95 protein-coding genes, 1 riboswitch and 2 other annotated features (1 of these 98 running past the window's edge) are annotated in these 112,714 nt (G+C 37.4%); of the genes, 31 read left to right on the forward strand and 64 right to left on the reverse strand.

From position 1 onward, the window contains the following. From AO843_RS09240 to AO843_RS09260, 5 genes are all read right to left on the reverse strand, one after another. On the reverse strand, nt 1-930 hold the 5' portion of the coding sequence (locus AO843_RS09240; protein WP_054610832.1) for an acetyl-CoA carboxylase carboxyltransferase subunit alpha. Its footprint begins 27 nt before the window's first position; 930 of the gene's 957 nt are visible here — the first part of the coding sequence; it begins with the start codon at nt 928-930; its stop codon lies beyond the left edge, outside the window. Then, a complete protein-coding gene (accD, locus tag AO843_RS09245; RefSeq protein ID WP_054610833.1) occupies nt 923-1,780 on the reverse strand; it encodes an acetyl-CoA carboxylase, carboxyltransferase subunit beta in 858 nt (285 codons plus the stop codon). Before accD ends, AO843_RS09240 begins: the two co-directional genes overlap by 8 nt. Nucleotides 1,781-1,804: 24 nt before the next feature. Next, entirely contained in the window at nt 1,805-2,446 is a 642-nt protein-coding gene (locus tag AO843_RS09250; RefSeq protein WP_054610834.1) for a FadR/GntR family transcriptional regulator, read from the reverse strand. A gap of 133 nt (nt 2,447-2,579) precedes the next feature. Continuing rightward, the gene (gene dnaE / locus AO843_RS09255; RefSeq protein ID WP_054610835.1) at nt 2,580-5,663 is read right to left on the reverse strand and encodes a DNA polymerase III subunit alpha; all 3,084 of its coding nucleotides are present in this window, start codon (nt 5,661-5,663) and stop codon (nt 2,580-2,582) included. A gap of 22 nt (nt 5,664-5,685) precedes the next feature. Continuing rightward, nucleotides 5,686-6,630, reverse strand: a complete 945-nt coding sequence (locus tag AO843_RS09260) for a DHH family phosphoesterase (protein WP_082389432.1) — start codon at nt 6,628-6,630, stop codon at nt 5,686-5,688. A gap of 90 nt (nt 6,631-6,720) precedes the next feature. Between AO843_RS09260 and AO843_RS09265 the strand changes: the two genes are divergently transcribed. Further along, a complete protein-coding gene (locus AO843_RS09265) occupies nt 6,721-7,026 on the forward strand; it encodes a YtpI family protein (protein ID WP_054610837.1) in 306 nt (101 codons plus the stop codon). 53 nt (nt 7,027-7,079) lie between these two features. Here AO843_RS09265 and AO843_RS09270 read toward each other — a convergent pair whose 3' ends face one another. Together AO843_RS09270 and AO843_RS09275 are read right to left on the reverse strand one after the other, a co-directional pair. Further along, nucleotides 7,080-8,387, reverse strand: coding sequence for a DRTGG domain-containing protein (locus AO843_RS09270; protein WP_054610838.1), 1,308 nt, complete (start codon nt 8,385-8,387; stop codon nt 7,080-7,082). Between the two features lie 152 nt (nt 8,388-8,539). Next, the gene (locus tag AO843_RS09275) at nt 8,540-9,223 is read right to left on the reverse strand and encodes a metal-dependent hydrolase (RefSeq protein WP_054610839.1); all 684 of its coding nucleotides are present in this window, start codon (nt 9,221-9,223) and stop codon (nt 8,540-8,542) included. Between the two features lie 229 nt (nt 9,224-9,452). Here AO843_RS09275 and AO843_RS09280 point away from each other — a divergent pair, with 229 nt between their 5' ends. After that, entirely contained in the window at nt 9,453-10,541 is a 1,089-nt protein-coding gene (locus tag AO843_RS09280) for a M24 family metallopeptidase (protein ID WP_054610840.1), read from the forward strand. A 42-nt stretch (nt 10,542-10,583) separates the two neighbouring features. Here AO843_RS09280 and ald read toward each other — a convergent pair whose 3' ends face one another. Further along, complete coding sequence (ald, locus tag AO843_RS09285) at nt 10,584-11,699, reverse strand: alanine dehydrogenase (protein ID WP_054610841.1); 1,116 nt, start codon at nt 11,697-11,699, stop codon at nt 10,584-10,586. A gap of 401 nt (nt 11,700-12,100) precedes the next feature. Here ald and AO843_RS09290 point away from each other — a divergent pair, with 401 nt between their 5' ends. Beyond that, nucleotides 12,101-12,550, forward strand: a complete 450-nt coding sequence (locus AO843_RS09290; RefSeq protein ID WP_054610842.1) for a universal stress protein — start codon at nt 12,101-12,103, stop codon at nt 12,548-12,550. A 67-nt stretch (nt 12,551-12,617) separates the two neighbouring features. Here the strand turns inward: AO843_RS09290 and AO843_RS09295 are convergent, their stop codons facing one another. The 5 genes from AO843_RS09295 to mbcS all read right to left on the reverse strand — a co-directional run bounded on the left by AO843_RS09295 (nt 12,618) and on the right by mbcS (nt 17,703). Beyond that, nucleotides 12,618-13,547 carry a class I SAM-dependent methyltransferase gene (locus AO843_RS09295; RefSeq protein ID WP_054610843.1) on the reverse strand — a complete coding sequence of 310 codons (930 nt, stop codon included), beginning with the start codon at nt 13,545-13,547 and terminating at the stop codon, nt 12,618-12,620. Between the two features lie 92 nt (nt 13,548-13,639). Then, nucleotides 13,640-14,143, reverse strand: coding sequence for a thiol peroxidase (gene tpx, locus AO843_RS09300; RefSeq protein WP_054610844.1), 504 nt, complete (start codon nt 14,141-14,143; stop codon nt 13,640-13,642). 139 nt (nt 14,144-14,282) lie between these two features. Continuing rightward, entirely contained in the window at nt 14,283-14,909 is a 627-nt protein-coding gene (locus tag AO843_RS09305; protein WP_054610845.1) for an RDD family protein, read from the reverse strand. 12 nt (nt 14,910-14,921) lie between these two features. After that, nucleotides 14,922-15,935, reverse strand: a complete 1,014-nt coding sequence (gene sppA / locus AO843_RS09310) for a signal peptide peptidase SppA (RefSeq protein WP_054610846.1) — start codon at nt 15,933-15,935, stop codon at nt 14,922-14,924. A gap of 184 nt (nt 15,936-16,119) precedes the next feature. Then, nucleotides 16,120-17,703 carry an acyl-CoA synthetase MbcS gene (gene mbcS / locus AO843_RS09315; protein ID WP_054610847.1) on the reverse strand — a complete coding sequence of 528 codons (1,584 nt, stop codon included), beginning with the start codon at nt 17,701-17,703 and terminating at the stop codon, nt 16,120-16,122. A gap of 190 nt (nt 17,704-17,893) precedes the next feature. Beyond that, a riboswitch (TPP riboswitch) is annotated at nt 17,894-17,992 on the forward strand. A gap of 87 nt (nt 17,993-18,079) precedes the next feature. Between mbcS and thiM the strand changes: the two genes are divergently transcribed. From thiM to thiE, 3 genes are read left to right on the forward strand one after another with little or no spacing between them, the layout of a single operon-like run. Further along, nucleotides 18,080-18,847 carry a hydroxyethylthiazole kinase gene (thiM, locus tag AO843_RS09320; RefSeq protein ID WP_054610848.1) on the forward strand — a complete coding sequence of 256 codons (768 nt, stop codon included), beginning with the start codon at nt 18,080-18,082 and terminating at the stop codon, nt 18,845-18,847. After that, nucleotides 18,835-19,659 carry a bifunctional hydroxymethylpyrimidine kinase/phosphomethylpyrimidine kinase gene (thiD, locus tag AO843_RS09325; protein WP_054610849.1) on the forward strand — a complete coding sequence of 275 codons (825 nt, stop codon included), beginning with the start codon at nt 18,835-18,837 and terminating at the stop codon, nt 19,657-19,659. Before thiM ends, thiD begins: the two co-directional genes overlap by 13 nt. Then, on the forward strand, nt 19,649-20,290 hold the full coding sequence (thiE, locus tag AO843_RS09330; RefSeq protein ID WP_054610850.1) for a thiamine phosphate synthase: 642 nt from the start codon (nt 19,649-19,651) through the stop codon (nt 20,288-20,290). Before thiD ends, thiE begins: the two co-directional genes overlap by 11 nt. Before the next feature lie 70 nt (nt 20,291-20,360). Here the strand turns inward: thiE and AO843_RS09335 are convergent, their stop codons facing one another. The 5 genes from AO843_RS09335 to ezrA form a co-directional block, all read right to left on the reverse strand. Next, the gene (locus tag AO843_RS09335) at nt 20,361-20,579 is read right to left on the reverse strand and encodes an alpha/beta-type small acid-soluble spore protein (protein WP_004226165.1); all 219 of its coding nucleotides are present in this window, start codon (nt 20,577-20,579) and stop codon (nt 20,361-20,363) included. Between the two features lie 151 nt (nt 20,580-20,730). Continuing rightward, on the reverse strand, nt 20,731-21,945 hold the full coding sequence (gene thiI, locus AO843_RS09340) for a tRNA uracil 4-sulfurtransferase ThiI (RefSeq protein WP_054610851.1): 1,215 nt from the start codon (nt 21,943-21,945) through the stop codon (nt 20,731-20,733). After that, the gene (locus tag AO843_RS09345; protein ID WP_054610852.1) at nt 21,945-23,099 is read right to left on the reverse strand and encodes a cysteine desulfurase family protein; all 1,155 of its coding nucleotides are present in this window, start codon (nt 23,097-23,099) and stop codon (nt 21,945-21,947) included. The genes thiI and AO843_RS09345 overlap by 1 nt, the downstream gene beginning before the upstream one ends. A gap of 133 nt (nt 23,100-23,232) precedes the next feature. Then, the gene (locus AO843_RS09350) at nt 23,233-23,700 is read right to left on the reverse strand and encodes a GNAT family N-acetyltransferase (RefSeq protein ID WP_054610853.1); all 468 of its coding nucleotides are present in this window, start codon (nt 23,698-23,700) and stop codon (nt 23,233-23,235) included. A gap of 83 nt (nt 23,701-23,783) precedes the next feature. Then, on the reverse strand, nt 23,784-25,487 hold the full coding sequence (ezrA, locus tag AO843_RS09355) for a septation ring formation regulator EzrA (protein WP_054610854.1): 1,704 nt from the start codon (nt 25,485-25,487) through the stop codon (nt 23,784-23,786). A gap of 162 nt (nt 25,488-25,649) precedes the next feature. On the opposite strand from ezrA, the gene hisJ reads away from it, so the two are divergent. Further along, complete coding sequence (gene hisJ / locus AO843_RS09360) at nt 25,650-26,444, forward strand: histidinol-phosphatase HisJ (protein WP_054610855.1); 795 nt, start codon at nt 25,650-25,652, stop codon at nt 26,442-26,444. Nucleotides 26,445-26,468: 24 nt separating this feature from the next. After that, nucleotides 26,469-26,948 carry a GAF domain-containing protein gene (locus tag AO843_RS09365; protein WP_054610856.1) on the forward strand — a complete coding sequence of 160 codons (480 nt, stop codon included), beginning with the start codon at nt 26,469-26,471 and terminating at the stop codon, nt 26,946-26,948. 81 nt (nt 26,949-27,029) lie between these two features. On the opposite strand, the gene AO843_RS09370 is transcribed toward AO843_RS09365, so the two are convergent. Beyond that, a complete protein-coding gene (locus tag AO843_RS09370; protein WP_054610857.1) occupies nt 27,030-28,913 on the reverse strand; it encodes a sensor domain-containing diguanylate cyclase in 1,884 nt (627 codons plus the stop codon). Nucleotides 28,914-29,383: 470 nt separating this feature from the next. Between AO843_RS09370 and rpsD the strand changes: the two genes are divergently transcribed. Beyond that, entirely contained in the window at nt 29,384-29,986 is a 603-nt protein-coding gene (gene rpsD / locus AO843_RS09375) for a 30S ribosomal protein S4 (RefSeq protein WP_054610858.1), read from the forward strand. 139 nt (nt 29,987-30,125) lie between these two features. On the opposite strand, the gene AO843_RS09380 is transcribed toward rpsD, so the two are convergent. Together AO843_RS09380 and AO843_RS09385 are read right to left on the reverse strand one after the other, a co-directional pair. Continuing rightward, complete coding sequence (locus tag AO843_RS09380) at nt 30,126-31,322, reverse strand: MFS transporter (protein WP_054610859.1); 1,197 nt, start codon at nt 31,320-31,322, stop codon at nt 30,126-30,128. A gap of 92 nt (nt 31,323-31,414) precedes the next feature. After that, complete coding sequence (locus AO843_RS09385; protein ID WP_054610860.1) at nt 31,415-31,963, reverse strand: MarR family winged helix-turn-helix transcriptional regulator; 549 nt, start codon at nt 31,961-31,963, stop codon at nt 31,415-31,417. 548 nt (nt 31,964-32,511) lie between these two features. On the opposite strand from AO843_RS09385, the gene AO843_RS09390 reads away from it, so the two are divergent. Both AO843_RS09390 and AO843_RS09395 read left to right on the forward strand, forming a co-directional pair. Next, nucleotides 32,512-33,717 carry an iron-containing alcohol dehydrogenase gene (locus AO843_RS09390; RefSeq protein ID WP_054610861.1) on the forward strand — a complete coding sequence of 402 codons (1,206 nt, stop codon included), beginning with the start codon at nt 32,512-32,514 and terminating at the stop codon, nt 33,715-33,717. 144 nt (nt 33,718-33,861) lie between these two features. Continuing rightward, nucleotides 33,862-34,665 carry a cobalamin-binding protein gene (locus AO843_RS09395; protein WP_054610862.1) on the forward strand — a complete coding sequence of 268 codons (804 nt, stop codon included), beginning with the start codon at nt 33,862-33,864 and terminating at the stop codon, nt 34,663-34,665. Between the two features lie 54 nt (nt 34,666-34,719). On the opposite strand, the gene tyrS is transcribed toward AO843_RS09395, so the two are convergent. Then, nucleotides 34,720-35,988 (reverse strand): tyrosine--tRNA ligase, encoded by a 1,269-nt coding sequence (tyrS, locus tag AO843_RS09400; protein WP_054610863.1) that lies wholly within the window; start codon nt 35,986-35,988, stop codon nt 34,720-34,722. Between the two features lie 87 nt (nt 35,989-36,075). Continuing rightward, nucleotides 36,076-36,284 (reverse strand) — a binding site (T-box leader). 102 nt (nt 36,285-36,386) lie between these two features. Here tyrS and AO843_RS09405 point away from each other — a divergent pair. After that, on the forward strand, nt 36,387-39,440 hold the full coding sequence (locus AO843_RS09405; protein ID WP_054610864.1) for a transglycosylase domain-containing protein: 3,054 nt from the start codon (nt 36,387-36,389) through the stop codon (nt 39,438-39,440). A gap of 111 nt (nt 39,441-39,551) precedes the next feature. Beyond that, nucleotides 39,552-40,433 (forward strand): NAD-dependent epimerase/dehydratase family protein, encoded by an 882-nt coding sequence (locus AO843_RS09410; protein ID WP_054610865.1) that lies wholly within the window; start codon nt 39,552-39,554, stop codon nt 40,431-40,433. Nucleotides 40,434-40,485: 52 nt separating this feature from the next. Here AO843_RS09410 and AO843_RS09415 read toward each other — a convergent pair whose 3' ends face one another. From AO843_RS09415 to acsA, 5 genes are all read right to left on the reverse strand, one after another. After that, nucleotides 40,486-41,616 carry an acetylornithine transaminase gene (locus tag AO843_RS09415; RefSeq protein ID WP_054610866.1) on the reverse strand — a complete coding sequence of 377 codons (1,131 nt, stop codon included), beginning with the start codon at nt 41,614-41,616 and terminating at the stop codon, nt 40,486-40,488. 73 nt (nt 41,617-41,689) lie between these two features. Beyond that, nucleotides 41,690-42,475, reverse strand: coding sequence for an acetylglutamate kinase (argB, locus tag AO843_RS09420; protein WP_054610867.1), 786 nt, complete (start codon nt 42,473-42,475; stop codon nt 41,690-41,692). Then, the gene (argJ, locus tag AO843_RS09425) at nt 42,438-43,670 is read right to left on the reverse strand and encodes a bifunctional glutamate N-acetyltransferase/amino-acid acetyltransferase ArgJ (RefSeq protein ID WP_054610868.1); all 1,233 of its coding nucleotides are present in this window, start codon (nt 43,668-43,670) and stop codon (nt 42,438-42,440) included. Before argJ ends, argB begins: the two co-directional genes overlap by 38 nt. A gap of 45 nt (nt 43,671-43,715) precedes the next feature. After that, entirely contained in the window at nt 43,716-44,750 is a 1,035-nt protein-coding gene (gene argC, locus AO843_RS09430) for an N-acetyl-gamma-glutamyl-phosphate reductase (protein ID WP_054610869.1), read from the reverse strand. A 237-nt stretch (nt 44,751-44,987) separates the two neighbouring features. Beyond that, nucleotides 44,988-46,715 carry an acetate--CoA ligase gene (gene acsA, locus AO843_RS09435; RefSeq protein ID WP_369814417.1) on the reverse strand — a complete coding sequence of 576 codons (1,728 nt, stop codon included), beginning with the start codon at nt 46,713-46,715 and terminating at the stop codon, nt 44,988-44,990. A gap of 331 nt (nt 46,716-47,046) precedes the next feature. On the opposite strand from acsA, the gene AO843_RS09440 reads away from it, so the two are divergent. From AO843_RS09440 to AO843_RS09450, 3 genes are read left to right on the forward strand one after another with little or no spacing between them, the layout of a single operon-like run. Beyond that, nucleotides 47,047-47,679 carry a GNAT family N-acetyltransferase gene (locus AO843_RS09440; protein WP_054610870.1) on the forward strand — a complete coding sequence of 211 codons (633 nt, stop codon included), beginning with the start codon at nt 47,047-47,049 and terminating at the stop codon, nt 47,677-47,679. A gap of 24 nt (nt 47,680-47,703) precedes the next feature. Then, entirely contained in the window at nt 47,704-48,351 is a 648-nt protein-coding gene (locus tag AO843_RS09445) for an acetoin utilization AcuB family protein (RefSeq protein WP_054610871.1), read from the forward strand. Continuing rightward, a complete protein-coding gene (locus tag AO843_RS09450) occupies nt 48,351-49,511 on the forward strand; it encodes an acetoin utilization protein AcuC (RefSeq protein ID WP_054610872.1) in 1,161 nt (386 codons plus the stop codon). Before AO843_RS09445 ends, AO843_RS09450 begins: the two co-directional genes overlap by 1 nt. A gap of 189 nt (nt 49,512-49,700) precedes the next feature. Here AO843_RS09450 and ccpA read toward each other — a convergent pair whose 3' ends face one another. Both ccpA and AO843_RS09460 read right to left on the reverse strand, forming a co-directional pair. Then, entirely contained in the window at nt 49,701-50,705 is a 1,005-nt protein-coding gene (gene ccpA, locus AO843_RS09455) for a catabolite control protein A (protein ID WP_054610873.1), read from the reverse strand. A gap of 174 nt (nt 50,706-50,879) precedes the next feature. Next, the gene (locus tag AO843_RS09460; protein ID WP_054610874.1) at nt 50,880-51,965 is read right to left on the reverse strand and encodes a bifunctional 3-deoxy-7-phosphoheptulonate synthase/chorismate mutase; all 1,086 of its coding nucleotides are present in this window, start codon (nt 51,963-51,965) and stop codon (nt 50,880-50,882) included. A gap of 173 nt (nt 51,966-52,138) precedes the next feature. Here AO843_RS09460 and AO843_RS09465 point away from each other — a divergent pair, with 173 nt between their 5' ends. After that, entirely contained in the window at nt 52,139-54,292 is a 2,154-nt protein-coding gene (locus tag AO843_RS09465) for a cell division protein FtsA (protein ID WP_054610875.1), read from the forward strand. A 53-nt stretch (nt 54,293-54,345) separates the two neighbouring features. Here the strand turns inward: AO843_RS09465 and AO843_RS09470 are convergent, their stop codons facing one another. The 9 genes from AO843_RS09470 to AO843_RS09510 form a co-directional block, all read right to left on the reverse strand. Continuing rightward, the gene (locus AO843_RS09470) at nt 54,346-54,837 is read right to left on the reverse strand and encodes a YtxH domain-containing protein (RefSeq protein WP_054610876.1); all 492 of its coding nucleotides are present in this window, start codon (nt 54,835-54,837) and stop codon (nt 54,346-54,348) included. Nucleotides 54,838-54,972: 135 nt separating this feature from the next. Continuing rightward, nucleotides 54,973-55,473, reverse strand: coding sequence for a DUF948 domain-containing protein (locus AO843_RS09475; protein ID WP_054610877.1), 501 nt, complete (start codon nt 55,471-55,473; stop codon nt 54,973-54,975). 108 nt (nt 55,474-55,581) lie between these two features. Further along, complete coding sequence (gene murC, locus AO843_RS09480; RefSeq protein ID WP_054610878.1) at nt 55,582-56,895, reverse strand: UDP-N-acetylmuramate--L-alanine ligase; 1,314 nt, start codon at nt 56,893-56,895, stop codon at nt 55,582-55,584. A 229-nt stretch (nt 56,896-57,124) separates the two neighbouring features. Further along, nucleotides 57,125-60,256 carry a DNA translocase FtsK gene (locus AO843_RS09485; RefSeq protein WP_054610879.1) on the reverse strand — a complete coding sequence of 1,044 codons (3,132 nt, stop codon included), beginning with the start codon at nt 60,254-60,256 and terminating at the stop codon, nt 57,125-57,127. A gap of 262 nt (nt 60,257-60,518) precedes the next feature. Then, the gene (gene ytpR / locus AO843_RS09490) at nt 60,519-61,133 is read right to left on the reverse strand and encodes a YtpR family tRNA-binding protein (protein WP_054610880.1); all 615 of its coding nucleotides are present in this window, start codon (nt 61,131-61,133) and stop codon (nt 60,519-60,521) included. Then, complete coding sequence (locus AO843_RS09495) at nt 61,130-61,954, reverse strand: DUF1444 domain-containing protein (protein WP_054610881.1); 825 nt, start codon at nt 61,952-61,954, stop codon at nt 61,130-61,132. The genes ytpR and AO843_RS09495 overlap by 4 nt, the downstream gene beginning before the upstream one ends. Before the next feature lie 71 nt (nt 61,955-62,025). Further along, nucleotides 62,026-62,544, reverse strand: a complete 519-nt coding sequence (locus AO843_RS09500) for a hypothetical protein (RefSeq protein WP_054610882.1) — start codon at nt 62,542-62,544, stop codon at nt 62,026-62,028. A 100-nt stretch (nt 62,545-62,644) separates the two neighbouring features. Continuing rightward, nucleotides 62,645-63,166, reverse strand: a complete 522-nt coding sequence (locus AO843_RS09505; protein WP_054610883.1) for a DUF84 family protein — start codon at nt 63,164-63,166, stop codon at nt 62,645-62,647. Between the two features lie 60 nt (nt 63,167-63,226). Further along, entirely contained in the window at nt 63,227-64,303 is a 1,077-nt protein-coding gene (locus AO843_RS09510; protein ID WP_054610884.1) for a M42 family metallopeptidase, read from the reverse strand. 164 nt (nt 64,304-64,467) lie between these two features. Between AO843_RS09510 and AO843_RS09515 the strand changes: the two genes are divergently transcribed. Next, nucleotides 64,468-64,782, forward strand: coding sequence for a hypothetical protein (locus AO843_RS09515; protein ID WP_008176726.1), 315 nt, complete (start codon nt 64,468-64,470; stop codon nt 64,780-64,782). Between the two features lie 56 nt (nt 64,783-64,838). On the opposite strand, the gene AO843_RS09520 is transcribed toward AO843_RS09515, so the two are convergent. From AO843_RS09520 to pepV, 10 genes are all read right to left on the reverse strand, one after another. Next, on the reverse strand, nt 64,839-66,065 hold the full coding sequence (locus AO843_RS09520) for a carboxylate--amine ligase (protein WP_054610885.1): 1,227 nt from the start codon (nt 66,063-66,065) through the stop codon (nt 64,839-64,841). 118 nt (nt 66,066-66,183) lie between these two features. Next, nucleotides 66,184-67,047, reverse strand: coding sequence for a YtnP family quorum-quenching lactonase (locus AO843_RS09525; protein WP_054610886.1), 864 nt, complete (start codon nt 67,045-67,047; stop codon nt 66,184-66,186). Between the two features lie 11 nt (nt 67,048-67,058). Continuing rightward, nucleotides 67,059-67,709, reverse strand: coding sequence for a tRNA (guanosine(46)-N7)-methyltransferase TrmB (gene trmB, locus AO843_RS09530; protein WP_054610887.1), 651 nt, complete (start codon nt 67,707-67,709; stop codon nt 67,059-67,061). Between the two features lie 93 nt (nt 67,710-67,802). Beyond that, a complete protein-coding gene (locus tag AO843_RS09535) occupies nt 67,803-68,741 on the reverse strand; it encodes a diacylglycerol/lipid kinase family protein (RefSeq protein ID WP_054610888.1) in 939 nt (312 codons plus the stop codon). A gap of 2 nt (nt 68,742-68,743) precedes the next feature. Further along, nucleotides 68,744-69,748, reverse strand: a complete 1,005-nt coding sequence (locus AO843_RS09540; protein WP_054610889.1) for an NERD domain-containing protein — start codon at nt 69,746-69,748, stop codon at nt 68,744-68,746. A 317-nt stretch (nt 69,749-70,065) separates the two neighbouring features. After that, the gene (locus tag AO843_RS09545) at nt 70,066-71,388 is read right to left on the reverse strand and encodes a GntP family permease (protein ID WP_054610890.1); all 1,323 of its coding nucleotides are present in this window, start codon (nt 71,386-71,388) and stop codon (nt 70,066-70,068) included. A 67-nt stretch (nt 71,389-71,455) separates the two neighbouring features. Then, nucleotides 71,456-72,739: a histidinol dehydrogenase gene (hisD, locus tag AO843_RS09550; RefSeq protein ID WP_054610891.1), complete on the reverse strand. Its 1,284-nt coding sequence runs from the start codon at nt 72,737-72,739 to the stop codon at nt 71,456-71,458. Between the two features lie 265 nt (nt 72,740-73,004). Continuing rightward, nucleotides 73,005-73,991 carry a LacI family DNA-binding transcriptional regulator gene (locus AO843_RS09555; RefSeq protein ID WP_231630110.1) on the reverse strand — a complete coding sequence of 329 codons (987 nt, stop codon included), beginning with the start codon at nt 73,989-73,991 and terminating at the stop codon, nt 73,005-73,007. Nucleotides 73,992-74,144: 153 nt separating this feature from the next. Then, nucleotides 74,145-74,996 (reverse strand): D-amino-acid transaminase, encoded by an 852-nt coding sequence (gene dat, locus AO843_RS09560; RefSeq protein ID WP_054610892.1) that lies wholly within the window; start codon nt 74,994-74,996, stop codon nt 74,145-74,147. A gap of 27 nt (nt 74,997-75,023) precedes the next feature. Next, entirely contained in the window at nt 75,024-76,430 is a 1,407-nt protein-coding gene (pepV, locus tag AO843_RS09565) for a dipeptidase PepV (protein WP_054610893.1), read from the reverse strand. Nucleotides 76,431-76,788: 358 nt separating this feature from the next. On the opposite strand from pepV, the gene AO843_RS09570 reads away from it, so the two are divergent. Together AO843_RS09570 and AO843_RS09575 are read left to right on the forward strand one after the other, a co-directional pair. Next, nucleotides 76,789-77,010, forward strand: coding sequence for a DeoR family transcriptional regulator (locus tag AO843_RS09570; RefSeq protein WP_053996610.1), 222 nt, complete (start codon nt 76,789-76,791; stop codon nt 77,008-77,010). Nucleotides 77,011-77,351: 341 nt separating this feature from the next. Further along, the gene (locus AO843_RS09575) at nt 77,352-78,521 is read left to right on the forward strand and encodes an MDR family MFS transporter (RefSeq protein ID WP_054610894.1); all 1,170 of its coding nucleotides are present in this window, start codon (nt 77,352-77,354) and stop codon (nt 78,519-78,521) included. Between the two features lie 58 nt (nt 78,522-78,579). Here the strand turns inward: AO843_RS09575 and AO843_RS09580 are convergent, their stop codons facing one another. From AO843_RS09580 to asnB, 4 genes are all read right to left on the reverse strand, one after another. After that, nucleotides 78,580-80,097 carry a GGDEF domain-containing protein gene (locus tag AO843_RS09580; protein ID WP_054610895.1) on the reverse strand — a complete coding sequence of 506 codons (1,518 nt, stop codon included), beginning with the start codon at nt 80,095-80,097 and terminating at the stop codon, nt 78,580-78,582. 160 nt (nt 80,098-80,257) lie between these two features. Next, a complete protein-coding gene (locus AO843_RS09585) occupies nt 80,258-80,971 on the reverse strand; it encodes a pseudouridine synthase (RefSeq protein WP_054610896.1) in 714 nt (237 codons plus the stop codon). A 10-nt stretch (nt 80,972-80,981) separates the two neighbouring features. Beyond that, nucleotides 80,982-82,595 (reverse strand): putative polysaccharide biosynthesis protein, encoded by a 1,614-nt coding sequence (locus AO843_RS09590; RefSeq protein WP_082389434.1) that lies wholly within the window; start codon nt 82,593-82,595, stop codon nt 80,982-80,984. Between the two features lie 273 nt (nt 82,596-82,868). Next, nucleotides 82,869-84,716: an asparagine synthase (glutamine-hydrolyzing) gene (asnB, locus tag AO843_RS09595; RefSeq protein WP_054610898.1), complete on the reverse strand. Its 1,848-nt coding sequence runs from the start codon at nt 84,714-84,716 to the stop codon at nt 82,869-82,871. Between the two features lie 286 nt (nt 84,717-85,002). Here asnB and AO843_RS09600 point away from each other — a divergent pair, with 286 nt between their 5' ends. Further along, the gene (locus AO843_RS09600) at nt 85,003-86,253 is read left to right on the forward strand and encodes a BaiN/RdsA family NAD(P)/FAD-dependent oxidoreductase (protein WP_054610899.1); all 1,251 of its coding nucleotides are present in this window, start codon (nt 85,003-85,005) and stop codon (nt 86,251-86,253) included. Nucleotides 86,254-86,296: 43 nt separating this feature from the next. Here AO843_RS09600 and AO843_RS09605 read toward each other — a convergent pair whose 3' ends face one another. From AO843_RS09605 to AO843_RS09630, 6 genes are all read right to left on the reverse strand, one after another. Continuing rightward, the gene (locus AO843_RS09605) at nt 86,297-86,989 is read right to left on the reverse strand and encodes an AIM24 family protein (protein WP_054610900.1); all 693 of its coding nucleotides are present in this window, start codon (nt 86,987-86,989) and stop codon (nt 86,297-86,299) included. A 263-nt stretch (nt 86,990-87,252) separates the two neighbouring features. Beyond that, on the reverse strand, nt 87,253-88,521 hold the full coding sequence (locus tag AO843_RS09610; RefSeq protein ID WP_054610901.1) for an L-lactate MFS transporter: 1,269 nt from the start codon (nt 88,519-88,521) through the stop codon (nt 87,253-87,255). A gap of 754 nt (nt 88,522-89,275) precedes the next feature. Further along, entirely contained in the window at nt 89,276-90,181 is a 906-nt protein-coding gene (locus tag AO843_RS09615; protein ID WP_054610902.1) for a DMT family transporter, read from the reverse strand. A 172-nt stretch (nt 90,182-90,353) separates the two neighbouring features. After that, nucleotides 90,354-91,565, reverse strand: coding sequence for an amidohydrolase (locus tag AO843_RS09620; RefSeq protein WP_054610903.1), 1,212 nt, complete (start codon nt 91,563-91,565; stop codon nt 90,354-90,356). After that, nucleotides 91,562-92,812: an amidohydrolase family protein gene (locus tag AO843_RS09625; protein ID WP_054610904.1), complete on the reverse strand. Its 1,251-nt coding sequence runs from the start codon at nt 92,810-92,812 to the stop codon at nt 91,562-91,564. Before AO843_RS09625 ends, AO843_RS09620 begins: the two co-directional genes overlap by 4 nt. 42 nt (nt 92,813-92,854) lie before the next feature. Then, nucleotides 92,855-94,414 (reverse strand): glutathione ABC transporter substrate-binding protein, encoded by a 1,560-nt coding sequence (locus AO843_RS09630; protein WP_054610905.1) that lies wholly within the window; start codon nt 94,412-94,414, stop codon nt 92,855-92,857. Between the two features lie 182 nt (nt 94,415-94,596). Here AO843_RS09630 and AO843_RS09635 point away from each other — a divergent pair, with 182 nt between their 5' ends. Genes AO843_RS09635 through AO843_RS09665 form a run of 7 tightly spaced genes read left to right on the forward strand, consistent with a single transcriptional unit; the run spans nt 94,597 to nt 101,240 of the window. Then, on the forward strand, nt 94,597-95,499 hold the full coding sequence (locus AO843_RS09635) for an ABC transporter permease (protein WP_054610906.1): 903 nt from the start codon (nt 94,597-94,599) through the stop codon (nt 95,497-95,499). A 14-nt stretch (nt 95,500-95,513) separates the two neighbouring features. After that, a complete protein-coding gene (locus AO843_RS09640; RefSeq protein WP_054610907.1) occupies nt 95,514-96,434 on the forward strand; it encodes an ABC transporter permease in 921 nt (306 codons plus the stop codon). 15 nt (nt 96,435-96,449) lie between these two features. After that, nucleotides 96,450-97,463, forward strand: a complete 1,014-nt coding sequence (locus AO843_RS09645) for an ABC transporter ATP-binding protein (protein WP_054610908.1) — start codon at nt 96,450-96,452, stop codon at nt 97,461-97,463. Continuing rightward, nucleotides 97,460-98,452, forward strand: coding sequence for an ABC transporter ATP-binding protein (locus AO843_RS09650; RefSeq protein WP_054610909.1), 993 nt, complete (start codon nt 97,460-97,462; stop codon nt 98,450-98,452). Before AO843_RS09645 ends, AO843_RS09650 begins: the two co-directional genes overlap by 4 nt. Before the next feature lie 37 nt (nt 98,453-98,489). Further along, nucleotides 98,490-99,242 carry a sensor histidine kinase gene (locus AO843_RS09655; RefSeq protein WP_054610910.1) on the forward strand — a complete coding sequence of 251 codons (753 nt, stop codon included), beginning with the start codon at nt 98,490-98,492 and terminating at the stop codon, nt 99,240-99,242. Nucleotides 99,243-99,280: 38 nt separating this feature from the next. Then, the gene (locus tag AO843_RS09660) at nt 99,281-99,979 is read left to right on the forward strand and encodes a response regulator transcription factor (protein WP_054610911.1); all 699 of its coding nucleotides are present in this window, start codon (nt 99,281-99,283) and stop codon (nt 99,977-99,979) included. Between the two features lie 4 nt (nt 99,980-99,983). Further along, a complete protein-coding gene (locus AO843_RS09665; protein ID WP_054610912.1) occupies nt 99,984-101,240 on the forward strand; it encodes a hypothetical protein in 1,257 nt (418 codons plus the stop codon). 35 nt (nt 101,241-101,275) lie between these two features. Here the strand turns inward: AO843_RS09665 and AO843_RS09670 are convergent, their stop codons facing one another. After that, the gene (locus tag AO843_RS09670; protein ID WP_054610913.1) at nt 101,276-102,217 is read right to left on the reverse strand and encodes a DUF4181 domain-containing protein; all 942 of its coding nucleotides are present in this window, start codon (nt 102,215-102,217) and stop codon (nt 101,276-101,278) included. Beyond that, entirely contained in the window at nt 102,204-102,725 is a 522-nt protein-coding gene (locus AO843_RS09675; RefSeq protein WP_054610914.1) for a sigma-70 family RNA polymerase sigma factor, read from the reverse strand. Before AO843_RS09675 ends, AO843_RS09670 begins: the two co-directional genes overlap by 14 nt. Before the next feature lie 522 nt (nt 102,726-103,247). Between AO843_RS09675 and AO843_RS09680 the strand changes: the two genes are divergently transcribed. After that, nucleotides 103,248-104,429 (forward strand): NupC/NupG family nucleoside CNT transporter, encoded by a 1,182-nt coding sequence (locus AO843_RS09680; RefSeq protein ID WP_054610915.1) that lies wholly within the window; start codon nt 103,248-103,250, stop codon nt 104,427-104,429. Nucleotides 104,430-104,575: 146 nt separating this feature from the next. Here AO843_RS09680 and leuS read toward each other — a convergent pair whose 3' ends face one another. The 4 genes from leuS to AO843_RS09700 all read right to left on the reverse strand — a co-directional run bounded on the left by leuS (nt 104,576) and on the right by AO843_RS09700 (nt 110,829). Continuing rightward, nucleotides 104,576-106,993: a leucine--tRNA ligase gene (gene leuS / locus AO843_RS09685; protein ID WP_054610916.1), complete on the reverse strand. Its 2,418-nt coding sequence runs from the start codon at nt 106,991-106,993 to the stop codon at nt 104,576-104,578. 86 nt (nt 106,994-107,079) lie between these two features. Next, nucleotides 107,080-107,291, reverse strand: a binding site (T-box leader). Nucleotides 107,292-107,356: 65 nt separating this feature from the next. Further along, nucleotides 107,357-109,099, reverse strand: coding sequence for a SulP family inorganic anion transporter (locus AO843_RS09690; protein ID WP_054610917.1), 1,743 nt, complete (start codon nt 109,097-109,099; stop codon nt 107,357-107,359). Nucleotides 109,100-109,156: 57 nt separating this feature from the next. After that, nucleotides 109,157-109,504 (reverse strand): ArsR/SmtB family transcription factor, encoded by a 348-nt coding sequence (locus AO843_RS09695; protein WP_054610918.1) that lies wholly within the window; start codon nt 109,502-109,504, stop codon nt 109,157-109,159. A gap of 146 nt (nt 109,505-109,650) precedes the next feature. After that, a complete protein-coding gene (locus AO843_RS09700; protein WP_054610919.1) occupies nt 109,651-110,829 on the reverse strand; it encodes an MDR family MFS transporter in 1,179 nt (392 codons plus the stop codon). 238 nt (nt 110,830-111,067) lie between these two features. Here AO843_RS09700 and AO843_RS09705 point away from each other — a divergent pair, with 238 nt between their 5' ends. Continuing rightward, the gene (locus tag AO843_RS09705) at nt 111,068-112,024 is read left to right on the forward strand and encodes a tRNA modification radical SAM protein MnmL/YtqA (protein WP_054610920.1); all 957 of its coding nucleotides are present in this window, start codon (nt 111,068-111,070) and stop codon (nt 112,022-112,024) included. Beyond that, nucleotides 112,021-112,596 (forward strand): tRNA 5-(aminomethyl)-2-thiouridylate-methyltransferase MnmM, encoded by a 576-nt coding sequence (locus tag AO843_RS09710; RefSeq protein WP_054610921.1) that lies wholly within the window; start codon nt 112,021-112,023, stop codon nt 112,594-112,596. Before AO843_RS09705 ends, AO843_RS09710 begins: the two co-directional genes overlap by 4 nt. Nucleotides 112,597-112,714 lie beyond the last annotated feature (118 nt).

Here is a 112,714-nt window from a genome sequence, read left to right on the forward strand (position 1 = left end):
TTTGAACTTCTCATAGCGATCTTCAATTAATTGTTCTCCATTTAGAGAATTTAATGCATGAAGTGTATCGCTGATGCATTCTTTAATATAAAGTGCTTGTTTTGCTACATTGCGATGCGCACCACCAATAATCTCAGAAATGATACCATCAATAACACCAAGCTCTTTTAGATCCGGAGCTGTTATACGCATTGCTTCAGCCGCCTGTTTAGCCAGGCTACCATCTCGCCATAAAATCGACGCTGCTCCTTCTGGAGAAATAACAGAGTATGTTGAGTTCTCTAGCATAAAGACACGGTTTGCAACACCTAACGCTAGTGCACCACCACTTCCCCCTTCTCCAATCACAATACTAATGACCGGTACTGTTAAACCTGCCATTTCAACAAGATTTCTAGCAATTGCTTCACTTTGACCTCGTTCTTCAGCCGCTTTACCCGGGTAGGCACCTTTTGTATCAATAAAACAGATTATTGGTCGTTTGAATTTTTCTGCCTGTTTCATCAAACGTAAGGCTTTACGATAACCTTCAGGGTGAGGCATACCAAAATTACGACGTATATTCTCTTTTGTTGATTTACCACGTTGGTGTCCAATAATTGTTACTGGTTGCCCTTCAAAGATGCCAATTCCGCCAAGAATCGCAGCATCATCACCAAAAGTACGATCCCCGTGCAATTCAATAAAGTTTTCACATATCGCTTCAATATATTGTAAAGTGGTAGGTCTTTCAGGATGTCTTGCTACTTGCACACGATCCCAAGGCTTCATGTTCGCATAAATCGATTGTTCTAATTGTGATAAACGTGTTTCTAACTTCTCGATTTCACCTGACATATCTACTTCTGCTTCAGTCGCAATGGTTTTTAATTCATCAATTTTTTCTCGTAATTGGATAACTGGTTCTTCAAACGCTAAATTTTTAGACATGTTGTACGCCGCCTTTCGTATGCATTTTTACAAGTAATGAAACTTGTTTACGTAAATCGTTGCGAGGGAAGATGGCATCAAGCTGGCCATGCTCTAATAAAAATTCTGCTGTTTGGAAATCACTTGGTAGTTTCTCTCTTACTGTTTCTTCAATGACACGACGACCAGCAAAGCCAATTAATGCTTGTGGCTCTGCAATATTTATATCACCAACAGAGGCAAAGCTTGCTGAAACTCCGCCAGTTGTAGGATGTGTTAAAATGGAAATAAACAATAAACCTTGATCGCTATGACGCTTTAACGCTACACTAGTTTTTGCCATTTGCATTAAAGACAGTACACCTTCTTGCATACGTGCACCACCACTAGCTGTAAAGATGATAAACGGCACACCTAATTCAGTTGCTTTCTCTACTGCACGGGTAATTTTTTCGCCCACAACTGAGCCCATTGAACCCATACGGAAGTGTGAATCCATGATCGCGACTACAATTTCTTCTCCATCTAATGTACCGACACCCGTTAGCACCGCCTCATTCAAGCCTGTTTTTTCTTGGTCAGCGGAAATTTTCTCCACATATGCTGGGAAGTTAAGTGGATTGCTTGTTTGTAAATGATCATCCATTGAAACGAACGAACCTTCATCCAAGAAATAATCCACACGCTCTTGTGCAGTCATTTTGAAATGGTGACTACATTTTGTACAGACTTTATGATTTTTTTCTAATTCCTTCGTTAATTGAATATGGCGGCATTCAGGACATTTTGTCATTAATCCCTCTGGAAATGCTTTTTCTTGTCCATCCTCTTTCTTTTTTCGATTACCACTAAATAAGCTGCGTATTGCCATGTTCGATTCCCCCTTTGTTGTTGTCTAAGTGCTTTGTACAGTATTCATCCACTGCTCATAAGCTATTAGTGCTTCTTTTTCGTAGCCTAGCTGCATCGATTTCAACATTGTTTGAATGATTAATTTTTCATCTTCTGTTGAGTTTCGATTTAAACGGTCGCCATCATAAGCTGCCAATTGAAACCAGATTTTTAGTGATAAACGATTCCCTGTTGTGATTAAAAGTTCTCGCAAAATATCACGACAATTAATCATACCTTCTAATTCTAGTTTCACAAAAAAACTATCCCACACAGGTAGTGTGCGAAGAATCTCTGTACAACTTATTACGCGAATAGCTTCCTTTTCATGAATTTGTCGCGTGAATTCGACATCCTTTTTCGATTTTTCATCTTCTAATATAAACATCGACAGTATTTCTACAAGCTGATGCTTATGTGTGGAAGCAAGGAAAGTACCACCACCATGTCTCGTTTCAATAAGCCCTAGCAATTCTAAACTTCGCAATGCCTCTCTGACAGAGGATCGCCCGACACCTAGACGCTCAGATAAGACTCGTTCGGAGGGTAGCTTTTCTCCTGCTTGAATTTTTTCCATTTTAATGAGTTGACGTAGTTGTTGGACGATTTCTAAAAACACTTTTTTTTGTTCGGTTTTTTTATCCATACGACTAACTCCCCTTATCAAAAAAAGTGGTCAGACCACTTTTTAACGTTGACTCTAGCTTACAAAATAACTGCCCAAAAGTAAAGAAAAAACTGCATGAAATTTAATGCAGTTTCTAAATTCTTGTTTCATTTTATATCTTTTTCGTCGCTTGCGCATGTTTTACTTTTATCTGCGACTTCCCAAAACGTCTTTCTAAAACCCCTTCAACAAACAGGATTTCATCTTCTAGTAACAGATCTTGAACAAGTTGAAATACTTGCGGAAATAAAGTAATAGAAACAGATCCATGTTCATCCTGTAGCTGAACGAAAGCCATCTGCTCACCTTTTTTGGTACGAATTTTTTTCACTTCTTCAATGACACCAATCATTTTCACAAACGCACCTTCTCGCATCTGCTTTAACTCACGACACGTACTATTAACATCAGCCCAGTAAGTTCTTTCTTGTGTTACTGGATGGGCAGAAATGTAAAATCCTAAACTCTCTTTCTCATGTATCAATTTTTCTTTTTGCGGCATTTCATCTACCTGCATATATTTTGGCTTACCAAAGCTAAATGTCATAGCCGCTGACAAATCTATATCCTCAGTTGGCCGTAGCAACTCAGCGTGTTTCAAAGCAGCATCTATTGTCATGATCAGGACAGCACGATCTTTTTCTAGATAATCAAGCGCTCCAGCAAAAATTAATGATTCCATTACTTTCGGTTTAAAATGCTGTGCACTTAAGGCTACAGCTAAATCAAAAAGGTTATGCAATGCCTCAAGGTTCGTTTGGCGCAAATCATTGATTTTCTCTATAAATGTATGAGGAACGCCTTTAATCCCTGATAAGCTATAACGGATTCCTTCCTGCTCTACAGTAAAATATTTTGTACTGTCCCTTAAAGAAGGTGGATAAAACGGAATGCCCTTGTTTTTGGCTTCTTGAACAAGCTGTTGAATTTTATCTATATTTCCCGTTGCATTCGATAACAATGCCGCGTAAAAGCTTTGAGGGAAATGAGCCTTTAAATACGCCATTCGATAAGAGATAATACTATAGGCTACTGCATGACTTTTTGGGAATCCATAATCAGCAAAGCGGACAATTAATTCGTACACTTCTTTCGCCACATGTTGATCGTAGCCTTGCTTTAACGCCCCTTGTACAAAGGTAGCCTGTTGCTCCTCTAAGACTTGGCGATTTTTTTTACTAACTGCTCGGCGTAGTAAATCTGCCTGTCCCATTGAAAACCCTGCAAGAACAGAGGCAATTTTGATAATTTGCTCTTGATAGACAATAACACCAAATGTCTCCTGTAAAATAGGTTCCAACACGGGATGAGGCATGACAACCAGTTCTTTTCCAGCTTTTCGTCTAGCATAGACAGGTATAAATTCCATTGGACCTGGACGATAGAGTGCGTTCACAGCCACAATATCTAAAAAGTGTGTGGGATGAATGTCTCGTAACGCTTGTTTCATTCCTTCTGATTCTAATTGGAAAATACCTAATGTATCACCACTTTGCAATAATTGAAAAGTCTTTTCATCATGCATAGGAATTCGTTCAAAATCAATCCATGGTCCCCCCGCTTTATAAATGGACCAACGCATTTGCTCTAAAATAGTAAGATTACGCAAACCTAAAAAATCCATTTTAACGAGACCACTTGCCTCTATATCACCCATCGGCCATTGTGTGCAATATATACCCTCATGTCCCTCTTCAATAGGCACTGTATTTACTAATGGAGTAGGTGCAATAACAACGCCTGCTGCATGGGTGGAGGAATTTCTCGGTAGACCCTCTAATTTTAGCGCTACTTCGAACCACCGCTGATGTTGGTCATCCTCTGAGAGCCAGCCCTGTAAGTCATATGATTCTTTCAATGCTTTTTGCAATGTAATCCCTGGTTTATTCGGAATCATTTTTGAAATTTTTTCTAACGTCTCAGCACCAAATCCAAAAACTCTCGCGACATCTCTAGCAACTGCTTTGGCAGACAATGTACCAAATGTAATGATTTGGGCAACATTTGCCTTACCATATTTCTGTGCAACGTACTGAATCACTTGATGTCGTTTACTATCGACAAAATCAATATCTATATCAGGTAAAGTTATCCGTTCAGGATTTAAAAATCGTTCAAATAATAAACCATATGCGAGAGGATCTACTTGCGTAATAGCTAGGCTATAGGCAACCAGCGACCCGGCAGATGACCCACGACCTGGTCCAGTCAAAATACGATTTTCTTTCGCAAAGCGCATAAAATCCGCCACAACTAAAAAATAATCGGCAAAGCCCATTGAACATATAATTTCAAGCTCATATTGTAATCTTTCTCGATAACCATTCGGAATGTCCCTCTCGTTGAAGCGTTCCTCTAATCCAGAAAATGCTTCTTTAACAAGCAATCTCTCAGCCGTTTCACCAACTGGTACAGGAAACTTAGGCATTTGTACAGACATTTCTGGTATTACAGCGTGACAGCTAGCAAGCATTTCACTACAAGACTCAAGCCACTCTTGGCGATCAGCAAACCAACTTTGCCACTCCTGTGTTGTTGGTGCAAAATAATTTTGCAGATTAGCTGTTAGCATCGTGTCTCCAAGCTTTTCTCCAGTATCTATAGCCCTTGCTACTTCATAAGCAAAATGATCTTCTGGACGTAAAAAATAACAGCTTTGAATGGCTACAAGCGAAATCGTATGCTCTTCACACCACTCTACAAGTTCTTTCTCATTAGCTACCTTGACCCCTCCAGGTCTGGCGATTCCCATATAAAGATGACGCTGAAAAAGATGAGCTAAAGCATCGACAAATGCGTGCCAATCTTCTAAATCCGTTAAATCATCTGAGGACAGCAGTGCCAAGCATCCTGCTGCATAACCCTCTAGCCATTTCCAAGGTAGCACTTCGTCTTCTCTAATAGAAACCGCACTACTAATTTTCAATAAATGTTGATAACCCTCCTGAGACTGCGCATAGAGCACAAGAGGAACCGTTTTATCATGCCATTGCACATTTACAGAAAGCCCAATGACAGCATGAATATTGGCTTGCTGCATTGCTTTACAAAAAGGCAAAAGCCCGTACAATTTCGTATTTACGATTGCACAGGCCTGTGTCTTTTGTTCTTGTAAAAAAGGAATCAATTGCTCAAGCCGAATTGTGCTTTTCAATAAATCCGCGCTCGTATGCATCTTCGTGTATACATGTGTCAAATGAATCCCTTCCTTTTCTTTGTTAATGATACGCTTTACAAATCTCTTGTAATCTTGCGATAACGCGCTCTGCTTCTTCCCAAGAATAAGCTGTAGCTCCAGAAGCAAGCGGGTGTCCGCCTCCGTTAAATTCCTTTGCTAATGTATTGATAACCGGGCCCTTCGAACGTAGACGCACACGGATTTGATCTTCTTCTTCAATGAACACAACCCAAGAACAGATCCCTTTGACACTGCCTAAACAACCTACTAGCAGTGATGCCTCTGATGGTACAATCTCATATTCTGCTAACAAATCTTTTGTCAGCTTCACATGAGCTGCTCCATACTCATCCATTTTAAAATTCTGATAAATATAGCCTTGTAAATTTAGTAATTTTTGCTCCATTTCATACATGCCATCAAAAATTTGATTTCGATCAAAATCATATGTAATCAGATCTGCAGCAACTCTAAATGTTTTAGTCGTTGTACTTGGGAATTGGAATCTACCTGTATCCCCTACAATTCCTGCAAATAATAATCGTGCAGCAGTATCTGACAGTTGCCAGTTAGCCACTTCCTTACCCTCTTCATACAGTTCATAAATCATTTCACTGCAAGAGCTAGCAGTCGTGTCTACCCATAGAAGATCGCCATATGCATCATCATTTGGATGATGATCAATTTTAATGATCATTTTCCCATTTGTATAGCGTTGATCGTCAACACGTTCTGTATTCGCAGTGTCTGTCACAATCACTAAAGCATTGTCATAAACATCATCCGCTACTTGATCAGGCTGTGCCATAAATGTTAAGGAAGCATCATGCTCCCCTACAGCAAAAACCTTTTTCTCCGGATAATTTGCTAAAATCAACTCTTTTAAACCTTGTTGTGAGCCATAGGCATCTGGATCTGGTCGTACATGACGATGAATAATGATTGTTTCATAGGCAGCAATTGTGTCGATGATTTGTCTTTTCACAATAAATTCCTCCAAAATGATAGTAAGAACCGTTAGCATTTTTCCAGAATAATCGTTACAATAATGTCTAGTTATGCTAGGAGGTTTACTATGCTCAATTTAATATTTGTGTTTGCGATAATTATATCTTTTGTCTTTTATTTTTATTTTAAAACAAAACAGTTTCGTTCTTCATTACCTATCGCCAAAAATTGGTATAAAAGTAAGGCGAATATCGGCTTCGGTTCTTTCCTACTGTTTTTCGGATTCAACCAAGCTTATTTATTCCCGAGCTTATATACATTTATTATTGTAGCAATTCTTGTCGTGCTAGGCATCCTTGTCTTGATAGATAATACGAAAAAAGCGCGTCATTATGGTCAGTTTGTTGAGGAAGAATTCCGCATTAATCGATAATATGTAACAAAGGGATGACCAAGCAATTGCTCTGGGCCATCCCTTTTCAATCCTTAACGTTCTAAAAGCTGGAACATCATCATTGCTTTCCCGACAAGTATTTGTTGATTATACACTTCAAAGTCCATTTTCACAAACTTACGACTCATGTCTAAAATCCGTGGCTTGACTGTAAGTGTACTTTCCATTTGCACTGGCTTAATAAAATAAATGGTCATGTTCTCTGCCACTGCATCCCCACGTTTTCGGCGTTTTAACGCAAATGATCCCACTTCAGCTAGTAGAGTCGTAAAAGCACCATAAGAGATTGCCCCATATTGATTAGTCATTTGTGGTGTAACTTTAAATTCCACGATGAGCTCTTCATCACCTAGTACCTTCATCTCATTTTTCACTAAATCATCAATAGTTTCACCATGTTGTGGCTGTCTTTGGGCTAACTGTAGCGCTTTAAGGACGTCCTGACGACTAATAACACCCTGTAAAATGTTATCATCATTTACAATCGGCAACAGATCAATCCCTTCCCAAATCATACGGTGCCCGGCAGAAGCGACACTCATTTTCATGGAACCAGCAATCGGATTCTTCGTCATAACCTTTTCAATTAGCTCATTTTCTTCTCGACCAATAACGTCTTTGACAGTAATCATTCCAACAAGTTTATTTTGATGTGTGACAACTGGAAATGCACCATGTGTTGTGCGTTCATTCAACTTCTGGAAATGATGGATTGTTTCATCATTTTTTAACGCTGCTGTGTCAGTCATTGGAACATAAATATCTTCAATAAATAAAATATCTTTTTTGATGAGTTGGTCATAGATTGCTCGGTTAATCATCGTTGCTACTGTAAACGTATCATAGCTTGTTGAAATAATCGGTAAATCTAATGAATCAGCAAGTTGCTTATTATCATCCGTTGTATCAAAACCACCTGTTATTAAAACAGCAGCACCTGCCCGAAGTGCATTTTCATGGGCTTTAAAACGATTCCCTACAATCAATAAGCTACCTGCATCTGTATAACGCATCATGTCTTCTAATTGCATTGCCCCAATGACAAATTTCGTTAACGTTTTATGTAGACCTGATTTTCCACCTAAAACTTGACCATCTACGATATTTACGATTTCTGCAAAAGTTAAGCGTTCAATATTTTCTTTCTTTTTCTTTTCAATACGAATTGTTCCAACACGTTCAATTGAACTTACTAAGCGACGGTTTTCTGCTTCCTTTATAGCACGATATGCAGTTCCTTCACTCACTTGCATTTCCTTGGCAATTTGACGTACTGAAATTTTATCGCCCACAGGTAGTGATTCGATGTATTGTAAAATTTTCTCATGTTTTGTAGACAAAATATCACCTATTTCCTAAGCTTCAATTCTGCTCTTAGTGTACCATATTTTTTATGAAATTATTTAATATAAAGTGATGAAATTGTTTAAAAACCCCCATCATTTCAACTACCAGCGTGGTGTCAATTCATATAGTACAGCATTACCAACGATTAGAAACAGTTTACTTTCTCACCAGCTTTCAAAATTTGAACCTCTGAGTTTTGCACTAAATCAGCAAAAACTTGTGGATCTTGCTCAATAGGTGGGAATGTATTGTAATGAATAGGTACGACAATTTTCGGCTTTAAGAACGAAACTGCACAGGCAGCGTCTTCTGGACCCATTGTAAAATTATCACCAATTGGTAAAAATGCAATATCTATTGGATGTCGTTCACCGATTAATTTCATATCACTAAATAGTGCCGTATCGCCTGCATGATAAATCGTTAATCCCTCTACAAATAGTAATATCCCAGCTGGCATACCCATATAAATAATTTCATTAGTATTTGTAACATAGGAAGAACCATGGAAAGCTTGTGTAAACTTTACCTTCCCAAAATCAAATTCCTTAGCACCTCCAATATGCATTGGATGTGTTTTTACTCCTTGCCAAGAAATCCAATTGGCCAATTCGTTTGGAGCAATGACTAGCGCATCTTTTTTCTTCGCTAGTTCCACTGTGTCCCCAACATGATCATTATGTCCATGTGTTAATAAAATAATATCCGGTGCTTCTTCAGCAACATTTAAATCTGTTTGACCATTCCCATTAATAAAAGGATCAATTAAAATTGTTTTCCCATTTGTTTGAACTTTGACAACGGAATGTCCATGATAGCTTATTTCCATCTTAATTTCCTCCTCGATTTATAAATTACAATCCATCATTTTAATTCGCTACCCATGCGCTTTTTCCCTTTTTTTGATATGCTTGTACAGAGAATAATCGTATCATCTTTAACAGTTTTATACCCTGTTAGATCACAATTATTCAGTGATAGTAAGGAACAGCCATTTTCTTTAGGAAGTCGAAGGTTCCTCATTAAAATTTCCCATGTAATAAAAGGAGGACATATTTATGTCAAAGGTTGAAGAAATCCAAAATTATTTGCAGCAAAATCACATTGATGCAGCATTTGTCACTACACCTGACAATGTTTTTTACGTTTCAGGCTTTAAAAGTAATCCACATGAAAGATTACTAGGTGTTATGATTTTTAAAGATGCTGAACCTTTTCTAATTTGTCCACAAATGGAGATTCCAGATGCAAAAGCTGCAGGATGGTCTTATGAGGTTATCGGCCACCAAGATACCGACAATTCGATGGACGTTCTTGGACAAGCTATTACATCACGAGAGGTGCAACCGACTACGTTTGCCATTGAAAAGGCACAGCTAATTGTGGAACGCCTAGAAGCCCTACAACAATCCTTCCCACAAGCAAACTTTGTGCGTCTTGACGAAAAAATTAACGCGATGCGCGTAATCAAAGATGAAAATGAATTAGCTAAATTACGCAAGGCTGCGGAGTTAGCTGATTATGCCATTGAAATCGGTTGCAAGGAAATTGCTGAAGGTAAAACAGAGATGGAAATTTTAACAGCCATTGAAAGTGCTATTCAAGATAAAGGCTGTAAAATGTCCTTTGAAACAATGGTATTGAGCGGACCAAAAACGGCCTCTCCTCATGGTAAACCAGGTGCACGCAAAATAGAAAAAGGTGATATGGTGCTATTTGACCTTGGTGTCATTTACGATGGCTATTGCTCTGATATTACGCGTACAGTTGCCTTTGGTGAGCCAAGTGAGGCACAAAAAGAAATTTATCATGCGGTTTTAGCAGCCAACCAAAATGCAGTTGCAGCTGTGAAGCCTGGTGTTCGTGCTATGGACTTAGATAAAATTGCACGCGATACAATTACAGAAGCAGGTTTTGGAGAATATTTCACACATCGTCTTGGTCATGGACTTGGCATCTCTGTGCATGAATTTCCATCTGTTACAGGAACAAACGATATGACGATGGAAGAGGGCATGGTCTTTACTATCGAGCCTGGTATTTATAAATCAGATGTAACAGGTGTACGCATCGAGGATGATGTTGTTGTAACAAAAGATGGTGTGGAAGTACTAACAAAGTTCCCGAAAGATTTGATAATCCTATAATACAAAAAAGGAAGCATTTAAATGCTTCCTTTTTACATTTAATTATTGAATAAGCTCATCCACATTAACATATGGAAGTCCTTGTGAATCTGCAACAGCTTTATAAACTAGTTGTCCATCTAATGTATTTACACCTTTTTTCAGTGCAGCATTGTCTAGACAAGCTTGTTTGTAGCCTTTGTTCGCAATTTGTAGTGCGTAAGGGATTGTATTATTTGTTAAAGCAATTGTTGATGTACGTGGTACTGCTCCTGGCATATTCGCTACTGCATAGTGTACTACACCATGTTTTACGTATGTTGGATCATCATGTGTTGTTACACGATCTGAAGAAGCAAAAATACCACCTTGGTCAATAGCGATATCCACTACTACAGAGCCAGCTTGCATCGACTGAATCATTTCTTCAGACACAAGTTTCGGTGCTTTTGCGCCTGGAATTAAAACAGCACCAATAACTAAATCAGAAGTTTTCACAGATTCAGCAATATTATAAGGATTAGAGATTAATGTTTGAACATCACGACCAAACATATCTTCTAATTGGCGTAAACGTTCAGGACTTAAATCGATAACTGTCACGTCTGCTCCCATACCAACAGCGATTTTAGCAGCGTTAGTTCCCGCGATACCACCACCGATGACTGTCACTTTACCACGTTGTACACCTGATACACCGCCAAGTAAAATACCTTTACCAGCATGATTTCGCTCTAAGAACTGTGCACCAATTTGTGTAGCCATTTTACCTGCTACTTCACTCATTGGTGTTAATAAAGGTAGTGAACCATTTGCTAATTGAACTGTTTCGTAGGCAATCCCTACAACTTTTTTATTTAAAAGTGCCTGAGTCAACTCAACTTCTGGCGCTAAGTGCAAGTAAGTGAATAAGATCTGACCTTCATAGAAGTAATCATACTCGGAAGCTACAGGCTCTTTTACCTTCATAATCATCTCTTGTGACCAAGCTTCTTTTGCAGTTTGTACAATATGAGCACCAGCTGCAATATAATCAGCATCCGCAAAGCTTGATCCTAAGCCTGCTCCAGTTTCAATGTACACCTCGTGACCTGCGTGTGTTAAAGTGACAACGCCTGCTGGTGTCATTGCTACACGATTTTCATTGTTTTTAATTTCCTTTGGAATACCAATCTTCATAGTTTCCTATCCCCTTCCATAACATAAGAAATCAGCATCATTTATGTAATTAAAAATTGATGCACCCCTTGCAACTCCATATTACCAAACAAACTCCAAAAAAGCTTTAATTAAAGTAAATACAAATAAAATTTCTAACATTTACAAAATACAAAATATTTAAACAGTGAAATCAGATAATAATTTACTATATTTAAAAAGTAAAAATGAAACCTACAACATTGTGAACGAGACAATTACAAAAGCAAAAATACGTTTACACGCTGTAAATAGTGGGAATTAAGTAATTATATTTTCTTAATGATGCGTCTTCACTTTTTCATAATTTTTCTTCCGGAAAGTATTTCCTTTAGAAAATCATTTGGTATAATCAACATATACAAATCAGGGAGGTTTTTCAAATGGCTAATCATTATAAAAGCATTGTGGTTGCAGTAGACGGTTCAAAGGAAGCTGAATATGCTTTTCGTAAATCAATCGACGTGGCAAAACGTAATGAGGGTTCTGTATTAAATTTAGTGAATGTTATTGATACACGTTCATTCGCTGCAATTGAAGCATATGACCGTTCCATTGCAGAACGTGCTCAAGCATTTTCTGAAGAACTATTAAATGGTTACAAAAAACAAGCTGAAGAAGAAGGCTTAACAAACGTTAACCTAATTATCGAATATGGTTCTCCAAAAAATATCATTACTAAAGAACTTTCTAAAATCGTAGACGCAGATCTAATTATTTGTGGTGCAACAGGTCTAAATGCAGTTGAACGCTTCCTAATCGGTTCGGTGTCTGAAGCAATTGTACGTTCAGCTAATTGTGACGTTCTTGTAATCCGCACACCTGAAAATTAATCAGCAATACATAAAAAGGTATCCTACTGTAGGATACCTTTTTGAATTCTATTAGCATTATGAGCAATCATTTGCCCTCTTTCCACATTTTCACTTTTTCAAAGAATAAGGCAAGTGCTTGTTTATTTTGCATATTCGGTACTTTTGCTAAAAGCACTTCTTTAGGTGATTTATATTCCAGCGATTGCTTTTGCAAAATGACAATGCTCTTTTCTAATGATTTATTGGCAAACATGGAATCCGGTAGTTGAATAATGGCTTGAATCCAGGCATGCTTTTGAATGTACTTGTGAAGTTGCTTAGACTGCTCTGAATCAAATAGATGAGATGGCGCAAGGAAAAATAAATAGCCACCTTCCTTTGTATAATTCATAGACTGCTCAATAAATAAATGGTGAGCATAACTCATCCCCTCTTGCGCGCACAACTCATAATCAAGTGCAATTTCTTCATTTGGATAATAGCCAACAGGTAAATCACATATAACTGCATCAACTGGATTTGCCAATAAATCTTGTAAAGCATCTTGACGATATAAAGAGATTGGTTGCTCTGTTAAATCAGCTGTAGCTGCGGCTAGACGTATGAGTAGTTCATCTACTTCTACACCTGTTGCCTCCACTTTGCCATCTAATAAATTCATAACTGTTAGTAGCAAATTTCCTGTACCTACTGCTGGATCCATAATCGAAATCTTGTCATGTTCAAGACGTTCAGCAAATATTTGCTCTACGAAATAGCCCACTAATAACCCTAACGTATCAGGTGTCATTTGATGGTTTGGTTGAGAACTTTTACGCATCCCTTTTAGAATGGCAATTTGAATAGCCTTGCGAATATCCTCTTTCGTTGCATCTTTTTGTGAGAAATCAACTTCGCCATCAAGCCATGCCTCTAGCCCATCTAGTAACCCCTCTAACAATGTTGTATCGTGTTCTTTTTCAATTTTTTCAGCATGCTCATTTAACATACCAAATAATTTCTCGATGTTTTCCATAGATAACTTCCTTTCACGCAGAAAAGAGCCGTGACAAACACTCGTCGTCACAGCCCCTTTGTCTAGTATTATCTTAGCCTAAAAGCAGGCCATTATGCTAGTGCTTTGACAGCTGCAATAGCCGCTTCATAGTTTGGATGATCTGTTGCCTCAGGTACATATTCAACATATGTAACTTTATTGTTTGCATCCACAACAAATACTGCACGTGTCAGAAGACGTAATTCTTGAATGTACACGCCATAAGCTTCACCAAATGAAAGGTCGCGATGATCCGAAACAGTTTGAACGGCATCAATACCTGCTGCCCCACACCAACGCTTTTGAGCGAATGGAAGATCCACAGATACTGTGTAAATAACTACATTATCACCTAAGTTAGCTGCTTCTTCATTGAAACGACGTGTTTGCGCATCACATACACCAGTATCTAATGATGGTACAACACTAAATAAACGAATTTTACCCTCTGAATCTTTTAATGTTACAGGTGAAAGGTCATTCGCTAATACTGTAAAATCTGGTGCTGAATCGCCCACCTTTACTTCATTACCTACTAGTGTCACTGGACCATTTTTAAATGTTACTTGTGCCATATAACCGCCTCCTAATCATCATATGTACATAATATTACTAAATGAAGGGAATTAATTGCAACTAAGAGAACTTACTTTATTAGAAAGTGTTTAGCAAGCTATAGAAAAGACTGTCTCTTAGTTTGAGACAGCCTCTTGTTTAGTGTTCATTTTTTTCCTCTATTTTTGCTAGTTCAGGTTTTTCCTCTTGTTCAATAGATGCTATAGTCTCTTCCTTTTTATCTAAAGAAGGTGGCGCCAAATCCTTTTCAATATAGACTTTTTCATGCACTACAGTTGTATCAGCGAAATAATCATGTAACCCTTGATTTTCAGGTAAAATAACTACCAAAATATAGAGCGGCATCACAATATTATTAATGATACGACCAATCCATTCGCGGAATAGCACATCTGACCAAGTTAGATTATCATGCTTTAATGAAATTACACGTAATCCAAATACCATTTTCCCTAGCGTTTGACCAAAGTATCTTGTCATAAGGACAAAATAGCTATAATAGAGAATCGCTGAGATGATGGAAATTGGTGCATACCAAACTGATTCTGATAAGGACCAATCCATTAAATAAAAGATAGGGTTAATGAGTATTCCGACTACTGCTGACACTATGAATCCATCTAATAAAAATGCCCACAATCGAATCCAAAAGCCTGCTGTTTTTAATGTATAGTTTTTTGGTTTTACTGAATCTTCAGAGCCATTGTTGAAAAAGTCATTTTCCATTGAGGGTGAACCTTGCATAACAACTTCATTGTTTGTCATTGAACTCCCCCCTTAGTATTCCCCGTATAAATACATCATTTTAGGTGCATTGTAATCCGTCATAATTTTCATTAGCATTTTTTCCTCCGCAGAAGGACCAAACATGGAGCCAATTTTCATACCAACATAAGATTGCCAACCACCCATATCATATGCATATTCAAATAATGCAGCTTCTTCTAGTCCATAATCTGCGCGTAATGCTGCAATGGCCGCTTCTTCATCGCCAATTTCATCAACTAAACCTGCTTCAAGTGCTTTTGTACCGCCTAATATTCGGCCATCAGCCACTTTCTTCACATCGGCTTCAGACATATTACGTCCTTGTTCAACGATATCCACAAATTCTTCGTATGTTTCATTGATCATATCTTGCATCATTGTACGTTCCTCTGGTGTCACTTCACGCATTGGACTTAGCATATCCTTATGCTCTCCAGATTTAAACGTTTCGAATTTGACACCTACTTTTTCAGCCAACGCTTGATAGTTAATCGATTGCATGATAACGCCAATCGAGCCCGTTATCGTATCACGATGGGCAAATATTTTATCCGCTGGGGCTGAAATATAATAACCGCCAGAGGCCGCCATCGAATCCATTGATACATAAATTGGAATTTGTCGTTCCTCTTTAATTTTTAAAAGCTTTTTATAAATTTCGGCAGATTCTTTCACACCACCACCTGGTGAGTTGACGCTTAAAACAATTCCTTGTATCGTATCATCGTACAAAATATTATCCAATTGTTCTAAGAAAAATTTATGATCATAAGCAACTGGTTGCCAAAGTGTACTTGTGCCAATATCTTGAATCGTTCCATCTACCTTTAAATAGGCAATCCTTTTATCAAAATTATCGCCTTCAATTACATTTTCATATACATCTAGGTTATTTCCTGCCATTAAACTATCAAAATTACCTAGAAAATCTGCTTTAAATAGGGCAAAAATGGTATTAATCCCTAATGAGAATAACAAAAGAACACCTGCCACTATTAAAGCAACCCACCTTTTAACATTCATGTCTTTCCGCCTCCTTAACACGTAATACGAATGACTTGCTCCTTTGTTTCATTTTTTTGCAATAATATGCAAAAAATTTTATTCTATTTATTTCCTCATAATACCTTACCTAAAAACATAAAAAAAATCAAAGTCCATTTCTTTGCATGAACTTTGATTTTCGACATTATTTCCTAGGAAATGATTATTGTACAAGGAGTTTGAATTCTTGTTGTCTTAATTCGACACGACGAATTTTACCTGAGCTTGTTTTTGGTAGACCATTAACAAATTCAATGGAACGTGGATATTTATAAGGCGCTGTTAATGATTTTACATGATTTTGAAGGGTTTGAATAAGGTCTTGATCACCACTTACATCACTATGAAGGACAACAAATGCTTTAACGATATTCCCGCGTACTTTATCAGGGCTTGCAATGACAGCAGCCTCTTTCACAGTCGGATGCTTCATCAATGCATCTTCTACTTCAAATGGTCCGATTGTATAGCCTGAGGAAATAATGACATCATCGCCTCGGCCTTCAAACCAAAAATAGCCATCCGCATCCTTATAGGCACGATCACCTGTAATATACCAATCACCACGGAATTGTAATTTTGTTCTTTCAGGATCTTTTAAATATTTTTTAAAGAGTGCAGGAGTCTCTCGATGGACGGCAATATCACCTACTTCTCCTGTAGCAACTGGCTCTCCAAAATCGTTAATGATTTCAACTGTATTACCTGGAGTAGGTTTTCCCATTGAACCAACTCTAGCTTCCATCCCTACCATAGTTCCTACAAGTAATGTGTTTTCAGTTTGACCGTAGCCATCTCGGACTTGTAGATGGAAAGTATCTGAAAATATTTTAATTACCTCACTGTTCAAAGGTTCGCCTGCCGAAACAGCTTGGCGAATTGTACTGATATCAAACTTTTGTAAATTTTCAAGTGCTGCCATAAAACGATATTCAGTTGGTGTGCAACATAATACGTTCATCTTAAATTTTTCTAGCAATGTTAAATAGGTTGCAGCATCAAATTTACCTTTGTAGACAAATGCAGTTGCACCGCTACCTAAAGTGGCGAGAAACGGGCTCCAAATCCATTTTTGCCATCCTGGTGCTGCTGTTGCCCATACAATATCATTTTCTTGCACCCCTAACCAATGTGGCGCTGTAGTTCGTAAATGTGCATAGCCCCAGCTATGCGTATGCACTGCTGCTTTCGGATTCCCTGTTGTGCCACTTGTATAGGCTAAAAATGCATTGTCTGTACTTTTTGTAGGTGTAGAATTTATGTAGGTTGTAGGTTGATTTCGCATTTTCTCTAATAGTGGTTGCCAAGGTTCATGTGCATTTCCTATAACAAACTGCTGTATTCCTTGTAAATTTCCCACTTGATCAAATTGTTCAATATAAGGCTCATAGGAAACGACCGCTTTAGCATCAGCATGATGAATACGGTACTCAATATCTTTTGCTCTTAGCATTTCTGAGCTTGGAATAATGGTTAAACCTGCTTTCAATGCAGCAATATATACAATGTATGCTTCTACTGAACGTGGTACCATCACTAAAATCACATCACCTTTAGTTAAGCCATTCTTCGTAAAAACATGAGCCGCCTGATTCGCTTTTTCAAGCAAATGAGCGTAGGTAATAAATTGTACATCGCTATTTTCTTCATAAATAATTAATGCATTTTTGGTTGCATCCTGAGCGTATTTTTCAAATTCTTCTGTTATATTATACCATTCCGGTGCAACTAATTCTTGTCTTTTCATGGCAAATGCCCCCTTTTGCTATGACACATTATAAAACTCCTTTTTCAGTATTTTCAATGGTTTGAACTCAATTTAAGTAAAGTCATGACAACTATCATGCTTAGCTATATGGCATCAGTCACGTTTTGTTGATAGGAAAACTTGCTATTGAATACATATGAAAAGTATGGTACATTTTGGTCAACTAAAAGCAAGATTGCAGGGGGACTCGTAAAGAGTTGAGAAGGTAAAACCTGACCCTTTGAACCTGTTAGTTAATACTGACGTAGGGAGCAATGAACATCGATTTTTTCAGATGAAAGGCTCTTTTTCGTGCATTTTTACGCAAAAAGTGCCTTTTTTGCATGCTTACGTCCACCCACAAAGGAGGACTAAAATGATTTTTCAAACAATTCGTCAACAACAACCACTTATTCACTGTATTACTAATTATGTCGTAGCCAATTTTCAAGCCAATGGCTTATTGGCAATAGGTGCCTCTCCAGTCATGGCAGATGATAGCCATGAAGTAGAGGAAATGGTAGCCATTGCAGATGCTCTTTTAATTAATATTGGTACGCTTAATGATCGCACAAAAAAATCAATGTTGTTAGCAGGAAAAAAAGCCAACACCCTTGGCATTCCAGTTATTTTAGATCCTGTCGGGGCAGGCGCCACAGTGTATCGTAAGGAAACCGTACATCTATTGCTTGCAGACATACAATTTGCAGTCATACGTTGTAATATCGGTGAGCTTGCAGCGCTAGCCAATGTTGACTGGCAACAAAAAGGTGTAGATAGTGGGAATGGATCTATTGCCATAGAGACCGAAGCAACATTATTGGCTCAACGCTATAAATGCCTTGTCATTGTTACTGGTGAAAAAGATTTTTTGACAAACGTTGTGCAAAGCCAATGGATAACTGGTGGAAGGCCACAAATGACCGAAGTAACTGGTACAGGCTGTTTACTTAGTGCTATATGTGGAGCTGCTTATTCTTCAGGGGATGATCCATACAACCAATTGGCAGAAACCCTAACTTACTATAAAAAAGCAGCTGAGCTAGCGTCCGCATTTACAGCGGATATCGGGGATATTCAAATTGCTTTGCTGAATGCCTTACATCGTCTCTCAAAGGATGGTGAAGCTTCATGCATATTGTAACGACGATTGCAGGTTCTGATAGTGGTGGTGGCGCAGGTATTCAGGCTGATTTAAAAACATTCCAAGAATTAGGGGTTTTTGGCACCTCAGTTATTACAGCTTTAACTGCACAAAACACATTGGGTGTTACGGGCGTTTTCCCAATCGAAGTTGACTTTGTTGAAAAACAATTATATGCCTTACTAGAAGATTTTTCGATTGATGCGGTTAAAACTGGGATGCTTTATTCCTCGGATATTATCAAAGCAATCGCACACATTATTGACGATTTAAAAATTCCACTCATTGTTGATCCAGTTATGATTGCCAAAGGTGGAGAAAGCTTATTACAGCAAGAAGCTATAGAAGCCATGTGTACTTCTTTACTACCGCTTACTACAATTGTGACGCCAAATATACCAGAAGCAGAGGCTCTTACAGGAAAAAAAATAAATCATTTCTCGGATATGAAGGAAGTTGCTCAATACTTTTTACGACTTGGTGTTCAATGTGTCATCATTAAAGGGGGACATCTAACAAATCCTCGATATGCGATTGATTATGTATTTTTCAAAAATGGCAGATCTTTTTCCATGCAGTCTCCTCGTATTCAAACGAAAAACACACACGGTACGGGGTGTACATTTTCAGCAGCACTCACTGCTTTTCTAGGTCAAGGATTTGCTTTTGAAAAAGCCATTATTGAAGCTAAGAAATTTATACAATTAGCCATTACACATGATTTAGCCATTGGTAATGGTCATGGACCCACAAATCATTTTGCTTATCAACTGCATAAAGATTCCTGCGAGGTGAAGATACATGAATCGTGAGGATTTACAACTTTATTTTATTATGGGTACCAGCAATGTTTGCCATCAAGAACCGTTAACTGTACTTGAAAAAGCGTTACAGGCTGGCATAACCATGTTTCAATTTCGTGAAAAAGGACCTCATGCATTAACAGGATTAGCCTATGAGCAATTTGCCCGCCAATGCCAAAAACTATGTCAACATTATCATGTGCCTTTCATCATTAACGATGATATTGATCTTGCTGTGCGCCTTGGTGCTGACGGCGTCCATATTGGACAAGAGGATGTACATGTTGCCATAGCACGAAAAAAAATTGCAAATATGATCCTTGGAGTTTCAGTACATTCACTGGAAGAATTACAAACGGCTATGGACCATCATGCTGATTATGTAGGGATAGGACCTATTTTTGCGACGACATCTAAAAGTGATGCCCATGCACCCTGTGGCACTAATTTTTTACAGCAGGCTCATAAGCTCCAACCCCACTTACCCATCGTAGCCATCGGCGGGATAAACTGCACAAATGCCGATATCGTTTTTCAAGCTGGTGCTGATGGAGTTGCTGTTATTTCTGCCATCTGTGAAAGTGAGGATATTAAACAAACTGTGTCAATGTTTAAGTCTTCATCTCGCATAAAAAGATGATCTATAAACAAACTAAAACCAGTGCCTTTTACGGTCACTGGTTTTAAGTTTATAAATGCTTAGTCAGCATTTATTGGTTGTTGTTTGGCATACCTTTTAATTGGGATTCTGCCATTTGTACAAGACGTTTAGTGATTTCACCACCAACGGAACCGTTGGCACGAGCTGAAGCTTCAGCTCCTAATTGAACACCAAATTCTTGTGCAATTTCGTATTTCATTTGATCAAGTGCTTGTTGTACTCCAGGTACTGCAAGCTGGTTTGAACTGCGGTTGTTGTTTGAAGCCATGTCTCTCACCTCCTTGTGAATATAGAATGTGCGTTATTAGAATTTTAATACGAAAATTTTAAAGGTAAATTGTACCTCTATTGGGATACAGCGAACTATACAAAAAAGCCGTCTCAAATAGGCTATTTGAGACGGCTTTTGAAATTTTGATTTATAAAAGGTCAGCAAACTTATCTTGCTTTTGCTCTTCTTCTTTCTTAGGGAAAATATAGACCTCACGATTTTTGACTGCGCGTTCTATAAGTTCATCAAAATCAGAGAAGCTTTCATAATGCTCGACTTTTTCAAGCTTTGGCTTTGTTTTTGGACTAGCAGGCGTAAAGATTGTACAGCAATCCTCAAAAGGCTGAATAGATGTTTCGTATGTGCCGATTTTTTCAGCTAAATTAATAATTTCTAATTTATCTGTTGAAATCAATGGTCGTAAAATAGGTGTGTTCGTTACAGCATTTATAGCCGTTAAACTTTCGAGTGTTTGACTTGCTACTTGTCCAAGACTTTCCCCTGTGACAATCGCAAGAGCTCCAATTTCCTCTCGTACTTGATCGGCTACCTTCAACATCATACGACGTGTTGTTGTCATAGATACATTAGATGGTACTTTTTCTTTAATCAATACTTGTATTTCAGTAAAAGGAATGACATGTAAACGTATATTAGCCCCAAATTTCGTTAACTCATTCGCAAGCACTTTTACTTTTTCCAATGAATTTTGGCTCGTATAGGGTGGACTAAAGAAGTGAATAGCTTCTAAACGTACACCACGTTTCATCATTAAATAACCTGCGACAGGGCTATCAATACCACCAGATAGCATTAACAATGACTTACCATTCGATCCTACAGGCATTCCACCTGCACCTGAAATGACTTGCGCCATCATGTAAGTTGCATCATGGCGGACTTCTACACGCAACTCGATATCAGGTTTCTTCACTTTAACAGACAAATTTTTAAAATGAGGTAACACATAACCACCAATCTCGCGCTGAATTGCATGCGATTCTAATGGAAAGGTTTTATCAGTTCGTTTAACTTCCACTTTAAATGTATGTTGTTCTTCTTTAAATGTCTCCATTATCGTGATCGCAAGTTTCTTCATACTTTCAATATCCTTTTCACATGCAGCAACAGGACTAAATGATTGAATACCGAAAATTTTAGGCAGACCTGCTACGAGTGTTTGCATTTGGGCCTCATTTTCTATCGCAATAAACATACGGTCACGTTCTGTACGAATATGAAGATGTCCTAAATCTGCAAAAGCATGACGAATATTCTCACGCAAACGGCGGATAAAATCCATCTTGTTGCGACCTTTTGTAGAAAGTTCGCCATATCGAATTAATATTTCTTTCCAAATCATTACTTTATTTCTCCTTTTAGCTCCAACATTACTTCTGCTAATACTTGTTTAAACTTTTCAATATCTTCAGCTGTGTTATGTGCACCAAAACTAACACGGATAACACCTTTTTTATAATGCTCATCTAGGTGAAGTGCTTCGACAACATGACTTGTTTTTGTTTGCTTCGATGAGCATGCACTAGATGTTGAGACAATGACGCCACGTTTTTGCATGGCATTAATAATGACTTCTCCTTTTAAATCACGAACACTGAATGATAATATATGTGATGCACCTCGTGGTGTCGATAAAATCTGCACTGCCTCTCCATATTCGTGAAGCTGAGCAAGTATTTCATCATGCCATTGACGGTATTTTTTTGCATGTTCATTCAATGATTCAACTGCAATACGAGCTGCCTTAGATAAAGCAACAGCTTGCGGTACAGCTACAGTTCCACTACGCAATCCAAATTCCTGGCCTCCACCAAGTGCATATGGCTGCCATCTGATCGCTTTACGAAATGCTAATACTCCAGAGCCTTTAAAGCCATGAATTTTATGGCCAGATATTGAAATACAATCTGGTCCATCTTCTCCTCTAAAGGATACAGCTAATTTCCCAAAGCTTTGTACAGCATCCACATGTAAGGCTGCTCGACTCATTTCATGGATCAATTTTGCTGCTTCATATATAGGTTGGATAGCCCCCATCTCATTGTTTACATGCATCATACTTACTAATATTGTATCTTTGCGTATTTTTGCACGAAGTTCATCCAATGAAATAACACCATGCTGATCAACATTAAGGTATTCCACTTCAAAGCCCTCTTTTGCGAGCTGTTTAACGGTCTCTAAAACAGAAGGATGTTCAATTTCAGTCGTTAAAATATGCTTTCCTATATGTGTATTGCTACGTGCTATTCCAAAGATAGCAGCATTATTCGATTCCGTACCACCTGAAGTAAATAGCACATTTTTTGCTTCTGTCTGCAAAATATCTGCTACTTGCTCACGCGCACGTATTAATAAATCATTTGCTTCAACACCCATTGCATGGATGGATGCAGGGTTGGCATAATACTGCTCATTCACAATCATAAACGCCTGTAGAACTTCTTTTAGCGGTTTTGTTGTGGCACTATTATCCAAATAAATTGTATTATTCATTATTTTTCACACACTTTCAAAACGTTGATGTAACGGTATTTATCATAACGCAATCTTTAGAGATTGACCACTAACTTTAACGATAATTCAAATTTTAATCTTCTTAATCTTTCTTCTTAAGGAGTGATCGCACTTACACTTTTTTCAGCATCGTGATAAATTCTGTTGGGGTACTAAATTCAAGATCTTTGACAAATCCTAATTTTTCATAAAGGTATATAGCTCGTTTATTGAATTGGGCAACTGTTAAACGGAGTGGCATAGAGTATTCTTGTTGAATGTTCTTTATGATAAACGAGAAAAACATTGTGCCAAAACCTTGTCCTGTAAGAGTTGGGTTCATACCAATACCAATATCTATATAACCATCTGAATAAGCATTATCATCACGTCCTTTGGGCACTTTAGCAGCTGATCCCGTGCAATAAAAACCGATTAATTCCTTATGCGTATTTATAATGGCGAAGTAAGGGTTTTCCATAAATTCTCTCATATTTTCATCGGATAATTCATTATTATAAAAATCATATGGCTCTTCGTAACGCCAACATATAATTTCTCGAGCATACATTTCATTCATATCCCGAATTAATAGTTCCAACCGAATCACACCCTTTTATAATTTTAAAAAGAAAGCTGTCTAAAAAGTAATTGCTATACTTTTTAGACAGCACAAATGTAGTTTTAATTTTTCGTCATAGACTGTTCTGCTACCATCTCTTGAATGCGTTTTAAAGCTCCTGGCTCCATTTCTTCCACTGCTGTCCCGGCTTCCTCTAATGCTTTGGCATAACGGAATTGATGGAACGCTTCCTCTGCTTCTTTTAAACGTGCATTCAATTTCGGATTGGATACGCGATGGCGATTACCATACTGAATAATGCGTTCAATGAGCATGACATTCTCGATTAACTCATATGCTTTCGTTTTAACATCCTCAACACAAAGTGTCGCAGCATTTAAATTATTATGAACCGTCCCCATATTAAGCGGTACTTCTTGCAGACTTTGCATTACTACGTAAATATGCTCTGCAGCTTCATCAAGGCGTACGTCCATCTCTTCAGGTACTCCTGGAATATTTGCCTTATTTAAGAGGCGATCCGTATCTTGTAAGATTTTCTTTAAGTTTTCGACTTGAGCACGGGCCTTATTCTCATCAATGCGAAGCTTCTTCATTGTATTAGACAGATGTCCTTGTTCTTCATGAATTCGTTCAAGCTCTTCACTGATTTCTATTAATTCTTCCTGCAAGCTTGAATAGGCAGATTTTTCTTCTTTGACACGCATTGCTAATAAATCATAACGACGTTGCAGTGCTTCCAATTGCTTTAATGCCACTTTTGGAATTTCAGCATCCTTTTCGTTTAAGTGATAGCTTTGTTGTACAAATGTTGCCTCATCACTCACTGATTTTGTGGAAGTGATGACATTTGTGATAGAACTTAATAAACGATCACAATTTTGATCAACATAATTTTTGGCAATAACCTCTTTTTCAAGTAAATCATAAAAATGATCGATTTCTTCATTTATTTCGGTTACACGGGGTTTAACGACCATTAAATTTAGCTCTGCTAGGTCATTTTTCAACGAGGCAAATTCTTTTTCATAATTGTTTAATGCCTCTGCTAATTCTAAATGCTGCAGATAGTAGGATTGGTCTTCCATTTCACGTTGACCATTGCGCAATTCTTGGACTGCTCCTGGGAGCTTAACCTGTAATTCCGTCAAAATTGTTGGAACGTCATTAATATATTCAAAAGTCTGCTGCGATTCTTGATTTAAACTAATAACAATTTCTCTCGCTTGCAAGTAATTACCTTCATTTGTCAGTACATCAAACTCTTCAAACTTTTGCACAAACTCCTCTAGCTTTTTCTCAAGAGCAGGTAATGCTACACCAAAGGAATGTTGGTGAGCCAGCAATGTCTTTCTCGCCGAGCGGTAATATTCCTTTAGTTGTTCAATTTCAATTCGATTTTTTTCTTCGCTGCCAATTAATTCATTTAATTCTTCTAATATTTTATCTTTATCTTGGTCACATTTTTGGATATAGTCTTCGATTTCACGTTCTATTAACGTCGCTTTTTTAAAACGAAGTCGATTAATTTGATCTTCCGCATCAAATAAAAGTGAATCAATTTTAGTCATATGTACATCGATGACTTCATCCCAAACATTGCGCCATCGTTCAAACATTTCTTCCGTTTCACCGTTCATGTTTAAAGATTTTACTTTTGAAATTTCTTCATTTATAGGTTTATGCTGAATTTGTAATTTTTCATTTTCAAGTTTTGCAATAATTGCAACATGTTTTCTTCGCATCATAAATCCCACTATGGCTAAAATTAATAGTAGGATAATCGGAATGATGATATACTCCATCGTAAGCCTCCTATTCTAAAATAAACGAATTGGCTAGTTGTATTTATTATATACTATGTTTTCGCCTTTTGTACTAAAATTTAAGTGATTTTCAGAAAACTGTATTTTCGCTATTGTGAAATATTTAAATAACGGTCTATAGAGCTAAAGGAGTGGTACATTTTGAAACGTGATGGGCATATACATAGTCCTTATTGTCCACATGGCAGTTCGGACACTTTCATTCAATATATTGAAAAAGCAATTTCTTATAATTTCACAGATATAACGTTTACAGAACACGCTCCATTACCTAATAATTTTATTGATCCTACCCCACAGCAAGATAGTGGAATGAAACCAGAGTATCTCATGCCTTACTTGGAAGAACTAAAACGTCTGCAAAAACAATATGCAGAAGACATTCGCATTCGGATTGGGTTAGAAGTTGATTATATCAAAGGTTATGAACAAGAAACTCGTCAATTCCTTGATACTTATGGACATTTTTTAGATGATGCCATTTTGTCAGTCCATTTTCTACAGTGGCAAGATACCTTTGTATGTATCGACTTTTCTCCTGAATGCTTTATTGATTTCTCAAAACAAGTTGGCTCTGTTGAACAGGTTTATCATTTATATTATGATACAGTCCTACAATCAATAAAGGCAGACCTTGGTCCATATAAACCTAAACGGATTGGGCACCCATCACTTGTTCATAAATTTCAGCTGGCACATACTGAAAAAATCAATGACGACATTCGACTTCAAGAAGTTTTAAACGTCATGAAGCAAGATGGCTATGAACTAGATGTAAATAGTGCTGGTTTAAGTAAACAATATTGTCAGGAGCCTTATCCACCATTTGCCTTTATTAAATATTGTCATGCAATTGAACTACCCTATGTATTTGGTTCAGATGCACATAGTGTGGGTGATTTACATCAACATTATAATGTTATATTACCTATCTAAATAATTTCTAAACGAGGTGCTTGTATGTTTACACAAATTAATTACGAAGGGTCCATTGCTGACCAATATCTTACACTATCTAAACAATTAGACGCACTACTAACTGGTGAAACAGATCAGATTGCTAATTTAAGTAATGCTTCTGCACTCTTAAATCAATTTTTAACCAATATTAACTGGGTTGGCTTCTACCTCTTACAAGAAAACGAGCTTGTACTTGGACCATTTCAAGGTCTCCCCGCCTGTGTTAGAATCCCAAATGGTCGTGGAGTTTGTGGAACAGCAGTAGCAACAAAAGAAACGATTGTTGTCAAAGATGTTCACGATTTCCCAGGTCATATTGCCTGCGATGCTGCTTCACAATCTGAAATTGTCATACCCTTGTTTAAACAAGGTGAGATTATTGGTGTACTCGATATCGATAGTCCTATTGTGAACCGCTTCTCCAAAGAAGATCAAGATGGTTTAGAGCAATTTGTTCAAACGTTACTTCTTCATTTATAAAATGTTAAAAAATTGCCCTGAAATGCTTTTTCATATCATTTCAGGGCGAACTATTTACCATTTACATTGACTTCATCAATCTTATTGATTTGTTTGATAAGAACCATCATGAATGCAAAAACGATTTTTACCACTATTTTTTGCTTCATATAGGGCTGTATCAGCATGTAAGAAAACAGATTGGAATGCAGGTCGGTCTTGTTCATCCCACGTAATGAGACCTGCTGAAATTGTCACTTGAGGATCCGTGGCACTTGGGATAATTTCTACGATAGCTGATGCTAATTCTAAAGCTTCTTTTTCACTGATATTAGGTACATATACAGACATCTCTTCCCCGCCCCATCTTGCACATATTCCACGACTACCTATCGTTTCTCTCAACTGAACGGCAATCTGCACAAGAATTTTATCACCTACTTGGTGACCATACGTGTCATTGATGCGTTTAAAATTATCAATATCCATTAACAAGAACATACCAGATTGATCATATTCAAGCGACTTTTCTACAAATTGATCTAGATAACTACGTGCATATAGTTTCGTTAAATGATCCAAATCGACCATTTCCTGTAGCTGTGTTCGTAAAATAGAGTTTGCAATTGCTAAAGATGAGTGGTGAATTAACGACTGCATTAATTTAAAGCTATCGAATGAGAAGAAATACGGCTCTTTATGTAAAACTATACTAAAGCCATTAATCTTTTCTTCCATTAGAATAGGAATGGCCATTATCGAACGATAATCAATTTGTTTAGGGGTTAATCGGCTAAAATCAGCAATAAACAGTGGATCGTTAGTTTGAGTAAAATGTTGTTCAACATGCTTTATATAGGTTTGACCCTCTTCGGAACTAAACAACGAAGTACTTGCCCCCGTCACTTCATAGGTGTCATTTTTTTTAAAGGCAAAACAAACTTCCATTGGTTGAAAAGATTTCAGTAACTGCTTTTGCAGGAAAAGTAACATCTCATGAATGTCAATCCGCATATTTAAACGATGTGATGTTTCATTGATAAGTTGTAAGTCACTGACGAGGCGATGCGACTGATGATATAACTTTGCATTTTCTAGTGCATTTCCTGACGCCTGCGCGAGCATTCGTACAAAATCTTTTTCAGTCGTTGAAAAAAGATAAGTAGTTGGAGCACTTACTTGCAATATGCCATAAATAGCTTGCCTTCCTTTAATAGGCGCATTCAATAAACGGCAATTTAAATCACTCGCAAGTTCTGTAGTCAACTCTCCTGATACAAAAGCCTCAATGGTAGTAGGTCTTTCGGATAAATAATCAAAAAGCTTAATATCGATGGTCGTGTGTCGGTCTTGATCATTCGATAATATAAGCTCTACATTAAATTCCGGGAAATTATCCCTTATATTTCTCAATACATTTTCTAAAATTAAATCAATATCCATTGTTGAATGAAATAAATCAGTCATGTTATATAGTTTTCTATATTGATCTTCATTTATTTTTACATCTAAATTATCTTTCATCATTTGAAGAACTTTAGAAAGTATTTCTATACATTCTTCGCCGTAATCTGAGGTCATAAAGTCTGTCCAAGACTCTGTTGCCTCCACAAGTAATACACCAATGGGATTTTTGCCCTCTGCTTGGAAAAGCACCATATCTGTCATCATTGAATAGGCCTGTCTTGCCTTTAATATATAAGGAATTTTCACTACTTTTTGTTGATAAAAACTAGCTTCGATCATCAGCCATGACACAGCATTTAGCTTTGTTTCAATTGTTAATGAAGCCATCTCCTCAATAGGTATTAAAGAATTACCTTCAAAACTAAGAAAAGCTGCATTATCAATTTTCAAGTGCTTCTTAAGACACTGTTTTAATGAATAAAAATACCCATTAAAACTAGCTTGTTCTTCATTAGAACTCACCCAAAAGCTCAAAACATCTGATTTTATATATTTTAGCGTTTGTAAATGGTCTGTCATGAAATCACCTTTTCTATATAACGTCCAAATCAATTACTATTAACTTATAATATATTATACATAATTTGTGTCATTTTGACTATGTAAATTCTCCCTTACTTTTACATTTTAGATTTTACAGCGTATCTTTAACTATTTCTGACACATCAAAAATGGGCAGTGGGGAATTTTCTACTATACATCTTTTACAGAATTATAAATACTAATAATTGACGTCCATGTTCTAAGCAGTTACAATGGAGGTTGTGTAAAATAAACGCAGCAGTGGTATAAGCTTATATTGTATTTTATTCCTCTATTTTCTTCTGTACAACTACTTAGATAGTCAACTATTTAAAAATAGATGGTGTATTGTGTAACCTAACGGCTGCATAGGCGAAAATACATGAAAATAAAATGCGTGTAAGAATGGGTACTACTGGTTTTTGTTTTACAACAAAAAAACCAAATTTAAAGGAGGAGACAACAATATGTCTCGTTATACAGGTCCATCTTGGAAATTATCACGTCGTCTTGGTATCTCACTAAGCGGTACAGGTAAAGAAATCGAAAAACGTCCTTACGCACCAGGACAACACGGTCCAAACCAACGTAAAAAATTATCAGAATACGGTTTACAGCTTCAAGAGAAGCAAAAACTTCGTCACATGTACGGCATGACTGAACGTCAATTCCGTACGCTATTTAACCGCGCTGGTAAAATGAAAGGTGTACACGGTGAAAACTTCATGATCCTTCTTGAAACTCGCCTTGACAACTTAGTTTACCGTTTAGGTTTATCTCGTACTCGTCGTGGAGCTCGTCAATTAGTTAACCACGGTCACATCTTAGTAGATGGCAAACGCGTTGATATCCCATCATACAGCGTAAAACCAGGTCAAACGATTTCTCTTCGTGAAAAATCTCAAAACCTTGCTGTTGTAGGAGAAGCAATCGAAGTAAACAACTTCGTACCTGATTACTTAGCATTTGACGCTGACAAAAAAGAAGGTACATTCACTCGCCTTCCAGAGCGTTCTGAATTATCAGCTGAAATCAACGAAGCATTCATCGTAGAGTACTACTCTCGTTAATCAATTTGCTCTGCAAATGATGACAACAAAAGCCCTGAAATCCCTTGTTTATCAAGGTTTCAGGGCTTTTTTATTTTCGTCACTATTTAATCATAAAATCACCTTTTATTTGGTGCTGAATCCTAATCCACGTAAATAATCAATTCGAACTTTCGTTTTTTCCAGCTTTAATCATTAGTGCTGAAATTAATCCAATACTAAGTGTTGTAGCAAGAAGAATGAAGGCTACGGTAAAACTACCAGATTGTATCAATAAAGCAGATAGGAACGGTGCAACACTTGTTCCAGCAAATAAAATTACTGTATACATAGAGACTGCAATCCCTCCCATATTCCAACCTAACTGACTAACAAGTGTCACTAATGAAGGAACCGCAAGAGCAATCCCACCAACAAATAAAATACTTATAATCGTTAAACCAGCTATGGTTGAAATAAAGCTCATCATGATTAGTGCGATAATGGAAAGAGACAAAGCTATTTTCAGTACAAACAGCACATTAAATCGTTTTGCTAATTTCCCTGCAAATGGTGACATAACCATTCCTAGTATCCCAAAGGAACGAATGTAAATGAGGTTCTGACTTCTCATACCAATGGAATCACTCGTTAAATATGCACCCAAAATAATATACATACTGACAAATGACATTAATAAAACAAATGCAATGATATAACTAAATATTAAATTTCTATTAGTGAAAATAATACCTATTTTCTTCATAGGTGCCCATATATTACCGGTTTTGTTCTGTACCGCTCCCTTTGGTAAAATCCATAATACTAGCAAAGCAGTAGTGACATACACGACAGAAAGCACATAAAAGATGACATGCCAATGACTGTGTTCACTAACATACCCACTGAATACCTGACCAACTATACCTGCAACAAGAAATCCTGTACTGATAAAACCAACTGCTCCAATTTTTCGATCATTTGGAAAAACCTCAAGAGTATAAGCTAGGGCTACTGGTGAAAATGTAGCTGCTGCAAGCCCTTGTAATCCTCTCAATAGAAGAATAAAAGAAAAATCATTAACTAAGCCTAGAAGTAACGTTATCATGCTTAATGAAAAAAGCCCAAATACAATGACATTTTTGCGCCCATATTTTTCTGATATCGCACCATAGAAAAAGCACCCTAGCGCAAATCCAAGTGAAAAAACACTAGATGTAAAGCCAGCTTTAGACAATGAAATATTAAAATAATCACTGAATAGACTAATAAGAGGTATTGTTAAATAAAGACTCGACATCACCACCATACCTGTCCAGGATAAAATAGTTGTCATTAAAGAATAATTTGTACGATTTCCTGAAATTACAATGTTCATTAAATAAATCACCCTTTTTTAGTTTGGTTATCTTATAGTTAGATAATCTAATTAAATGGCTGAAAATTAAACTGTATCAATATAGCTACAGTTTAACGTTCCACTTTTAGTTTTCTTTGTATAGATATTAAAAGTTTACTCAATAACTTCTCAAATATTTTTCGTTCATCAGGTTCCAAATCAATTAAATTAGAAGCACATGACGACCAATAAGTCGGTAAAACTTCAGCTATTAAAGTACGCCCCTCATCTGTTAAACTAACATAGATCTTCCTCCGATCTTCTTTACTATGATTCCGTACAACAAGATTTCTCTTTTCTAGCCAATCAAGCATTGACGTCGCTGATGCTCTCGTAATTCCTAGCCGTTGAGCTAAAGCCGACGGAGTCGCACGTCTCTCTCCATGTAGTGTCAGCAATAGTAATAAGTCTAATTTACTTTCTGTAATTCCAAAAGGTGCTAACTCATTGTCTGTTACATCTAAAACATAATCACTTAACCATAACAACATCAATCCCAATTTCGCATCTTCTTGATTTGTATCGCTCGAAGAGGACGTCTGAATCAGTTCAATATACGGCTCTATCCCTAACATGGGTAAATCATCTTCATTCGTGTACGTTTTCTTAAGTTTTGTCATTGAATCACCTTTTAATTAGATTATCTAACTATAAATTATTCTAACTATAATCTCACCCTAATGCAAGAACTTTTATTTCCATAAATTTCTTCAAAATAAAACCACTACTCTTTTAGCACAGACGCTTTGCCTCAATAACTATAACCAACAATAATTATTCCTCTTTCATATTGTGACAATTTTATGTACTTTGAAATAGTAATTGTACCGTTTCAAAATAACATAATCACTGCCATTATATTAAAAATAAAATATCAGTTATTTACTATTCAGCCACTCCTTAAAATAGAACCATTTTCCAAAAAATATATTTTACTTTCATAGTAAAATATTTTATAAACCATATTAAATTCAATATTCCTATACAAAACTACTTTCTATACTCCCCTTTATCAACTTAACTTTTTTGTAAAATAATAACACGAACAAAATTAACAATTTTAATAAAAATACGAGTTGAACTTTTACAAAAAATAGAATACGATGAATTCCGAAAGGTGGTTCACCATCATTCAAGCAATAATAATTTTTTAAAAGGGGTTGGAAATATGTCAGACGTTCTAAAGCAATTTGTTATGCCGAAAACAAACTTATTTGGACCTGGAGCAATTCAAGAAGTTGGTAAACGCTTAAATGATTTAGAAGTGAAAAAGACATTAATCGTAACAGATGAGGGCTTACACAAATTAGGTCTCTCAGAACAAATTGCAAACATCATTACAGCTGCTGGAATTGATGTAGCAATTTTCCCGAAAGCAGAACCAAATCCAACAGATCAAAATATTGAAGATGGTGTTGCAGTATATCATGCTGAAAGCTGCGATTCCATTGTTTCTCTTGGAGGAGGCAGTGCACACGATGCAGCAAAAGGTATCGGACTTATTGCTTCGAATGGTGGACGCATTCATGATTATGAAGGCGTTGACAAATCACAAAATCCACTGGTGCCATTAATTGCGATTAATACAACTGCTGGTACTGCAAGTGAAATGACTCGTTTCACAATTATTACAGATACAGCACGTAAAGTGAAAATGGCCATTGTTGATAAACATGTGACTCCGTTACTATCCATTAATGACCCTGAGCTCATGATTGGTTTACCTCCTGCTCTAACTGCAGCTACTGGTGTTGATGCATTGACACATGCGATCGAATCATTTGTTTCGACAAATGCAACACCAATTACTGATGCATGTGCTGAAAAGGTTCTTCAACTGATTCCTGAATTCCTACCACGTGCCTATGCAAATGGAGCTGATTTAGAGGCTCGTGAGCAAATGGTATATGCACAATTTTTAGCAGGTATGGCCTTTAATAATGCTTCGCTAGGCTATGTCCATGCAATTGCTCATCAGTTAGGTGGCTACTATAACCTACCTCATGGAGTATGTAATGCTATTTTATTACCACACGTTTGCCGCTTCAATGTAACAGCACGTACTGAGCGCTTTGCCCGCATTGCTGAATTATTAGGTGAAAATGTGGAAGGATTAAGTAAGCGTGATGCCGCTGAAAAAGCAATTACAGCGATTGAAAAGCTATCAAAAGATTTAAATATTCCTAGTGGCTTCCGTGAACTAGGTGCAAAAGACGAGGATATTGAAATCTTAGCAAAAAATGCGATGTTAGATGTTTGCGCTGAGACAAACCCTCGTAAAGCAACGCTAGAAGAGATTAAACAAATTATTACAAATGCAATGGGACCTATTACGAAAAAAGAAGAATCACTTGAAGCTGTTGCCCTTTCATAATTAATATTTGAAAACAAAAGGTGGAGATAACTAAGCGTTTTCTCCACTTTTTCATGTGCTCAAAGATGACGAAAAGACGTACACACATTGTTTATAATGGAAACTCTCGCTATACTTTTCTTAAAAAGAATAGGAGATAACAATATGCGCTTAATCTCAATTTGTCCAAGCAATACGGAGCTTGTCGCCTATTTAGGACTGACAGACCAGCTTGTTGGAGTGGATGATTTCTCCGATTGGCCCTCAAACGTTAAAGATTTGCCACAGCTTGGCCCGGATTTATCTATTAATATCGACGCTTTAGAAGCATTACAGCCCGACCTTGTCCTTGCTTCTTTAAGTGTGCCTGGAATGGAAAAAAACATCGAGGAATTACAAAGAAGAAATATACCTCATATTGTTTTTAATGCCAACTCGTTAGAGGAAATTGCTCAAGATCTCCTCATACTTGGTAGAGCGTGTCATGTAGAAGCACGAGCCAAGGAAATCGCAAAAGAATATTTGCAAGCAATTGAAAAAATGCGATCTGTTGCACACTCTATCGCGACGAAACCTACCCTATATTGGGAATGGTGGCCCAACCCAATTTTTACACCCGGAAAAATAAATTGGCTAACAGAAATTAGTGCTATTGCAGGTGGAATTAATTTATTTCAGGATGTAGAATTAGCCAGTGTTCAAACAGATTGGGCAGATGTTGTAAAACGAAAACCAGATTATATCATGATGGCTTGGGTTGGCGTAGCTTTTGAGCGTATACAGCCTGCCAACTTATTAAAGCGTCCCCATGCTAGTGAACTACATGCCGTGAAAATGGAACAGTTGCATGTAATGGAGGAATGGCTTTATTGTCGCCCTTCTCCTCGTCTTATTGAAGGGGCTATAAAGCTTGCAAAAATATTGCACCCACAACAATATGAACATTTAAAATACCCGAGTTTTCTATAATAAAAAAACAACATCCCCTCTATTTGTGGGGATGTTGTTTTTTTATTATAGAAATTACACGAACTTCACCATATGATATTTTTTCTTACCACGACGAACAATGCTAAATGCATCCTCTAGACGATCCTTTGAGTTAAATACATATTCTAAATCCGTCACCTTTTCACCATTAACACTAATAGCACCATTTGATACGTCCTCACGTGCCTGACGTTTCGATGATGAAATGCCTGCTTCCACTAGAAGATCGACAATATTTTTATCTTCTTTAGCCATTTCAATAGAAGGAACATCTTTAAAAGCATCCTTCATTTCTTCTGCAGAAAGTGCTTTTAAATCACCTGAGAATAAAGCTCCCGTGATACGGATAGCTTGCTCTAATGCCTCTTGGCCATGAATTAATCGTGTCATTTCCTCAGCAAGTGCTTTTTGAGCCTTACGTAAATGTGGCTCTTCCTCTACAGAGACAGCTAATGCTTCAATTTCTTCACGAGAAAGGAATGTAAAGATTTTTAAGTATTTGATGACATCTGCATCAGCAGCATTGATCCAGAATTGGTAGAACTCATATGGAGATGTTTTCTGACCATCTAACCAGACAGCACCACCAGCTGTTTTACCAAATTTTGTACCATCTGCTTTCGTTACTAATGGAATTGTAATTCCAAAGGCTTTTGTCTCTTCTTCATGCGTCTTACGAATAACCTCTAAACCCGTTGTAATATTCCCCCACTGGTCAGAGCCACCTACTTGAATACGGCAATTGTAGTGATTGTATAAATGATTGTAATCAATCCCTTGAATTAATGTATAAGCAAACTCTGTAAAAGATATCCCTGTGTCAAGACGAGAAGCAATTGTATCTTTCGCTAACATGTAGTTAACATTAATTAGTTTCCCATAATCACGTAAAAATTCAATTGTATTTATGTTGCCAATCCAATCACGATTGTTCACAAGCTGAGCACCATTGCCATCTTCTGCAAAGTCAAAAATGCGTTCTAGTTGACCACGAATGCCTTGGACGTTTTTATCGATTTGCTCCACTGTTTGTAATTGACGCTCTTCTGAACGACCTGACGGATCTCCAATCATGCCTGTCGCCCCACCCACAAGCAAAATTGGACGATGACCAGCTTTTTGGAAGCGACGTAGTGTTAAAAGTGGAACAATATGCCCAATATGCATAGAATCTGCTGTTGGATCGACACCACAGTATAATGATACAGATTGTTCTTCTAATTGTTTCGCCATGCCATCAGCATCAGTTTGTTGGTATAGCAACCCACGCCACTCTAAATCTTGTAATAATTCGTTTGTCATGTTGATTCCTCCTAAAATGGTTGAAGTTCGTTACGTGTATGGACAAATTAATTGGATAAAAAAAGCCCCTACACGCAAACAATTGCATGCAGGGACGTTAAATTGTAAATTAACGCGGTACCACCCGGCTTGAAGATGTCATCCACCTTCCACTTCATTCAATCGCCTTTATCGCAGGCGCGCACGTCTAAGCTCCAAGCACGTAATTCGTCTCTACATTATGACCAGTTTTCACCAACCACTGGCTCTCTAAACAGGGAATATAGAAACTACTTCAAACTCTTCATCACTAGAAAACTATAAACATTATTCTATACGAATCTATTTCAAAGTCAATAACTATGTTCGAGCTAAAACAATATGTGCTATAATAAACAAGATTTTAGGAGGTCGATACATTGAAAGATTGGATTGAAAAAATCAATGCAAAGATCGATGAATTACTTGAACAAAAATGGATGAAGAAATTACGTATTTCAGGTAGCGTTACCTGGAACTTATTTTTACTATTTTTAGTCTTTGCATTGGTTGGCACTGTATTTGTCGGTTCAGTAGGAGCTGGTTATTTCGCTTCTCTTGTAAAAGAAGAGCCTTTACGCTCAAAAGAAGAGTTGCGAGATCAAATTTTTAGCTATGAAGAAACAAGTGAAATTTATTTCGCCAACGATATTTACATTGGGAAATTACGGACAGATTTAGATCGCCGTGAAACTTCACTTAAAAATGTTGCACCAGATGTTCTGAATGCTGTGCTTGCAACAGAAGATGAATATTTCCGTGAGCATAACGGAATTGTACCAAAAGCGGTTGTACGAGGGTTATTACAAGATGTCACGAACTCTGCTACACAGACTGGTGGTTCTACTCTTACGCAACAACTTATTAAAAACCAAGTATTAACCAACGAAGTATCCTACGAACGTAAAGCAAAGGAAATTTTACTTGCGATGCGCTTAGAGCATTTTATGACAAAGGAAGAAATATTAGAGGCTTATTTAAATATTATTCCATACGGTCGAAACTCTTCAGGGCGAAATATCGCAGGTGTAGAAACAGCTGCTGAAGGGATTTTTGGTGTGAAAGCTAAAGATTTATCACTTCCGCAAGCAGCGTATTTAGCTGGTATTCCTCAGGCGCCATTTGCTTATACACCTTTTACAAATACAGGTGAACTAAAAAGTGAGGAAGCTTTAAAACCAGGTATTGATCGTATGAAAACGGTTCTTTATCGTATGAAAGAAGCTGGTTACATTGACGGTGCGCAATACAAAGAAGCACTTGGCTATGATATTGCTGCTGACTTCCGTGGACCAGAAATGCGCGCAGAGGATCGTTATCCATGGCTTACATATGAGCTTGAGAGTCGCGCAAAAGATATTATTGCAGAAAAACTAGCAGAAGATGATGGTATTGATCCAGAGCGATTAAAAACAGAAAAAAAATTAAAAGATAAATATAAAATCTTAGCCGATCGTGATGTTCGCTCAAAAGGTTATCGTATTTATTCAACAATCAACAAAGATATGTATGATGCCATGCAAAAAGCAGCTCAGAACTTCCAATATTACGGCCATACGTATACTGGAAAAGGAAAAGACCCTGTAACTGGTGAAGAAATTGATGTCGAAATGCCGGTACAAGTGGGTAGTATTTTAATGGAAAATACTACTGGTCGAATTTTAAGCTTTGTAGGTGGTCGTGACTTTAATACAACACAAGTTAACCATGCAACACAAGCTTTTCGTTCAAATGGTTCTACAATGAAACCATTACTTGTTTATGCACCTGCTATTGAATATGGTGTAATCGGTGCAGGTAGCCCACTCGTTGACGTAAAATTCTCGATTGGTTCATGGAGTCCAAGTAACTATATTACTAGTGATGAGCGAGGACTTATTCCTGCACGTGAGGCTTTAGCAGACTCTCAAAATATATCAGCACTACGTTTATATAATGATATTATTAATAAACGCCCTGCTGATCTATTAGTAAAAATGGGATTCACAAAATTACATCCAGATGATTTCACTAACCTTGCAACTGGTATCGGTGCTTTAAGTGAAGGAACTACAGTGGAAGAAAATACAAATGCCTTTGCTACTTTTGCAAATGGTGGTCAATTCGTTGATGCTTATATGATTGATCGAATTGAAGATCAAGAAGGAAATATTATTTACAAACACGAAGTAGAACCTGTCCAAGTATTCAGTCCAGAAACATCCTATATTGTGACGGATATGCTACGTGACGTATTAACAAAAGGAACAGGAACTCTTGCTCGTAATACATTAAAATTCTCTTCTGATTTCGCTGCAAAAACAGGGACTTCCCAAGAGTATAAGGATGTTTGGTTAGTTGGTTATAATCCAAATGTATCTCTAGGTGTTTGGATGGGTTACGATCAACCTCGTACATTGTACGCATTTAACAATACGTACCAACAGCCAAGCGTTCGTGTCAATAAACTATGGGGTACTTTAATGAATTCCGTTTACGATGTGGCCCCTGAGTTTATCGATCCACCAACAAGCTTCAAGGCACCTAAAAATGTTGTGACTGCTTCGTTCTGTGGTATTTCTGGTATGGCTCCTTCTGCGGCATGTGCAGACGCAGGCCTAGTCCGTTCAGACTTATTTAATGCGAAAGTATTTTTACCATCACAACCAGATGATAGTTTAGCTGCTTCAAGTGTTGTAACGATTAAAGGAAAAACATATAACGCTTTACCAAGTACACCTGCAGAATTTGTCAAATCAGGTGGTGCAGGTATTAATCAAGCGTTTATTAAACGCATGTTAGGCCGTCTTGGCGGTAACCCGGCAAGTTTATTACCACAGAATTCTACTTTATCGAATTCATCTGTTTCAGCGGTTGATTTCCCTGCAGATGGAAGTGCACCTGCAGCAGTAACAGCATCCGTAAATGGCTCAACATTATCTTGGACTGGGTCATCAAACGATGTAGTTGGTTATCGAATTTATAATGTTACAGATGGTGGCAACACACTTGTGACTTCCGTACTTGAGTCTACACAAAGTGTGACTGTCGCTAGTGGACAAGCCTATGTTGTAGTGGCTGTAGATATAACAGGCTTAACATCACCACATTCTAATGTAGCTTCTACTGGTGGTAGCGATAATGAACCTGACCCTGAGGATAATGGTCAAGAGACAATTCCACCTACAACACCGCCTACAAATGGTAATGGGTCCGGTAATAATGGCAACGGTTCGAACAATGGTAATGGGTCCGGTAATGGCAATGGGTCTGGTAACGGTAATGGCTCTGGCAACAATGGCAATGGCTCCAATAACGGCGAAGGCTCTGATGGCAATGGCGACGGCTCCAGCAATGGTAATGGATCTGATGGCAATGGCTCTGGCCAGCCTGGAGATGGCTCAAACGGAGGAGACAATGGCAACACCACTCCTCCTGATACGTCAAGGCGATAATCTATTTCGTTTCCGGGTCAAACAGACTTACTACATTTCACTTTTGATTTGTAGTAAGTCTGTTTTTTTGTCATTATTAAGAAGACTACTATTTTGAAGGAGTGGAAAAATATGAACATATTAGTTTTAGGGGGCACACGTTTTTTCGGAAAAAAGCTAGTGGAACTTTGCATTGAGAATGGACATGATGTAACGATTTTAACACGCGGTCAAAGTGGCAATCCTTTTGGTACAAGTGTCAAACAATTAGTTGTTGACCGGGATGATCGTGATGCATTAGCAACTGCTCTAGCAAATACAACATGGGATATTGTCTATGATAATATTTGCTATTCTCCTAACGAGGCACAGGTCATTTGTGAGCTTTTACAAGGAAAAACTAAAAAGCTTGTCTTTACTTCTACTCTTTCAACCTATGAAGTAGATGGCAAAATGAAAAATGAAGAAGATTTTAACCCTTACCTTTATCAAATTCGCATGGGAGAGAAGGTTGAATTTTCCTACGGGGAAGGAAAACGACAAGCAGAGGCTGTATTATTTAAAGAAGCTTCATTCCCAGTTGTTGCCGTGCGTTTTCCAATTGTCATGGGTGAACATGACTATACACGTCGTTTACATTTTCATGTCGAACGTATTTTACATGATCAGCCAATCACATTACCAAACATTGATGCACAGATGAGCTATATTACAGATGAGGAAGCAGCTGCATTTTTATATTTTGCAGGGGTTACTCCTATAGAAGGTCCCTACAATGCTACAGCATCTGGTGCCATTTCATTGAAAGAACTCTTTGCATTGATTGAAGAAGCAAGTGGAAAGCGTGCAAAAATTTCACTTGTTGGTGGCGATGATGAATCACAATCACCATATGGGGTACCTGCCGACTGGTATATGACGAATGCCAAAGCAGAAAAAGCAGGATTTACATTTAGTCAGCTTCATGACTGGCTTCCAAAGTTAGTAGAGACGTTAGTAAAACAACTTCAATAAAAGTGAAAGACAAAGAATTTGCTAGATGACCAGCAGATTCTTTGTCTTTGGTTTAATGTAATATTGTCTTTAAAATGGCCACTGCATCGTCAATCTCTTCCTTCGTTACAGTTAATGGTGGCAATAGTCGAATTACATTCGGTCCTGCGCTCACTAACAAGAGACCCTTCTCCTCAGCTGCTGTGATATACGTTGCTACTTCGGTTTCACCACAGCTAATCCCAAGCAATAAGCCCTGTCCTTGAATGGTATAGGTAGAAGGTAAATGCACTTTTAGTTGTGTGACAAAATAGGCTGACAATTCTTGTACCTGCTGTAAGAATGCCGGCTCAAAAACATGACTTAAAACGGCTCGAGCTACATTCATTGCAAGAGGATTGCCACCAAATGTTGTACCATGTGTACCTGGACTAAATGTTGCATAAAGCTCGGCAGTCCCTAGCATCGCCCCCACAGGGAAGCCACCGCCTAATCCTTTTGCCAATGTCATAATATGTGGCTTTAACACAGTTTGTTCAAAGGCATAGCGTGTTCCTGTTCTTCCTATTCCTGTTTGCACCTCATCAATAATTAGTAATATCCCTTTGTCATCACATGCTTTCGCTATGGCCGCAGCGAATTCTGAGGATACACGATTAACACCACCTTCGCCTTGAATCATCTCCAGCATAATAGCTGCCACTGAGTCATCAATAATAGCTTCTAGTGCAGCAACATTATTGAAAGGCAAAATAGTAAATTTTTCAACGAGTGGTCCAAAGCCGTTATGGATTTTGCCTTGACCTGTTGCAGACATTGCTCCGAATGTGCGACCATGGAATGATTTTTCGAAAGTAATAATGTGATTTTTCCCCGTATGTTTCCGTGCTAATTTAATGGCTGCTTCATTTGCCTCGGCTCCACTATTACAGAAAAAGGCATGTGCAAAATGCGTATTAGCAATTAATTTTTGTGCAACCTTCTCCTGACCAGAAATATCGAAAAGGTTCGATATATGCCATAGCTTTTCACTCTGCTCTTGCAGTGCCTGCACGATGGCTGGATGGGCATGCCCAAGACTCACTACTGCAATACCACTAGTAAAATCTAAATATTGTTTCCCTGTAGAATCTTCAACAACGGTCCCCTGTCCTTTGACAATTTGCGCACGTCGTTTACCGTAGTTCCCGAATAAAGCACTCATGTAATCATCTCCGCTATCATTTGAAATGGTCTTCTTTCAACATCTATACTTTTAACGTTATCTTATTAGAACACTAGGAAGAATGAAGTTTACTGGAAGCTACAATCGTTGTACCAATCAATGTCTCTCCTACTATTTGCACAGAAGGTATACCTGCATATAAACAATTGATAGCCCCTTGTACTTTCGGAATCATTCCCCCGTATATATGCCCTTGTTCTGTCCATTGATTAATAAGAGATGGTGTTGCCATTGTTTGATATTCATCTTGAATTCGAATACCACTCACATCTGTTACGAGTAATAAGCTATCTGCCCCTAAAGCTAATGCCATTTCACTTGCTACTGTATCACCGTTAATATTTAAAGCCTGACCTGCTTCACTTGCTCCGACACAAGCAATAACAGGTACAACACCTATTTTCAATAAAGCCTCGAGTAATGGTGTATTGATGGCCTTTACTGCTCCAACAAAACCATAAATCTCTTTATCTAAATAATCTCCGACCATCAACTGACCATCAAAGCCATTTAGCCCAATGGCGGGGATACCAGCACTTGCTAATTCGTGAACTAAAGCAGGATTCACTTGCCCAATTAATGTTGATTGTACAACCTCCATAGCTGCTTCATTTGTAATGCGTATACCATTTAATGTATGTGTTTCTATTCCTTGAGCAGCTAATGCACGATTAATAGCTGGACCACCGCCATGAGTAATAATAAGCTCTGCACCACTTTCTTGAAACTTTTTAAAATTATCAAAAAAAGCTTCATTTAAACCTTCCAGTGTACTGCCCCCAAGCTTTATCACTATCCGTTTATGAGCGGTATGATGCATTGATTTGTACGTAGTCATACGTTAAGTCACATCCCCAGGCATGCCCCTTACCCTCACCCATACCAAGAGACACATAGATTTTTACTTCATGCATTTTTAAAATTTGAATTAATTCATCCTCTGAAAAAGGAATTGGTTCTCCATTTTCCACCATCGTAGCGCCACCAATTTGAATAGTAATTTTATCTGGATCTACAGTGGCACCACTATACCCTACAGCCGCAATAATTCGTCCCCAGTTCGCATCACAGCCAAATACTGCAGTCTTCACAAGTGGTGAACCCACTACTGTTTTAGCAATTTTACGTGCCTCCTCGTCCGAAATGGCACCTTCAACTTCAACCTCAATAAGCTTCGTTGCGCCCTCTCCATCTTTCGCAATCATTTTCGCTAAGTCTTCTGCTACTGTTTTCAATGTGTGATAAAAATTAGACCAATCTGGATGCTCAGGCGTTAAAGAATTATTTCCTGCGAAACCATTCGCCAATACAACAACTGTGTCGTTTGTTGAAGTATCCCCATCTACTGTAATGGCATTAAACGTGAGATTGGTAATTTCGGATAATGCACTTTGTAATACATCAGATTCTATATGGGCATCTGTCGTAATAAAGCCCAACATTGTTGCCATATTTGGTTCAATCATGCCTGAACCCTTCGCAACACCAGCGATAATGATTTCCTTACCATCTACCGTTGTACTATAGCTTGTGTTTTTCATAACTGTATCTGTTGTTAAAATCGCCTGTGCAAAGTCGATGGCACTTTCTAAATTGTCCTTTGGCTCTAGCTGTTGAATACCATTGACTATTGGCTCTAATTTCATCATTTCACCGATGACACCCGTTGAACAAACTCCCACCAAATTAGGCGCAATCCCCAATTTTTCAGCCGCCAATGCCTGCATTGTTTGTGCATCCTTGACACCTTGCTTTCCTGTGCACGCATTTGCATTGCCCGAATTCACGATCATCGCCTGCATTTTTTTTGTTGTGTAAACAACTTCCTTTGTTACTTTTAATGGCGCCGCTTGAACAGAATTTGTTGTAAAAACACCAGCAACACTTGCCGGTACCTCACTTACTAAAAGTGCTAAATCTTTCTTCTTATGTTTTAAACCGCAGTGTAACCCCGCAGCCTTAAAGCCTTTTGGTGAAACGATATTTTTACTTGATAATTTTTTCATTACATTTGTTGAAGTAGTAACTGTCATCTATAATTCCTCCTTATTTATTTATCAAACAGCACAGGTGAGCTATTAAATAAAGAACGGTACGACATCAAGTCCTGTCGTTTGTGGTAAGTCAAATTGCACATTCATATTTTGGATAGCTTGCCCTGCAGCTCCTTTGACTAGATTGTCAATCACACTAACAATCGTGGCACGATTTGTACGAGAATCTACTTTTACCAAAATATCGCAATAATTGGATCCCTTGACACGATTTGTCCCTAAGCTAGTAGCATCGGTAACTATTCGAACAAATGGATGTTTTTCATAGGCCTCCTGTAAGCAAGCAACTAACTGTGCCTCTGTTACACCTGACATTACAGGGGCATAGGATGTCGCTAAAATCCCTCGTGTCATTGGTACTAAATGGGTGTTGAAAGTGATGTTTGTATCTACATGAGCAAACATGGATAAAGCCTGTTCTATTTCGGGTATATGTTGATGTGTATTTACTTTATAGATAGAGAAGTTCTCATTCGTCTCACTGAAATGAGTCGTTTGTGATGGCTTATTGCCAGCTCCTGAAATGCCACTTTTAGCATCAATCACTAAAAAGCTCGGATCAATTAATCTCTCTTTAATTAGTGGCAGTAACGATAATAAAACTGCCGTTGGGTAACAACCTGGATTAGCAATAAGTGTGCCTTGCCGTATATGCTCTGAGTTCCATTCAGTTAAACCATAAACACTTTGCTGAACAATATTGAATGGTGCTGCTTTTTTGCCATACCATTCTTCATAGCTTGCTAGGTTTTTTAACCGGAAATCACCAGATAGATCTATTAATTTTGGCCCCTTACCAACCAATGATGGTAATAGCTTACTTGTTACGCCAGAAGGTGTACTAGTAAAAACTACATCGAATTTTTCTAAAGTATCTTCCTCTATTTTTTGTAACGGCCTATCAACAATCGTAATAAGATGACCAAACTTTGAAGAAAAAAGAACCCCTTCCTCTGAGGAAGTAAATAATACTAGCTGATCTACAGCCGGATGATTATGTAAAAACCGAATAAGCTCTAACCCACCATAACCTGTTGCTCCAACAATTCCTACTTTCAATGCACTCACCTCTAAAATAAGTTAAAAATAGTATACGTCTGCATAAATATTAAGTCAACTGAATTTTTATTTAATGCTATATTTTTTTCATACATAGTATATGTCCTTTAAAACACCTCTTCAGCATTGTAAAATCAGAAAAAAGAAGGCAAGAATCCTTTCGTTGACCGAATGAATCCTTGCCTTCCTTTTATGCATATGTTGTATAAATATCAATTGATGTCATTCACTATTCGATCAGTCTTCCATCGTTGATAAGTCACCCGCTGGTAAATTTAGCTCCCAGGCCTTCAACACACGACGCATGATCTTACCACTGCGTGTTTTAGGCAGTTTTTCCTTAAATTCAATTTCACGTGGTGCTGCATGAGCCGATAAACCTTTCTTGACAAAATCTCTTATCTCTTCAATCAATGTATCAGAAGGTTCAACGCCTTCTCGTAAAGATACAAAGGCTTTTATGATTTCTCCTCGTACCGGGTCTGGCTTCCCAATGACTCCTGCTTCAATAATATCAGGGTGCTCCAATAACTTGCTTTCCACTTCGAATGGCCCTACACGCTCACCAGCTGTCATAATGACATCATCCACTCGGCCTTGGAACCAGAAGTAACCGTCATCGTCCATATAAGCAGAATCTCCAGATACATACCATTCCCCTTTTAAGAAATAAGATTCATAGCGCTCAGGATTTCCCCAAATTTGACGCATCATGGCTGGCCAACCCCGTTGTATAGCTAGATTTCCCATCGTAAATGGAGGTACTTCGTTGCCAGAATCATCCACAATCGTCGCGTGAATACCAGGAAGAGGTTTTCCCATAGATCCTGGCTTAATATCCATCGAAGGATAGTTACAAATCATGTGAGCTCCTGTTTCTGTCATCCACCATGTATCATGAATACGATGACCTAATTCTTCCACTCCCCAGCGAATAACTTCAGGGTTTAATGGTTCTCCGACAGATAGCACATGTCGTAAAGAAGATAAATCATAGCTTTCAAGCAAGCCACTACCTGCCCCCATTAGCATACGGAACGCTGTTGGTGCACTATACCAAACAGTTACACTATAATCCTCAATGGCTTGATACCATGCTTGCGGAGAGAATCTACCACCAACAATCACCATTGTCACGCCATTTAACCACGGTCCAAAAATACCATAAGCTGTTCCTGTCACCCATCCCGGATCAGCAGTACACCAATAAATATCATCCTCGCGTAAATCCAGAACCCATTGAGTAGATTGGTATTGTTGAAGCATTGCATTATGAACATGTAGTACTCCTTTTGGAGCACCTGTTGATCCAGAGGTATAATGAAGTATCATTCCATCTTCTCGATCTACCCATTCTATATCAAACTGAGCTGAAGCCTCTTTTAATCGTTGATTAAAGTCTAAAATTTGAGACGTTTCCTCAATTTCTTCACCTACTAAAAAAACATGCTCTAAATTAGGTAATTTGGCTAAAGGCACTCGTTCAAGTAACGCTGGTGTAGTAACTAATACTTTCGCCTCACTATCTGCCAATCGATCATACACAGCCCCTTCCATAAACGCTTCAAACAATGGTCCAACAATAACACCCATTTTCAACGCACCTAATAATGAAAAATAAAGCTCAGGAGAACGTGGCATAAAAATAAATAATCGATCACCTTTTTGTAGATTAGTAGCCGTTTTAAAAACGTTGGCTGCCTTATTTGTTAACCTTTTCATTTCATTAAATGAATACGCCTCTTTACGTTTACCATCATTAAAATAAAGAGCAACTTTATTTTTACGATGCGTTTCTGTATGGCGATCAATTACCTCATACGCCATATTCACTAAACCTGTTTCATACCAGCTAAATGCTTTTTCCGTATCAGCCCAATTATGAGACTTTGACACTTCCTCATAATTCGTTAAATGGTGCTGACCAGGTAAAGCCGTTAACTTCTCCTTCATTTTCATCCCCATGAAACTACCCCTTTCTTTGCTTTTGCTTCAGACTACTAATTTGTTACTTTCAACAATCCCCTCTGCTGAAATATTAGATTTCCCCTCTAAGCAATTTCATTATGCAGCCTTTGTTATATAACAGTTTACTACGTTTATAACGTTATAATTCTTATTTACACTACTTTTATCTGTTAAATAACAGAAGCAATATAATTATATTTTACACGATTTCGAATAGATTGTCTTAATATTTTTATTTTTCTAAAAATACAGGTATATTTTGCAAAAATAAGCGTTTTTACGCAAGAAATCAGCTATAATGGAATTATTAAACTCAGGTGGTGTCATTATGGAACATAAAAAAACTTTTTTTTCTGCCAAAAAGGAAACTAAGCATGGGACTGTGTATGTGGAAGGACCTGTTCCTCCAGAAAAATTAGCTACATATTCTTTCCATGAAGGCTTGGTTGCCTTTAGACCTCCAAAACAGCAACAACAAGCCATTATAGAAATTGCAGGGCTTCCAGAAGGGCGTATTGTTATTATTCGAAATGAGGATATTGTCGTAGGTTATGTTACCTATCTTTATCCTGATCCACTTGAACGATGGGCAGAGGACCGAATTGATGACATGATTGAATTAGGCGCTATTGAAGTCATTCCCGACTACCGTGGGACCGGTGCAGGAAAGGCATTGCTTGCCGTTTCATTTATGGGAGATGAAATGGAAGATTATCTGGTGATTACTACCGAATATTATTGGCATTGGGATTTAAAGGGGACTGGCTTAAATGTATGGGACTATCGCAAAATGATGGAGAAAATGATGAGCTCTGTCGGGTTCGAATATTTCGCTACGGATGATCCTGAAATTACATCACACCCAGCAAATTGTCTAATGGCGCGCGAGGGCAAACGTGTTCCTCCTGAGACAATTGAAAGATTTGATAGGCTTCGTTTTAGAAATCGTTTCATGTATTAAAACCAAAACAAAGGGGATGCATATATGATCGTAGAAGAAATTATGAATGATAAGCCTTACACATTAGCTCCTACCAATACAGTGTTGGAAGCGCTAAAGCTAATGCGTGAAAAAAAGGTTCGCCATTTACCAGTTGTAGATGAGGAACGTCACGTTCTAGGAGTGATAACAGAACGGGATATTAAAGAAGTCTTGCCTTCCTCTTTACAAGATGAACCTAATTCTCCTGTTTTTCATGCAAAAGTGGAAGAAATAATGGTGAAGGACCCGCTTGTTGGTCATCCACTCGATTTCGTCGAAGAGGTTGCTCTTACCTTTTATGAATCTAAAGTAGGTTGTTTACCTATTGTATCTGGAGGGAAATTAGTAGGGATTGTTACCACAACGGATTTACTCTATACATATATAGAGCTGACCGGTGCTACGGAGCCTGGCTCAAAAATCGAAATTCGAGTAGCTGACACACCAGGTGTTTTATTTGAAATAACAAAGATATTTCATCATCATCATGCCAATGTCCAAAGCGTCTTAGTTTATCCCGACTCTGAAAATACACACAATAAAATTTTAAGTGTCCGAGTAAAAACACTGAATCCTTTAGCCATGATTGAAGATCTTCGCAAAGAGGGTTTTGATGTACTATGGCCGAATTTACCAGGTGTTTCATTATAATGAAAAAGGCCGTATTCGTTTACTCGCCAGAACAACTCGGATATAAATTTTCAAACACACATCCTTTCAATCATAAACGCTTGACGCTAACTATGGATTTACTAAAAAATATTGATGCTCTCGATGATGTAGATATTATTCCAGCACGTGTTGCAACAGAAGAAGAGTTACTGCTTGCCCATGATCCTAAGTATATTGATATCGTGAAAAGGGCAGGTCATGGTGAATTATCGGTAGCCCAATGTGAAAGCTATGGTATCGGCACAGAAGACACACCCATTTTTGAAAATATGCATGAAGCAAGTGCCCAACTAGTCGGCGGGACGTTAACAGCTGTGGATTATGTAATGGAAGGTAAGGCCGAGCACGCCCTCAACCTTGGAGGAGGGCTACACCACGGTTTTCGTGGTCGCGCATCAGGATTTTGTATATACAATGATAGTACAGTTGCTATTCGTTACTTGCAGGAAAGATATAATGCCCGTGTACTTTATGTCGATACAGATGCACATCATGGAGATGGTGTACAATGGAGCTTTTATGAAGATCCAAATGTTTGTACATTGTCCATTCATGAAACAGGTCGCTATCTTTTCCCTGGAACAGGAAATATTACTGAACGAGGGAATGGGCAAGGTTACGGTACCTCCTTTAATTTCCCTATGGATGCCTTTACAGAGGATGAAAGTTTCCTAGAGATCTATGAACAGTCAATGCGAGAGGTCTTCGAATATTTCAAGCCAGATGTTGTCTTAACACAAAATGGTGCTGATGCTCATTATTTTGACCCATTGACACACTTACATGGCACTATGAATATATATCGCGAAATTCCAAAACTTGCACACCGATTAGCCCATGAATATTGTGATGGTAAGTGGATTGCGGTAGGTGGTGGTGGCTATGATATATGGCGAGTAGTTCCTCGCGCTTGGTCCATGCTATGGTTAGAAATGACTGATCAAGCAGTACCAACAGGGCCTCTCCCACAAGCATGGCTTGACCGTTGGCAATCAGAAGCGCCTGTTCCTTTTATTCCAACTTGGGAGGACCCGAATCCTTTATATGAGCCCATTCCACGTAAGGCCGAAATAGAAGAAAAAAATGGTCAAATGTTAGCAAAAGCGCTACATATTATTCGAAATGAAAAACGGGATTAACTCTTTGCCTCACGATTTACGTGAGGTTTTTCTCATTGGAACGATGACACAGCCCCCCATCCTTCACTTTGATGATTTTATCGTACCCCTTCCCATTGATAAAACTTTGCTATTGTGCTACCCGCTCCTTTTTAATCTGTTCATTAAAAAACACGCAAATCTCCTATAAGATTTACGTGTTACCAATCATTATTTACTTTTGACAGATTGTCGATGTTCAATACGGTGTGGTAAAATTACTGCCTCATCCTCGACAGGCTCCTTACTCATCAATTTAGTGAGTAAGCGCATAGCAACTGCACCAATATCGTAAAGTGGTAACGCGACACTTGTTAGTTGTGGACGAACCATTCGTGCCAGCTTTGAATTCTCAAAGCTAATCACTTCGATATCCTCTGGAACATTCTTACCAGCGTCCTGTGCACCATGAATTAAACCAATCGCCAATTCATCACTGCCTGCAAAATAGGCTGTCGGTGAATGTTCAAGCGCAGATAAAATCTCCCAAGCTTCTAAACCCATGTCATAGCTAGACTCTTCAGCAGCAATTAATGCTTCATCTATTGGCAAACCAGCATCCTGTAATGCTTTCTTATAGGCTGCTAGCTTGAATTTTCCGTTAATTGTATACGAAAGTGGGCCAGTCACGAAACCAATGCGTGTGTGGCCGTTTTGAATCAGTAAAGATATCGCTTCATAAGCCGCTTGGAAATAATCAATATTTACAGTAGCAATTGTCTGCGATTCATCTACAGAACCCGCAAGTACAATTGGAACTGGTGAATGATCCATTGTTTGTTGCATTTTTTCTGTTACTTCATCACTCATCATCACAATACCATCTACTTGTTTTCCGAGCATAGTATCAAGTAACTGTAACTCTTTATCTTCATGTTGATCTGAGTTGGCTAAAATAATATTATAACGGTACATTGTAGCTATATCCTCTACACCACGAGCCAGCTCCGCATAAACATTGTTTGCAATATCTGGGATAATCACGCCAACTGTTGTTGTTTTCTTACTTGCTAAACCTCGCGCTACTGCGTTTGGACGGTATTCTAATCGTTCAATTACTTCTAGTACTTTTTTTCGTGTTGCTGGTTTTACGTTTTGATTACCATTGACTACACGAGAGACCGTTGCCATGGAAACATTCGCTTCTCTTGCAACATCATAAATTGTAACAGTCATCGTACGTGCCTCCCTTTTTTCCTATTATAGCCTTATCATACGATAATTTTCATATTATTTTCAAGAAGAACTACGTAAAAACCAAGTACTAATAGTCCTATTCTAGACATTATTTTGTCACGATATAACAAACACCGCCTGCCAAGGTAAGCAAGCGGTGTTTGCTGTTAACAATTAAGCATGAATTTCATGATTTTTCATGAATTTTTGTAGTGTTTCATAGAATGCATCGAATGTTGGGATGTCCATTTGTTGTTGTGAATCAGAAAGTGCTACAGATGGATCTGGATGCACTTCTGCCATGACACCATCAGCACCGATTGCAATGGCTGCTTTTGCACATGGTAACAATAAATCACGACGCCCTGTTGAGTGTGTAACATCTACGAATACAGGCAAATGCGTTTCTTGTTTTAATATTGGTACAGCAGAAATATCTAACGTATTACGAGTTGCTTTTTCATAAGTACGAATACCACGTTCACAAAGGATAATATTTTCATTTCCTTTAGACATAATGTATTCTGCTGCATGGATGAATTCATCAATTGTTGCAGCTAAGCCTCGTTTTAGTAGAACTGGTTTATTAGTTGCACCGGCTGCTTTTAATAATTCAAAGTTTTGCATATTTCGTGCACCGATTTGAATCACATCAATATAATCTAATGCTTCCTCTAAATGACCTGGTGTCACAATCTCAGTAATAACACCTAAACCATATTCCTCAGACACACGTTTTAAGATTTTTAAACCTTCTAATCCAAGACCTTGGAAGTCATATGGAGAAGTACGTGGTTTATAAGCACCACCACGAATTAACTTTTCACCTTTTGCTTTAATAGAAGCTGCTACTGCAGCTACTTGCTCATAAGATTCAACTGCACAAGGACCGAATACAAAAGATGGCTTCCCTTGTCCAATTAATTCACCATTGATATTAATTACCGTATCTTCAGATTTCTTCTTACGAGATACAAGTAACTCCTTCTTCTTATCAGCTTCAAGTTGTTTTAAAGCTGTTTTAAAGATTTGTTTAAATATATAATCTACCGTCATTTGGTTTAATGGACCTTGATTGTGTTCTTTAATAAGATCAAGCATGTGTCTTTCACGCAGTGGATCATAGCGATTTACACCTTGTTTTTCTTTAATTTTACCGATTTCATCTACTACAGCTGCACGTTCGTTAATAAGACGAAGAATTTCTAAGTTCAAGTCGTCGATTTGACTACGTAAGCTTTCTAAATCTTTTTGGCTCATGCTTTCTTGCTCCTCTCCTCATGACAGACACTTTCAGAACTCTGAAATGTATGTTACATTTTTAGATAATAGCAATATTATAATCAATGTTGTTCAGAATGTCACGCATTTTTAATTTAGCGCTTCAACTCGCTAAATTAAATTGAGATATAACGCGAAAGGAAGCGATTACATTGAGTTCTAAATTATTCGCACTTGATATTGGTACACGGTCCGTGGTCGGGATTATTCTTCAAGAAGAAAATGACCATTTCCATGTGGAAGATATATTAGTTAAAGAACATAAAGAACGTGCCATGGTTGATGGTCAAATACATAATGTCATGTATGTGGCAGAATTAATTAATGAAATTAAATACGAACTTGAAGAGAAACACGGCCCGCTTACAAAGGTAAGTGTTGCAGCAGCAGGCCGATCTTTGAAAACCGAGCAAGCTAGCGTGACGATTAATATACGTAATCGTCCTATTTTCACAGAAGAAGATATTAGTCGCTTAGAGCTTCAAGCTGTTCAACAAGCCCAACAACAACTTTTACAACATAAAGAAGATGCAAAAATAAGCCACTATTATTGTGTAGGCTATTCTGTCCTCTATTATCGCTTGGATGGCGAAGAAATTGGCAGTCTGTTGGATCAGCAGGGTGATGAGGCACAAATTGAAGTAATTGCTACCTTCCTACCCCGTGTTGTAGTCGAATCACTTATTGCTGCTCTAAAACGGGCGGATTTAGAGATGGAAGCTTTGACATTAGAACCTATTGCAGCTATTAATGTCCTCATCCCTCCAACCATGCGTCGTTTAAACGTTGCTCTTGTCGATATAGGTGCAGGTACTTCTGATATTGCCATTACGGATAAAAGTACTGTTGTGGCCTATGGCATGGTTCCAACAGCGGGTGATGAAATAACAGAGGCTTTAAGTGACCATTATTTACTCGACTTCCCTGTTGCCGAAGGGGCAAAACGTCAGCTTCAAACGGAAGAGGAGATATTGATTCAAGATATTCTTGGCTTTGATCAGTATTACCCAAAAGATGAAGTTTTATTAGCAATTGAACCTGCCGTGAAGCAGCTTGCTAAGTCCATTGGGGAAGAAATTTTAAGACTCAATAATCGAGTAGCTCCCAAAGCCGTTATGCTTGTTGGTGGAGGTAGCTTAACTCCAAACCTAACAATGGAGCTTGGACTTGTTCTTGATTTACCAGCAAACCGAATAGCTGTGCGAGGTATTGATGCTATCCAAAACCTCACAAAGGAAGAGCATATAAAAGCATCACCAGAATTAGTTACGCCAATTGGTATTGCAATTGCCGCTAAAAAAATGCCCATCCAATATATGAGTTTAACGGTAAATAATCAGGTTGTCCGTCTTTTTGAGCTAAAGGAAATGACTGTTGCTGATGCTTTCTTAGCAGCTAATATCCGAGCTAAACAATTGTATGGAAAACCTGGCCATGGTTTATCTATCAGTGTCAATGGACAAGATATATTCATTCCAGGTGGCCATGGACAGCCGGCCGAAATATTAGTGAACGGACAACAGGCATCGACGAAAACGCTAATTAAAACAGGCGATGCAATTCAGTTAGTTGAGGGGCAAGATGGTCAGCCAGCCACAGTTACTGTGAGAGATCTGATTGATAGTGCTGCTATCAAGACAATTACTATCCAAAATACGAAATATGTGATCGAACCCAAAATTACTGTCAATAATTCACCCGCATCCCTTGACACCTGTTTAAATGATCGTGATAGTGTTGTTTTTGATATAGCAGAAACCATTGAAGAAATTTTTAAAATCACAAACAATTGGCATTTATTAAAGCAATTTGAGTCTTATACAATTCAAGTAGATGGTCAACCATTATTTTTACCAGAGTTTTCTTCCCAATTAACGATTAATGGGAAAACTACAAAATTGAATTATGCTGTGCAAGATGGTGATATTATTAGCTTTCAGCAGCAGTCTTTCCCAACTGTTCAACGCATTGCAGACCAAATGAACCTCTTGCTGGAGGATAAAATCATCATCCATTTCCAAAATGAAGTTGTCGAGCTTTCCAAAACAGTGCATGAAGCGCTGCTCAATCAAATCGTTGTATCTCCTCAATCGACTGTGCCGAATGGAGCAACTGTTTTATTTACAGAAAAGGATCGCAGTCGTTGGATTTATCAAGATGTATTTCGCTTTTCAAATTGGCAGCTCCCAAGTACATTCAAAGGAAATTTCACGATTTTAAGAAATGGTCAACCTGCAAGTTTTGATATGGAAATTTTCGGTGGTGATCAACTTGAAATTCTTTTAGCAGAAACACCTATCATTTAAAAAAAGGGATACGTTACACGATTATCATGTAACGTATCCCTTTTCGTTATGCATTATGCACGTACTTCTTCATTTGAGTCTTTTGTTTTGTCTTTTGACTCTTCGGCTTTTACTTCCTCATTTGGAATAAAATCCTCTAATGGTTCTTCACCTTCAAAGGAAACCGTACCATCATCAAAAACAGTCGGCGCTTTTGCCGTTTTTAGTGTTTTTACTTTCTCCACTAATTGTGTAGATTGTTCTTGAATTTGTTTAGAAAGTTGAGCTGTTTTATCTTTTGCAGTTGTCGAGAAGTCTGCACTCTTATCTTTTAAATGAACAGCTTGTACAGCCACATCGCTAAGTAAATCTTTTCCTGATTTCGGAGCTAGCAGTAGACCTGCAGCAGCACCTACGATTCCTCCAACTAATGCGCCAATCACAAAATCTTTCATGTTTACACGCTCCTCTTCATAAATCGAGTCTTGCGGATGATAAAGCTGAGGCAATGAACTTTCAAGCTGTTTTTCCTTTACTTCATTAAAATTTGGCTTTTGAGTTGTCATGCAACAATTCCTCCCCATCATATTATCAAATTTGTCTAAACAGGTTGTCCATCCACTTTTTACAGATGCATGTTCAACTTATGTCTAAGACTTTATTTTTATTCAGTCAGTATCGTGTACTCATCTGAATAATTATCACTTTTTACGACCCCATTTTCTTTTTGGCTTTTCTACTTGAACCGTTTCAAAGCCATACATATCTTCAGATACAGTTTCTTGCTCAATAATTTTGCGCTTCTTCCATTTATCAGCAATACCCATTGCCACATTACTCCATTGTACTACTTGTGCAATTTTTTCTTCATTTTGTTCTACACTTTTAGAAACAGAAGAAGTAATTTGCTGCACAGAATTATTTAAACCATTGACAGAATCACCAATACCTTTGACAGCTTGAACAACTGAGTTTAATTGTTCAGATTTATGTTGAATATCTTCTGCTAAGCTATTTGTTTTGGTTAATAAGGACGTTGTTTCTCGTGTAATCCCTTCCATTTGTCCTTCAATACCTGATAATGTCCCAGCTAAGCTGTTTAAGATGGACTTGAGCGAAAATAATGTCATACCTACGCTCACACATAAAATTAAAATACCGATTGCAGCGATAATGGCTGCAATATACAAAATCACTTCCATAAGTTGACCTCCTGCTAGTAAATTCTCTTTACTATTACTTTCCCTATCTTCGACAAAAAAAACGGAATTCCTGCTCAAATTTGAGAAAAACAGCTTAACCCCTACGGACTAAGCTGTTTCATTGTTTTTAAGCACGGCTTCAAAAGCATCTTGGAATTTATGAACATCTCCAGCACCCATAAATAAAAATACTGCGCCTTGATGTTTTGTTAGTATATCAATTCCTTCAGTGGTAATCACTGCACTGCCTTCGATAAGTGACGCTAAATCCTGAATAGAAAGTGCGCCTTGCGTTTCTCTTGCAGAGCCAAAAATGTCACATAAATAGGCTGTATCTGCAAGGCTTAGACTATCTGCGAAATCTTGTAAAAAAGCTTGTGTACGTGTAAATGTATGTGGTTGGAAAATAGCTACTAGCTCATGATCTGGGAATTTTTGTCGTGCTGATTGAATTGTAGCACGAATTTCCGTTGGATGATGAGCATAGTCGTCTATTAAAACATTATCCCCTATATCTGTTTCAGTAAAACGTCTTTTTACACCTTTATAAGTGTATAGACGCTCCTGAATTATATCAGGTGAAATCCCTTCATATTCACATAGGGTGATAACCGCTAATGTATTTAAAACTGCATGGTCCCCAAATAATGGGATAAAGAAAGTACTGTAAAATTCATTACGAACAAAGACATCGAATTTTGTACCTTCTGTTGTTTTTTCAACATTACGAGCTTCGAAATCATTTTCAGCACCAAATCCATAATAAACAACTGGTACTTTCGCTTGAATACGTTGGAGTTGTTCATCATCACCACATGCAATAATAGCTTTCTTTACTTGTAAAGCTAATGATTGAAAAGCAGAATAAACATCCTCTATATTAGCAAAGTAGTCTGGATGATCAAAATCAATATTTGTCATCACAGCATAGTCAGGATTATACGCTAAGAAGTGACGACGGTATTCACATGCTTCCATCACAAAAAAGTCAGCATTTTCATGACCAGCACCAGTACCATCCCCAATTAAATAAGATGTTGGTTTATAACCACCTACCACATGTGACATTAACCCTGTAGTAGAAGTTTTACCGTGTGCACCTGTTATTGCAATTGATATATAGTTACCAATATATTCACCTAAAAATTTATGGTAACGAATAATCTCTACCCCGATTTCTCGAGCACGTACTAATTCTGGATGATCATCAGGAAAAGCATTACCTGCAATTACAGTCATGCCTTCTTTAATATTATTTGCATTAAATGTAAAAATTGGAATATCGCGTTCACGTAACGGCTGCTCCGTAAAGAAATATTTATCGACATCTGAGCCCTGTACTTGTTCACCAGCATCAAATAAGATTTGTGCAAGCGAACTCATGCCAGAACCTTTAATGCCTGTGAAATGAAAAACTGTCATTAATTAAACCCCCCGGGAATTTCAATATCCCATCTATCATCTATTAGGTGTATCGTATTATTTCACGAATGATTAGGTATTAATACCTTCACAAGTGTTAAAAAATACGTACTATTCAACACATCTTGTCTATTATAGCACTTTTTATGCATAAGGATAGATGTGTAACTTTTCTAAAAAAACTAATTTCGACGTAAATTAGATAATCTAGACGAAAACAATGCAATTCTTATTCAAACATAGTTATTAAATCTTCTTCAGTAATAAAACTTTCACGCGGCTTACTGCCTCTTGCCTCTGAAATAAAGCCATGTGATTCCAACATATCAATTAAACGAGCAGCACGATTATAGCCAATATGATATTTTCGTTGAATCAATGAGGTAGAAGCTCCACCCTGTTCATAAACAAAACGGCAAACATCTTCAAACAGATCATCCTGTTCTGCGGATACCTCTGTTTTCTTCAAAAGCTCCTCTTGATCGAAAATATAATCTGGCTCTCCTTGTTCACGAACATGCTCAATGATTGCTTCAATTTCATCATCCGTGACAAACGTTCCCTGGAGACGGACTGGTGCAGACATACCGTTACCTAAATATAGCATATCGCCTCGTCCAAGTAACCTTTCTGCTCCCTGTCCATCCAAAATTGTACGAGAATCAATTTGTGAAGATACGGCAAAGGCAATACGTGTAGGAATATTGGATTTAATTAACCCTGTAATAACGTCTACAGATGGTCTTTGTGTTGCTACAATTAAATGAATTCCACACGCACGTGCCTTTTGAGCAATACGGCAAATGGCCTCCTCTACATCTGCTGGAGACATCATCATTAAATCGGCTAACTCATCAATAACAATTAAAATATAAGGTAATTTCAAACTATGTTCATTATTTTTATCTGCAATTGCATTATAACGCGTAATGTCCCGTGCACCTGCATGCGCAAACAGTTGATAACGACGCTCCATCTCCTCCACTGCCCACTTAAGTGCTGCCGTTGCAGCCTTCACATCTGTGATCACAGGGCTCACTAAGTGTGGGATATGATTAAACGGTGCCAGCTCTACCATTTTAGGGTCAATCAACATTAGCTTTAGTTCATGTGGTGCAGCTTTATATAATAAACTAACCAAAATGGAATTGATACAAACAGATTTACCTGACCCTGTCGCACCAGCAATTAAACCATGAGGCATTTTTCGTAAATCTAGTGTAACAGGCTTACCTGTTAGATCAAGACCTAGAGCTGCCTCTAACGGCGAATCTGATTCAAGGAAGGATGCACTATTCGTCACTTCTGACAATCGTACAGCTCTTGATACTCGGTTTGGAATCTCTATACCTATCGAACTTTTTCCAGGGATCGGTGCTTGAATACGAATATCCTTTGCTGCTAAGGCAAGTTTTAAATCATCTGCTAAATTTCTGATTTTGCTAACTTTCGTACCGTGACTCACAGTAATTTCAAATTGAGTAACAGCAGGTCCCTGCATAATAGATTCAATTTGTGCGGAAACCTGGAAATAAGAAAGTGCTTCCACCAATGTATCGCCCTGTTGTTCCATCCAATCGGTATCCTGTGTTTTTTCCTCTGGTGGCTCTAAATATCCGTCAGAAGGCTTTTGATAAACATGAACAGGTTTTATTTCTTTATCTGCCTCTTGTGGTTCCAATTCCAATACTTGTTGTTGATTATCGACAGTTTCTACTGGCGTGGACTCTACAATTCCTGAAGTAACTTCAGTTGCTGAGACTATCTCTGACGCTAGCTCAGTTGTTGCAGATATTTCATCAGCACTAATTCTTTCGGTTTCTGCTCTTTCTTTCGTGGATACACTCGTCATAGTTGTTACAGGAGCCATTGTAATAACAGCTACAGGATCCTCTGATTTGTGTTCTGTAATGAAATCTTGTATGTCTTCTTCCTGTTGAGGTAATTCCATATCTTCTTGTACTTGACTGAACAAAGTAGATTGTGAATCGTTCTCTCCCTCAAGCTGTGGTTCAACTAACTGTATAGCATCTGAATCAACGCATTCCGAAGTCAAGGATTGTTCCTCTTCTTCTGCTTCCATCACATCCATCAGCGCGTTTTCTATTGCTTCTGGATTGCTTTCTACACGAATGGGTTGTGACATTTTCAATTGCTGTTGAATTCGCCATTTTTCTTTATCTGTTTTTAACATTAAAACATTAAAAGGAATGCGACTTTTTTCTTCCTTTGGCATCGCATCAGATGATTGATCATCAACAAGTATTTGATTGTCCCCTTCATTAGCTGATGGCTGAACGACTGTTACCTCTCCGATATGAATGGTAGAATTTTCAATTTGGACTTGTTCAACAATCAATTCTTTTACATGAATTTCAGACTGATCTGCTGAAAGCTGTTGTACCGCTTTATCTTGCATAGCAGCTTCCTTCACTTGATCCTCAAATGTCATTGCAAAAGGTGTTGTTTGCGGTACCACTATATCCGTTGGCGTACTGTCCTGAAAATCTTTTTCTTCATCCAACACATCATCAACAAATGTAATAGGCTCGATTGTTGGTTCACCGAATTCACGTTCGACTTCAACATGTTGATTTGTGTTAGTCAGTTCTTTTTCTTCTAGTATATTTTCATTAGGCTCATTTGTTGTCGCTTCTTTTAATGGTTGATGAATTGTCAACATTTCAGAGGCCATTCTAGTTGTTTCTTGTTTCTCGTGTTCTTCCTTTCTTTTATCTAATAACTCATTTATTGGACTTGGTTTCGCAAATCCATAAACTGGTGAAGGTACGTCTGTTGGTATAAAGCGTTTACGATTTTCAGGCAAATCGCTTTCAACTTTTTGAACTTTTTGAGCTTTCACCTGTATTTTATCTTTTGGTGCAGATGTATTCTTAGATATGGTTGACTCTTCTCGATCTTGTGCATCGCGAAAAACTAAACTTGCTCTCGAACGATATTCCTGTTCAACAGGTTGACTTTTCATAGTTGTTTTTCTACCTGTGCGTTTTGAACGATTCGCTAACAAATCTCGTATCCCTGAGATATCGACATCATAAACCCTTGAATCAACAATATGATGGTTTAAATGTTTGGGTAAAGATAAATCCTCAATTTGTCCATAATAATCATCCTCTTCGGTCTGATCAAACATTTCTTTTTGGGGCGCATGTGACATCACACCTTCCTCATCATCAATCAATGGGAAACGGAAAGTTTTTTGCTTAGTCTTCGGAGATTCTTGTTGGATATGTAGTTGTTCTGCATGTTCCTCTCCATAGTCCTCATAAAACTCTTCATATTCGTACTCATACTCATCTTTATTTATAATTTTATTAATTTGTTTTTTAAACCAGTTCACTTCGTTTCACTCATTTCTCTTACACTTCATTTATAGCATTGTCTAGCCTTCTTCAAATCCATAGCTCAATGTCTATATCGAAAAGCATACCATAAAAACCATCTTGAAACTTGCATTTAGAGGCTCATTCTACACAAAAAAATCGTTATGTTACTAGCATATTAGTAACATAACGATTTAGGGAATTTCACCTTGATACAATAGATAATATCGTGATAAAACCTTAGAATTTTAATAATTTTTTTATCAAATAAAAGAGTTTTTATTTGTTTGATGATTCAAATGCACTACCGATAATAGCATCTTCCGGTAAAATTAAAATTCCTTTTTCAGAAGGCGCATTCGGAATAGCTAACTCACGCGCAGAACAAAGCATGCCATATGATTCCACACCTCTTAAATTTCCTTCTTTTATGAGCATTCCTGAAGGCATAACTGCGCCAATTTTTGCAACAACCACCTTTTGACCTGCTTCAACATTTGGAGCACCGCAAACAATTTGTAATGTTTCATCTCCAACGTTCACAGAACAGATACTTAATTTATCAGCATTAGGATGTTTTTCTTTCGTTTCTACATAACCTACGACAAATTTTGGAGAAAAATCAACATCCAGGCGAATATTAGCACCATTTTTTTCGATTGCTGTTGTTAGCTGCGCTACTAGTTCTGGTGTTACTTCAACTAATCCTTTTGCATCTGTTTGTACATAACTGCTTGCGTTAAATAAGTTAAAGGCTTTAATTTCCCCAGTTTGAGCTTCTTTTAAAATAGCAATATCCCCAGCACGTTCTACTTCGGTTTTCACAATAGACTCCGTTGCTAGTTGAACTAGTAATACATCTCCTACATGCTCTTTGTTGTAAAATACGTTCATTGTTTTTCTTGCTCCTTTTTCACTCTGTTTTTTGCTAAGATAAAGATCGGTTCTAATTCCCCATCTTCATAAATAAAAGATAACGATGTGATCGGTACAGTACCGACAGCAAAGAAATGCATAGTCATCTGTGCTAATACATCATACCCTGTTTCATTCCGAATATCACCTATAATTAGCACATCTTGATGGGGCACAGACAATGTCATATCCCCCTCCACTTGAGCACGCATTTCTTTTAAAAAGTTCTCATTTAAAATACGGCTTGCATCATAACCATCATTCATATTGACAAAATAAAAGATATTTTCGGCTACCTCATCTTTTTTATAAGAAGTTGGTAATTGTTTTACCGAAAAGCGTGCCATTTCACGAATTTGCTCGACACTTAATTGTAAAGCATCTAGCATAGATTCATCGATAAAACGATAGGTTTTGCCTAAATCAAGCGCATAAAAAATACGTGTTTCGGCAGTATGGTCTGTTGTAATAAACGCATGTCCTTCTTTCGATGCTTGAGGATATGATGTTGCACGAATAACAGGATAAATTTGTGTAGTTGTCTGGAAACCCTGTTCTTTTTCTTGTTCCATTGCATTAAAAGTTTGCGAAATGGTATACACAACCTCATCAATTGCTGCTTCTTGCTTATCATTGTATTTTGCTAAAATCCCTGGTAACGAGAGTTCCATTCCTTTTCCAATCGTCTTATGATTCAATCTTAATTTATCGTGCTTTTTATCGAAATGAAATTCGTATTTCTCCTCGTTTAATTGCTTTCTTAATAGCTCTACAAGTTGCTCTGACTTCAATTGCTTCATTTTTCTCACATCCTGCCTTCAAAATGAAACGGCTCACATGTTTGTGAACCGTTCTGTTCAAGCCTACCTATTTACTTCATCTTAACCGAATGAACAATTTTCGTCATCTCATGCAAATTACCTTCTATATGTTTTGCCTGAGAAATTGTGGTCATTTTCACACCACCACTACTCACAATGAGTTCCATTTCATTCTCTTCATCTGTCTTTAATACCGCTGTAAAGCCAAAACGGCCATCCTTATCATAAGTTGTTTCCTCAAGGATTTTGTCAGCTTCATTTTCTTTTAAAAGATTATAATAAAGTTTACTATCTCGCGCTTCTCTATCGTTAATGAAAAGGATAAAGCTTTCTTTTCCTTTTGAAATAACAATATTGTAAGCATCTGAACTATCTTCAATTTTAAAATTTGAAGGTAAGTATAAATTGATATCTCCAATTTCCTCGGTATGTTCTTCAGGCTCTTCTGCAAAAACCGTTTCTGTGAATTGAAGCCCGTTGGCAATTTGCTCATCGATCGATTGATTGCAGCCAGAAAGCATCAGAAGTAACAGCGTCAGGCCAATAGCTTTTAGCCATTTATATGACATGTCTCTCTTCCTTTCTCTTTCATTACTAACTTTTTTCTATTTTAAAAAAATTATTAGGAAGATGCAACCTCTCCGCATGCGTATCACTAATTCAATTTAACTATTTTTCTGAAAATGTGAACAAATATTGACCAACCAAGAGTGATACAATATGCTCAAACATCATCTGTCTGCTTACTAAACCTTGTGTAAAAATCCCTACTGCTCCAGCCCCCTGACGAATATCTCTACGCTGTGTATATTGCTCCATGAGCGGGCCAAGCTCTCCACCAGATCTAATTTCCTGGGCAATTTCTTTTGGTAGAATAATTTGCGCGCCTGCAGCTGCAAACGTTGTCCCATCGGATACTGTTAATGCACCCCAATTACACACATACATTTCACCTTCTATTTCAGTTACGCCACCTTCTAAGCCAAAAGATAAAGATGCACCCGTTTTTATCATGGCATTTTTGGCACGGTTAATGGCACCTAATCTCGTTTCCTCATTCGACATAGGTTGATCTGATACTTCAGAAGCAGCTTTCACATAGGTAAAGGTTGTATCCTCAAAATATTTTTGAGCTACAGCTTCAACTGCTTCAGTTTTCGCTTTATTAGTTGTTCCAATTGCTATTTTCATCAAACCCCTACTTTCTTTCCATAGAAAAAGATGCCTTTTTACAGGCATCTTTCCAACTTCTTATACATTAGCGCGAATAGACTCTAAAGTCGAACGATCTGCTTTTTTCACTAATTCAACAATTAATGCTTTAGCAGCAGCATAATCATCAATGTGAATGATAGACGCAGATGTGTGAGTATAACGTGAGCAAACACCAATTACTGCACTTGGTACACCGTCGTTAGCTGTATGTACTCTACCAGCGTCAGTTCCACCCTGTGATACAAAGTATTGGTAAGGAATATGGTTAGATTCAGCTGTATCTAAAATGAATTCTCGCATACCACGATGTGTCACCATTGTAGGGTCTAGAATACGAAGTAATGTTCCTTTACCAAGCTGTCCAAATTGATCTTTTTTACCTGATGTATCATTTGCAGGTGATGCATCTAATGCAAAGAATAAATCTGGTTTAATCATGTTTGCTGACACTTGAGCACCACGTAAACCAACCTCTTCCATTACATTTGCCCCTGAATATAAATGAGATCCAAGCTTATCATTTTTGACTTCTTTCATTAATTCAATTGCTAAACCACAGCCGTAGCGGTTATCCCAAGCCTTGGCCATAATTTTTTTCGGATTGGCCATTGGTGTAAATGGACAAACAGGAATGATGGATTGTCCTGGACGAACCCCTAATGCTACCGCATCTTCCTTGCTGTCAGCACCAATATCGATTAACATATTTTTTATATCCATAGGCTTAGAGCGTTCTGCATCCGTTAATAAATGCGGTGGGATAGATGCGATAACACCAGGGATAGCCCCATTTTTCGTATAGACTTCTACACGTTGTGCAAGCATAACCTGGTTCCACCAGCCACCTAACGTCTGAAAACGGATCATGCCATTATCAGTAATAGAAGTAACCATAAACGCTACTTCGTCCATATGACCTGCAACTAAAATTTTTGGAGCATCCGCAACATCACTATGCTTTACACCAAAAATCCCCCCCAAATTGTCTTGAACGATTTCATCTGAATACTTTTCCAACTCAGATCGCATGAACGCGCGAACAGCGTGCTCATTACCAGGAGCGCCTGGTAACTCTGTTAATGTTTTAAATAATTGCAATGTTTCCTCATTCATGTTGACTCTCTCCCCACGAAGTAGAATATTCTTCCTCGCCTATTGTAACATATTTATTTCCGAATTCGAAATATTGATACATTTCCTAAAACTGTTATCGTGTGAACGTGCATTCACTCTATAGGCTATGCTAAAATATAGGTACAGAAAAAGGAGGAAGATGTATGAAATTACGTGATTTTTTAATTGGTGTTGCAACTGGCTTAGCTGCCGCAGTCATTATTAAAGAAGCTAGTGAAAAAGTTTCTCCGTTCGTACCTGCAGGACAAGTACTTGAAAACATAAAAAAAGAATTTAAAAAGGATGCTCCGATTGACGGTTCCTGGATTTTTATGAAAACAGAAGATTATACAAATGGTATCATTACTATTCCTGTTTATCGTGGAGGAATCTCGCGCATGCATGAGGGTGACATGCAAACATTTGAATTTGCTGCTGATGCACGCTCTGGCGTTGTAGTAGAATTAACAGAGGTTTAACCCTAAAAAAATGCAAAAGAAGCCATCTCATTTTTAATTGAGATGGCTTTTCATTATTATTCTGATAAACCTTTATTATTAAAGTATTTTTTATATTTACGATAATAATTTAAGTTATTAAGTGTTAGCTTCACCCAACGCTTCGTATTCATATCTTCATTGAAGTAAAGGGAGTTTGTGTATTTGCCCTCACTAATTAATTTTTTCGCCTCTAACTTAAGCTTCTCGTTAGATGCATATTTGAACAATACACCTTTTGGAATAATCATCCATAAATGTTTATCTTCCACGTATGTGACATCTTGTTCGATGTTTAACATATGATCATCAGCAACGTACTTCATTAAATTATGGCCACTTGCCGTTACATAATAACTAGATCGTCCATTACGTAAATTAATTTCAAACAGCTTGTACTGCTTATCACGAATATCGTATTTCATATCGAAATTCGCAAAGCCTGTATAACCGATGTTCTCTAAAAAGTTACGTACTTGATCCATTAACTCTTTATCATAGGTTGTTACGATTGCTGCATAACTACCGATCCCTTCCGGAGAATGTTCTTCTAGAATAGGATTCCCTAGACACATCAGCTTCACTTTTCCGTCTTTGCCCACATAAGCATTGAGCACACGCATGTAAGAATCGTCACCAGGAATAAATTCTTGAATAATCATTGTGTCCTGATAGCTTGAGCTATAAATTGCTTTTAATATAGCTGTTTTTTCTGCATCATCATAAGCAACAAAAACTTTTTTCTTCCCCGGGAATTTACATGCCCAATATTCAACTGAGTTTGAAGCCTTTAAAATAATTGGGTACTCGAATGGGGGTGTGAAATTTTCATAGTTGTCTGCTGTTACAGTCGTTGTCCCTGGATATTTAAAATTGTATTTATCGCACATCTTGTAGAAATTCTCTTTAAGTAAGATCTCATCCATTAATGATTCATCAATGTAAGGCACAGTAAAATGCTCTTGTAGCGCTGGCTTATTTTTTATTATAAGCTTTGCATAATCGTCTCCACACGCTAAAAGTAATAGTTTTTTATCTCCATACTTTTTTGCAACCTGTGCAAGAGCAGGGGCAAAAACATCCTGTTCATTTAGACGATCGATTTCTTGAAAATGCAAGATATGACTATCCTGTGTTGCTGTTAAATGAGAACGTCCTAAGACAAGTGGTTTAATACCATATGCTTCATAAAATGCACGGGCCATACCATATGCATTCATATCTGATCCTAGTAAAACTGGTAAAAATGGTTGTTCAGTCGCCATGTTTATTTCAACTCTCTTTTATATTTTAGTATCGTGTTTAGTGTATCATATTTTCCTTCATCTTCACGAACAAAAAAGCGAGGTAATGACATTTTACATGTCAATTACCTCGTCATTGTTAGAATGTAATAACAGCTTGTCTACTACGTTCAAGCTTAGCAATAATTTCTTTCCCTGTTTCATCCCATTTAATCATTCGATAATAAGCATCATGGTAGAAAATAAAGCCATAGTTGTTGGTAAGAGCTTCTTTCATAAGACCCTCTTTGGCAAATACACTTGTCATTGGATAATCATCATATGCTAAAACCCATAATGGATTTTGATGGGCATGGGTAGGCATTATGTCTGCCATATGCAATAATACTTCACCATTTTGAGTGAGTTTGATTACGGCATGTCCCTCACTATGACCACCAGTATGAATCATTTCAATTCCTGGTGCTACTTCCAACGTACCTTCATAAGTTTCAACTAAGTGCTGTACAGGCTCCCAATTCTCTTTCCAGTACGTATTTTTCGAGCGAATATTCGGGTTACGCATTTCATCCCATTCGATTTTTGTGACGAAAATTTTAGCATTTGGGAAAGTAGGCACAAGCACTTCATCTTCCCACTGTGTTAAACCACCAGCATGATCAAAATGTAAATGCGTCATTAACACCGCATCAATATCCGCTGTCGTTAACCCTAGCTCTTGTAAGCTATCCGCTAACGAAGATTCCTCTGTTACACCAAAGTTTCGTAGCTGTTTTTCATTTAGTTTGTTAAATCCAACACCCGTATCGATAAGATAATTTTTGCCCTCATATTGAATAAGAGTTGGTTCTGTTGGCAATTCAATTTGATTTTTTTCGTTGACCGGATATTTACGAGACCAAAGTGGTTTCGGTACAACACCAAACATCGCACCACCATCTAGGCACGTAACACCCCCGTTTAGCCATGATAATGACATATTGTGAAACTGTAACTGATCCATCCATATTCCCCCTACAATTTAGTGATAAATTGCGACTCTAATCGATAAATCGGCTGCCCTTTCGCAGAAAATTTCTGCTCATATTCAGTCATCACATTATCCTCTGGCATGTTTGCATGTAGGTCGAGTGATACATACTTTAGTAACATACCATATTCAGATATACTGATTAATGAAAACTCGAACAAACCACGGTTATCCGTTTTAAAATGGACTTCCCCATTATCCACCAAAATCGACTCATATAATTTCAAAAAATCCCCATGCGTCAAACGTCTTTTTGCATGACGTGTTTTTGGCCAAGGATCTGAGAAATTCAGGTATACACGTGCTACATCATTTTTGATAAAAAATTTATTTAAATCTGCGCCATTTACTTTAAGTAAGCGTAAATTCGCTGGAGATTTTGCTTCTAGCACTTTCTCTAATGCACAAACAATTACACTATCATAAAGCTCAATGCCAATATAATTGATATCTGGATTTTGCAAAGCCATTCCTGTTACAAATTGTCCCTTTCCTGTTCCTACCTCAATGTGGACTGGGTTGTCATTTCCGAATACAGCTTGCCAATTTCCTTTAAAGTCTTCAGGATTGGAAACGATTATCTCTGGATGATTTGTAATCATTTCCTCCGCCCAAGGCTTATTTCTTAATCTCACTGTTGTTCCTCATTTCTTTCTTATAAAATTATTGATTTTTTTATAGTATATCGTATTCCACTTTAATTCGCTTAAAATTATTGCGCAATGATATTATTTAGAACTCTTTGTCATAATGTTCCATGCATTCTGTTGCACTGTACAGTGAATAGTAGACCCCTGCTGGACACTTCCACTATAATTTCCATCCATATGACAATCAATCTTATCATCATTCACAATAATATCGAAGTGTTGTCCTTGTAAAAAAGTAATCTCCTTAAATTTCGTATGCTTTTCGAAAAAAACAGTAACAAAAACAAGTAATAATTTTATACGTGAAATATCATGCACAATCGTAATATCTACTCGGCCATCATCTGCTTTTGCAGCAGGTGATATTTTCATGCCTCCGCCAAAATAAGGCTGATTGCACATCGCTACAAACCATGCCCGTTGAAATTGCCATTCTTCTTCATCGGAACGTATCGTTACGTTAAAACAATCAAAGCTAAATAAGCCTCTAATGACAGCAATGGCATATGATAGTTTACCCAGACCTATTTTATTGAGGTAAAATTTAAGGCGAGATGTATTAATTGATTTTGTTACATAAGCATCAAAGCCTATGCCCGCATTATTGACAAAGATTTCATCCCGCCTATTGCCGAGCTGAACTTTCCCTGCATCTATCTTTGCATTTGCCATTGCAGCAGTCATTACATAGTCCTCGATTTGCTGAGCATTATGAAATGTGGGAAAATAGCGTGCAAAATCGTTTCCAGAGCCAGCACGAACAACCCCAACTATTATGAGTTCATTATGTACAACACCACTAAACACCTCATGGATGGTGCCATCCCCTCCAACAACTATAAGTAAGTTTTTATCCTGCTGTTGCTGTGCCCATTGTTTGGCGATTTCCTGTCCATGTTCTTCATATTCCGTAAAAGCTACTTGATAGTCTATGGTTAGTTGCTTTTGAAGCTGACGCCAAACCTTCTTACCTTTACCATTTCCTGCAGCTTCATTGACAATAAATAGAATCTGCATGCTTAGTCCTCTGTTGATTGTGAAGTCGGCTGCCAAATATCTCGATTAAAGGAGGTTGTTTGCACAGTATTTAAAATCGTCTGAGCCGCACGTATTTGCATATGCTTCATTGGAGAGGAAACCTTTCGCAAATGCTCCATCCATTCTCCGTAATTTCGGCGATCAACAAAACGAACTCCATATGGTGAACCAGGATAATCAAAATAACCATTACGAGTTAATACAACCTTGCTAATAGGCATATCTATATTTTCTTGTTTAAATAATTGTGACAGTACTGACTCCATACGGCCTAAGTTTATTGTTGGATTCAGAACTTTAGAGTCCTTTGTTCCCACTTTTTTTATCCAAAAGCGATCACTGCCACCAACATATACAGCTTGATTATCAGCCTCCAAAACCGTAATACAAATACACTCCGTTGGTGACATCAACACTACATCAAGCTCAATAGGTGCTTTTCTTATTTGTAGAATAGGATAATAAAATAATAAGTAATTATCTGGTAACGTTTGTAATAACGTACGTAGTAAAGAGTCACGCATGAAGCGAGGATCTACATATGATTTTTCACGTAATGTTGAACTTGCCCATTTCATTTGAAAGTGGAAGAATTGATCAATAAACATTCGTTTCAGCTCATGGATAGATTGAGGTGCATACACAATCTTAGGTTCAAATGTTAATGTTGTTTCTTCTTCTGGGATGCTATCCTCATCACTTATAAGCTCGTTTGATATTTCGATGTCTTCAACATTTTCTACTGTTTCTTTTTGTCGTCCAGCAAATATTTTTTTAATGAAGGAAAATCGTTCTTTTTCCTCTAAAGTATCCACTTCTGTCTCATTGTGAATATGTTGCCACTCGCTTATATCTTCTCCCAATTCCCATTGACGCTTAATGCGTTCCCATTGGCCTTTCTTCAAGCGCACAAATTGTGTAGGATATCTAGCTAAATCAATTTGATAACGTGAAATATAATCTTGTATTTTCACTAATTGTGCCAATGTTATCACTCCTATCTTACGAGCATGCTATTTTCATATATGTAAAACTTGTCATCTTTTCTATTTTACATGACGTATCATAAGAAAACATCCATTTTTATCCCTATAAATGTAGTCAATATGCCTCTGTTCGATAAGAATTTATGAGAATAGTCGTAGAATCCTCTCCACGGATCAACTGCACAATGATGAATAACTATGACCAATCAATATCAAAGCAGGACTACAATCAAATAAGCTTCCTACTTATTTTGTCATCAAAAAAACCCAACAAACAATTTTTTCAATCATTTGTTGGGTTTCTTTTTTCATATTTTTTAAATGCCTAAACCAAACGAGAATAAAATAACGGCTAATATTACCCCAAGTGCCGGTACTATAACTGTTAAGGCTCCAAATGCAGGGTATGCATCTTTATGTGTTTCTCCACAGATGGATCGAATGGTTGTTACCACATATCCACCTTGTGGAAGCGAGTCCAGTGACCCAGAGGAAATTGCAACTGTTCGATGCAATGCTTCTGGATTGACACCTAAATCTAAATAATGCGGTGCTAATAGTGGTAATGCAATAGCTTGTCCTCCAGAGGAAGAGCCTGTTAATCCAGCAATTACGGCTACTGCAAGTGCGCCACCTACTAATGGACTTCCTGGAATATCTGTCATAAACTTCACAGCAGATTCAAATGCAGGTGTTGCTTTTACGACTCCACCAAAACCAACAACCGCAGCTGTATTAGCAATAGCAATAATCGCTCCCATTGCCCCTTCTCCTACTGCTCCACCAAAGTTTTGGAAGAACTTTCTGTTGATGAGGTAACTTGCTAATATACCTCCCGTTAACGCAATAATCAATGCTGAGGTCCCTAATGAATTATGAAAAACAAATGAAATAATCAAAACAACCAGCAACGGAACAATACTTAAAATTGGGTTTGGTAAATCTGTTCGCGATGATGTAAATACATCTGTCTCTCTACTGACAAATCGTTCTCCATTTGCCAAAGCTTTGTTGATCATCTTTTTCAGCCACCAGTAACCAAAAATAATCATAAATATAGCCACGATTAAACTAACTTCCCCTCCGGCATATGGTGATGTGCCTAAAAATTCAATTGGAATCCAGTTTTGAATTTCAGGAGAACCTGCAGAAGTCATCGTAAAGGTTGTTGAACCAAAACCAAGCGCTGCTGGAATAAAACGTCTTGGTAAATTTGCCTGTTTAAATAGGCTAAGTGCCATTGGATAAACAGAGAATGCTACAACAAACAAGCTCACGCCGCCATAAGTTAAAACGGCACAGGCAACCACAATCGCTAATGCAGCTTGTTTCATCCCAATTTTATTGACAATCCATTGCGAAACACTGTCTGCTGCACCACTATCTTCCATTACCTTACCAAATATAGCCCCTGTTAAGAACATTAAATACCAGGATGCAATAAAGCCTGTGAAACCTGACATGTAATTTGTTAAAAAGTTTGCAGCATCCTTTTCTGCAAGCTGCGGGAAAAGCGGAAGCCCATTTAATAGCCCTACAAGCAATGCTGTTATAGGTGCAGCAATGAGGAGGTTCATACCTCTCATTGTTAAATATATTAATAGTGCCAATCCGCCGAATAACCCAATCATTCCTAACATTGTTCCCCCCAATTCCCCTTTTTGTGCAATTATGATTCTCACTTATTCGCCGTAGTCAGATTTAGAATTAATCATTCTTTTTTCCGTATCTTCTCACACGTAGAAGGGCTTGCTCTGCATGTCCTGCAAAGTTTTCTAACTGACATAGACGTGCAGCATATTCCCCAATGTAAGCACTTGCCTCTGGTGTTACTTTTTGATAAGTTACAGTCTTAATGAATTTCCCTACCCATAATCCACCTGTATAACGAGCAGCGCCCTTAGTTGGTAACGTATGATTTGTGCCAATTACTTTGACACCATAAGCAACATTCGTCTCAGGCCCTAAAAATAAACAACCATAATTCGTCATATGCTTAAGGAAATAATTTGGGTCTTCCGTTAATATCTCTACATGTTCAAAAGCAAGACGATCTGCTTCGATTCTAGCTTCCTCAATTGAATCTACTAGAAGAACCTGACCATACTCTTCCCAAGAAACACGTGCAACATCAGCCGTTGGTAACGTTTGCAATTGACGTTCAATTTCTTTGACTGTTTCTTCTGCTAGTTTTTCAGATGTTGTAATAAGCGCTCCAGGTGAAGTTGGTCCGTGCTCCCCTTGACCAAGAAGGTCCGTAGCGATTATTTCAGCATCTGCCGTATGGTCTGCAACTACTAAAGTCTCTGTTGGACCAGCAAACAAATCAATTCCTACACGACCATACAATTGTCTTTTTGCTTCGGCAACGAAAGCATTCCCAGGTCCCACAATCATGTCTACAGATTCGATCGTTTCTGTACCAATGGCCATTGCTCCCATTGCTTGAATTCCGCCTAGAAGGTAAATCTCATCTGCACCTGCTAATGACATTGCTGCAATTGTGGCATGTGGAATCTCTCCGTTAATAGGAGGTGTACAGGCAATTACTCGTTTTACACCCGCCACTTTAGCTGTTAATACGCTCATATGTGCCGATGCCACCATTGGATAACGACCACCAGGTATGTAGCAACCAACACTGTTCACAGGAATATTCTTATGACCCAAAATCACACCTGGAATATTTTCTACTTCCACATCATGTAACGAAGCTAGTTGTGCCTCTGCAAATTCACGAATGTTCTTTTGTGCGAATTTAATATCCTCAATGACGTCACTTGGAACTTTGGATACGATTTCATTTATTTGTTCTTCAGTTAAGCGAAACGATTCTGGAGACCACTTATCGAATTTTTCTGACAGTTCCAGAACTGCTTGATCTCCTCTAGTTTCTATATCCTTAATGGCTTCTGACACAATTTGAGAAACCTTGGAATCATTTGCACTTACTTCTTCTTTTGATTTTCCAGTTTTTAATACTTTAACCATTGTTATTTCCCCTTTTTGTTTAGATTTTTATTTTTGCATACGTATGCAAAAAATATATAAGTAAGATTATTCGAAATATAAAAAGTTGTCAACATAAATTTATTTAGAATTTTTTTCACCGTAACTCATTAGAAAATAATTAAAGCACCACGCCATTTCTTATAAGATGCACATACAAATTCTGTATACATCTTATTTTGATATAGCATGATGCTTATATTGTTGGCTTGAAAAGCTCTTCCTTCTATCTTTATTACCTACTACATTAGGTTGTTCTTCGCAAAATAAGGGCTCCGTCAATTTCAAGATTTCTAGCTTCACCTGAATATTCCTCTATTTCATTTAGCAAATATTTGACGGTCTCTTCAACCATTTCTGTAATCGGTTGTTCCCATGTTGTCAAATTGTATGTTGGCCAAGCTGCCATCTCAATATTATCAAAGCCGATCACTTTCGTCTCATTTGGAATAGCAATTTCGTACTCCTTTAATGCATCTACTACCCCTAGCGCCATGATATCATTTGCCACAAAAAACGCATCTGGTAATTGCTTTTCTGCTATAATTTGCCGAGTGATATTATATCCGCCTTCATATGTGTAATCAGAACTATATTTCTGATAAAGCACTTTATTTCCCTGCAAAATAGCACTAAATCCCTTTTCTCGTTCTCTACTTGTAGATGTATTTTCATTCCCTGAAATATAGACCATCTTTGTGCAACCCAAACTTAAAAGATATTCTGCAATCTTTTTACTTGCCTCAAGGTTGTTACAACATACTGAATAAAATTTGTTATTCTCTAGTTTTCGATTAAACAATACTAACGGTATTCGATAATTTATGAAATCTTCTGTTACCGACAAAGAAAGCGATGCATCGGTAATAACAACTCCAGCCACATTATAATTCAATAATATTTCGATATCTTCTTTTTGGATTTCATCATTATTGGTATAAACAAATAAAACACTGTAGCCATGTTTTTTAAAGGAGGTCGTAAATAGCTTTAACACTTGAGGGTAAAATGGATTTTGAACGCCCTTCATTACTAAGCCAATTATTTTTGTTTGGTTTGTAATCAAACTTCGTGCAAATTCATTTGGTCTATAGCCAAGCTCATGTGCTGCTGCTAAAACCTTTTCTCTTGTTTTTGCCGATACAGACGCACCTTCAAAATAAACTCTTGATACTGAAGATTGTGAAACACCAGCCAATTTTGCTACATCCTTGGCAGTAACTCCTTGTTTCATGATGTACATAACCTCTTTCGATCCATATTTCATTACAACAAATGAATGGATGACGTCCTTTTCAATGAGTCATCGTTAAAAAATATTCTCATAAAAAAACTACCTTAGAACTTGTATGGAAAGCAAGTCCCAGGTAGTCTATTCATTCATTTGTTAGGCATCTACAGAAATCGGTAATTTTGCCTCAAATGCTTGCTGTAATTGACGAGTCCATTCACCAGGAACCCCAGCACCAATTTGGTTGCCGTCAACATCAATTACTGGCGTAACTTCAGAAGATACAGATGATACAATGATTTCATCCATTGTTAGTAGATCTGCCTTCGTCATCGGCTCTTCGATCACTGGTAAATTAATTTCCTCCGCACATTTTAAAATCACCTGACGTGTAATACCATTTAAGATGAAATTATTAGCTGGATGTGTATAAAGTTTCCCGTCTTTAATTCCATAAACATTTGCTGAAGAGCATTCTGTCACGGTATCTCCACGATGTAAAATGGCTTCATAGCAGCCTTTTTCAGCAGCCTCTTGTTTTGCTAAAACTGCTCCTAGTAAGTTTAATGATTTGATATCACAACGTAACCAACGAATATCCTCCACAAAAGTGGCTTTTACACCTTTTTCAAAGTTTTCATATGCACGTTCACCCGCTTTTACATTGCCAGTTAATACAGCTGCAACACTTGCATCTGGGAAAACGTGATTTCGCGAATTAGCCCCACGAGTGATTTGGAAATAAACATGTCCTGTATCCAAATTATTTTTTTCAATTAGTTCATGTAATAATTTGTGTAAAACGTCTTTTGTATAAGGAATAACAAGACGAATTTTTTCGGCACTCGCATAGAAACGATCAATGTGCTCTTGTGCTGTAAACATATTTCCATTATAAACTTTGATTACTTCATAAATGCCATCACCAAACTGATAGCCTCTATCTTCAGGTGAAACTGCAATAGATCCTTCTTCAACAATTTGATCATTCCATAATGAATATGCCATTTTTCGTTCATCCTTTTCGTCTTTAAGTTATTTTTTTCCTGCAAGCTCAACAATTGCTTCAGCATAAATAGCCGCTGCTTTAACAAGATTTTCAACGACGACAAACTCATCTGCACGATGCGCCACATCCGGCTCTCCTGGGAATAGCATGCCAAATGCCACGCCCTTTTTCATCACACGTGCATATGTCCCACCGCCTGTAGATAATAACGGTGTTTCTGTATCACCTGATTGACGTCTATAGATAGCTGCTAATGTTTGTATAAATGGATCATCTTCACTAACATAATGGGGCTTGGAGTCGTCTTGAATATCTAATGAAAATCCTTTTTTTACAACTAAGCGTTGAGCCTCTGTAATTTTTTCATCGAATGGATAGGACACAGAATAGCGCATACTAATCACTAAACTGCCTCCATTATTGACATCAAAGCTAACGATGCCTGGATTTAATGTTGTATGACCAGACATCGCATCCTCAAATTGTAATTCAAGCTGATGGCCATAATGATCCTGATAAAAAGCATCTGCGATAAAGTCGACAAATTGTTTACTTGTCTCTGTCGTCAACTCTTGTTGTAAAAACGCAGCAAGATAAACAGCTGCATTGACACCTTTTTCTGGTTCCATTGCATGGGCTGCTTTACCTTTGATAGTTATTATATAGCGAGAGTCCTCCATTAATAAAGAGCCTTCTAGCTGATTTTTGCTTAAAAATGTTTGAAAATTCTGTTCGAATTGCACTGAAACATGATGAACTGTTGCTTTAGCAAAATCAGGTACCATATTTGGACGCTTTCCTGCATTAAATAGTAGTAGCTGTTCTTTCTTTGCATCACCAACTTTATTTTGAGAGAACACAAGCTCTGCAATGCCTTTCTCAGCATTAATGAGCGGGAAATCTGCATCTGGTGCAAAACCGATTGTCGGCATTTCCTCCTGTTTGAAATAGTGGTCGACACAGCGGAATCCTGTTTCTTCATCCGTACCAATAATCATTCGCACTCTTTTATCTAATTGAATACCTGCATCTTTGACAAGTTTCATGGCCATCCATGCCGCAATAGTAGGGCCTTTATCATCAATCGCACCACGTGCATATAGCTTCCCATCTGCTACAGTACCGCTGAATGGTGGGTATGTCCAATCCGCTTCATCCCCTATCGGAACAACATCAACATGACATAAAATACCTAGTAATTCTTCTCCTGCACCCATTTCAATATGTCCAGCATAGTTATCTACATTTTTCGTTAGTAGCCCTTCTTTTTGGCCCTTTGCTAGTAACCATTCAAGCGCTTGAAGTGGACCATCACCGAAAGGTACTTCAGTAGTAATCGTATCCTCATCAAGAATACTATTAATTTGCACAAGCTCCTGTAACTCTTGTACTAATTCTTCTTGCCTTTCTTTTGCAGCTTGTAACCAATTCATACCATGTACCTCCTTCAAAGTATTAACATTATTCTACACCTTACAACATATATGACAATCTTCTTTCTGACAACTTTTTTCGGCAATTTCTACTGACACTACCACATATAGCATGTATTTCACTTATTTCCACAAAATACAGTAAAAATTTTATGTTTCTATTGTAAATTTCTCTTGCATTCACTAGAAAATCATGTAGTTTTTCTATATAATGAAGTTATCAGAATAATTGTTCTGACTATAAAAATTAGAAAAGGGGATGTCTAAGGCAGCTACTTAATAGCCTAAGTGCACTCCGCACATATTGTCGTCCGCTAGTCTTTGCCAAGAGAATTAAGATGAAGGAGTGGTTCATTTAATGAAACCAACTACTGATCGAATGCTTAATCGTATTAAAGACGTGTACATGTTTATTTTAGACAAAGGAACCGTGTCTACACAGGATTTAGTCGAAGAGTTTAGTATCACTCCTCGCACCGTTCAAAGAGATTTGAACGTGTTAGCCTTTAACGATTTGGTGATGAGTCCAAGTCGAGGCAGATGGACAACGACGAAGAAAAAAGTAAAATTGACGTCTTAGTTTTACGTAGAATACGTAAAGCATTGTGTATGGAAAAGAATGACCTTTCGTCGGGGTCATTCTTTTTTTGTTGTTAGGAGATTATTAGATATTTTGTATCTTGTTGGATAAAGCGGCGATTGATTTTTACCTGTTCACTAGACAGGATGAAGAACCCACTTCTGTGACTTGATCTGGTGCAGTCTGGTTCCGAACTATTACCTGCCAAAAAGTCTAAATTTGAAGCTCCCCCACTCCGAGTATCACCTACTCTTATCCTTCAAAATTATTTTGACTATTTACAGTTGCTTAACAATCCGTTAAACTCGAAACATTCTAAATTGTTGAGAGGAGGATTTTATATGAAACTGTCAAAGTTGTTTCATCCTTTAGTTTGGATTATTTTGGGTGGAACAGTTTTCACACGTATAGCAAGCTTTATGGCAATGCCATTTTTAGCGATTTATTTACATAATGAAATTGAAGCCTCCCCTTTGCAAATTGGGTTGACGATAGGTATTGCACCGCTCATCTCCACGGTTGGAGGGTTTTTTGGTGGATATTTGACTGATCGTTTCGGGAGAAAAAGTGTTATTCTTTTAACAATTATTGTGTGGAGTCTCGTATTCTTTGGTTTTGCTACTGTCCATACTGTTTGGTTATTTGTTCTATTTAACGCTTTAAATGGCCTTTGTCGCTCATTTTTTGAACCTTCCACACAGGCATTAATGATTGATTTTACACCTGCTGATAAACGAAAAAGACTATTTTCATTACGTTACACGGCCATTAATATTGCTGCAGTCATAGGTCCAATAATTGGCGTGTATATCTCACAGCTAGCAAGTCCGAGTATACCTTTTATGCTGACAGGTATTATGTATATTATTTACGCCGTATTTTTATTTTTCATATTAAAACGTTATCAAATGCAGCAACAAAAGGCTGTCACACAAACAAAAATTTTGCACACCTTTACAATCCTTTTGACAAATCGTGTGCTGCTTAGCTTTATTTTTGGAGCTATCCTTATCAATATCGGGTACTCTCAATTTGATTCAACATTACCACAAATCATTGAATTAACCGTTGAGAATGGAACAAAGCTTTATTCGCTATTAATATCTCTCAATGCAGCGGTGGTCTTACTATTACAATTGCCAATTAGTATAGTGTCTGAAAGATTTTCATCATCCGCAACCTTGTTAGTTGGTATTCTGTTTTTTGCTATGGGACTTTTTTTGTTCGGGTTCTCCAACAACTATACACTCTATATAATCGCCATGATTATTTTTACGATTGGCGAAATCTTTGCCTTCCCTACAATGAATGTCATGATTGATGAAATTGCGCCTGACACTCAAAAAGCAACCTACCTTGGTGCTGCGCAATTTAAAAATTTAGGGGGCTTTATTGGACCAATCATAGGAGGTTGGCTATTAACCCATTATATGAATGCCATGTTTGCAGTTATCGCCATCCTTGTATTATGTAGTTGCATCTTTTATCAATCAAAAACACCAACACATTAAAAAGTGCTCCATTTCTATAAAAATAGCTAAATCTGCTATCTATAGAATGGAGCGCTTTTTAGATTCTGGTATCTTCGTCAGCAGCTACTTCTGTATAACTAGAGTATTGGTCTTTACCAGCATTTTTTGATTGATATAATGCTTTATCGGCTCGCTCAAATAAGCTCATTTCCGTGTCTTCGGTATGATGATAAATGGCCCCACCCATACTCACGGATAATACAGACCATTTCTCAATGGCATGCCCTTCGAATTTAAGCGTTCTTATTTGAGTCAAGATGGCCTCTGCTATTTGTTGCATATGATGTTCTGTTGTGTCGTACAGAACAATGGCAAATTCATCTCCTCCAAATCTAACGACAAAACCATCTTTTTTCACTACTTTCTTTAAGATCCTAGCTGTCCCAATTAGGATATGATCCCCTTCCGCATGACCAAATTGATCATTTACTTGTTTAAAGTTGTCTAAATCAATCAACAGTAATGCGGGTCTATTTACTTTTCGTTTCTTTATTAAACTGTCTACTTTGCGAATATATGTCGCACGGTTATAGACACCTGTTAACGGGTCAAAAGTGGCGAGATGTATCGTTTTGGAGAGAATTTTATTAATGACTAGCAGCATCACAAAAGCAGTTACAAGAGCGATGGCTAGTAAAATCCAAAACTGTTTTGAGTTTTTTTGCAGCGCTTCTATTTTTGTGAAATTGCCGTATTTCACATAAACAATCCTTTTGGAAGACTCTCCTCTGACCGTCTCCGCTTCATAAGGTAAAAAAAGATGCGTTTCGATATAACCATGATCTAGTTCTTTTTGATACTCCATAGGCTTCATCTTTTTCTTTGCCAGCTCAAAGTATTTCTGAAATTGTTGGGATTGTTCTTGAACTGTTATTCTCTTTGACTTTGAATCATTAAAGAATACCCCTCCGGCATTAATGGTTTGCACTTCTACTAAATCAACGTATTTAGCTACCAAATATTCTGAAGTTTTTTCAAAATTAAAAGTTTGGAAAACTGGATCTTTCAATAAGTCTATACTTAGTTCCAGAAGATATTTCTTATCCTCTGTTGCTAGGTAGCCAAATTTTCGATATTCTCCTGTCGTTGTTGAAATATCGATCCCGTCTGTGTAAAACCCTCCACTCGCACGCCGTTCATTCAATAATGCAGAAAAACGTTGACAACAATTAGAAAAGTTTAAACCAATATCTTTATCAAATGTCGTGTATATCACTGTATTTGTCTGATCTACTATGTATATATCCATATCATGTTTATTTTTCATTTGTTGTAAATCCCATGAAGCAACATTGGTGTTTTCACGATAATAGTTTTTTAAAGTTCTGAGTTCCTGCTCCATTTTGTCTGACATGTTTTTATCAAAATAAAAATGGGCATTATCTACAGCTCGCATATCTGTAAGAATATGATTTTCTATTAATATTCTGTTCCTAGCCACTTGCTTTTCGATATCATCAACTAATATTTGCCTATTCACATATGAAATTACAGCAACAAGTATGACTGCAAAAGCTATTAAAGATAGTAATAATTTAATTCGCAGGTTCTTCATTTATTTACCCTCTACTTATTTTCACCATCATTTTTTGGAAACATCTTAGAGATTGATAAGTACCTTAACTATATCAAGATAACTCATTACATATTATACAGTTCCTGTCATAAGGCTGTATATAAAAATCCCCGATGCTAAGTTAGCATCGAGGAACATGTTAAAGATTGTTTTGTAAGCAGTCTAGCTCTTCTACAGTTAGCTCACGATATTCTCCTAACGCTAGACGATCATCTAATTTTAGATTACCCATAGATATGCGCTTTAAATAGGTTACGCGTTTACCTACAGACTCGAACATTCGCTTCACCTGATGAAACTTACCTTCCTGAATCATTAGCTCTATCTCGGATTGTGGTGCAGATCTGAGAATCACAAGTTTTCCAGGTTTTGTCATATATCCATCATCTAGCTCTACGCCATGTGCAAATTTTTCAGCGTCATCTTCAGTTACAACGCCTTCAATCTGTGCGTAATAAACCTTTGGCACATGTTTTTTTGGAGACAATAAATTATGTGCCAAAGTGCCGTCATTGGTTAATAACAGCAAGCCTTCTGTATCTTTATCTAGTCGGCCAACTGGAAAAGGCTGAAAATGCTGGTCTAATGGCTCCAGCAAGTCAATAACCGTTTTATCTCTTAAATCTTCTGTTGCAGAAATGACACCAGGTGGTTTATTCATCATAAAATAGACAAACTCTGTATAAACGACACGCTCACCATACACGGACACATGTTGCTGTTCTGGGTCTACGTGTAATGCTGCATCCTTCACATATGCGCCATCCACTGTGACAGCTTTTTGTTTTAATAGCTGCTTAACTTCCTTGCGTGAGCCATACCCCATATTTGCTAGTAATTTATCTAAACGCATCCTACCACTCCTATTTCATACCCAGCTTGCTCATAATGCGAGTCAATCGTTCCCCTAATAGCTTCTGTGCTAAACCTAAACGTAGTGACAAGAAGCCATATACAGCTACACCAACACCAGCACAAATAATAGAGAATAGTAATGCTGAGAATTTACTATCAACTGGACCCATTAGCAATTCCAATAGCTTATGGACAATCAACACACTGATAGCCATTGCCATTGTTAATAAGGCAATTAACATGACACGTCGAACGACCATTTCTGATCGATAATTTAATGTTTTTCGTAACACAAGAATATTAATAATAATCGATACACTATAGCCTATTGCTGTTGCTACAATAGCACCATCAGCCTCCAGCAATCGGATTAACGGGATATTTATCGCTAGCTTGACGAATATTCCTGATAATAAGCTGAAGACAATCCATTTTTGAAAATCAATTCCTTGTAGTAAGGCAGCAGTGACTTGGAATAACGCAAATAAAATCGCAACAGGTGCATAATGAGCTAAAATCATAGCACCCATTTCACTTTCAGAATAAAGCATAAAGTAAATTTCATTTGCTAACAGAGAAATACCAACCACCGCAGGCAGTGTAATAAAGATTAGAATTTGATAGGTTTTATCCATCGCATGACGTAGCGATAAATACTCACCCTGAGTGTAATATTTTGTAATTGTTGGGACAAGTGCCATCGAAAAACCTGTTGCTAGCATGACAGGAATGATGACAACTTTATGCGTCATAAAGTTAATCATCGATAAATAGGTATCTGTGACCTCAGCTAAACCAATAGATGTCATAGCCCCATTAAAGGTAAGCATATCGACTAATTGGAAGAGCGGATTGGCCACACCTACAAACACCATTGGTATGGAATAGGTAATAACCTCTTTATAAATATTAGACATCGGCAGCTGTGTAGAGGTCACACTTTGGCTGCGTAATAAGTTAAATTCAGGCTGATATTTTTTCCAGTAATAATAAAGAACACCTAAGCCACCAATCGCCCCGATAAAGGCTGCAAATACTGCAAAAGAGATGGCTGTCTCTGGTTTTCCTTTGAACACAACAACCACAAGGAAGGAACCACCAAGTAACACGACAATTCGCACAATTTGTTCCACCAATTGTGATACGGCGGTAGGCTCCATTTTGTCATAGCCTTGGAAGAAACCTCGCCAAAGACTCATAAATGGTACAACAATTAGGGCAAAACTAACCCATCTTATGACTGAAGCAATCTGATCCACGGTAAAAACTTGTTCTTCACTCTTAATGACCAATCCTGCTATAGGCGTTGCAAGAAGGAAGAGGGCAATAAATGCTGCAAAACCCGTTATCATCATAATGAGTATGCCTGATTTCATCAGCTTGCGACCTGATTGATAATCTCCTATAGCATTGTATTTAGAAACAAATTTGGAGACAGCAATTGGCGCACCTGAAATAGCGATTGCCAGCATAATAGAGTAGGGAATGTATGCATATTGATAGAGCGCGATATTTTTCTCACCGACAATTGCATAAAACGGAAAAATATAAATTAATCCGAGCACCTTCGATAAAAACATCCCCAATGTTAATATCGCAGTACCTTTCATTAAATTGGACATCATACCCATCCATTCATTGTAAAATCAAAATTATTATCGTAATACACCAAAGTATACTTATAAAACGCTTTTTTTATTTTTTTGAAGTAACGATATGCAAGCGCTGTCACATAAAAATTCCATAAGTAAACCAACTGTAATCTTAACATATTTATAGGAAATGAGACGCATTAAAACATCAAAAAGTTCATTTAAAAGTAAACTTGAAAAAAAGGCCTTAAAATAATCGGTGAGGATTACAAAAACCCCCACCGATTAAAGCTCATTTCTTTATTACATGTCCACAAAGAACTTTTTATACCACACCAGGAATACATAGGCTGTCCAAATGTAACGGCCACGGTTTGCTTTACCTTCATAGTGTTCATCTAGATAACCAACCAATTGCTTAGTATCAAAGAATTCATTGGCAAAGTCAGTTGTAAACATTTCTTTTACCATATTATAGTACTTTTCTTCACGTAACCAGTGACGAATTGGCACTGGGAAACCAAGTTTTGGACGTTTTGCCCATTCTTCTGGCAATTCTTGGTGTGCCGCTTGACGTAGAACATATTTTGTATCAATATCATTGACGCGATATTGAGATGGAATATTTTTAGCTAATTCCATTACTTCTTTATCTAAGAAAGGTACACGTAATTCAATCGAATGCGCCATACTCATCTTGTCGGCTTTTAATAAAATATCGCCTGGCATCCAAAGATTTAAATCTAAGTACTGCATTTTAGTCACATCATCTTCGCCTGGTACTTCGTCGTAAATGCGTTTTGTAATAGATTTTACAGATGGCGCATTTTTATAATCCGGTTTTAAAACATTAATGGCATCTACTTCATCCCAAACTACTGCTTCGCCGATAAAACGTTCTTCTACCGTTTGACCACCTTTAATTAGGAAGTTCGTATATTGGCTTTTAGGTAGAGCTTCTGCAATTCCTCGTAACGTTTTACGAACACCCCATGGAAGTTTTTCGTATTTTTGCATTCTTCCTGAGTTTTGATACCAAGAGTAACCACCAAAAATTTCATCCGCACCTTCACCTGAAAGTACAACCGTTACATCTTTAGAAGCAAGTTCTGAAAGGAAGTAAAGCGGTACTGAAGAAGGATTCGATTGCGGCTCGTCCATATGCCATTGAATTTTCGGAAGAGCTTCAAAGCACTCATCTGCTGTAATATATTTACGCTCATTTTGAATATCTAACGTATCTGATAAATCTTTTGCTAGGTTCGTTTCATTAAACATATCTTCATAGTCAGCAAACCCTACTGAGAAGGATTTATCAGGACGTAATAAGGACGTAATATAACTTGAGTCAATACCACCTGATAAGAATGAACCAACTTTCACATCACTGATTTGATGTGCTTCAACAGATTCTTTAACAGTTGAACGAATTTCTTCAATGTATTTTTCAATTGGCGCTTCTTTGGCATGGAATTTTTTATCCCAATATTGCACAATTTGCTTTTTGCCATTTTGAATCAGCATATAGTGTGCTGGTGGTAATTTAAAGACCCCTTTAAAGAATGTTTCATCCATTGAAGAATATTGGAATGTTAAATAAGGGCGTAGAGCCTTTTTATTTAATTCTTTAATAAAAGAAGGGTGTGGTAAAAATGATTTAATTTCAGAACCAAAAATAAATGTACCATCTGTTGTATGTTCAGAGTAATACAATGGTTTAATGCCAAAGCCGTCACGAGCGATGAACTGTAAATCATTCTTTTTATCCCAAATACAGAAGGCAAACATCCCGCGTAACTTTTTCACAAAGTCTACACCGTACTCTACATAGCCATAAATAATAACTTCACTATCTGACTGTGTTTTAAAGGAATGTCCTTTTTCAATAAGATCTGCACGCAGCTCTTGGAAGTTAAATATTTCTCCATTAAATACAAGTACAATATTACCATCTTCACTGTATAATGGTTGATTCGCTACATCTGATAAGTCAATAATACTTAATCGTCTGAATCCTAACGTTACTTTATCGTCACTATGAATACCACCACTATCTGGTCCGCGGTGAATAATTGTATTCATCATATTTTCAATTGTTTGATGATGATCAATCACATTTGTTCCATTAATATAACCTATAAATCCGCACATTCTATTTTTCACCTCATAATTTAGTGCATAACCTTTACCATAATAGCATGAAAAGACATTCATTTCATGCTGACAATGCTAATAAAGGAAACTTTCATCGATATAATTGTATAACAAAATTAATTGTGTTTCATTCTACTATAAAATGCTCTTCTACATGAAGGAAGAGATAAAAAATTATAAAACACTTTGCTATTATTTTCAATGTTAAAGAAGCCCTTCTCTATATAGACTTCATGTATAATAGGAAAGATTCCTAATTTGAAAAGAAAGTGAGTTTCTAACTATGTATGATGTAATCGTGATCGGTGGTGGCCCATCTGGTTTAATGGCGGCGATTGCTGCTGGAGAGCGTAATAAGAAAGTTTTATTGTTAGAAAAAGGAGCAAAGCTTGGCAAAAAATTAGCCATTTCTGGTGGTGGACGCTGCAATGTTACCAATCGTTTGCCTGTTGAAGAAATAGTGAAGCACATACCTGGTAATGGTCGTTTTCTCTATAGTCCTTTTACCGTTTATAATAATGAAGATATTATCACATTTTTTGAAGGGCTTGGTGTCGCTCTAAAAGAAGAAGATCATGGTAGAATGTTCCCGGTATCGAACCGTGCACAAGATGTTGTCGATGCGCTGATCCGACAGCTTCAACGTCTACACGTTGAAGTACGTTTACACACAGCTGTTAACAAGCTTGTTATGGATGAGGAAAAAATTCTTGGTGTACGTCTTACAGATGGCACTGAAATTCGTAGCCAAGCAGTCATCGTAGCCGTTGGTGGCAAAGCTGTCCCCCAAACAGGATCGACAGGTGATGGCTACCCATGGGCAGAACGGGCTGGCCATACAATCACAACATTATTTCCAACAGAAGTCCCTATCATTTCAAAAGAGGACTTTATTCAAGCACGCGAGCTACAGGGGCTGGCATTACGTGATGTTGCTGTCTCTGTGCTAAACAAAAAAGGCAAGGTACTCGTTACACATCAAATGGATATGCTCTTTACGCACTTTGGCCTAAGTGGTCCTGCGATTTTACGCTGTAGTCAGTTCGTTGTGAAAGAATTAATGAAAACAGGCTATGAGCCAGTGACAATGCGTATTCAAACACTAGTTGATTATAATGAAGAAACATGTCTGCAATATTTAAATAGACTGATCAAAGAGGATCCGAAAAAGGCTGTAAAAAATGTTTGGAAAGGTATTGCACCCGAACGTTGGCTATTATTTTTATGTGAACGAGCGAATATCGATGTACAGTTGACAGGCGCTGAATTATCCCAAGATAAAATTCGTCAACTAGCACATTTACTAGTCAATTTCACATTGTCGGTAAGTAGCACGCAGTCACTTGACAAAGCATTTGTTACGGGCGGTGGTGTCTCCGTAAAAGAAATTGAGCCAAAAACAATGGCTTCGAAGAGAAAAGAAGGCTTGTTCTTCTGTGGGGAAATTCTTGATATTCATGGCTATACAGGCGGTTATAATATCACCTCTGCCCTTGTAACCGGGAGAATCGCAGGAATGCATGCGGCATTGTAATAATAGAAGAAAAAGCGTGTCCGAACAAAACGGACACGCTTTTTTAGCTTTCACTAGACATATAAACTTCTTCAAATGGCTGGATAATGACAAAGCCCTCACCTGAAAACGCCATCTGGATTGATTCACCACTGCCACGACCAATAAATGTACGGAAGCTGATATCTGTTTTAAACTCAGGTGTTAAATTACCTGACCATGCCACCGTAGCGTGTGGATCAGTATAGACTGTTTCACCCGGCTTCACTAATAAAGTCAATGGTTCAAAATGAGTTGTAATCGCTACTTTCCCTGTTCCTTGTAACGTTACGTTGAATAAACCACCTGACATGATACCTGCCATTTTGCGCATTAAACGGATATCCCAGTTGATGCTAGGCTCAAAGGCAAGTAAATCATTACCGTTTACACATATACTGTCGTTTTTTAAATCAAAGACGGTTACTTTCTTACCTTGATCTGCTAAATAAAGTCTGCCCTTTCCACTAGCTTTCATCAATTGGGTACCTTCTCCTGTTAAAGCCTTTTTAAACATCTTGCCAAGTCCATGCTCCAGCACACGCTCACGTTCAAATTTAATGTCTCCTGTATAGGAAATCATTGCGCCCATTTTTGACCATACTTCACCGTTTAAATTAACCTCTAATACGCGCTCAGTCTCCAATTCAAAATAATCATTTTCTTGGTCATCCTGCTGCGTCTTATGAACAAATTCATCTAAAGAAAATTTCCCCATGGTATATCCCTCCCTCATTACTTTATATACGATTACCGTTGTGAAAAGATTCAAATTTTAGCTGTTTATCCCTTATCACGTCTTTCGTTATAAATTCTCTCTTTTAATAACGAATTCTTTTTATTTCCAGTAATGTTATTGACATCAGATAGCTGCTGTTATACATTAAACAAAGATCCTGTAATTGTTATATAACAATTACTAAAAAAAATAACTACATAAGTGCCATGTGCGAAATGACACTTATATAGTCGCTGAAAAATTTATTGAGTAGCGGAGACGTCTCCAACATTTTGTGCCGCTTTTAAAGCCATTTGTTTACGTACATCTGCACGTAGTGTTAGTGAAATGATTAACGATGCCGCAATTAACCCTGCAAATACGTAGAATACAGGAATATAGCTTCCATAAGCATTTTTGATTGCGCTTACTAACAACGGTCCGAAAACTCCACCCAATGACCAAGTTGTTAATAAATAACCATGAATAACACCTAGTTGCTTTGTACCAAATAGATCACTTGCAAACGCAGGTAAATTTGAGAATCCACCACCGTAGCAACTAACAACTAAGAAAATAAGTGCTTGGAAAATAATCACGTTAGTTGTATGTGGTAAAACGATAAATGTTATTAACTGTGCTGTAAAGAAAATAACGAAAACGTTTGAACGTCCAATGTAATCAGACACAGCGGCCCAAATTAAACGGCCACCACCATTAAATAACCCCATAATTCCTACCATTGCTGCAGCTCCTGCAACTGATAGACCAACAATTTCCTGCGCCATTGGTGAGGCAACAGATATCATCATAATCCCTGCTGTTACATTTACTAAATGCATAGACCAAAGCATCCAGAAATGCTTTGTTTTGACAGCTTCACGTGCTGACATAACAGCTAAATCTTTTTTTACAACTTCTTTGCCATTATTGGCAGCTGCCTTCATATTAGCCGGCATATAACCAGGCTTAGGCGGCGCTATATATGAAGCCCCTAAAATCATTAACGTGAAATAACTTGCCCCTAAAATAAAGTATGTTGTAGAAATGCCAACTGCCTCCATTAAGTTGGCTGCGACTGGTGCTGTAATAAGGGCGCCAGATCCGAATCCAAGTACGGCCATACCTGTTGCTAGGCCACGACGATCTGGGAACCATTTTACGAGTGTTGATACCGGTGCAATATAACCAATCCCCATACCTAATCCACTAAGAACACCATATGTTAACCAATACAACACAACAGAATCCATTGAAATCGCTACACCAGCACCAGCTTGTCCTGCTCCAAATAAGACAGCTGCTACCATCGCCGATTTACGTGGTCCCATTTTTTCTACTAAGCTACCAAATAATGCGGCTGAAAAACCAGCAAGCCCCATCATAATAGTAAAGGCAATCGTTACCTTTGTTTCACTCCATCCCATTTCTGTGACAATTGGTAGCTTGTATACACTGTATGCATATGCTCCACCGATGGAAAGGTGAATCGCGATTGCAGATAATGCAATTAACCATCTATTTTTATTCATAAATTCTCATTTCTCCCCTCTTTTGCTACCTGTGAAAATTCTATGAACGTCCATGTAAAACAATTTACCACTTAGAATTATTCAAATGCAAGATGTTTTTTGAAAAAATATTATTTCTCCAAAAAGTATTTCTCATTTCTTTATAAGATTTTCCTCATTAAAACCTTACAGGCTCTAAGTAGAACTACGTTTATCTTACGAAATCCTCAACATTTTTTAGCAATTATTACTTTTCTACTCTATTATCTCATCTCGATATAATTATATTAAAATAATTAAATTTGTGCATATCTTCACATTCACTTGATGTATACTGCAGTTTTTATTGTTCATTTCATTTTGAACACCACTCAATAAACGCTAGAAACCAAACCGTAATTATGTAGGGATTTTCAGATTAAAAGAGAAATTTATAAATAAAATAGACAGAATTTTTATCATTTAAAATAAGAGGAAAATGAATAGCGAAAGTATAATTTACCTTTTATTTATAATTTAAAAAGAAATTAACAATGAATAGAATGTATATTTGATAAAACCCTTTCAATTGCTCCACATTTTTATTATTCAAATATAAATTTTTATTGATGAAAATTGAAAACATTTATTTAATAAAACTCTATTAATTAGAATAAATCAATTTCACAGGACATCAATACTCAATTACATCGATACCATTTTATTCAAATTACTTTTGCACAAAAATAAAAAGTATGCTAGAAATGATTTCTAACATACTTATAAACTGCTCCTTTTAATTTATTTTCCGTTTCATAAAAAGTAAAATTCTTATTTCTTTATAATAAATGCACAGCAAAATACCGACGAGAATCAATAAGGAGCCGTATATTTGGACACTTGTTGGAAATTGTTTTAAAAAAATGGCACTTAACAACATGGCTATAGCTGGCTCAAAATTTAATAGCAGTGATGCGTTGGTTGAGCCAATTTCCTTCATTTTTTGGTTCCAAATCAAATTACTTAGCCCATGAATCACAATGGCTGAAAGAACAAGAAGTAACCAATATGGGATGGCAACATGCCAATTCGTTTGTGGCAAAATAGTAAAGGAAAATGGTACAAGAACCAGTAAACCAATTAAATTTGTATAAAAAGTAATCGATTGCGCGGACAATTTAAGGCTGAGATGATTCACAATAATTAGGAATAAGGCAAAACTTAGCATCGTAATCAAGCTTAAAATCTCACCTTTACCAATTGCAATCGATATGAGGGATCCCTTTGTTATAATAAGAGCAACACCTACAAAGGAAATGATAGCCCCAACCCAAAATATACCGTTTCGAGATTCATGATAAATCATTTTATTAAGTAGTGACGTGACAATCGGTGCACAGGCTAAAATTAAAGCCGCGGTGATTGGAGAGGTATGCTGAAGACTTGCATAAAAGCTATAGTGATTGATGGAAACACCCAGTATGCCTGCAATGATCAGCAGCAGTAGGTCATTGCGTGTAAACGTTGTACGAATAATAGCCTTCCAACTAATGCATCCTAAAAATAGGACAATGACAATTAATCTAAAAATGGCAACCGTTATGGGTGCCCAATAGTCAATTAAAATTGCGCCAATAATGAAGTTACTGGCCCAAAAAAATACACAGCTAAATAAAATCATATAGATTGTTAGTTGCTTCATATTTATTTTAGCACCTGCAAATAAAGAGACTTCTACATAAGTTAGTGATCAACTCTTTTAAAAATCTACTTCCCTTTCTTTTTTTCTTCCTATCTATTAAAACATAAGTATAGCAAACTAGAAAATCTCTAGTTTGCTATGTTATCTAAATAAGGGGGATTTAGATTTATTATTAGTTGATAAACTTACCTTTTGACATAACCACCCGTTTAGATGGTTTACGTGCAATGACCTCAGCGCTAGAAACTGCGTCAAAGAAAACAAAACTTGCTTCGTCTTTCACATTTGGCCAAACCTTTTGACCATCTGCATCCAATGGCGTTACACCATTTGTAATGTATTTTAATGTTTGGCGAATAGAACGTTCATCTAGCTTACGCGTATTGTCTGCAAAAGTAGTTGCTTTTTCTAAAATATCTCCCGAGCCATATGGACTCCAAGAATCATAAAAGCCATCGCAACCAAAGTGGACATCTACTCCGTGCTCTGTTAGTAAATCAATTGGTGGGATTAATCGTCTCAAATCGAATGGCACCGTTGACATAATTTTTACTTGCTGTTGCGCTAGACGATCTGCTATTTTATGCTGTTCTAAAACTGACACATCTCCAAGTGAAAAGGCATGACTAATAGCCGTTCTCCCTTGATATTTTGCATCCTCTACAATATCTATCCATTTATCGATTGTATAATAACCAACATGTCCACCATCATGTAGGTGAATATCAACATCTACATTAAATTCTTGCGCTATATTCATTACTTCATAGAGAGAAGGCTCAATCGAATTATCAATGCCAGCCGGATCTAGGCCACCAATCATCGTTGCCCCATTACGCAATGCCTCACGCAATAATTTAGGCACATCGTCTCTTAGTAAGCCATGCTGTGGAAAAGCAATTACTTCTGCTGTCACAACATCTTTATAATCCTCCAATGCCTCTAGTACACCCTCTAAATTTTTTAAGCCAATGTACGGATCGATATTGACATGTGTACGGATATGATTAGCGCCATGATTAAGGATTTTCTCGATCATAGCTGCTGCTCGTTGTTTACCAGTAGTTGCAAGAACAGATAATTCTTGTGCTTCACGATCTAGTCGTTCCTTTAAATTCTTGACAGGCACACATGCTTTCCATGGTAAAGATAAGTATGTCTTATCTAAATGATTATGCATTTCCTTAAAAGCAGGTAATAGCAACTTACCCTTCATATCTGTTACTTCATTTGGAGTATCGATTGGCTGTGTTGCTGGTACAATCTGCGAAATAAAGCCATCCGTGATTTCAAGGTGAAAAAGCTCCCCTTTTGTACCGACTGTATCATTTTCTTTTAGATATTCTCCTGTTTCAAGTAGAACATTTGTAAGCCAGTGCTTCATCTGAATTCTCCTTTCAACTCTCCTACATCTTGTTGGTGAATAATCTTACCTTGTGAAATAACGGTAGAAATTGGGCATCTTCTTGCTACAACATGAGCAGTACTAACACCATCTACTAAAAGCATATTGGCTTTATCACCAACCTGAGGCCAAACACGTTCTCCTGCATCATTCAATGGTGTAATGCCACCAGAAGCATATTTCCAAGCACGACTTAATGAATATTCATCAATAAAGCGGAATCTCTCCGCCATCACATTTAATTTCATAATGGTACTTCCTGTACCATAAGGAGACCAATGATCCGTTAAACTATCATGTCCCACAGAAACTTTTACACCATTGTTATAAAGATAAGGAATTGGTATCGTCGAACGATTAATATCTGTTGGTACTGTTGTTGTAACATCCATTTGAACAGCAGCCATCGCCTGAACTAAATTCTCTAATCGCGACTGTTCTAAATCAGCAAGTGCCATCGCATGACTAATCGTCACTTGTCCTTCTTTTTTCGCCTGTTTTGTTAATTCGATCAGTTTATAAAATTCAAATTCACCTAAAGTATTAGCTGTATGAATATGAATATCTATTCCTGTATTATAGTCTTGAGCAATAGCCATCGTTGTTTGCAATGATTTCTCAATATTTCGATCTACAATGGATGGGTCAACGCCTCCAACGAGCGTTGCTCCCATTGCCATCGCCTCACGAATAAGTCCTTCCACATTAGAGCGCAGTAAACCATGTTGTGGGAAAGCCACAATATCATAAGTGATTTGATCTTGATATTTTTCTAAAACTTGCTTCGTAATTTCGATATGCTTAGTACCAATTTGTGGGTCAACGTTACAATGTGAACGTATATGTGTATGTCCTTGTGAAATTAACCATTTAACCATTTCCTCAGCTCGATAAGCCGCTGTCGGTAATTGACTTGGTAATAGCGTTCTTTCTTCTTCAATACGCGTTAATATCCCTTTTGTAATAGGCCTTGGCGCTTGCCATTCTCCACCAAAATACGTTTTATCAATATGAATATGCATTTCTCTGAAAGAAGGCACCAGTAGTTGCTTTTGAGCATCCACTACTTCTACCTCGCCGTCAACCACTATATTCTTATCCACTTGTTGAACATGCCCATTTTCGATTAGGACATCATAAATACCTGTACGAGTTGCAACAATGTGTTCATTTTCGTGCTCATATGCTTCTTCTAATCTCACATTTTTCAGCAATAGTTTACTCATAGTTTCCTCCTAATTGGTATTTTTAGGTCACACCAAGTTCGATTATTCTACAATTTCAACGCCACTGATCATCGTGTAGTTAGATGCGTCTAACCAGAAACCTTTTACAGCATTGCTATAGACTGCTAAATGCTCATAGTTACGAACTGGAATGTACACAGCTTCATCTAACTCCATTTGCATTGCTTTTTTGTAGATTTCATTACGTGCGTCTTGATTTGATTCAGAACGTCCTTGCTCAATTAGTTTGTCTACTTCTGGATTTGAGTAGTAGAAATGGTTACCAGGAGGTCCCATAGATGCCGTATGGAATAGATTGTATTGGTTATAATCAGCATCCCCAGTAGCATTACCCCAGCCGCTAATAAAGATTTGATGTTGTTCTTTCGTAATTTCTGAAATAAATGCGCCATATTCCATTACTTGAATTTCAACATCTAAGCCAATGCCCTTTAATTGAGATTGAATAACCTCGGCCATATTAATACGTTCTTTACGGTCACTAGTTAGTAACTTAATTTTTGTTCCTTCTTTGACACCAGCTTCTTTTAATAGTTCTTTTGCCTTCACTACATCATAATCATAAGGCTTCGTTTCACTAGAGTAACCGATAATTTTTGGGCTCATTGCAGAATTTGCAAGTGTACCTACATTATCATAAATACCACTAATAATTGCTTCACGGTCAACTGCATAGCTAATTGCTTGACGTACTTTGACATCAGATAATAGAGCGTCTTTCACATTGAAGCCGATAAATTCTACTGCAAGTCCTTCTGCACGGAATAAATTCATCGTTGAAGAATTTTCAATGCGGTCAATCTCTGTTACTGGTACCTGTTCAGCGATATGCGCTTCACCACTCTCAATCATTGCTAAACGAGTAGAATCCTCTGGTACAACTTTAAATGTTACTTTATCTACTTTCGGTACAGTACCCCAGTAGTCTTTGTTTGAGTTTAATGTAATTTCTTGACCAGATTTCCAAGATTCAAATACAAATGGACCTGTCCCTACTGGATGTGTTGCTAATTCATCAGCCGCTTCTGTAATAGCTTTAGGGCTGATCATACTTCCTTCTTGACTTGCTAAAATAGATAAAAGCGGTGCATATGGTTCTTTTAATTTCAATGTGACAACATACGTATCATCTACTACTACTTCACTAATCATTGATAATTTATCACGTTGTGGTGAACCAGTTGCAGGATCTAAAATGCGATCGAATGTAGCTTTTACAGCCTCAGCATTAAAATCTGCTCCATCATGGAATTTAATGCCTTCATTCAATGTAAATGTCCAAGTGACATCATCTTTCTGCTCCCACTCTTTTGCAAGTAATGGAGCAATTTTGCGATCTCTATCAAAAGCAACAAGTGTTTCATATACCTTGCCATGAATAATATTCGCTGAAGGAATATCTGTAATAAAGTGAGGATCAAGGCTAGTTGCATCTGATGCTCTTAAAACAACCAATTCTCCTCCTACACTTTTAGACCCCTCTTTGGAACCTTCTGAACTTTTATTACTAGCAGTTGAGCATGCCTGTAAAACAAGTACAGTAATTAGTGCCATGAAAAGAAACAACTTCATTTTCTTCATAAACATTTCCTCCTTGTGTGATTTGATCCTTACATTTCGAATTATAAAGAAATAAAATTCACTTGTTTTTTAAAATCTTTACGTGTTTTTTAAATTTTCTGACTAATACCCTCTAAAATATTTACATTCTTTACGCTTTTCACTAAATTGAAATCAAATCAAATAGAAAAGGAGTATTCGTTATGGATAAAGTAACTACTACTATCGATCATTCTGTTTTAGTGAATGCACGCAAGGCCTCTCGAAAAAAGAATCTTGTCTCTTTCCTAAACAAAATCAAAAAAAATAAGGCAGCTGTCGCTGGGGGCATCATCATTCTTCTATATATATTGATGTTTCTAATCGGGCCGATTATAGCCCCTTACGATCCATTCGATGTTCAGCTAGATCAAAAATTACAAGGACCAAGTTTAGATCATTTAATGGGCACTGATGACAAAGGACGAGATATTTTAAGCCGAATATTATATGGCTCGCGATTATCTCTTGGTGTTGGTATTTCGGCTGTGTTGTTTGGTGGAACAATTGGAACCATCTTAGGGCTCATCTCTGGCTACTATGGAAAATGGGTTGATTCTATAATTAGTCGTATCTTAGATATCATGCTTGCCTTTCCTGGTATCTTACTAGCTTTAGCGATTGTCAGTGCGTTAGGACCAAGTTTGATTAATGTAACAATTGCAGTTGGGTTTTTCTCTATTCCAATGTTTGCACGTATTGTACGTGGATCGACAATGGAAGTGAAAAAGTTGGAATATATCGATGCTGTTAAAACGCTCGGAGCGAATGATATGACCATATTAATCAAGCATATCTTCCCGAACATCTTATCACCAATTATTGTCCAAGCATCTATGCGTTTAGCAACGGCAATTCTATCTGCAGCGGGTCTATCATTCTTAGGATTAGGTGCACAACCGCCATCTCCTGAATGGGGTGCCATGCTATCAAATGGCCGTGATTTTCTTTTCACCGCTCCTTATATGGCACTATTCCCCGGTATTATGATTTCCATCCTTGTACTAGGATTTAACCTCTTTGGAGATGGTTTACGCGATGCTTTAGATCCAAGAATGAAAAATTAAAGGAGAGAAGATACATGACATTATTTATCTTAAAACGACTTGCTCAAATTATCCCTGTGACGCTCGGTGTAACGCTTGTTGTTTTTCTAATTATGCAAATGATTCCGGGTGATCCAGCGATCATTTTAGCTGGTGAAGGGGCTTCACAAGAAACGGTTGCAGAATTACGTGAAAATTTAGGGCTAAATAAACCTTTAGCAGTTCAATACACAGATTACATTAAAAATCTTTTACAAGGTGACATGGGTCATTCTTTAAAAAATAACCAGCCTGTATTTGAAGAAATTACAGCACGTTTACCAATTACCATTGAGCTAGCCTTTTATAGTATTTTAATCACAATTGTGCTCGGGCTTGTAGCCGGCATCATCTCAGCAATCCGCCCTTACTCCTTCATGGATGTTGGATTAATGATTGTCGCCTTATTAGGAATCTCCCTACCAAGTTTCTGGTTAGGTATTTTATTGATGTATCTATTCTCCGTACAGTTACACTGGCTACCTGTAGCAGGCTGGGATAGTGCCAAACATATCATTCTTCCTGCTGTTACACTCGGCGCAGGTGGCGCTGCCATCGTTGCACGTATGACTCGTTCAAGTATGTTAGAGGTCGTGAACCAAGATTATATTCGAACAGCTAAAGCAAAAGGCTTAAAAGGATACATTATCATTTTAAAACACGCATTACGTAATGCCTTGATCCCAGTTATTACAGTAGTAGGCTTACAGTTTGGTAGTTTACTTGGTGGCACAGTATTAGTAGAGTCTGTTTTCGCAGTTAATGGCTTAGGTCGAATGATTGTAGATGCTATTCGTACACGAGATATACCAATCGTTCAGGGTGGCGTGCTGGTCGCTTCATTAATATTCGTTTTCATAAATCTTTTCGTAGATATTTTGTATCGAATCTTTAATAAGCGAATGGATTTAAACTAGGGAGGGGAAAAACAGATGAAACAAGAGACAGTGTTAGAAGTAAAAAATTTACAAACTTATTTTTATTCGAGTGAGGGAGTCGCTAAAGCTGTGGATGGTGTTTCCTTTACACTTCAAAAAGGAGAAACGCTTGGTATTGTCGGGGAATCTGGTTGTGGGAAATCAATGACTTCCCTGTCATTGCTTCGATTAGTCCCTTCACCCCCTGGTAAAATTATCAATGGTGAAATTCTCTTAAACAATACAGACATCTTGAAATTATCTGATGAAGAATTGCGCAAGATTCGAGGTAATAAAATATCGATGATTTTCCAAGAGCCCATGACAAGCTTAAACCCTGTGCTATCTGTTGGGGAGCAAATCGCAGAATCCATCCGTTTGCACCAAGGTTTATCACGCAAAGATGCATGGGAGAAGGCTGTGGATATGATCCGTCTAGTTGGAATTCCCGCCCCTGAAAAAAGAGCAAAACAAGAACCGTATCAGCTCAGTGGTGGGATGCGTCAACGTATTATGATTGCCATGGCACTAGCTTGTACACCAGATGTTTTAATTGCTGATGAACCGACAACTGCCCTGGATGTTACTATTCAAGCGCAAATTATTGATATTATTCAAAATCTGCAAAAACAGTTGGGGATGAGCATTATCTTCATTACCCATGACCTCGGTGTTGTTGCCGAGATTTGCGATAAAATTGCCGTTATGTATGCAGGACAGGTTGTAGAGGAAGGCACAACGGATAGCCTTTTTGAAAAACCGTTACACCCTTATACCAATGGTTTAATTCAATCATTACCAAAACTGTATGAAGATCAAGAAGAATTATCTACTATTCATGGAACAGTTCCAAGTCCTTATAATTATCCGATTGGCTGCCGTTATGCAGAGCGCTGTCCATTTGCTACAGAGTTATGCCGTAAAAAACAGCCTGAACTGCTTACGATTGAGCCAGGGAAAAAGGTAAGATGCTGGATGTACAGTAAGGAATGGCAGGGAGCAACACTTATGGAGGAGATGACAGTATGACAACAGGGCTACAAACACAACCACTATTACAAGTAAATGATTTAAAACAACATTTTTTCTTAAAAAAAGAAAAGCTCTTCGGTCCACAGCAGGTTGTTAAAGCCGTGGATGGTGTTTCCTTCGAGATTATGCCGGGTGAAACACTCAGTATCGTTGGAGAATCTGGCTGCGGAAAGTCAACAACAGGCCGCTCTATTTTAAGATTAGATGAACCCACATCTGGAGAAGTGTTGTTGTTTGGTAAAAATTTAGTGACTATGAGTAAAAAAGAACTGCGAGTTGCGCGCAAAGACATACAAATTATTTTCCAAGATCCGTATGCTTCTCTCAACCCACGACGAACAATTCGTAAAATGTTGACGGAGGCCATGTCCATTCAAAAAATAGTTCCTCCGGAGCAGCAAGAAGCACGCATGATTGAATTAATGTCACTTGTGGGGTTACGACCAGAATACTTAGAGCGTTATCCGCATGAATTTTCTGGTGGGCAACGTCAGCGTATTGGTATCGCGAGAGCACTTGCCGTCAATCCCAAAATTATTATTTGTGATGAATCGGTTTCCGCCTTAGACGTTTCTATCCAGGCGCAGATTTTAAATTTACTGAAGCAGCTACAAAGAGATTTAGATTTAACCTTTTTATTTATCTCACACGATTTAAGTGTAGTTCGCCATATATCAGACCGTATAATGGTTATGTATCTTGGAAAAGTCGTAGAAATTGCTGATAAGCATTCCCTTTTCACACAGCCGCATCACCCTTATACAAAAGCATTATTTTCTTCTATTCCAGTGATTGATAAGGAGCATCGTAAGGAGCGAATTATTTTAAAGGGAGACCTACCGTCACCTCTCAATCCTCCTACTGGCTGTACCTTCCATACACGTTGCCCATTCGCTACAGATAAGTGTAAAGCGGAGGTTCCAGCATTACGAGAAATCACGGCAACACATAAGGTAGCTTGCCATTTTGCAGAAAATTTAGTTTAATGTAACTTACACTTATAAAATAAATGGAGAGGTCATTATGTTACAACTAGAAACCTTCAACATATATATTCTCCTATGTGTAATCGCTCCAATTATTGGAGCTTTTCTGCTTACTTTTATATTTATTTTCGAAAAACAAATTGATAGCCTTGAGGAAGAAAAAAGAAACTTAGAGCTTAAACAAGATTTACAAAGAGCGAATATTCTTCAGTTAAATCAGCAAATACAGCCACATTTCTTTTTTAACGCATTAAATTCATTACTGAGCCTAGCCCGCATCAATCGAAAGGAAGATTTGGTAGCGGGCATTGAGGCCTTAGCGACGTTTTTTAAATTTAAATATAATAATCATGAGGTTTTAATTGCATTAAAAAACGAGGTACAATTTGTCGATAGCTATTTAAATATTCAACAACTACGCTTCGGGCATCGTTTGACGATCCATAAGTATATTGATGATGCAGCCCTATCTGTACAAATACCACCTTTTATTCTCCAGACCATTATTGAAAATGCATATAAACATGGCTTTGAAAAACATATAGGACCTGCGGAGCTTTCCATTTATATCAAAAAAATGGACAAGTTTTTATTGATCGAAATTAAAAATACACAACCATCAGAAAAGATAGAAACTGCTATTGAGCAAGTAGAAGATGAATTGCAACAAGGTTATGGTCTTGAAAATACTAGGAAACGTCTTGAGCTCATTTATGGACTCGAAAATATTTTATTTTCAATTCAAAACGATAAAAAGTTTTACACTGTAACGATCCATGTTCCCGCTTAGGCTTTCTACTAATTTGAATGCGAGAGGAGAATCTCAACATGAATATATTAATCGCAGATGATGAGCCTTTAGAGCTTGAGCAAATGATTTATTTATTAAAGCCACATTTCCCTAATTGGACATTTCATACTGCTCAGGATGCCTCACAAGCTCTGCAATTAGCTAAAAAACACCGTATGACTATCGCCTTTTTGGATATTCAAATGCCTGGGAAAAATGGAATCACTTTGAGTAAAGAGTTGAAAGAACTTTATGATGTAGACATTATTATGGTAACCGCTTATCAGACCTTCGAATATGCCCAACAAGCATTACGTATCGGGGTGAAAGATTATCTAACAAAACCTGTTATTGCTAGTGAGTTAAATGCAATCGTGGAGAAATATAAAGTATGGAGCTCTAACCATGATGCGATCCAAAGCGCCCTTTCCTATATTCATGAAAACTATCATGAAAAGTTGAGTTTAAATATTATTGCAGAAAAAATTCACTTGAATTCTAGCTATTTAAGTCGCAAATTTTTGGAGGAGCAGTCCATCGGGATTAATGAATATATTAATAATTATCGTCTAGAAATGGCTGTGAAAAAAATAAGTGAAAATCTTGACGCTAGTATGTCAGCAATTGCTGAAAGTTGTGGTTTTAATAGCCAACACTATTTTAGTGTGGCCTTCAAGAAAAAATATAATCAATCACCTCGTCAATACAAATCTTCTAAAATGAGTAAAGGTAATTGATGTTATGTTAAAGAAATTTTCATTGCTTGTACCATTTGCAAGTCTAAGCACAGCAGCAGGTGTCATTATTCTTTTAGCTAGATGGATTAATGGTAACTTATTATTGTCCTCTCCTTCTGCCCTGATCTCTTATGGCTTTATGGCAGGGATATGCTACACATTAGCAACAGCCATTTCGTTTATCGTTCTTGGCTTTTTTTTAAATAGGAGTGACTACACACAAAACCAGCACAAACAAAGCTATTTACTCTATATAATAAAGCAAAAATTAAGTGGCATGAATTTAAAAGTAATACGGCTATTTTACCTTCTGACAGGCATTGAACTTTGGTTAATTCAATTAATAAGTATAAGTGTATTATCTGAAATTATGTTAAATATACCAGTCCCCATTACGCTTTTTTTATTTTTGATTGGGATGTTACTTTTAGATCGCATCATGTCTGTGAAAAGTATACTGTGGCTAGAGATTTTATTTATCATTGCCCTTTTTTCTTTACTTATTTTTATCCCTATTTATTATTTTGTACAAAATGGAGCCAGTACAGTATATGAAGGGATTCGCTTATATCATCCTTATCTATTTTATTTTAAAAATAGCGAAATCCTCCTGTTCTATGTCATTATTCAACTTGCCGTCCTAGGACAGGTGTTCTTTGATAAATCTACATGGTATCTGATTGCCTTTATAAAACCAAAAAAAGTACGTCGCAGCCTATTTTCATCAGGTATGATTTTAGCATTATTAACACTGTCCTTTACGGCAATATTAATGATTGCTTTATATAGCGGCTCCTTTGGCGAGTTTCAAGTTTTGATTTTCACCTTTTTGTATGAAGTACAGCCTGGATTTCTTACATTTGCTTTTCTTGTCATTGTTCTATTAGCCGTTGTATCGACCTTGCTTGTAGATATGCGTGCGACGAAACGGTTTTTTGCCAAGAAAAGACCCTATTATTTTTATTTAATAGCACTGATGGTCTTACTAATTGCCATTTTTCTATCCATTGATTTAACCATTTTAGGTGTTATTTATTCATTCGCCTTTCTGCATATTACAATGCTACCGTTTATGTTAATCCTTCTTTTTACGAATCGTAGCATTCATAAACATAGCTATCTGGTCATAGTACTATCGATGATCATAGGAATTGGTGTTGGCCTAAGCTTTAATGTGTTATATGGCTTAGCGACTAGCTTTATCATCTCGTGTATCTATCAATTAATGCTTCAGACTGAAACTACAGAAAAAAATGCCTGAATCCGAGATGCTTCGGTTCAGGCATTCATCTTCATTTAACTGATATAAAAAATGAATAGGATAAGTAATAGTAGACCAACAATGGCTGAAGCAATGGAAAGATAATGTCTTTTTTCCTCTCGACCATAATAATAGTCAATTAAAATAGTACTGAAAATCATGACAGCCAAAATTCCTATTATTCCGATTGTAAATATGATCCACCCTTTCATTATGAACAACCATAACATAAAGATATTTACGGTTTTAATAATCCAACTGGTACGTCGATGACCATTATTTACATAATCTTTTGGAATGTTGAACTTTTTTCTCATTAATTTTTCAACAAGCATTTGAATAGCTATAATAATGACTGGGAATATAATTAAACCCGTCATTTCAAATTCAACATCATCTTTCAGAGCAAGGTCTAAATAAGCCTTTGCTAAATCTCTATTTTCTACTTTATAAAATGATTTGTTGTTATAATCCGCAATTACGATAATTTCCTCTTCTATGAACATTTTCATCTTGACAACCTGGCCGTTTTCAAACTCTGCCCAAACATCACGCAAGGCCCTTTTAAATTGATTATCTTCATACGTTTGTGTCACAGTTGCCTGCTGTAATAGTTGTTGTAATATCCTTTTTTCCGAACTTAGCTCAAATACTCTTTGGCCAATAGTCCATCCAGGTCTCCCTGCCTTAAAGGTCCCCTCATCCGGGTTGTAGATCATTGTATACTTTTTTATTGTTTCTTGCTGAGCCAAGTGAACAATTGAAGCGTTTTTAGCTTGGTCGACCCTTCCTATTGGGCCAAGTGCTATGATAAAAAATAGCATGACGATTGTAGCTATAATGATTAACGGATATTGCCAGCGTCTTGTTGTAAGCTTTGTTTGATTCACCTGTTGTGAAATACTCTTCTGTAAAGTCTGTGAAAATCTTGGCGTTGTGCCAAGCTCTTTATCCAACTTCTCTTTAAAAGCTGTCATCCATTATTACCTCCCATTCACTAGGATCCAATCTATCCTGCAACAATTTCCTTGCGCGATGCAACCTGGTTTTAACCGTATTTTCTGTACATAAAAGAATGTCTGCTATTTCTCGAACCTTTAATTCCTGGTAATAATAAAGAATAACGACTTCCCTATAAGGTATAGGTAATCCAAATAAGGCTAACGTCAAAGTTTTTTTCTCATCCTTTGCTAATAATGTTGTTTCTGGTGTACGTTTACTTGAGCCAATATGTAATTTTTCTACTAATAAATGTCGCTTATTTTTCCAACTTCGTAGATAGTCATGACTTTTATGTACAGTGATTTTAACTAAATACGTCTTTAGAGAAGATCTTTGTTCAAAGCGATCCTGTTGACGATAATAAGCAAAAAATACATCCTGGACAATTTCTTCAGCAATCGCCCAATCCTTTACGTATAGATAAGCCACCCGTAAACAATATTCTCCATGTTCCTCCATGACCGCCACTAAATGCTCACTCACCCAAACACCTCCCTATGACATCCACTTTATAGTCGTAGTTATCTGCCAGTTGGTTTCATTAAAAAGAAAAAATACCAAATAGCTTTAATACCTTTTCAAAACCAATTGTTTTGTATAATCACTTAAACGATGGACATAATATTTCAAAAACTTCACACAATAAAAAGTGTTTCAACATTTGTTGTCCTTATAATAATAAATATGTGATTCACTTTGTTTTATATGGTAACAGATTCAATTAGGCGTTTTAAGATAATCCATTAAGGGAAATCTTCTTGAAAGAAAATCTTATTACGTGATGATTTGATTGATTAGATACAGCAACTATCCATTTCGTATGCCAAGCCGCATACTTTTTTTCTTTTTACTCTTGAATAGCTAGTAAAAAAACTGTTATAGTGAGAATGTTTGTCAGACGTCTGACTAATAAGATCTTTGACTGTTCTGCAATTCTCAGATGGAACATAATGGGACTTGTTGTCTTCGATTCGAACGCACTAAATTATACTTATGGAGGAATTTATGAAATACTTAATATCCCTTTGTGGATTGCTACTTGTTTTTGGTTTAGCTCTGTTAATGAGCAAAAACAAAAAAGAAATAAAATACAAAAATATACTAATTATGTTAATCATTCAATTTATATTAGCAGCTTTACTGCTAAATACAACGTTTGGTTATGTTCTAATCAAAGGGATAACAAATGTTTTTGATCATTTATTATCTTACGCAAATACGGGCATATCATTTGTTTTTGGGGGTATAGCAAATAAAGGAGAATCCCCATTCTTCCTAGGGGTCTTATTACCAATTGTCTTTATATCTGTATTGATCGGGATCTTGCAGCACTTTAAAATCCTTCCTTTCCTCATGAAATGGATAGGTTTTCTTTTAAGTAAAGTAAGTGGCATGGGAAAATTAGAATCCTATAATGCTGTTGCTTCAGCAATGGTAGGTCAATCTGAAGTATTTATTACTGTCAAGAAACAATTAGATAAGGTTACGCCTCAGCGCATGTATACATTATGTGCATCAGCGATGTCGACCGTTTCTATGTCAGTTGTTGGAGCATATATGACGATGATTGAACCAAAGTATGTCGTAACGGCAATTGTCTTGAACTTATTTGGTGGTTTTATAATTGTTTCCATTATTAATCCGTATACTGTAAAAGAAGATGAAGATATCTTAACGATTGAAGATGAGCAAAAGCAAGCTTTCTTTCAAATGCTAGGTGAATACATCATGGATGGCTTTAAAGTTGCCATCATTGTTGGAGCTATGCTGATTGGTTTCGTAGCATTAATGGATTTAATCAATTCATTATTTGATATCATTATCGGTATCTCTTTCCAAGAAATATTGGGCTATATCTTTGCCCCAATAGCTTTCCTTATGGGGATCCCATGGGTAGATGCTGTTTCAGCTGGAGGAATAATGGCCACTAAATTAGTAACGAATGAATTTGTTGCCATGATCAATCTTGGAGAAGTGGAGAAATCCATGAGCGAACGTACACTAGGTATTATTTCTGTATTCCTCGTATCCTTTGCTAACTTTTCATCCATCGGTATTATTTCCGGGGCAGTCAAAGGGTTGAATGAAAGACAAGGAAATGTCGTTGCTCGTTTCGGCTTAAAGTTGCTATATGGAGCTACACTTGTAAGTATCTTAACCGCAATAATTGTTGGTTTGATTATTTAATTTTAAAGTAATTTTAATGTTATTTTGTTTGAACTGCACTTCCACATCTGTGGCGTGCAGTTTTTTATGTCCTAGGATTTTCTCAAAAAAAAATGTACATCACTAAAGTTTATTTTAGTCATGTACATTTTTATAATTTATATCACTTATTTAACAACAATATTTACAAGTTTGCCTGGAATAACGATGACTTTCACTAAGTTTTTCTCTGCCATGTATTCTTGTACTTTTTCATCAGCAAGCGCCACTTTTTCAATGTCTTCTTTTGAAGCATCTTTAGCAACGACGATCTTCGCACGTACTTTACCAGCAACTTGCACTGCAATTTCTACTTCATCATCCACAAGTTTTGTTTCATCGTATGTTGGCCATTGCTCATAAGAAAGTGTACCTTCATGACCTAATAGCTGCCATAGTTCTTCTGCAATATGTGGAGCAATTGGTGCTAACATTTTAATAAAGCCTTCCCCATAAGCTGTTGGGATAACTTCTGCTTTATAGCAATCGTTGATAAATACCATCATTTGTGAAATAGCTGTGTTAAAGCGGATACCTTCATAATCCTCTGTCACTTTTTTCACTGTTTGGTGGTATGACTTTTCTAGTGTTTGATCGTTAGACACTTGAATTTTCGCTGAAATTTTTCCATCCTCTTCATTCACAAATAGACGCCAGATACGATCTAAGAAGCGACGTGCGCCATCTAAGCCATTTGTAGACCATGCTACAGAAGCCTCAAGTGGTCCCATGAACATTTCATATAAACGTAATGTATCTGAACCATGTGATTCAATGATTTCATCTGGGTTAACTACATTGCCCTTAGATTTAGACATTTTTTCATTACCTTCACCAAGAATCATGCCTTGGTTAAATAATTTTTGGAATGGTTCTTTCGTATGAACAACCCCTAAATCATAAAGCACTTTATGCCAGAAGCGTGCGTATAGTAAATGCAATACAGCATGCTCTGCTCCACCAACATAAATATCCACTGGTAACCAGCGTTTTAATAATTCTGGGTCTGCAATTGCTTCTGTATTTGTAGGGTCGATATAGCGTAAGAAGTACCAGCTAGATCCTGCCCATTGTGGCATTGTATTTGTTTCTCGGCGTCCTTTTTTACCTGTCTCTGGATCTACAACATTCACCCATTCTTCAATGTTAGCTAATGGTGATTCACCAGTACCCGAAGGACGGATATTATCTGTTTTCGGTAACATTAATGGTAATTCCGATTCTGGAACTGCTGTTGTCGTGCCATCTTCCCAATGAATCATTGGAATTGGTTCACCCCAATAACGCTGACGAGAGAATAACCAGTCACGCAGACGATAAGAGATTTTCTTCTCCCCAACGCCTTTTTCCTCTAACCATTCAATAGCTTTGTCAATACCATCAGTTTTATTTAAGCCATTTAGGAAATCAGAATTAATATGTTGCCCATCACCTGTAAACGCTTCTTTGCTGATGTCCCCACCTTCAAGTACAGGAACGATGTCTAAGCTGAATGCTGTTGCAAATTCATAATCACGTTCATCATGTGCTGGAACTGCCATAATCGCACCTGTTCCATAAGACACTAACACATAGTCAGCAATCCAAATCGGCACATTTTTACCGTTAATCGGATTCACTGCATAGGCACCTGTAAATACCCCTGTTTTTTCTTTCGCTAAATCTGTACGTTCTAAGTCAGATTTCATTTTAACTTTTTCTAAATAAGTCTCAACAGCCTGACGTTGATCAGCTGTCGTTATTTGTTCCACTAATTTATGCTCAGGTGCAAGCACACAATATGTAGCGCCAAATAATGTATCAGGACGTGTAGTAAACACTGTAAAGTTTTGATCTGTCCCATCGATACCAAATGTTACTTCTGCCCCTTCTGAACGGCCAATCCAGTTACGCTGCATATCTTTAATAGACTCTGGCCAATCAACTTCCTCTAAGTCGTCGATTAAACGATCAGCATACGCAGTAATTTTAAGCATCCACTGCTTCATTGGTCTACGTTCTACTGGATGCCCACCACGCTCTGATTTTCCATCAATTACTTCTTCATTAGCTAATACCGTACCAAGCGCTGGACACCAGTTCACAGCTACTTCATCCACATATGCTAAGCCCTTTTTATAAAGCTGGATAAAAATCCATTGTGTCCATTTATAATACTCTGGATCAGTCGTGTTAATCTCACGATCCCAATCATAGCTGAAGCCTAGCTCTTGAATTTGGCGTTTAAATGTCGCAATATTTTTAGCTGTAAATTCTGCTGGATCATTCCCTGTATCAAGTGCATATTGCTCAGCTGGTAAACCAAAAGCATCCCAACCCATTGGATGTAATACATTGTAGCCTTGCATACGTTTAAAGCGTGATAGAATATCTGTCGCTGTATATCCTTCTGGATGGCCTACATGCAATCCAGCGCCAGATGGATATGGGAACATATCTAATGCAAAAAATTTAGGTTTTTCTGTTTCATTTTCCGTTTTGAATGTTTTGTTATCAGCCCAATATCGCTGCCACTTTTTTTCAATTTGTTGATGATTAAAACTCATTCTATTTCCTCCTTCAATTAATCATGTTGCTCTTCATTAGAATTGACAAAATATTTAAAAAATAAAAAAACTCGCCCCTTCCTTATAGAAGGGACGAGAGAATTTGTACTCCCGCGGTACCACCCAAATTAGTGATTACACTCGGCTCAAGCTTCCTTAACGCGGAAGAAACGACACGCGCTATTTTCACGCGGGCAGACTCAGTAGGCGAGTTCGATTTGCTTTCCTACTAGCTCTCACCAGCCGCTAGCTCTCTGAAAAGATCCACAAATCTACTATTCCTCATCACAGTCTTTACATGATATTGCATTTATTCTAATGGAAAGTATTGAAAAGCACAAGCCTTTGTTTACAGGTTACCCATTACTGAATAATTAATTCCTTTTTTTCCTTAGATTTTGATAAATCTTTACACTCATGAAAAGCAAAATGCTGACATCCAATGCATTGGTTTGTGTCCAAATAGCTGAAAGCTCTTGAAATCGCTTCTCCTGTATGGTGATAAAAATGATGCGCTCCTATTTTATCGTAGAGACCATTTTGTTGAAGGGCTACCTTTAAATCACCTTGCACACCTGTTACCAAAATTGTACCGCCTTGAGTTGTAAAGTTTTCTATGATATTGCTAAAATATGCTTCACCCGTAGAATCCATAAAGGGCACTTTCCCCATGCGTAATATCAAAACTTTTGGTTGCTGATGTAAGATGTTTTCAATCGTTTGTTCAAACATTTGTGCAGCCCCAAAGAACAATGGACCTTCAATGGTATACATGCTAATTTGTGGACAATCATGCTGTTGGTGAACAACATGGGGCTGTACCTTCTCATTTTTACTCGAATGGTCTGGCAGTACCTTTGTGACAACAAGCTTCTCACTCATTCGTTTCGCAAATAATAGCACAGCTAATACAAGCCCTACTTCTACAGCTAATGTAAGACTAGTAAATACGGTTAATGAAAAGGTAATCAATAAAACGAGTGAATCTCCAGATTTTAATTTTATAATATGAGAAAAATGCTTGCGTTCACTCATATTCCAAGCTACTACCATCAATACTGGTGCCATACTTGCAAGAGGAATGTGAGCAGCATATGGCGCTAATAACAATAATGTGATTAACACAAACACACCATGAATAATACCTGACATTGGGGATACTGCCCCTGTTTTAATATTCGTTGCTGTACGTGCAATCGCACCAGTTGCTGGAATTCCTCCAAACAAAGGCGTCACGATATTGGCAATTCCTTGACCGATTAACTCTCGATTACTGTTATGCTTGCTATTGGTCATTCCATCTGCCACGACTGCAGATAACAGAGACTCTATGCCTCCAAGCATTGCGATGACAAATGCAGGTCCAATGAGTTGCTGTAAGCGTTCAAATGTGATTGTCGGTATAGCAAAATTGGGTAAAGTATTAGGTATTTGACCATAAGCTGTGGCGATCGTAGCGACTTGTCCTGAAAAAAAGATAGTCGCTACAAGAGTCGAGACAACAATGCCCACTAATGCCCCAGGAACTTTTGGGAAAAATTTAGGTGTCATAATAATTGTTAGTAAACAAAGGACAGCTGTTAAAATACTGTAAACATTTGTAGTGCCAATCTGCTTAACAATCTCTTGAATATTGGCTATAAAATACTCATGTCTTGTCATATTGGACAAACCTAAAAAATTAGCAATTTGACCTGCAAAAATAATCACTGCTATACCTGCTGTAAAACCGATTGTTACAGGACGAGGAATAAACTTGATTAAAGTACCTAGCTTAAATATGCCCATTAAACAAAGCAGTATCCCCGCCATTAAACCAGCCAGTAATAAATCTTCATAACCATACGTTAGGACAATCCCTAAGAGAATTGGCACAAACGCTCCTGTAGGTCCACCAATTTGATATTTTGATCCACCAAAAATGGAAATGAGAATACCTGCAATACATGCCGTATAAATACCATACTCAGGCTTCACACCTGATGCAATGGCAAAGGACATTGCAAGTGGGATAGCAACGATTCCAACAATAATTCCGGACAATAAATCCTTCTTAACATGATGAACTGAATACCCTTCAAATCGTCCTGTAAACAGTGACTTCATAGATAATTCTTCCCTTCGAAATAATAAGCACAGCACAACTTTTCCACATTATTGAGGCTAATTATTCTCTTCGTCACTACCATTACTCGTCATTTCCTCTAATCTCGAAATGGTATGAACTAAATGGTTATTAAAAATATCCTTAGCCACGCCAAGTAATTCACCAATCATTGGATCGCTTAAAGAATAATAAACTTTCTTTCCTTCTTTCTCTCCATAAACAATATTTTTGGCGCGTAATACACTTAGTTGCTGAGAAACTGCGGAGCCCTCTTTTTCTAAACAATCTTGAATCTCATTGACACTTTTCTTACCATCCACAAGTAGTTCAAGTATTCTTATGCGTAAAGGATGTGCTAACGCTTTAAAAAAATCTGCCTTAAACTGCTGCAAGCCCTCTTCCATAAATAACCCCTCCATATAACTACATATTCAAATATTTGAATATGTATGATTGTAAGCCTGTATCTATTATTTTTCAATATCTACTATTAAAAAAAGAGCAAACCAAGTGTTTAACACTCGTTTTGCTCTTTTTTATTGTCTCGCTATTAATCTACTACTATATTGTTCTTTTTTAGAGGAGAATCGTAAATAAGACATGGAATAATTGCAAACAGCACAATTACCACTAGCGTTAAAACAAGAGGAATCATCCCAAATTGGTCCACCATAATCCCGCCGAATAAAGGGCCGATCATTCGCCCACCAGTCGCAGCACTATTGATAATCCCTTGATAGAATCCTTGTCGACCTTTTGGAGCAAGTTGATTCGCTATAGTTGGTAATGCTGGTGTATAAAACATTTCCCCAAATGTTAAGACAAGCATGGCTGCTCCAAACATTTTAAAATCACTCGCAAAGGCGATAATACCAAAGGATAGGGCAATTAGGATTACACCAAAAACCAACTGACGTTTTAATTGATGCTCCCAACGCTTCACAAGTGGTGCGATTAGTGGCTGCCCTATAACAATTAGTAGACCATTAATGGTCCATAGTAAACTATATTGCTTTAAGCCTAAACCTAAATCTTGGGTATAGGATGAGATTGTCGCACTCCATTGCGAATAAGCTAACCAGCATAAAACTGAGGATGAACTAATAATTAATAAAGCATAGAATGGTGCCTTGTTAATGATTCGTTTACTTTCACCGACTACATTCTTCGGTGCAATACTACCAACCTCTAAACGTTTAAATGTAAGTAAGGCAATGAAAAAGAATAATATATACATTCCTAAATTGACCTTAAACACATAGTCAAATTGATAATCGGCCACCACACCTGCAAGTGCAGGACCTATAGCAACGCCAACGTTTTGAGCCAAGTAGATTGCATTAAAGGCCTTTCGTCCGCCCTCTGGCCAGGAAGCTCCCGCTAATGCGAACATGCTAGGGAAAACTATTCCTCCACTAAAGCCTAGTATCGTTAAAAACCATACATAATGTGGCCAACCGTGCCAAAGCGTTAAACCAATTAATGAAGCAATCGTCAAAAGGATACCCAGCATTATTGCTTTATAGCCACCAATTCTATCAAATAAGTAACCACCTAATAGATTACCTAATACACCTGCAGCAGAATTTAGCATCAAAACAAAGCCAGCCATCGCCAACGATTTCCCTAAATAATCATGCATATATATGGCATTTAAAGGCCATAAAAATGAGTTGCCTGTTGTGTTCACAAGCATTCCGATAATTAAAAACCAAACACGTTTTGGCATACGATGACCTCCATTATTTCGCGTCTCTAAATAGCTAGTTTATGCTGAAACACTTAAAAGTACAAGGAAAATAATTTTACCCTTTTTACACGTTATCTACAATTGTTTTAAATGCTATTGATAGCTATTATTCACTGGATTAACACGAAAACGAGAGCATCATCTTACATGATAAACCCTTACCCCATGACGGAATGAGATGCTCATGATAAAATAAGGCGTTAGAGGAGTGAAATAAATGACAGAAATGAATTTTCCTTTTCCTTCAGAAGGGAAAAGATACTATACATGGAATCGCTACTTACGCGATCAATTTGGTCACAAAGTATTTAAAGTAGCATTAGATGCTGGCTTTGATTGCCCAAACCGTGATGGTACGGTTGCCTTTGGTGGCTGTACATTTTGCAGCGCTGCCGGTTCTGGTGATTTCGCAGGCAATAAGGTTGATCCGATCGATGTTCAATTTGCAGAAATCCGCGACAAAATGCATCAAAAATGGAAAGATGGCAAGTACATGGCCTATTTTCAAGCCTATACAAATACACATGCCCCGCTACCAGTTTTAAAGGAAAAATTCGAAGCGGCTTTAGCGCAAGAAGGTGTTGTAGGTCTTTCCATTGCTACTCGTCCAGATTGTTTACCAGATGATGTTGTAGAATATTTAGCAGAATTAAACGAACGTACGTATTTATGGATCGAGCTTGGGCTTCAAACTGTTCATGAAAAAACAGCCAATCTTATTAATCGCGCACATGATTATGCAACATATGTGGAAGGTGTTGAGAAACTTCGGAAGCATGGTATTCGTGTTTGCTCACATATTATTAATGGTCTACCGCTTGAAGACTACGACATGATGATGGAAACAGCGCGAGAAGTGGCAAAGCTAGACATCCAAGGTATTAAAATCCACTTACTTCACCTATTAAAGGGGACACCAATGGTGAAGCAATATGAAAAAGGGATGCTAGAGTTTTTAGATCAGGATGTTTATACAAAACTAGTAGCTGATCAGCTAGAAATTTTACCACCCGATATGGTCATTCATCGTATTACGGGTGATGGCCCTATCGATTTAATGATTGGTCCAATGTGGAGTGTCAATAAATGGGAAGTATTAAATGGCATCGATGCCGAATTGGAGCGCCGTGGTAGTTGGCAAGGGAAATTTTATAAAACTGAGGTTGCTAAATGAAACTACAACGTGTTTTACAATATGCACAGCAGCTCTTAAAAGATAGTGTGGAAGAAGGCGATACTGTTGTTGATGCAACTGCTGGAAATGGCCACGATACGCTGTTTTTAGCACAGCTAGTCGGAGATGAAGGACAAGTTTATGCCTTTGATGTTCAAAAAGAAGCAGTGGATGCAACACTTCATCGTCTACTAGACCAAGGTTTAGAGCATCGCGCCCTTATTTTAAATAAAGGGCATGAAGAAGTGGCCAATTTTGTACACAAGCCAGTAGCTGCGGCCATCTTTAATCTCGGCTATTTGCCTGGTAGCAATCATAATATTATTACAAAACCTACTACAACGATTCAAGCTATTGAGGATTTGCTTAAGCTTCTAAAAGTTGGGGGTTTAATCGTTCTTGTCATTTATCACGGTCATCCTGGCGGGAAAGAAGAACGAGATACTGTGATTAACTATGTCAGCCAGCTTCCACAAAAATATATACATGTCTTAAAATACGAATTTCTCAATCAGCAAAATGATCCTCCATTCATCATTGCGTTAGAAAAAACGAAAGAATATCTTATGTAATAGACAATATAAAAGGCTAACTAATAGTCTATTAGTTAGCCTCAGACTGTAGACAAACTCAAAAAATTTGAGAGTTTGCCTACAGTCTTTTTTCTTTTACAATGAAATAAAGTAAAGC

Source organism: Lysinibacillus sp. ZYM-1, assembly GCF_001308875.1.
Classification (GTDB): Bacteria; Bacillota; Bacilli; order Bacillales_A; family Planococcaceae; genus Lysinibacillus.

Excerpts from the sequence above, each read along its gene's own strand:
- accD (WP_054610833.1), bottom strand. The coding sequence starts at position 1,780 with ATGGCAATACGCAGCTTATTTAGTGGTAATCGAAAAAAGAAAGAGGAT.
- AO843_RS09250 (WP_054610834.1), bottom strand. The coding sequence starts at position 2,446 with ATGGATAAAAAAACCGAACAAAAAAAAGTGTTTTTAGAAATCGTCCAA.
- AO843_RS09265 (WP_054610837.1), top strand. The coding sequence starts at position 6,721 with ATGCTCAATTTAATATTTGTGTTTGCGATAATTATATCTTTTGTCTTT.
- AO843_RS09275 (WP_054610839.1), bottom strand. The coding sequence starts at position 9,223 with ATGGAAATAAGCTATCATGGACATTCCGTTGTCAAAGTTCAAACAAAT.
- AO843_RS09280 (WP_054610840.1), top strand. The coding sequence starts at position 9,453 with ATGTCAAAGGTTGAAGAAATCCAAAATTATTTGCAGCAAAATCACATT.
- ald (WP_054610841.1), bottom strand. The coding sequence starts at position 11,699 with ATGAAGATTGGTATTCCAAAGGAAATTAAAAACAATGAAAATCGTGTA.
- AO843_RS09290 (WP_054610842.1), top strand. The coding sequence starts at position 12,101 with ATGGCTAATCATTATAAAAGCATTGTGGTTGCAGTAGACGGTTCAAAG.
- AO843_RS09295 (WP_054610843.1), bottom strand. The coding sequence starts at position 13,547 with ATGGAAAACATCGAGAAATTATTTGGTATGTTAAATGAGCATGCTGAA.
- tpx (WP_054610844.1), bottom strand. The coding sequence starts at position 14,143 with ATGGCACAAGTAACATTTAAAAATGGTCCAGTGACACTAGTAGGTAAT.
- AO843_RS09305 (WP_054610845.1), bottom strand. The coding sequence starts at position 14,909 with ATGACAAACAATGAAGTTGTTATGCAAGGTTCACCCTCAATGGAAAAT.
- sppA (WP_054610846.1), bottom strand. The coding sequence starts at position 15,935 with ATGAATGTTAAAAGGTGGGTTGCTTTAATAGTGGCAGGTGTTCTTTTG.
- mbcS (WP_054610847.1), bottom strand. The coding sequence starts at position 17,703 with ATGAAAAGACAAGAATTAGTTGCACCGGAATGGTATAATATAACAGAA.
- thiM (WP_054610848.1), top strand. The coding sequence starts at position 18,080 with ATGATTTTTCAAACAATTCGTCAACAACAACCACTTATTCACTGTATT.
- thiD (WP_054610849.1), top strand. The coding sequence starts at position 18,835 with ATGCATATTGTAACGACGATTGCAGGTTCTGATAGTGGTGGTGGCGCA.
- thiE (WP_054610850.1), top strand. The coding sequence starts at position 19,649 with ATGAATCGTGAGGATTTACAACTTTATTTTATTATGGGTACCAGCAAT.
- AO843_RS09335 (WP_004226165.1), bottom strand. The coding sequence starts at position 20,579 with ATGGCTTCAAACAACAACCGCAGTTCAAACCAGCTTGCAGTACCTGGA.
- thiI (WP_054610851.1), bottom strand. The coding sequence starts at position 21,945 with ATGATTTGGAAAGAAATATTAATTCGATATGGCGAACTTTCTACAAAA.
- AO843_RS09345 (WP_054610852.1), bottom strand. The coding sequence starts at position 23,099 with ATGAATAATACAATTTATTTGGATAATAGTGCCACAACAAAACCGCTA.
- ezrA (WP_054610854.1), bottom strand. The coding sequence starts at position 25,487 with ATGGAGTATATCATCATTCCGATTATCCTACTATTAATTTTAGCCATA.
- AO843_RS09365 (WP_054610856.1), top strand. The coding sequence starts at position 26,469 with ATGTTTACACAAATTAATTACGAAGGGTCCATTGCTGACCAATATCTT.
- AO843_RS09370 (WP_054610857.1), bottom strand. The coding sequence starts at position 28,913 with ATGACAGACCATTTACAAACGCTAAAATATATAAAATCAGATGTTTTG.
- rpsD (WP_054610858.1), top strand. The coding sequence starts at position 29,384 with ATGTCTCGTTATACAGGTCCATCTTGGAAATTATCACGTCGTCTTGGT.
- AO843_RS09380 (WP_054610859.1), bottom strand. The coding sequence starts at position 31,322 with ATGAACATTGTAATTTCAGGAAATCGTACAAATTATTCTTTAATGACA.
- AO843_RS09385 (WP_054610860.1), bottom strand. The coding sequence starts at position 31,963 with ATGACAAAACTTAAGAAAACGTACACGAATGAAGATGATTTACCCATG.
- AO843_RS09390 (WP_054610861.1), top strand. The coding sequence starts at position 32,512 with ATGTCAGACGTTCTAAAGCAATTTGTTATGCCGAAAACAAACTTATTT.
- AO843_RS09395 (WP_054610862.1), top strand. The coding sequence starts at position 33,862 with ATGCGCTTAATCTCAATTTGTCCAAGCAATACGGAGCTTGTCGCCTAT.
- tyrS (WP_054610863.1), bottom strand. The coding sequence starts at position 35,988 with ATGACAAACGAATTATTACAAGATTTAGAGTGGCGTGGGTTGCTATAC.
- AO843_RS09410 (WP_054610865.1), top strand. The coding sequence starts at position 39,552 with ATGAACATATTAGTTTTAGGGGGCACACGTTTTTTCGGAAAAAAGCTA.
- AO843_RS09415 (WP_054610866.1), bottom strand. The coding sequence starts at position 41,616 with ATGAGTGCTTTATTCGGGAACTACGGTAAACGACGTGCGCAAATTGTC.
- argB (WP_054610867.1), bottom strand. The coding sequence starts at position 42,475 with ATGACTACGTACAAATCAATGCATCATACCGCTCATAAACGGATAGTG.
- argJ (WP_054610868.1), bottom strand. The coding sequence starts at position 43,670 with ATGACAGTTACTACTTCAACAAATGTAATGAAAAAATTATCAAGTAAA.
- acsA (WP_369814417.1), bottom strand. The coding sequence starts at position 46,715 with ATGGGGATGAAAATGAAGGAGAAGTTAACGGCTTTACCTGGTCAGCAC.
- AO843_RS09440 (WP_054610870.1), top strand. The coding sequence starts at position 47,047 with ATGGAACATAAAAAAACTTTTTTTTCTGCCAAAAAGGAAACTAAGCAT.
- AO843_RS09445 (WP_054610871.1), top strand. The coding sequence starts at position 47,704 with ATGATCGTAGAAGAAATTATGAATGATAAGCCTTACACATTAGCTCCT.
- AO843_RS09450 (WP_054610872.1), top strand. The coding sequence starts at position 48,351 with ATGAAAAAGGCCGTATTCGTTTACTCGCCAGAACAACTCGGATATAAA.
- ccpA (WP_054610873.1), bottom strand. The coding sequence starts at position 50,705 with ATGACTGTTACAATTTATGATGTTGCAAGAGAAGCGAATGTTTCCATG.
- AO843_RS09460 (WP_054610874.1), bottom strand. The coding sequence starts at position 51,965 with ATGAGCCAAAAAGATTTAGAAAGCTTACGTAGTCAAATCGACGACTTG.
- AO843_RS09470 (WP_054610876.1), bottom strand. The coding sequence starts at position 54,837 with ATGACAACTCAAAAGCCAAATTTTAATGAAGTAAAGGAAAAACAGCTT.
- AO843_RS09475 (WP_054610877.1), bottom strand. The coding sequence starts at position 55,473 with ATGGAAGTGATTTTGTATATTGCAGCCATTATCGCTGCAATCGGTATT.
- murC (WP_054610878.1), bottom strand. The coding sequence starts at position 56,895 with ATGACAGTTTTTCATTTCACAGGCATTAAAGGTTCTGGCATGAGTTCG.
- ytpR (WP_054610880.1), bottom strand. The coding sequence starts at position 61,133 with ATGAACGTATTTTACAACAAAGAGCATGTAGGAGATGTATTACTAGTT.
- AO843_RS09495 (WP_054610881.1), bottom strand. The coding sequence starts at position 61,954 with ATGAAGCAATTGAAGTCAGAGCAACTTGTAGAGCTATTAAGAAAGCAA.
- AO843_RS09500 (WP_054610882.1), bottom strand. The coding sequence starts at position 62,544 with ATGTCATATAAATGGCTAAAAGCTATTGGCCTGACGCTGTTACTTCTG.
- AO843_RS09505 (WP_054610883.1), bottom strand. The coding sequence starts at position 63,166 with ATGAAAATAGCAATTGGAACAACTAATAAAGCGAAAACTGAAGCAGTT.
- AO843_RS09510 (WP_054610884.1), bottom strand. The coding sequence starts at position 64,303 with ATGAATGAGGAAACATTGCAATTATTTAAAACATTAACAGAGTTACCA.
- AO843_RS09515 (WP_008176726.1), top strand. The coding sequence starts at position 64,468 with ATGAAATTACGTGATTTTTTAATTGGTGTTGCAACTGGCTTAGCTGCC.
- AO843_RS09520 (WP_054610885.1), bottom strand. The coding sequence starts at position 66,065 with ATGGCGACTGAACAACCATTTTTACCAGTTTTACTAGGATCAGATATG.
- AO843_RS09525 (WP_054610886.1), bottom strand. The coding sequence starts at position 67,047 with ATGGATCAGTTACAGTTTCACAATATGTCATTATCATGGCTAAACGGG.
- AO843_RS09535 (WP_054610888.1), bottom strand. The coding sequence starts at position 68,741 with ATGCAGATTCTATTTATTGTCAATGAAGCTGCAGGAAATGGTAAAGGT.
- AO843_RS09545 (WP_054610890.1), bottom strand. The coding sequence starts at position 71,388 with ATGTTAGGAATGATTGGGTTATTCGGCGGATTGGCACTATTAATATAT.
- hisD (WP_054610891.1), bottom strand. The coding sequence starts at position 72,739 with ATGGTTAAAGTATTAAAAACTGGAAAATCAAAAGAAGAAGTAAGTGCA.
- AO843_RS09555 (WP_231630110.1), bottom strand. The coding sequence starts at position 73,991 with ATGAAACAAGGAGTTACTGCCAAGGATGTAGCAAAATTGGCTGGTGTT.
- dat (WP_054610892.1), bottom strand. The coding sequence starts at position 74,996 with ATGGCATATTCATTATGGAATGATCAAATTGTTGAAGAAGGATCTATT.
- pepV (WP_054610893.1), bottom strand. The coding sequence starts at position 76,430 with ATGAATTGGTTACAAGCTGCAAAAGAAAGGCAAGAAGAATTAGTACAA.
- AO843_RS09570 (WP_053996610.1), top strand. The coding sequence starts at position 76,789 with ATGAAACCAACTACTGATCGAATGCTTAATCGTATTAAAGACGTGTAC.
- AO843_RS09575 (WP_054610894.1), top strand. The coding sequence starts at position 77,352 with ATGAAACTGTCAAAGTTGTTTCATCCTTTAGTTTGGATTATTTTGGGT.
- AO843_RS09580 (WP_054610895.1), bottom strand. The coding sequence starts at position 80,097 with ATGAAGAACCTGCGAATTAAATTATTACTATCTTTAATAGCTTTTGCA.
- AO843_RS09585 (WP_054610896.1), bottom strand. The coding sequence starts at position 80,971 with ATGCGTTTAGATAAATTACTAGCAAATATGGGGTATGGCTCACGCAAG.
- AO843_RS09590 (WP_082389434.1), bottom strand. The coding sequence starts at position 82,595 with ATGTCCAATTTAATGAAAGGTACTGCGATATTAACATTGGGGATGTTT.
- asnB (WP_054610898.1), bottom strand. The coding sequence starts at position 84,716 with ATGTGCGGATTTATAGGTTATATTAATGGAACAAATGTGATTGATCAT.
- AO843_RS09600 (WP_054610899.1), top strand. The coding sequence starts at position 85,003 with ATGTATGATGTAATCGTGATCGGTGGTGGCCCATCTGGTTTAATGGCG.
- AO843_RS09605 (WP_054610900.1), bottom strand. The coding sequence starts at position 86,989 with ATGGGGAAATTTTCTTTAGATGAATTTGTTCATAAGACGCAGCAGGAT.
- AO843_RS09610 (WP_054610901.1), bottom strand. The coding sequence starts at position 88,521 with ATGAATAAAAATAGATGGTTAATTGCATTATCTGCAATCGCGATTCAC.
- AO843_RS09615 (WP_054610902.1), bottom strand. The coding sequence starts at position 90,181 with ATGAAGCAACTAACAATCTATATGATTTTATTTAGCTGTGTATTTTTT.
- AO843_RS09620 (WP_054610903.1), bottom strand. The coding sequence starts at position 91,565 with ATGAAGCACTGGCTTACAAATGTTCTACTTGAAACAGGAGAATATCTA.
- AO843_RS09625 (WP_054610904.1), bottom strand. The coding sequence starts at position 92,812 with ATGAGTAAACTATTGCTGAAAAATGTGAGATTAGAAGAAGCATATGAG.
- AO843_RS09630 (WP_054610905.1), bottom strand. The coding sequence starts at position 94,414 with ATGAAGAAAATGAAGTTGTTTCTTTTCATGGCACTAATTACTGTACTT.
- AO843_RS09635 (WP_054610906.1), top strand. The coding sequence starts at position 94,597 with ATGGATAAAGTAACTACTACTATCGATCATTCTGTTTTAGTGAATGCA.
- AO843_RS09640 (WP_054610907.1), top strand. The coding sequence starts at position 95,514 with ATGACATTATTTATCTTAAAACGACTTGCTCAAATTATCCCTGTGACG.
- AO843_RS09645 (WP_054610908.1), top strand. The coding sequence starts at position 96,450 with ATGAAACAAGAGACAGTGTTAGAAGTAAAAAATTTACAAACTTATTTT.
- AO843_RS09650 (WP_054610909.1), top strand. The coding sequence starts at position 97,460 with ATGACAACAGGGCTACAAACACAACCACTATTACAAGTAAATGATTTA.
- AO843_RS09655 (WP_054610910.1), top strand. The coding sequence starts at position 98,490 with ATGTTACAACTAGAAACCTTCAACATATATATTCTCCTATGTGTAATC.
- AO843_RS09660 (WP_054610911.1), top strand. The coding sequence starts at position 99,281 with ATGAATATATTAATCGCAGATGATGAGCCTTTAGAGCTTGAGCAAATG.
- AO843_RS09665 (WP_054610912.1), top strand. The coding sequence starts at position 99,984 with ATGTTAAAGAAATTTTCATTGCTTGTACCATTTGCAAGTCTAAGCACA.
- AO843_RS09670 (WP_054610913.1), bottom strand. The coding sequence starts at position 102,217 with ATGACAGCTTTTAAAGAGAAGTTGGATAAAGAGCTTGGCACAACGCCA.
- AO843_RS09680 (WP_054610915.1), top strand. The coding sequence starts at position 103,248 with ATGAAATACTTAATATCCCTTTGTGGATTGCTACTTGTTTTTGGTTTA.
- leuS (WP_054610916.1), bottom strand. The coding sequence starts at position 106,993 with ATGAGTTTTAATCATCAACAAATTGAAAAAAAGTGGCAGCGATATTGG.
- AO843_RS09690 (WP_054610917.1), bottom strand. The coding sequence starts at position 109,099 with ATGAAGTCACTGTTTACAGGACGATTTGAAGGGTATTCAGTTCATCAT.
- AO843_RS09695 (WP_054610918.1), bottom strand. The coding sequence starts at position 109,504 with ATGGAAGAGGGCTTGCAGCAGTTTAAGGCAGATTTTTTTAAAGCGTTA.
- AO843_RS09700 (WP_054610919.1), bottom strand. The coding sequence starts at position 110,829 with ATGCCAAAACGTGTTTGGTTTTTAATTATCGGAATGCTTGTGAACACA.
- AO843_RS09705 (WP_054610920.1), top strand. The coding sequence starts at position 111,068 with ATGACAGAAATGAATTTTCCTTTTCCTTCAGAAGGGAAAAGATACTAT.
- AO843_RS09710 (WP_054610921.1), top strand. The coding sequence starts at position 112,021 with ATGAAACTACAACGTGTTTTACAATATGCACAGCAGCTCTTAAAAGAT.